This window comes from Streptomyces sp. NBC_01381, assembly GCF_026340305.1.
Lineage (GTDB): Bacteria > Actinomycetota > Actinomycetes > Streptomycetales > Streptomycetaceae > Streptomyces.
Map to the genome: position 1 here is coordinate 1642282 of NZ_JAPEPI010000001.1, position 115343 is coordinate 1757624.

A 115343-nucleotide genomic window follows, 5' to 3' on the forward strand; every position below is an offset into this window, starting at 1 on the left:
GCCAAGCGCACCCCGGACCTGATCCCGCTCTGTCACCCGCTCGCCGTCTCCGGAGTGAAACTCGACCTCTCCGTGGCGGACGACGCCGTCGAGATCGCCGCCACGGTGAAGACCACGGACCGTACGGGCGTCGAGATGGAGGCCCTCACCGCGGTGTCCGTCGCGGCCCTCACGGTGATCGACATGGTCAAGGCCGTCGACAAGGGCGCGGTCATCACGGACGTACGCGTGGAGCAGAAGACCGGCGGCAAGTCCGGGGACTGGAGCCGCGAAGGAGCCGGGGCATGACGGCCTACCGCGCCCTCGTCGTCACGGCGTCCAACCGCGCCGCAGCCGGCGTCTACGCCGACCGCGGCGGGCCCCTCATCGCCGAGGGCCTGACGGCGCTCGGCTTCGCGGTCGAGGGCCCCCAGGTCGTCCCGGACGGCGACCCCGTCGAGCAAGCCCTGCGCGCCGGAGCGGACGCCGGGTTCGATGTGATCCTCACCACCGGCGGCACCGGCGTCTCGCCCACCGACCGCACCCCCGAGGCCACCCGCCGCGTCATCGACTACGAAGTGCCCGGCATCCCCGAGGCGATCCGCGCGTACGGCAGGGAGAAGGTCCCCACGGCCGTGCTCTCCCGGGGCCTCGCCGGAGTCGCGGGCCGGACGCTCATCGTGAACCTGCCGGGCTCCACCGGCGGCGTACGCGACGGCCTCGCCGTCCTGGAGCCCCTGCTGACGCACGCCGTCGAGCAGCTCCGGGGTGGCGACCACCCCAGACCCTCCGGGGGTGCCAGCTGAACAGCCCCTCCTGGCCCGTCGAGCTCACGGACGGCGATGTCGCCCTCCGCCCCATAAAGATGCGCGACCAGCGGGCCTGGCGTGAGGTCAACCGGCGCAACCGGGACTGGCTGCGCCCCTGGGAGGCCACCATCCCGCCGCCCACGGCGAGCGGCCCGATCGTGCACCGCCCGACGTACCGTCAGATGGTCCGCCATCTGCGCGCGGAGGCCGCCGCGGGACGCATGCTGCCCTTCGTGATCGAGTACCAGGGGCGGCTCGTAGGGCAGCTGACGGTCGCCGGGATCACCTGGGGATCGATGTGCTCGGGCCATGTCGGCTACTGGGTCGACCAGTCGGTGGCGGGCCGCGGTGTGATGCCCACCGCCGTCGCGCTCGCGGTGGACCATTGCTTCCGGTCGGTCGGGCTGCACCGTATCGAGGTCTGTATTCGCCCCGAGAACGGGCCAAGTCGCCGGGTCGTGGAGAAACTCGGATTCCGCGAGGAGGGGCTCCGCCCACGTTTTCTCCACATCGACGGTGCCTGGCGTGACCATCTTGTCTTCGCGCTCACCGCTGAAGAGGTACCGGAAGGGTTGCTCCGGCGCTGGCACCAGGCACGACCTCGGAACACCGCGTAAATAGAATACGTGTTTGAAATTGGTCGGTGATCGACCGCCTGAGGCCCGACTTGGTCCCTCTGAGGCATTAATTTCACGGTCTTGGTGGCCTGTTGATCGCATCAGTCACAAAAAAAGTTCGAGATATCAGCCAGATCGTGCGACACACCGGCCCAATTGGCAGATGGCCTCACGCAAACCCCTCTACCGTGTGAGGCGTGAGCAGCAGCGGCCTCATCTACGCAGTCATCGTCGGGGCCTGGGCCGCCTACTTGGTGCCGATGTGGCTCCGTAGGCAGGACGAGCTCAATGAAGCCCGTCCGACGGAACGCTTCAGCACCGCCATCCGGCTTCTGTCCGGACGGGCGGGGATGGAGCGCCGATACGCCAAGGACCTGCAAGCGCGCTCGCCTGAGGAGGAGGAGTCGCGCGACCCGGACGACGCCACCGGTTCGGTGGACGTCCGGGCCTTTGTCGCGCCTCCGAACTCCGCCACACGGCACCCCCAGGCGAAGCCCCCGGCGCAGCAGCCTCCTGCACAACAGCCCCCGGATCCGGCCCCAGCTCCGGCCCCGGCGCAGTCGCCCGCCCGGCGGGCCGCGTCGGCGGAAGCCGCCGCGCGCGCTCGGCGCACGAAGGTGCTCGCGCGCCGTCGGCGTACGACGGTCATGCTGTTCGTCGCCTTCACGCTCGGTGCGATCGTCGCGGCGGTCGGCGGGCTCGCCTTCCTGTGGGCGCCCGCCGCCCCGGCCGCGCTCCTGAGCGCGTACATCGTGTACCTGCGCGGCCAGGAGCGGCGCCGCTTCACCTACACCATGGACCGGCGCCGGGCCGAGGTCGCGGCGCAGCGGCTGCGGGAACGCCAGCCGCGCAGGCGGCCGTCCGGCACGGACGCGGTGGTCGACGTGCCGGAGGAAGGACCAGCTCCCGACACGGAGACCGGTCTTTCCGCGCTCGCCGCCGACCGCCGCGCCCTGGTCGAGCAGACCGACCACGCCGAGTGGGTCGACCAGCAGCGCGAGCGGCAGCGCCGCCCCGGGCACGGCGACAGCTGGGACCCGGTGCCGGTGCCGCTGCCGACGTATGTGACCGCGCCCGTCGCCCCGCGCGCCACCGGCGACGTCGACCTGGGCGCACCCGACGCCTGGAGCTCGGCGCGGTCGAGCGCGATGGAGCCGGCGGGGGCCGGTGCCGCCGATGAGGCCCGGCGTGAGGGTGCCGACGACGCGTACGCGGATGAGGCGGGCGGCGCCGATGAGGCGGATGGTGGCGGTGGCCGCAGCGACGCACGGCGGGCCGCGTCCGCCCGCAGGGCCCGCGAGCGCGGGCGCACCCCGCTCTTCGATCAGTACGAGGAAGGGGAGCGGCCGCGTGCCGCCAACGAGTGATGCCTGACCAGCCAGGAACGGATTTCCGGGCACCCGGATCGGGATGCTAGAGTTTCACTCGTTGCAAGGGCCTGTGGCGCAGTCTGGTAGCGCACCTCGTTCGCATCGAGGGGGTCTGGGGTTCAAATCCCCACAGGTCCACTGCACATGAGATCCCGTCCGGTTCATCGAACCGGGCGGGATCTTTGCGTGTGCCGAAGAGCTGCGGCGTCTTGAAGGACTGCGGCGTCTGAAGGGCTACAGCGCCTTCACGAAGCAGCGGCTCAGGTTCTCGAAGCGGTAGTGGCCGAACTTGGTGGGCGCCGGGGTGTAGCCGGTCGAGGTGTAGAGGGCTATCGCCTCCGGCTGCTTCGTGCCGGTCTCCAGGACCATGCGGGTGCGGCCCGCCGCCCGCGCGTCGTCCTCGAGGACGGCCAGGATGCGGCGGGCGAGGCCGAGGCCGCGGGCCTCCGGGGTGACGTACATCCGCTTGATCTCGGCGTCGCCGTCCGCGTACCCCTCGTCGTTCGTCTCGTGGGCGCGCCAGCCGCCGGTGGCCAGGGCGGTGCCGTTCGTGTCGTACGCGACGAGATAGAGGCCGCCCGGCGGGCGGAACATCGCCGGGTCGAGCGGGGTGACATCGCCCTCGTCGCCGTACCGCTCGGCGTATTCGAGCTGGACACGGTCGTTCAGCTTGATCGCGTCGGGGTGGTCGAAGGGGGTGGGGCGGAGCTCAACCGCGGCCGACTGCTGAGGCGGGTGGATAGTCATGCGGAGTATCGTACTTCTATGCGAGTGCGTGCGCTTCCTCATTAAGTGTGCCGGTATCGTTCCCGGATGCTCACAGTGACCAGCGTGAATGTGAACGGGCTGCGCGCCGCCGCGAAGAAGGGCTTCGTCGAGTGGCTCGCCGGTACCTCCGCCGACGTGCTCTGCCTGCAGGAAGTGCGCGCCGAGCCGCAGCAGCTGCCGGACGAGGTGCGGGACCCCGAGGGCTGGCATGTCGTGCACGCGCCGGCCGCGGCCAAGGGGCGCGCGGGTGTCTCCCTCTATACGCGCCGTGAGCCGGAGCGGGTACAGATCGGATTCGGGTCGCAGGAGTTCGACGGCAGTGGGCGGTACGTCGAGGCCGATCTGCCCGGGGTCACGGTCGCGAGCCTGTATCTGCCCTCCGGTGAGGTCGGCACGGAGCGGCAGGACGAGAAGATCCGCTTCATGGGGGAGTTCCTCACATATCTGAAGGGGCTGAAGGTGCGGGCCGCCGCCGAAGGGCGCCAGGTCGTCGTCTGCGGCGACTGGAACATCGCGCACCAGGAGGCCGACCTCAAGAACTGGAAGGGCAACAAGAAGAACTCGGGCTTCCTGCCCGAGGAGCGTGCCTGGCTCGGTGAGGTCTTCGACGCGGAGTCCGGCGGCTATGTCGACGTCGTTCGCGCCCTGCACCCGGATGTCGAGGGGCCGTACTCGTGGTGGTCGTACCGGGGGCGGGCCTTCGACAATGACGCAGGTTGGAGGATCGATCTCGTCGCCGCGACCCCCGGGCTCGCCGACCGTGCGGTCAAGGGGTTCGTGGAGCGGGCGGCCAGCCACGAGGAACGGTGGTCGGATCACGCTCCCGTGACGGTCGTCTTCGAGCTGTGAGAGAGCATGCGGGGCGCTCCGGTCGATCCGGCACCGCCCCGCTCGGGCTCAGCCTTCCCGCGGTGGGCGTTCCTCGAGAGTGAAGGTCAGGCGGGACGAGGCCGGCCCGGCCAGCCTGGTGCTGTCGCCGCCGCGGCGGCCTTTCGCGACGGTGACGCGTACGCCGTGGCTCAGGAGCTGCTCGCGTGTCACGTTGCCGCTCGTCGCTGTCGTCCGACTGAAACAGTTGGTCGCATAGGGATCGAGCCAGTCCGAACGCATTCCCGCGGGTGCGGGACAGGTTTCGGCTCGGGAGGCCGCGCGGCATACGTAGTCGCCGTACGGGCAGTCCTTTCGCGCGGCGAAGTACATGCGCCCGCCGCATCCGGCGCAGTGCGCGACGCCCGTGAGGAGAGCGGTTGACCGGGTCCTGGTGTGACGGCCCCGGGAACGTGTGCGGAGCAGGCTCTGCAGTGCGTCGAAATCGCCCTCACCGAGCAAGGGCGGGCCGATGAGAACGGGAGCGCCTTCGGCGTACCGTGCCGCCGCCCGCCCGTCGGGCGGCCCTGCAGTTGCGCGTGCCGGTCCCGCGGCACCAGAACACCCGCCTCGTTGAGTTTGCGTGCGATCGCGACCAGGGACAGACCCGCGTGCGCATCTTCCACGATCATGCGAACGAGACCGGCGGTCTCGGGGTCGGGGGCCAGTTGCCACCCGCTGCCCGATGGGTGCAGTGCCTTGCGGTAGCCGAAGGGGACCAGGCCACCTCCGTAGCGACCGGCAGCGCGCAGTGCTTCGTGGCTTCCGGTGAGGCGAGTGGAGATGGTGCGGGTCTCCTGCTCCGCGATGTACGCCAGGTCCAGGCATCGACGGATGGTGGAGCCGTCCGCCTGTGGCGTCACGACGAGGGGGTGGTCCGCTTCGGCGTTCGCGAATACGAGGGTCCGAGCGTGCTGCTGACTCCAACTGAGCAACTCGGTCATGTGCGTCACGGACCGCACGGCGCGGTCGACGTGTGACCAGACGACGGCGTCGTACTCGGCGGGGCGGTCGAGCCAGGCCGACAGGGAAGGACGTTCGAACGGCGACGTTCTGCGGGCCGAGACGCCGAAGTCCACGGCCTCGGCCTCGGCGGCGACTGTGAGGCCCAACCGTTCGGCGCAGAGCCGAATCGCCGCGCGCTGCCGCTCGGGGGATGTGGTGACACTCGTGAGGCAGCTGAGACGCAATGCGGCGATGGCTCTCGGCTGTTCGGTGGCGGACGCGGAAGGCAGTGCCTGTGGCACTGGTGGAAGGCTACGCTCGGGCATGTCGACGCTCCAGAGGTGTCGGCCGTGCCCCGGGGCTGGTGAGACAGCCGCCGGGGTCTTCTCGGTCTCACCTTCGGATTGCGAAAGTGCTTGCGTCCGCCGATCTCTGGAACATGCCTCGATGGGGTGAATGCCCGTACAGGTACGGGGTGTTGAGCCCCCGGGTGTGCGAGGGCGCTGAACCGCTACCGCCCCCGAGCCTCCTCGTCCGCCGAGCCCCCCGCCCCCACGAGCCCCGTGGAAACGCTCCCCAGGCGCGGCTCGAAGCGCCGCATCTCCCGCTGGCCGACGGAGCCGATCACCGCCGGGAGGTATCCGCGGATGCCCTGCATGCCGCGCAGCCACCACTGCGCGTACACGTGGCTGGAGCGGCGCTCGATGCCGGCGACGATGCGGTCCACGGCCGGACCCAGGGGGTACGTCTTGTTGGACGGCCAGGGCAGGCGCTGGCGCAGCTCCCGCATCACGTCGTCCTGGTCGGCGCCCCGCACCATGTCCGTGTCCGTCCAGGACAGGTAGCCGACGCCCACCTTCACGCCCTTGTACCCGACCTCCGCCCGCAGCGAGTGCGCGTACGCCTCGACTCCCGACTTCGACGCGCAGTACGCCGTCATCATCGGGGCCGGTGTGATCGCCGCCAGTGAGGCGATCTGGAGCAGATAGCCGCGGCTCTCCATCAGGACCGGCAGGAACGCCCGGCCCGTCACCGCGCTCCCGATGAGGTTGACCTCGATCACCCGGCGCCACGCGTCGGGGTCGGACTCGACGAACGGACCGCCGCTCGCGACGCCCGCGTTGGCGACGACGATGTCGACCTTCCCGAACCGTTCCTTGACCTCCTGCGCGACCCGCGCCATCGCGACGTGGTCCGTCACATCCACGTGCCACGCCTCGGCCTCGGTGTGCAGCCGCCCCGCGACCTGCTTCAGCTCGTCCGGCTCGAGGCCGACCAGCGCGATCTTCGCGCCGCGCGCCGACAGCTTGCGGGCGAGCAGTTCGCCCACGCCCCGCGCCGCGCCCGTGACGACCGCGACCTGTCCCTCCAGGCTGACCTTGCTCATGCGCTGCTCCCCTCGACCTTGACCTTGACCTCGACCTTGACCTCGGCCTCGACCTGCGGCTCGTCCGCCCGTACGTACGTATCGACCAGTTCCCTGATCCGTTCCGTCACCACCTCCGGCGCCTCGATCGGCGTCATGTGGCCGATGCCCGCCAGTTCGGTGAGCCCCACGGAGTCCGGCAGCATCGCCTCGATCCGCCGTGCGTGCGTGATCGGTGTCAGCCGGTCGGATGTTCCCGCGATGACGGCGGTGGGCGCCGTCAACTCAAGGACCCCCGCGTCCAGTTGCAGCTCGGCGAGCACATGCGACCAGCGGTAGCGCACGACCCGCGGGCAGGCGTGCACGATCCGCGCGCACGCGTCCACCCGGTCCGGCGACGAACCGGCGCCCATCGTGGCGTACTTGAGGATCCGCCGGGCCATCCCGGTGACAGGACCGAGCGGCGCCTTCGCCCCGAGCACCGACCGCGTCACCCGCGTCCGCACCCGCCCGGCCCGGATCGGCACCACGGTCGACTCGGCGACGAGCCGCGAACTGCCCGTGCTGCACAGCAGAACGGCTCCCGCGTGCTCCCGGAACCCGGGCCGCGTACTGGCGGCCATCATCGTCATGCCGCCCATGGAGTGCCCGGCAAGGAGCGCCCGCTCCCCGGGTTCCAGCGTCGCCGCGAGCACCGCCTCGAGGTCGTCGGCGAGCGCGGTCGTGCTGTACCCCTCGAGGCCGGCCGGCGCGGCACTGCGCCCGTGTCCCCGCTGGTCGTACGCGATCACCCGGTGGTCGACCGCCAGGTCACGTATCTGCGCGGCCCAGAAGGCGGTCGAGCAGGTCCACCCGTGCGCGAGCACCACGGCGGGCGCGGCTGCTTTGTCGTCGGGGCCGTGCACCTCGACGTGCAGCCGGGCGCCGTCCGCCGACACAGCGGTCAGTTCCCGCGCCGCGGGAGGCGGCGCGAACGGCCCGCTCGTCACATGCGTCAGCCTGCTCATGCCCCGGCCACCTCGACCTTCTTGCCCGTACGCGCCTTGCCCTTGCCCTTGCCTGTCGCCGCCCCCGTACGCGGCTTCGGCACCGCGTCCTCCTTCGCCAGCCGCAGCACCTCGTACTCGGCGAGATCCACCTGCCGCGTGGCATTGCGGAACTCGGTCGTCGTGCCCGGCCAGATCGTCGTGTTCACGCCGTTCGCGTCGAGGTACCAGCTGTTGCAGCCGCCGGTGTTCCACACGGTGCGCTCCATCCGCCGCTGCACCTTGTCGTTCCAGGCCTGCACGGCACCGGTCCGCGCGGCGAGCGCGGCGCGTCCTCCCAAGACGTCCAACTGCCGCATGTAGTCGGCGAGATAGTTCAGCTGGGACTCGATCATCAGGATCATCGAGGAGTTCCCGAGACCGGTATTCGGGCCGATGATCGTCATGAAGTTGGGGAAGCCCGCCGCGGTCGCGCCGCGCAGCGACTTCATCCCGTCCTTCCAGGACTCCATCATCGTCCCGCCGTCGGCACCGACCACGCGGTCGGCGATCGGCATGTCCGTCACATGGAATCCCGTACCGAAGATGATCGCGTCGACCTCGGCCTCGGTGCCGTCGGCGGCGACGACGGTGTTGCCGCGCACCTCGCTCAGGCCGCTGGCGACGACGTCGACGTTGGGCCGCGCGAGCGCCGGGTAGTACGTGTTGGACAGCAGGATCCGCTTGCAGCCGATGCGGTACGTCGGTGTCAGCTTGGCCCGCAGCGCCGGGTCCTTGACCGCGCGGTGGATGTTCCGCTTGGCGAGCTGCTCGACCGCGCCGAGCTCGTTCGGCCGCTTGGTGAACGCCTGGACCTGCAGCTCCCTGATCCCCCACAGGATGCCGCGCCTGGCGTGCGTGGTGAACGGCAGCTGCCGGTGCAGCCAGCGCTCGGCGCCGGTGATGGCGCGGTCCATGCGCGGCATCACCCACGGCGGGGTGCGCTGGAAGAGCGTCAGCTTGCCGACCTCGCGCTGGATGGCGGGCACGATCTGGATGGCGGAGGCGCCGGTGCCGACCATCGCGACGCGCTTGCCGCGCAGGTCGTAGTCGTGGTCCCAGCGCGCGGAGTGGAAGACCTTGCCCTCGAAGGTGTCGAGGCCGGGGATGTCCGGCAGCTTGGGGTCGGAGAGCGGCCCGGTGGCGGAGACGACGACGTCGGCGGTGAGCGTCCCGTTGCTGGTCTCGATCACCCACCAGAGCTGCTCGGCGTCCCAACGCAGCTGCGTGACCTCGGTGTTGAGGCGGATGTGCGAGCGCAGCCGGAAGGTGTCGGCGACCCGTTCCAGGTACTCCCAGATGTGCTCCTGGCCGGAGAAGGTGCGCGGCCAGTCGGGATTGGGCGCGAAGGAGAACGAGTAGAGGTGTGAGGGTACGTCGCAGGCGCAGCCCGGATAGCTGTTGTCCCGCCAGGTGCCGCCGACCGCGCCGGCCCGCTCCAGGACGACGAAGTCGGTGATGCCCTCGCGGCGCAGCCGGACGGCCGCGCCAAGGCCGCCGAAGCCGGACCCGATGACCGCCACCCTCACATGCTCGTGTTCGCCCGCATGCTCGTGTTCGCGCTCCCGCGCGCGCTCGTGCTCGGCCATGCCGCCGCCTCCCGAACTGCCGCTGACTCTGCCAGTGACCACTGGCGCAATGGGGAGACTAGAACAGCAACGTACTCATGGGTAGGGGTTGGGCAGGAGGAGTTACCGCCGGTAGAACACCCGCCCGATCCACACGGCATAGGCTGCTGCCGTGGCAGAGACACGCGAGTACCGCATGGAGGAGCTGGCCAGGGCGGCCGGCATCACAGTGCGCACCGTGCGCTTCTACCGTGAGCGCGGGCTCATCCCACCGCCCCGCCGCGAGGGCCGCATCGCCTGGTACGACGACCACCACCTGGCCAGGCTCCGCACGATCGCCGCGCTCCTGGACCGCGGCCACACCCTGAGCGGCATCGCGGAACTGGCCGAGGCCTTCGAGAACGGCCGCGACGTCGGCGAACTCCTCGGCATGGGCGGCCCCACCGAGGAGACCCCGGTCCGCCTCACCCCCGAGGACCTGGCCGACCACTTCGCCGGCGAGGTCACCCCCGAGAACCTGGCCGCGGCCCTGGACCTCGGCTATCTGGCCACCGACGGCGACGAACTCGTGCACGTCAGCCGCCGCCTCCTGGACGTGTCATCGGCCCTGGTCCGCGAGGGCATCCCGCTGGCCACGGTCCTGGAGGCGGGCCAGCGGGTACGCGAACACGCGGACGCGCTCGCGGAGTTGTTCGTGACGATCATCCGCGACAACACACCGCCCGAGGCGGGCGACAAGAACATCGACCGTCTGCGCCCGCTGGCGAAGAGCGTGGTGGAGGCGGAACTGTCGATGGCCATGGACCGCCGCCTGGCGTCAGAGAAGTCGGACTGACATCAGCCCACTTGCCTACCGCGGCAGGAACCAACGCGCCTTGTAAATACCGCCGTTGACCAAGGTGTACGAACTCGCGGGCTGATGCACGCTCACCTTCGTCGTCCACCACGTCTCCCCGAGCCCGCTCTCGGGGACGGTGCTGACGACCTGCCCGGTCCGCGGATCATCACCGACCCCCTTCACCGACTTCCGGGCGATCTCCGCGGCCCCCGGAAAGTCCTGCACAAAGGCCCGCCCGGCGATGTCGTACTGAAAGACGGACGCGTTGGTGGTCACCCACAACCACCCGGCCCGCCCCGCCACCGGGAAGAGGTCGTGACCTCCCGGCGTCTTCCCCGGCGTACCCACGGGAAGCCCCACCGAGAACTGCCGGGTCAGCGTGGGCCGAGCCCTCGTCCCGCCCACGGCATACGTCACCAGCTCGTCGTCACCGATGGCCCACAGCACCTCACGCGCGCCGTCCCAGTGCAGCCCGTGCGCCCCCTTGAGCTCCGCCTCGGCGTACCGCGAGGCCCGCGGCCCCTGCGACGCCGCGTACAACCGCACCAGCGCACCCGTGCTGCACGCCACCGCGACATTGCCGTCCGGCAGGATCTCCGCGCTGTGCGGATTGAAGAGATCGTCGCCGGGCCCGATCGCCGTGCCCCAGTAGCGGCGCCCCGAGGGGAAGTCGACGACGGCGACGAATCCGAAGGACGCGGTCGTCAGGACGTAGGTGCGGCCGCCCACGCGCCGCACCTTCGACTCGCTCGGATACACCCAACTGACGTCGGGCCGCAGGTCCTTGTAGTGCGCCTCGCCCAGCGGCGAGAACGCCCACAGCACGGAGGACGGATCGGCGGCCGGGTCCCAGACCCGCCGCCCGGGGTCGAGCACGAGGATCCGCTTGCTCGCCTGCTCGGTCAGCAGGACGGGCGGCGTGCCTCTGAGCGCGTCGCCCCCCTCGGCCGCGACGGCGGCCCCCGTGTCCACCCCGAGGCCGACACCGATCCCGGCGCCCACGGCACCGAGCAGCACACCCCGACGAGACGGCATCCCGGACATGAAGTCCCCCCCACATGACGGAAAGTTGGGCCGTTGCCGCGCCATTGTCAGGTGCGCGCCCCGCATTCCGCCATCCCGCGTCACGTGTCGCGTGTCGCGGCACATGGCGTACGCGGCAGGGCCCACCCGGTGCCTCCGGGTGGGCCCTGCCGTTCAAGCGTGCGCAGCGTCAGGCGTCGTAGTCCTGATTGAACTTGTCCTGCTGCTCCTGCGCCGCCCGCTGCGTCTCGTCAAGGTCCTGCTGGCCGCGCTCCCGCGACTTCTCCTGCGCCTGCGAGGCACGCTCGCTCGCCTCGTCCTGCTCGCCGCCCATGGCGCCCTTCGCCTTGTCGGCGAGGTCGTTGGCCTTGTCCTGGAACTGGTCCTTGATGCCCATGCGGTTCACTCCTAGAGGGTGAGGTTGGAAGGGCCTCGACCAGACTGACACGGGGGAACATTGCACGCATTTCGATCAGCAACGGACAGTGACCACACCGGAGAAGAGCCCCGCTACTCCCGCGGCGGCAGCTTCGGACGGCGTCGGTCCGGCACGTCCGCGTAGCCCGGCGGAGTCGCCGCCGGCTGCCGGTCGAGGAGGTCGAGCGCGAGGCCGACCGCGTCGTCGAGCTGGGCGTGCCGTCCCTCCGCCCAGTCCAGGGGAGTGCGCAGGACGTCCAGGTCCGGCTCGACGCCGTGGTTCTCCACGGACCAGCCGTACGCGTCGAACCAGCCCGCGTTCATCGGCACCGTGATGACCGTCCCGTCACCGAGCCGGTGCCGCCCGGTCATGCCCACCACACCGCCCCACGTGCGCTGCCCCACCACGGGACCGAGGCCGAGCAGCTTGAACGCCGCCGTGATCATGTCGCCGTCGGAGGATGTCGCTTCGTCGGCCAGGGCCACCACAGGGCCGCGCGGCGCGTTCGACGCGTACGACACCGGCTGGGCGTTCCGCGTCAGGTCCCAGCCCAGGATCTTGCGTGTCAGTTTCTCGATGACCAGTTCGCTGATGTGGCCGCCCGCGTTGCCGCGTACGTCCACGATCAGGGCGGGCCTGGACACCTCGAGGCGCAGGTCCCTGTTGAACTGTGCCCAGCCCGAGCCGCCCATGTCGGGGATGTGCAGATAGCCGCACTTGCCGCCGCTCAACTCCCGTACGACGTCGCGCCGTTTGGCCACCCAGTCCTGGTAGCGCAGGGGCCGTTCGTTGACCAGCGGGACGATCGCGACGCGCCGCGCGCGCCCCTCGCCCTCCGCCGGCTGGAACGTCAGCTCCACGGTCGTGCCGCCCGCGGCCGCGAGCAGCGGCCAGGGCCCGGCGACCGGGTCGACCGGGCGGCCGTCGATGTGCGTGAGGACGGCGCCCGCGCGGATCCCCGCACCGGCCAGCGGCGAGCGTGCCTTGGAGTCGGACGAGTCGCCGGGCAGGATTCGCTTGACCGTCCAACTGCCGTCCCGGCAGACCAGGTTGGCGCCCAGCAGGCCCATCGCGCGCTGATAGTGCGGCGGCCCTTCGTTGCGGCGAGCCGCGGCGACGTACGCGTGAGAAGTGCCCAGCTCGCCAAGGACCTCGCGGAGCAGATCGGCGAACTCGTCGGGCGACGCGACGCGTTGGACGAGCGGGCGGTACTGCGCGAGCACCCCGTCCCAGTCGATCCCGCACATGTCCGGCTCCCAGAAGTAGGAGCGGATGATGCGGCCCGCCTCGTCGTAGGCCTGGCGCCACTCGGCCGGCGGGTCGACCTCGTGCAGGATGCGGCGCAGGTCGATCCAGACGGTGGTGTCGCTGTCCCCGGATTCGGTGGAGGGCACGGCGGTGAGGTCGCCCTCGTCGACCACAACGAGGCGTGTTCCGTCGCCGCTGACCGCGAACCAGTCGAGATGCTCGACGAGTTGGGACTTCTTGGCCTTGGTGATGTTGAAGTATTCGAGGGTGGGGCGCCCCGAGGTGTCGGCCGGGTTGGCGAAGGTCTCGCCGAGCGCGCCCGAGATCGGCCAGCGCAGCCAGACGAGGCCGCCGCCGCTGACGGGCTGGAGCGCGGAGTACTTGGATGCCGTGACGGGGAACGGCGTGACCCTGCTCTCCAGGCCCTCGACCTCCACGGTGGTCGTGCCTTCCCCGTTGCCGTCCCTGTCGCCCTCCTCGGCCGGGTCGAGTCCGCCCGCGGCAGGGCGGCCGTCGGGGGAGAGCGCGAAGGGGGACGGGGTCGCCGACGACAGCGGGACGAGGTAGGGGCGGCAGCCGAGCGGGAAGGAGAGGTCGCCGGTGTGCACGTCGTAGACGGGGTCGAAGCCGCGCCAGGAGAGGAAGGCGAGATAGCGGCCGTCGCGGGTGAAGACGGGGTTCTCGTCCTCGAAGCGGCCGTTGGTGACGTCGACGATCGCGCGGGCGCCCGGACCTTCGATACGGGCCATCTTGATCTGCCGCAGGGAGCGGCCGATACCGGGGTGGGACCAGGTCAGCCAGGCGCCGTCGGGGGAGAAGGCGAGATCGCGCACGGGCCCGTTGACGGAGCGGATCAGCTCGGTGACCTCGCCGTTGGATTCCTCAGTGGCGTCGATCAGCAGGAGCCGCCCGTCGTTGGAGGCGATGGCGAGGCGCTCCCCGTCCGGGTCGGACACCATCTCCTGGACGCGGCCGAGCTCCCCGCTCGCCAGCCTGCGCGGCTCGCGGTCGCCGCTGGCGCGCGGCAGGTAGGCGATCTCGACGGCGTCCTCGCCGTCGGCGTCGGTGACGTACGCGACCTGCCCGCCGGTGCCGAGCATCTCCGGGAGCCGGACGCGTACGCCAGGGGTGTCGATGATGGTGCGGGCGGGCCCGTCCCGGTGGGTGAGCCAGTACAGGCTGCCGCGTACGACGACGGCGCTGGCCCGGCCTGTCGTGTCCACGGAGAGCGCGTCCACGTTCTGCGCGGCCGGTACCTGGTAGACCCGCCGCCCGGTGCGCGGCCCGCCGAGCCGTACGTCCAGGCGGCGCGGCTCGGAGTTCGCCGAGAGGTCGTCGACCATCCAGATGTCGCCCGCGCACTGGTAGACGACGCGGGTGCCGTCGCTGGACGCGTGCCGGGCGTAGAACGCGTCGTGATCGGTGTGCCGGCGCAGGTCGGAGCCGTCGGGCAGGCAGGAGTAGAGGTTGCCCACGCCCTCGTGGTCGGAGAGGAAGGCGATCCGGCCCCCGGCGAACATCGGGGCGTCGAGCTGCCCGTCGATGTCGGCGAGGATGTGCTCGCCGTGCATCCACATGCGGCCCATCGCGCCGCCCCGGTAGCGCTTCCAGGCGGCCGGTTCGTGCGGCGGCCGACCGGTCAGGAGCAGCGTCTTGCGCTCGCCGTCGATGTCGGTGACCGCGATGTCGTGGACGGGACCCCAGGGCAGCCGGCCGCCGGGCGAGCCGTCGGTCGGCACGCTGTAGGCCCAGCAGAAGTAGGAGAAGGGCTGGTTGTGCGAGGAGACGGCGAGGATGTCGCCGTCGGGGGACCAGCCGCAGACGCGGGTGTCGGTGCTCCCCCAATAGGTGAGTCTGCGCGAAGGACCGCCGTCCACCGGGGCGAGATGGATCTCCGGGTCGAGGCTGCGCCATGTCGTGTACGCGATGTGGCGGCCGTCCGGCGAGAAGCGCGGGTGGCTCACCTTGGTCCGGTCGACGGTGACCCGCCAGGCGCGGCCGGCCGGGGCGCCGTCCGCGGCCAGTGGGGCCACCCAGAGGTCGTCCTCGGTCGCGAAACAGAGGCGGTCGCCGCTGAGGTGCGGAAACCGCAGGTAGGCGGGGTCGGCATGGGTGTCGTCGCGCGCGTCGGTCACCTCACCATGCTTTTCCGGTGCGCAGGGCGCGGCAACTCGTACACGCGGCCCGGCGGAGGGAGCGCGTGACCCAGCACACGTACGAAACGGTTTCGTTTCGCTAAGGCTGGGGGGTACAGTCATGGCGTACGAAACAGTTTCGATAAGGAGCGGAGGGATCATGGCTGAGGCGGCAACGGCGCGGCGCAGCCGGATCACGCCCGAGCGCGAGGCCGAGCTGTACGCGGCCGTGCTCGATCTGCTCCGCGAAGTCGGGTACGAGGCGCTCACCATGGACGCCATCGCCGCCCGCACCCGGTCCAGCAAGGCCACCCTCTACCGCCAGTGGGGGAGCAAGCCGGAGCTGATCGCCAGGGCGCTGCGGCACAACAAGCCGGTGTCCATCGAGGACATCGACACGGGGTCCCTGCGCGGCGACTTCCGCGCGATGACGGCCCGCTCGGACGACTGTCAGATGGAGCGGGACGCCGCGCTGATGCGGGGCCTGTTCCACGCCGTCCACGACAACCCCGAACTCCACCAGGCGATGCGCCAGTTGCTCATCGAGCCGGAGATCACCGGCCTGAACGCGATGCTGCGCAGAGCGGTGGACCGCGGCGAAGTGGCCGCGGACAACCCGGCGTTGGACTACGTCATCCACATGCTGGTCGGCGGTTTCGTCGCCCGTGACCTGATCGAGGACCGCACGGTCGACCGTGCCTTCCTCACCTCCTATGTCGACGCCGTGATCCTCCCCGCCCTCGGCGTCTGACCAACTCCCCGCACAAACACAAGCCCCCTACCTGACGCGCCCGCTCACGTCGTCGGGCTGATCCCCCCTGCCCTGCTGACCCCACGACTGACCGGGAGTACGCCCTCGTGGCCACGTTCCTCTATAAACTCGGCCGACTCGCCTTCAGGCGACGGCACTTCGTCGCCCTGATCTGGGTGGCGCTCCTGACCCTCGCCGGAGTCGGCGCGGCATCCGCGCCGACCGCCGCCTCCAGTTCCTTCTCCATCCCCGGCACGGAGGCCCAGAAGGCCTTCGACCTGCTCGACGAGCGGGTGCCCGGGGCCAGCGCCGACGGCGCCGGCGCCCGGGTCGTCTTCAAGGCGCCGGACGGCGAGAAGGTCACCGACCCGGCCAACAAGGCCGAGGTCCACAAGACCGTCGCCGCCCTCAAGTCCGGCTCGGAAGAGGTCGCTTCGGCCGCCGATCCGTTCCAGGCCAAGACCGTCAGCAAGGACGGCTCCACGGCGTACTCGTCCGTCTCGTACAAGGTCACCTCGATGGAGCTGACCGACGAGAGCCGCGACGCGCTGGAGAAGACCACCGACGACGCCCGCGAGTCCGGGCTCACGGTCGAGGTCGGCGGCGACGCGCTGCAGGCGATGCCCGAGACCGGGGCCACCGAGATCATCGGCATCGCGGTCGCGGCCGTCGTCCTCGTGATCACCTTCGGTTCGCTGGTCGCGGCGGGGCTTCCGCTGCTGACCGCGCTGATCGGCGTGGGCATCGGCGTCTCCTCGATCACCGCGCTCGCCAACGCGCTCGACCTGGGTACGACGACTTCGACGCTGGCCATGATGATTGGCCTCGCGGTCGGCATCGACTACGCGCTCTTCATCGTCTCCCGCTACCGGGGCGAACTCGCCGACGGGCGGGACCGCGAGGAGGCGGCGGGCCGCGCCGTGGGGACGGCTGGTTCGGCCGTGGTCTTCGCCGGGCTCACCGTGGTCATCGCCCTGGTCGGCCTCGCCGTGGTCAACATCCCGATGCTGACCAAGATGGGCTTCGCGGCGGCCGGCACGGTGGTCATCGCCGTCCTCATCGCGCTGACCCTGATACCGGCGCTGCTCGGGTACGCGGGCAAGAAGGTCAAGCCGACCGGCGAGAAGGGCAAGCTGCTGGGCGGCGGCAAGAACAAGGCCGCCGACCCGGAGAAGGCGGCCGCTGCTGCCCCGGCGAAGGAGCCGAAGGCCAACCTCGGCACCCGCTGGGCCCGCTTCGTCACGCGCCGCCCGCTCGCCGTGCTGCTCGTCGGCATCATCGGCCTGGGCGCCGCCGCGCTCCCGGTCTCCTCGCTCGAACTGGGCCTCCCGGACGACGGCGCGCAGCCGACGTCCACGACCCAGCGCAAGGCGTACGACCTGGTCTCCGACGGATTCGGCCCCGGCTTCAACGGCCCCCTGATGACGGTCGCCGACCTCAAGGGCGCGGACGACCCGAAGGCGGCGGCCCAGCAGATAACCAAGAAGATCTCGGGCCTCGACGACGTCCTGACCGTCGCTCCACCCATGATCAACAAGGCGGGCGACACGGCGATCATCAGCGTCGTCCCGTCCTCCAAGCCGAGCGGCACCGAGACCGAGGGCCTCGTGCACTCGATCCGTGACGCGGGCGGCGAGATCAAGTCCGACACCGGCGCCGAGGTCATGGTCACCGGCACGACGGCCATGAACATCGACGTCTCGGAGAAGCTGAACGACGCCCTGCTGCCCTACCTGGCACTGGTCGTGGGCCTCGCCTTCCTCCTCCTGATCGTCGTCTTCCGCTCGATCCTGGTCCCGCTCAAGGCGGCCCTCGGCTTCCTGCTCTCGGTCCTCGCGGCCCTGGGCGCGGTCGTCGCGGTCTTCCAGTGGGGCTGGCTCGGCTCGCTCTTCGGCGTGGAGCAGACGGGCCCGATCATGTCGATGATGCCGATCTTCATGGTGGGCGTCGTCTTCGGCCTCGCGATGGACTACGAGGTCTTCCTCGTGACCCGCATGCGAGAGGCGTACGTCCACGGGGAGCGCCCCGGCGAGGCGATCGTGACGGGCTTCCGGCACGGGGCGAGGGTGGTCTCGGCGGCAGCGGTCATCATGATCGCCGTCTTCGCCGGCTTCATCGGCTCGAGCGAGCAGATGGTGAAGATGATCGGCTTCGGCCTGGCGATCGCGGTCTTCTTCGACGCGTTCATCGTGCGGATGGCGCTGGTCCCGGCGGTGCTCGCGCTGCTCGGCAGGAAGGCGTGGTGGCTGCCGAGGTGGCTGGACCGGGCGCTGCCGAATGTGGATGTCGAGGGCGAGGGGCTGCGCGACGTGGCGGACAAGGCCGCGGAGGGTGACCGGGAGCTCGCCCGCGTCTGACTCCGCCCAGTTTCCGCTCAGTGCGGGACGGGGGGCGCGGCGTAGGTGCGGCGCAGGAAGCGGAGCAGCACCACCGAGTCGAACTGCACGACCTCCACCCCCTCCCGCGAGTGGAACTCCACGACCACTTGTACCCGGCCGCAGGGCCAGACGCGTACGTCGCCGTCGGTGACCGGGGCCAGCAGGCCCTCTTCGACGAGCCGGCGCTCGAAGGTCCACGCGTGGCCGCCAGGGAGGTCGATCCGCATCGCCTGCGGGTCGGCCTCCGGGTCGTAGTGGAGGATGGCGGGCACGGCGCGGTGGCCGTCGGCCGAGTCCGTGACGATGTGGGCCCGTGCGTACTGCTCGACTGCGGACATCGTCAGACTCCTTGCCCTCACTCTTGCTTCCTTTATGTCCTCTAATGTCCCATATTTTCTGGCTATTGCTCCAGGATGCTCCGGGATAGTTGGGTATTCAGCGCTCTTGCAAAGCGTTCGCAACAGGGCACTATCATTGAACGGTTCACGAGCGATCCGCTCTGCCTCCCGTCCTCCTTCCCCGTGTCCTGCCCAGGAGCGCCCGCATGCATGTCCCCGACGGATTCATCGACGCCCCCGTCTCCGCGGTCACCGGGGTCATCGCCGCCGGCGCGGTCGCCGTCAGCCTCAAGGGCGCCCGGCGTGAGCTGGACGAGCGGACCGCCCCGCTCGCGGGCCTTGTCGCGGCCTTCATCTTCGCCGTGCAGATGCTGAACTTTCCCGTGGCGGCCGGCACCAGCGGACACCTCCTCGGCGGCGCGCTCGCCGCGATACTCGTCGGTCCCTACACGGGTGTCCTGTGTGTGTCCGTCGTACTCCTCATGCAGGGCGTTCTTTTCGCGGACGGTGGCCTGACCGCGCTCGGCGTGAACATCACGGACATGGCGATCGTCACGACCGTCGTCGCCTATCTCGTCTTCCGGGGCCTGGTGAAGGTGCTCCCGCGCACCCGCCGCTCCGTCACCGTCTCGTCGTTCATCGCCGCGCTGCTCTCCGTGCCGGCGGCCGCGCTCGCCTTCACGTTCCTCTACGCCATCGGCGGCACCACCGACGTCTCCATCGGCAAGGTCGCCACCGCCATGATCGGCGTGCACGTCCTCATCGGCATCGGCGAGGCCGCGATCACCGCGCTCACCGTCGGCGCCGTCATCGCCGTACGCCCCGACCTGGTGTACGGCGCCCGAGGCCTGACCCAGAAGCTCAAGTTGCGGGTGGGCGGCGAACTGGTCGACGCCGAGCCCGCCGCCGTCCCGGTGGCCGCGCGCTCCCACCGCAAGGTGTGGATCGCCGGCCTTGTCACCTCCCTCGTCCTCGCCGGCTTCGTCAGCTTCTACGCCTCCGCGGACCCCGACGGCCTGGAGAAGGTCGCCGCCGACAAGGGCATCGACAAGAAGACGGAAGAGCACGCCACCGCCGAATCGCCGCTCGCCGACTACGGCGTCAAGGACATCACCGACGCCCGCCTCTCCGGCGGCCTCGCGGGCGTGATCGGCGTCGGCGCCACGGTCGTCGCGGGCTCGGCGGTCTTCTGGACGCTGCGGCGTCGTCGTACGTCGGACACCGACCCCGCGTCGACCGCGTCCGTCACCTCGGTCTCCGAGAAGGCCTGACATGGGCGCGGGCCACGCCCACCGGCTCTACCGGCACGGCCACTCACCGGTGCACGCGCTGCCGCCGCACACCAAGCTGGCGGCGGTCTTCGCCTTCGTGGTCGTGGTCGTCTCCACGCCGCGCGAGGCGATGTGGGCGTTCGCGCTGTACGCGGTGCTGCTCGGTTGCGTGGCGTACGCGGCCCGCATCCCTGCGGGGTTCCTCCTGAAGCGGCTGCTCATCGAGGTGCCGTTCGTGGCGTTCGCGGTGCTCATGCCGTTCGTGGCGGAGGGTGAGCGGGTCGACGTACTGGGTCTCTCGTTGAGCGTGAACGGGCTGTGGGGTGCCTGGAATGTCCTGGCCAAGGGCACCCTCGGCGTCGCGGCTTCCGTCATCCTCGCCTCCACCACCGAACTGCGGGAACTCCTGCTCGGCCTCCAGCGCCTGAAGCTGCCGCCGCTGCTCGTCCAGATCGCCTCGTTCATGATCCGGTACGGGGACGTGATCACGGACGAGATGCGCCGCATGAAGATCGCCCGCGAGTCGCGCGGCTTCGAGGCGCGGGGGGTACGCCAGTGGGGCGTCCTGGCCAAATCCGCGGGCGCGCTCTTCATCCGCTCCTACGAGCGGGGCGAGCGGGTGCATCTGGCGATGGTCAGCCGGGGGTACGCCGGCTCGATGCCGGTCATCGACGAGGTGACCGCCTCGCGCACGCAGTGGACGTACGCGCTTGCCCTTCCGTTCTCCGCACTTGTCGTATGTCTGTTGGGATGGACGCTGTGAGCACTGCCCCTTCTCCTGAGGTCCCTTCTCCTCAGGCCCCTTCTCTTGAGGTCTCCGGCCTCGCCTTCGCCTACCCCGACGGGCACCAGGCCCTCTTCGGCGTCGACATGACCATCGGCCGCGGCGAGCGGGTCGCCCTGCTCGGCCCGAACGGCGCGGGCAAGACGACCCTCGTCCTGCACCTGAACGGCATCCTGACCGGCGGCGCGGGCACGGTCGCCGTGGCCGGACTGCCCGTCGGCAAGAAGCACATGGCGGAGATCAGGCGCCGGGTCGGCATCGTCTTCCAGGACCCGGACGACCAGCTGTTCATGCCGACGGTGCGGGAGGACGTGGCGTTCGGCCCCGCGGCGGCAGGGATGCGCGGCCCCGAGCTGGAAGCCCGCGTACAGAAGGCGCTCGCCCAAGTCGGCATGGCGGAGTTCGCCGACCGCCCTCCGCACCACCTCTCCTTCGGCCAGCGCAGGCGGGTCGCGGTGGCGACGGTCCTCGCGATGGAGCCGGAGATCCTGGTCCTCGACGAGCCATCGTCGAACCTGGACCCGGCGTCGCGCCGCGAACTGGCCGACATCCTGCGGTCGTTGGACGTGACGGTCCTGATGGTGACGCACGATCTTCCGTACGCCCTCGAACTCTGCCCCCGCGCCCTCATCCTCAGCGACGGCGTGATCGCGGCGGACGGCCCGACGGGCGAGCTGCTCGGCGACGAGGCCCTGATGGGCGCGCACCGCCTGGAGCTGCCGTTCGGGTTCGACCCGAAGTCCGTGACAATGGGGGCGTGACGAACCAGGCCCCCGAGGGATCGCTGCTCATCGACGACCAGCTGTGCTTCGCGCTGTACGCGGCACAGCGCGCGGTGACGTCCGCGTACCGTCCGGTCCTCGACGAGCTGGGGCTCACCTACCCCCAGTACCTGGTCATGCTGGTGCTCTGGGAGCGCGGGGAGATCCCCGTCAAGGAGCTCGCCGCCGCGCTGCACCTCGACTACGGGACGGTCTCGCCGCTCCTGAAGCGGCTTGAGGCCGCGGGGCTGCTGCGGCGCGAGCGGGCGGCGCACGACGAGCGCTCGGTCCTGGTGCAGGTGACCCCGCAGGGCGCCGACCTGCGATCACGGGCTTCGGCCGTGCCGCAGGCGCTGCTTTCGGGGGTCGGGCTCAAGGGGGACGAAGTGGCGCGGCTGCGGGGCGAGTTGTGGCGGCTTGTGGAGCGGGCCGAGGGGGTCGCGGCGCGTCAGCCGTGAACGGGGTGGGGTTACCTGCGGTTGCTACCCCCGGGTAATAAGGGCGTTCGTGGAGTCGATAGATTGTGCACGATGTACTTGTCCACGCTCCTTTTTCCTTCCTCCTTCTCTCTCCCCGGGTGAGGTCGAACCATGACCGACGGCACGATGACCGAAGGCACCATCGCCGACAGCCGTCCGACGAAGATCATGTACGTTGCCGAGGCCACCGCGCACGGCGGCCGTGACGGCTACGTCACCAGCCAGGACGGCCAGCTCGACCTGCAGGTCGCGATGCCACCGGCGCTCGGCGGCGACGGCCGCGGCACCAACCCCGAGCAGCTCTTCGCGGCCGGCTACAGCGCCTGCTTCCACAACGCGCTCGTCCTGGTGGGCCGCCGCGCGGGCTACGACCTGACCGGCTCCACCGTCGCCGCGAAGGTCGGCATCGGCCCCAACCAGCAGCAGGGCTACGGCCTCGCGGTCGCGCTCAACGTCTCGCTGCCGCTGGTCGACCAGGAGCTCGCGGGGCGCCTGGTGGGGGCGGCGCACCAGGTCTGCCCGTACTCGAACGCGACGCGCGGGAACATCGACGTCTCGATCGTGCTGAGCTAGCCGGAATCCGGCGGGCCGTGTCTCTGTTGCATCCACGGACGCACTATGTGGATGAGGAGAGCGACGTGGTGATCGAGGGCACGGTGGCCGAGGGCTTCGAGCCGGTGCGGGACGCCTTCGTACGCAACTTCGCCGAGCTCGGTGAGCAGGGGGCGGCGGTCACGGTCTACCGCGACGGGCGGCCGGTCGTGGACCTCTGGGGCGGCACGAAGGACGTCGACGGGGGAGCGGCGGGTGCTCCCTGGGAGCGGGGCACCGCGCAGATCGTCCGCTCGGCGACGAAGGGCGTCGCGGCCGCCGTCCTGCTCCTGCTCCACCAGCGCGGCGAGCTTGACCTGGACGCGCCGGTCGGCTCCTACTGGCCCGAGTTCAAGGCGCACGGCAAGGAGCGGACGCTGGTCAGGCACCTGCTGTCGCACCGGGCGGGGGTGCCGGTTCTCGACCGCCCGCTGACTCCCCCGGAGGCGGCGGATCCCGACGTCGCGGCGGACGCGGTCGCGGCGCAGGCGCCCGCGTGGGAGCCGGGGACCGACCACGGCTATCACGCGCAGACGTACAGCTGGCTGACGGGTGAGCTGGTGCGGCGGGTGACGGGGCGGTCGATCGGGGAGTGGGTGGCCGAGGAGATATCCCGGCCGCTGGGCCTCGACCTCTGGATAGGCCTCCCCGAAGGGGAAGCGGAACGGGTCGGCCGGGTCGGTCGCATCGCGCCGCCCGAGGCTCCCGGTGGTCTTCGCGTCCGCCCGCGGCGGAACGTCGCCGAGGCCTACGCGGATCCGGATTCCCTCACCCAGCGGGCGTTCGGCGCGATTGACCCGGCGCCGGACGAGAACGACGCGGCGTACCGGGCGGCGGTCCTTCCCGCGTCCAATGGCATCGCCACGGCGTCGTCCCTGGCGCGCTTCTACGCCTCCCTGATCGGTCAAGTCGAGGGTGGGGAGCGGCTGTTCACTCCCTCGACGGTGGCGCTGGCGCGCGCGGAGGAGTCCGCGGGGGCGGACCGAGTCCTCGTCGTCAACACCCGCTTCGGCCTCGGCTACATGCTGCATGGCGGGGCGTCGCCGCTGCTGGGTCCCGGTTCGTTCGGTCACCCCGGGCGGGGTGGCGCGCTGGGCTTCGCGGACCCGGAGTCGGGGGTTGCGTTCGGGTACGTGACGAACGGGATGAACAAGGGGGTTACGGCGGATCCTCGGGCGCAGGGGCTTGTGCGGGCGGTGAAGGGGTTGCTGTAGGGGCGTTTCCTTTCCCCAAACCCGCCCCTTCCCGATGTTCGTAAGTAGGTGATCTGTCCCGCCCGGCATCTGACCGGGCGGGACGTGCTCTTACCTGCGTCTCTGGTTACTGGGTGGGGATCTCGTCGTCGGGGGTTGGTCCGGCTCCGAGCTCAGGGGCGCACTCGGGGCAGGCGTACAGAGTGGTTCCGGGTCCGCTCGTGCTTGCGAAGCGCCGGTCTCCCTCGTAGAGGACGCGCTGACGTTCCATGCGTACTGCCACGGCGTCGGCCACGTCATCGACTTTGACCCGCCTCCGCTGGACAGCACGCAACACGTCCTCGGTGTACCCATGAGTCTGAAGTAGGCCAGGCACCAACCATGAGGAGCTCGATGGCTTCATCACCGAGGCCGGACTCATCCCGGCCCCTCCATGACGTCGCCCAGAATCGAGAACCTCAGCAGCGGCTCACTCCTCGATAGTCTGCTGCGTCCTCGTAGACCAGCCTGGGAGTGTCCGAGGAGAACCCCTTGACCGGTTTCCCTTCGGGCAGGGCGGGCGCCAAAATGCGGAAGACCGCCCGTACCCGTTCCTCACCGTAGTCCCACACGTTTTGAGTCGCCCGTAGCGAGGCCCCTCCGCCAGGCAGCGGCTCCACCTCATGGAAGGCACCGCTGGCTCGGAGGGCTTCGACACCGCCGAGTGCCGACACAACACCCGGGGAACAGACCGTCCACCACGCGTATCCCCGCAGGACGGTGCCCAAGCCAGGGAAAGTGTCCTCAAGCAGCAGTCCGAGGTCGACCTCGAGTGCGGTCCTTCCTGTCACACCTTCGGCGTCGTCCGCGATGCTTCCGTACAGGATGTCCTCGTGCCGGTGCACCTGAGTACGGAAGAAATCGATCCAGCGGGCCTGCGCCTCGCTCCGGACGCCCGGGTCGGCGAATTCCTCCGTCGTGCGAGAAGCGACGAGTGAGACAACTTCCGGGGTGTCGCGGTCCCTGACCACGGACACGTCGAGCCACGGCCAGTCGGGATGGCCGTCGGAGCCGATGGCCCTGAGGACCACCGTCGCTTGACCGGGCATGCTTTCCAGATCCCGCAGAAAGGCGCTCCAGTTCTTCGGGGACCAGGGGACCTCGTATGGTTTCTGCCGCCGCTTGGCCGGTTCCAGCACCACCAGGGTCGCCCACAGTTCCCCAGGCGCTGCTTCTCCGCGGCTGAGCGCGACAGCACGGCCGGAGAAGTCCGCGTCAGGCGTGAACTCCGCCTGCAGCGGCCCCGCGAGTGCGGTGAGCGCAGCCGTGAACCAGGGTTCGGCCAGTTCGCGGTAGGCGCTGCCGTCGCCCGGACACGGCAGGTCGAGCTCTGTTCGCAGCGTCCAGTTGAGTTCAATTCCACTGCGGGCTCCATTTTGCCGGGCCATAGCCTGCTCCCTCATTTCCTTGGGCCGGGGGCAGCCTATTCCCCCACCCGCACCGGTCCTTGAGCCCACTGCTTCACGGTCATGTTGCCCCACCGAGGTACACCCACCAGCGCGATCACCATCACCCCGAAGTGAAAACCTCAGTAGTTGAGAACGCTATTGCGCTGCAATGGTGGCTGCCCTGTTCTTCACGGTGCCCCGTTCGACGGACGCCGTGGCACGGGGGCGCCTCCAAGCACTCGTCAGCCAGGGCATCCGGCAACATTGCTGAAGACGGCAATGTTTATCGCGCACACCGGCAATGATTTTTCGCTGGGTGTGCCGTTCGATGGGCTCATGGCAAAGCCCAAGGACAAGCCCGCCCCTGCCCTCGAACTTCGCTGCGGCGTAGTGCACTTGATGATCCAGCGCGTTCCCGGATGGCTGGTGGAGGTCCTCGCCGCGACCACGGGAAGCGGGCTCACCGCATGGCTCACGTCCCGGTGATCAGGCCGTCGGGCAGCCGAGGACAGATCGCGTCGGCGGAGTCTGCGGAGCATGGAGGATCACCGCCTTGGCGGCGGGTCTGTCAGCCCCGCCGCAGGTATTTCAGCCCGTCCGGCGATTGAGGACGAAATCGGCGGAGCCGGTGATCGAGCGAGCCATGAGCCCGACGAAGTCGGAATTTCGGGAAGGGGCGGGATTGGGGAAAGTGCCGCCGGAGGCACAGCCCCAGCCCGCACCTCCCTCACCCCGCATGCAGCATCAACCCGATCCCCGCCACCATCAGGCCCGCCGCCACAAGGCGAGGCGCCCCAAACCGCTCCTTGAAGAACACCGCCCCGATTGCCGCGCCCACGATGATCGACGACTCCCGGAGGGCGGAGATCGGCGCCAGGTCCGCCTTTGTCTGGGCCCAGAGGACCAGGCCGTACGCGGAGACGGACAGCGCAGCCCCCAGCAGGCCGACCCCGGCGAACGGGCGCAGGCGGCCCGGCAGTTCACCGCGCCAGCGGTAAGCCGCGTACACCGGAATCGCGACGCCCTCAAGGATCATCAGCCACGCGATGTAACCCATCGAGGAGCCGGACGCCCGGACGCCGAGTCCGTCCACCACCGTGTACGCCGCGATGGAGACCCCCGTGGCCAGCGCCGCGCCTATCGCCGCCCAGTTGGGACGGCGGCCCGAGCCTCGGATGCCCCACAGGGCGAGGCCCGTCAGGCCCGCGCACGACACCGCGACCCCCGCCGCCTGCCAGCCGTCCGGGATCTCGCCCGCGAAGACCGCCGCGAGGACGGTCACCACCAGCGGCGCCGTCCCGCGCGCGATCGGATACGCCTGGCCGAAGTCGCCCAGCTTGAACGACCGCATCAGGAGGGCTTGGTAGCCGACGTGGATCGCCGCCGAGAGGACGAGGTAGGGCCAGGCCGCTGCCGCCGGTATCGCGACGAACGGGGCCAGGAGCAGGCCGATCAGCATCCCGCCGCCGGATATCAGCGTGAAGCCGAGCAGCTTGTCCGTGATGTGGTGGGCGATCGCGTTCCAACTGGCGTGTGTGACGGCGGCCAGCAGGACCGCCGCCGCGACCAGCGGGGTCATTCGCCGAGCTCGCGCACGTCCGCCAGGGTGCCGTTCGCGTGGGCGATCAGATCCTTGGGCGCCATGGGGAAGACCGCGTACGGGGTGCCCGCCGCCGCCCACACCACGTCGTGGCTCAGCAACGAACGGTCGGCGAGTACGCGCGTCTTCGTCACGTGGCCGAAGGGCGGTACGCCGCCGATCGCGTAACCCGTCGTCTCCCGGACGATGTCCGCCTTCGCGCGCGTCACCTTCTCCGCGCCCAACTCCCGGCGTACGAGCTCCAGATCGACGCGCGACGCCCCGTCCATCAGGACCAGGACCGGGACGCCGTCCGCCGCGAAGATCAGCGACTTGCAGATCTGGCTCAGCTCGCAGCCGATCGCCGCGGCGGCTTCCTGGGCGGTACGGGTCTGGTCCGGGAAGCGGCGGATGTCGCCGACGAGGTCGGCGAGGCCCAGCTCGCTCAGGGCCGCGGCGAAACGGGGGTGTGCGGGGGATTCGGTAGCGCTCATGCCCGGCACGCTAGCGGTCTGTGTACGGGGCACGCGACCAGGTATCCGCATACCGGACGGCAGGCCCCGGACAACAGCCAGGACAGAGCGGCTACTGCCCCGCCAAGAACATCGCCCGCACCAGCGGTCCCGCCGATTCGCCGCCGTGGCCGCCCTCCTGGACCACCGCGCCCGCGGCCAGGTCCCCGCGGTACGCCGTGAACCAGCCGTTCGGCTTCTTCTGGCCGTCGACCTCCGCGGAGCCGGTCTTCGCGCCCATGTCGGAGCCGAGCCCGGACATGGGCTCGACCGCCGTACCGGCCGTCGCCGTGTAGTGCATCAAGTCACGCAGCGCCCCCGCCGTCGCGCCCGACATCTTCCGCGGTGCCGTCGCCAGCGTGCGGTTGTCGACGTCAGGCGAGACCAGGTACGGCTGCTTGAACGTGCCCGACTTCACCGTGGCCGCCACCGACGCCATGTTGAGCGGGTTCATGCGGACCCCGCCCTGACCGATCAGCGACGCCCCCATCTGCGCGTCGCTCTGCACCGGGATGCCGCCGTCGAAGGACGGGACGCCGATCGACCAGTTGTCGCGGCCGAGGCCGAAGACCTCCTGGGCCTGCTTGGTCAGGGAGTCGTTCTGCAGCTTCTTGGCCTGGCTGATGAAAGCCGTGTTGCAGGAACGGGCGAAGCTCGCGCGGAACGTGCCGTCCTTGATCTCGAACTTGTCGTCGTTCTGGAACTTCCAGCCGCCGTACGTCACGTACTTCGGGCACGGGTGCTTCTTGTCCACTCCCGCGAGCTTCTTCTCCAGGAGGAGCGAGGACGTCACCACCTTCATCGTCGAGCCGGGGGCCAGCGACCCCTGGAAGGCGATGTTGAAGCCGGCCGGCTTCGAGTTCGCCGCCGCCAGGATCTCGCCCGTGCTGGGCTTCACCAGGACCACCGACGCCTGCTTCCGCTTCGCGGTCTCCTTCTCGGCAGCCGACTGGAGCGACGCGTCGATCGTCGTCTTCAGGGTGCCCGGCGTGCCCGGCGAGAGCGTGAGCAGCGTCTTGTCGGGGGTCGCCTTCGCGTCGTCCTTCGTCGTCGCCGACTTCTCCGCCGCCTTCGCGCTGCCCTTGCGTACGACGCGCAGCTCGACGCCCGCCGTGCCGCCCGCCTTCTCGCCGTACTTCTCGCGCAGGGAGTCGAGCACCGTGCCGAGGGAGGGGTACTTCTTCGCCGTCAGCTCCGCGCCGTCCCGGTCGACCGCCTTGATCGGCGGGTCGCCGGCCTCGCCGGTGACCAGGCGGTCGCCCTCCTTCAGCTCGGGGTGGACGACGGAGGGCTGCCAGCCGATCAGTGTCTTGCCGTCGTGCTTTCTTCGTACGACGGTGAGCTCGGAGCCGTAGGAGAAGGGCTTGGTCTTTCCCTCGTACGAGACCGTGGACGTGACCGAGAACGGCAGCTTCGCGCCCGCCCGCTTGCCCGGCGTCAGCTTCACCTTCGTGAGGTGGGAGTCCTTGGCGTACGCGGTGAGGGCGGTCTTCGCCGCCGCCCGGTCGTCGGTGAGCGCGGCGGCACCCGCCACGTCGCCCTTCTCCCATGCGGCGAGGAAGCCCTGGGTGGTGGCGCGCACCTCGGCCGCCGTCGGCGGGCCCACGGCCACCGGCTTCTCGTCGACCGTCGGGCCGCCGTCGTCACCGGACGAGCCGCCGCCGATCAGGCTGTACGCGGCGAAGCCAAGACCGCACACGACCACAGCGGCGGCGCCGCCGAGCACGCCCGGGTGCGCCTTGGCGTTCTTCGCGCCGGTGGTACCCGTGATGCTGTTGATGCCCTTGCGCTCGCTGGCGCGCCCTCGCTTGCCCACAAACCCCTCCGCAGATCCCCAGAGCGTCCGAGCTCCGCACCGGACGGCCCCACACTAGGGGGCTTTGATGAAGCCCCCGACCACGCGTCTCTCAGCTGCCCGCGGCAAGCACCGCCGCCACGATCGGCCCTGCCGTGTCGCCGCCGTGGCCGCCCTCCTCGGCCACCGCGGCGGCCGCCACATCGCCCCGGTAGCCGGTGAACCAGCTGTTGGGCTTCGCCTGCCCGTCGACCTCCGCCGATCCCGTCTTCGCGCCGATGTTCCCGCTGAGCTTCGACATGGCGCCGGCGCCGCTGCCGCTGACCGCCGTGCGGTTCATCATCTGGCGCAGCTGCTGGACGGTGGAGGCGGGCAGGCTGCCGGGTGTCCTGGCCAGTTCGCGGTCGTCCATGCCCTGGGCGACGACGACCGGCTGCCGGAAGGTGCCCGTGATCGCCGTCGCCGTGACCGAAGCGAGGTTGAGCGGGTTCATCTGCACCTGGCCCTGGCCGATCATGTTCGACGCGCGGTCGGGTCCCGGGGAGGCCGGGACCGTGCCGTCGACCGTCCGGACGCCGGCCTTCCAGTCGAGGCCGAGGCCGAAGCGGTTCTGCGCCTCCTCGGTGAGGGACTCGTCCGTGATGCCCTCCTCGTCGACCAGCTTCACGAACGCGGTGTTGCAGGAGCGCGCGAAGCTGTCCGCCAGGGTCGCGTTCTCGTTCGGGGCCAGGCCCGGCAGGTTCTCGATGCGGTGGCTCTGCCAGACCGCGGTCTTCGGGCAGGGCGCGGGGCCGCTCGCCCTCGTCACGCCCTTGTCGATGAGCATCGCCGCCGAGACGATCTTCATCGTGGAGCCGGGGGCCATCTCGCCCTCGAACGCCGCGTTGAACTGGTCCGCCCGGTGGTTGGCGACCGCCAGGATCTCGCCGGAGCTCGGCTGCACGGCGACCACCGACGACTCCGGGTACGCGGCGACCGCCTTCTCGGCCGCCTTCTGCGTGGGCGCGCTCAACGTCGTCTCCAGCTGTCCCGCCTTGCCCTTGGCGAGGGTGAGCAGCGTCTCGGTGCCTTCGTCCTCGGTCTCGTGCTGGACGTAGAGCTCGACGCCGGGTGTGCCGCCCGCCGTGTCGCCGTACTTCGCCCGCAGCTGGTCGAGGACCGGGCCGAGCGACGGATGGTCCTTTTTGTCCAGGACCTCGCCGTGCCGGTCGAGCGCCTCGATGGGCGGCGCGGCGGCCTCACCGGTCTGCAGGGTGTCGCCGTCCTCCAGGTCCGGGTGGACGACGGATGCGTTCCAGTCGACGAGCGCACGGCCGGTGGTGACGCCCCGGACGACGGTGAGTTCGGATTCGTACGCGAAGGGCTTGGTCTTCCCCTCGTACGAGACGGTCGCCTCGACGGAGAACGGCACCCGCGCCCCGGTCGCCTTGCCGGGCGTGAGCTTCACCTTCGTCAGGTGCGCGTCCTCGCGGTAGCCGGTCAGGAGGAGCGAGGCCACTTCCGCGTTGTTCGTGTACGTGGAGGCCTCATCGGAGTCGCCCTTCGCCCACGCGGCGAGGAACTTTCCGGCGGTCTCCGCGGTCTCCTTGTCCGTGGGCGGCCCCGTCCTCACGGCCTCGGGGCCCGACGAGGACGCACTACCGCCCCCGGTCACGCCGTTCACCAAGTTGTACGCGCCGTATCCGGCACCCCCGACCATGACGGCGAACACCCCGCCGACCAAGGCGACCTTCACCCCTTTGCGCATGATGCGCTCCCCTCCCCAGGAGCCCCTCCGTATCCGAATGAACACGGAAAGGTCGTGCGTCCCGAACTTTAGGGGGAGGAGGTGACGGATGAGCGGGCTGTTATCCGAAGGTGTCCAAGGTGCGCCCTACACCCATGTCACCGCGCCCATGCGCTACACCCATGTGTCGAGCAGCATTCTGGCCCGCCAGGAATCGATGGGAATCGCCTGGCCGGTGTAAATGGGCCAGAACCAGATGAAGTTCCACAGGATCAGCAGCACGAGGACGCCCGCGCTCGCGGCGCCCACCACCCGCCGCCGTTCACTGGAGCCGGCGGGACCGATGATCGCGCCGATCATCATCGCCACGGCCAGACAGAGGAACGGCACGAAGACGACGGCGTAGAAGAAGAAGATCGTCCGCTCCTGGTACATGAACCAGGGCAGATAGCCCGCCGCGATCCCGCACACGATCGCCCCGGCCCGCCAGTCCCTGCGGAACGCCCACCGCCACAGGACGTAGAGCAGCGCGAAGCCCGCCGCCCACCACAGCATCGGGGTGCCGAGCGCGAGGACCTCGCGGGCGCACTTCTCGGCGGTGTCGGACGGGCAGCCCTCCTTGCCGGGCAGCGGGGACTCGTAGAAGTAGGAGACGGGGCGGCCGTCGACGATCCAGCTCCACGGGTTGGACTGGTAGGTGTGCGGCGACGAGAGCCCCACGTGGAACTCGTACACCGCGTGTTCGTAGTGCCACAGGCTGCGCAGCCAGTCCGGCAGCCACGTCCAGTCGCCGCCCTTGCCGGCCGTCGCCGCCCAGTTGCGGTAGTAGCCGCCGCTGCCGTCGGTCGGGGAGAGGATCCAGCCGAGCCAGGACAGCACGTACGTGCCGAGCGCGACCGGCACCGTCGAGACGAACGCCGGGAACACGTCCCGCTTCAGGACCGCCCGGTAGGGGCGCATGGCCCCGGCGACCCGGCGGCCGCCGACGTCCCACAGGACGGTCATCAAGCAGAAGAAGACCATGATGTACAGGCCGTTCCACTTGGTGCCGAAGGCGAGACCCAGGCAGAGCCCGGCCGCCCAGCGCCACGGCCGCCACCCCAGGCGCACCGTTTCCGCGACGTACGCGTCGGGACGTACGACACCGTCCTCGTCGGTCGGCAGCGCGGCCGCGAGCCGCTCCCGCGCCTTGTCCCGGTCGATCAGGAAGCAGCCGAACGCGGCGAGCACGAAGAACATCAGGACCTGGTCGAGCAGCGCCGTGCGGCTCATCACGAAGTGCAGGCCGTCCACCGCGAGCAGCGCGCCCGCCAGACAGCCCAGGAACGTGGAGCGGAAGAGCCGCCGCCCGATCCGGCAGAGCATCAGGACGGACAGGGTGCCGAGCACCGCCGTCATGAAGCGCCAGCCGAACGGATCGAAGCCGAACATCCACTCGCCGATGCCGATGACGTACTTGCCGACCGGCGGATGCACGACGTACGCGGCGTCCGTGGGGATCTTGACGCCGCTGCCCTGTGCCAGGACGGTGTCGTTGACCTTCTCGGGCCAGTTGACCTCGAAGCCCCGGTGGATCAGCGCCCAGGCGTCCTTGGCGTAGTACGTCTCGTCGAATATCACGGCCTTCGGGCTGCCGAGATTCCAGAACCGCGTGACGCCCGCGACCAGCGTGATCAGCAGCGGGCCGATCCAGCCCATCCGCTTGACCAGCAGCTCCGCCGTCGCCTTCGGCACCCCGAGCGTCACCCACAGCCGTGGACTCGGCTCGGTGTACGCGGGGACGAGGCGGGCCCGGACGTCGTCGCTGCCTCTGGGCCGCGCCACATAGCCGAAGCGGCGCAGCCTGCGCTGCCACGACGGCTGCTGCTCCTCGGCTGCCTGGCCCTGGCGGGTGTCCGGGGAAGACGCGGTACTGGTCACCGCGCCATCGTAGGGAACCCGACTGTGTGAGTCCCGCTCCTGGGCCCTCCCGGCCCCTGCGAGGATGGATCCGTGACAGGAAGCGCTGATTCCCCCGGAACCCTTGTGCTGGCAGGCACGCCCATCGGCGATGTGGCGGACGCGCCGCCGCGGCTCGCCGCCGAGCTGGAGTCGGCCGACGTCGTCGCCGCCGAGGACACCAGGCGCCTGCGCAGGCTCACCCAGGCGCTCGGCGTGCAGGTGGGCGGCCGGGTCGTCTCGTACTTCGAGGGCAATGAGACCGCCCGTACGCCCGAGCTGGTCGAGGCCCTGGTGGGCGGTGCGCGGGTGCTGCTCGTGACCGACGCCGGGATGCCCTCGGTCTCCGACCCCGGCTACCGCCTGGTCGCGGCCGCCGTGGAGCGGGACATCAAGGTGACCGCCGTGCCGGGCCCGTCCGCCGTGCTCACGGCGCTCGCGCTCTCCGGGCTTCCCGTGGACCGCTTCTGCTTCGAGGGGTTCCTGCCGCGCAAGGCGGGCGAGCGCCTCTCGCGCCTGAAGGAGGTCGCCGACGACCGGCGCACCCTCGTCTACTTCGAGGCACCGCACCGCATCGACGACACCCTGGCCGCGATGGCCGAGGCGTTCGGCGACGAGCGCAGGGCCGCGGTCTGCCGCGAGCTGACCAAGACGTACGAAGAGGTCAAGCGCGGTTCGCTGAAGGAGCTCGCGGAGTGGGCCGCCGACGGGGTGCGCGGTGAGATCACCGTCGTCGTCGAGGGAGCCCCGGAGAAAAGCCCCGGAGAACTCGGCCCCGACGAGCTGGTGCGCAGGGTGCGGGTGCGCGAGGAGGCGGGGGAGCGGCGCAAGGAGGCGATCGCCGCCGTCGCCGCCGAGGCGGGGGTACCCAAGCGCGATGTCTTCGATGCCGTCGTCGCGGCAAAGAATGCGGCTCAGAGCGCCCCATCAGAGGGCAAAGGACTATCGTGAAAGGCAAAGTGCGGGCCGCGCACCGGGCCTGAAGGCCAATGAAAGGCCAAATCGCCTTCAATGCTCGACAGGTCTGATGCGCTCGCTCCGGGAAAAGCGTCCACTGGTCAAAGGGACGCACCCGTCCCGACGCTGCCGGCCGGGAGGAAAGCCCCGGTCGGACGGCGCTTGTCCAGCGGACAAGAGGAGCTGGCATGAGTGAGATCGCCGACACCGGTCACGAAACCACGGCGTCCACCGCGACAACCGCGACACACACTGCTCATGAGTCGTACGCCTTCGCCTGCATGCGCTGCGGGCACGGCTGGGAGCAGTCGTACGAGATCGAGCATCACGTCGACGCCAAGGGCAAGGAGTTCGTGCTCTACGTGGCGGACGGCCGGCACGTGCCGTCGCCGCTGTCCCGGCCGACCTGCCTGAACTGTGGCGGTCATGTGGTGCGGATCATGCGGGCCGGGCAGGTTTCGTCGGTGCTCGATCTGATGCAGAGGTCTCACGCGCCGCGGGCGGAGCGCAAGGAGCCGGAGGGTGGCTCGCAGCCGGACGCGGCGGAGGCGGCCGGTGAGCCCAAGCATCACCACTGGCACCTGTCGGCGCTGCTGCACCCCTTCCACCACCGCAAGGCGGGATGACACCCCGCTTCACAGGATCGGGCCCTTCGTAGGATCGGGGCATGCCTTCCAACGACGCCGACTCCAAGAACGCCGCGCCGCCGCTGCCCGAACCGCTGCGGGTACCGGTCGCCGACTCCCACACCCACCTCGACATGCAGTCGGGCACGGTGGACGAGGGGCTCGCCAAGGCCGCGGCGGTCGGCGTGACGACGGTCGTGCAGGTCGGCTGCGACGTGGCGGGGTCGCGCTGGGCCGCCGAGACGGCCGCCGCATACGCCGCCGTGCACGCCACGGTCGCCCTGCACCCCAACGAGGCGCCCCGCATCGTGCACGGCGACCCCGACGGCTGGTCCCGGCAGGGCGCGCGCCAGGCCGGCGGCGAGGCGGCGCTCGACGCAGCGCTCGCCGAGATCGACCGCCTCGCCGCACTGGAGCACGTCAAGGGCGTGGGCGAGACCGGCCTCGACTACTTCCGCACCGGACCGGAGGGCAAGGAGGCCCAGGAGCGGTCCTTCCGCGCCCACATCGAGATCGCGAAGCGGCACGGCAAGGCCCTGGTCATCCACGATCGCGAGGCGCACGACGATGTGCTGCGCGTCCTGAAGGAGGAGGGCGCCCCCGAGCGCACCGTCTTCCACTGCTACTCCGGCGACGCGGAGATGGCCCAAGTGTGCGCGGAACACGGCTACTTCATGTCCTTCGCAGGCAACATGACCTTCAAGAACGCGCAAGGTCTGCGGGACGCACTGGCCGTCGCCCCGCTGGAACTCGTCCTGGTGGAGACCGACGCCCCCTTCCTGACACCCGCGCCCTACCGCGGACGGCCTAACGCTCCGTATCTCATTCCGGTCACATTGCGGGCCATGGCCGAGGTACGGGGCATCGGCGAGGACGCCATGGCCGAGGCGATCTCCGTGAACACCGCGCGCGCCTTTGATTACTGACCGATAACGCCTAAAGCCCCATAGTTCAGGGCAGTGCGACGACACTGCGTAGCCGTGGCGCTTTGGAGAGTGACGATCGCTCCGCTAGGTTCTGTCCGCCTCGCCCGATCCGGACCAGAACCGTGGAGCGTCGTCGTGAGTCAAGCGCAGTACGGGACGTCTCACTTCCCCCGGCAGTCCACCGGGCCCGAGCCCGTCGACGCCCCGCGCCCCGATGACGCCCCGCGCCCCGTCGGCGGCCGGGCCCAGGCGCGGCGGGCCGCACGGCGCAGGAAGAGCGCCCCGGAGCGGCCCGACGGCCTGCGGCGGCTGCTGCCGCAGGCCCTCGTGGTGGCCTTCCTCGCCGGCGGCACCTCCGCGTTCGTCGCCAACGACAAGGCCGTGCAGCTCACCGTCGACGGCGAGGCCCGCACCCTGCACACCTTCGCCGACGACGTGGGCGAGCTCCTGGAGGACGAGGGCGTGGACTTCGACGCCCACGACATCGTGGCGCCGACCGCGAACACCGCCCTGGCCAGCGGCGACGAGATCGCCATCCGCTACGGCAGGCCCGTCGAGCTCACCCTCGACGGCGAGCGGCGCGCGGTCTGGACGACGGCGCGCACGGTGGACGGCGCGCTGCGCCAGCTCGGAGTGCGCGCGGAAGGCGCCCATCTCTCGGCCTCGCGCAGCAAGCGCATCGACCGGGGCGGCCTCGACCTCGACGTACGGACCGAGCGCACCGTGACGGTCATGGCGGACGGACGCGAGCGCACCATCCGTACCAACGCGGCGACCGTGCGCGAGGCGGTCGAGGAGTCCGGCGTCAGTCTGCACGGCCAGGACACGACCTCCGTCGCGCCCGGCAGCTTTCCGCGCGACGGCCAGACGATCACCGTGATGCGGATCTCCGGGCGCATGGAGGTGCGCGAGGAGCCGATCCCCTTCGACGTGCAGCGCACCCAGGACCCGACGCTCTTCAGCGGTACGGAGGTCGTCGAGCGTCCGGGGCATCAGGGCACCCGGCGGGCCACCTACGCCCTGCGGACCGTCAACGGCGTCAAGCAGAAGCCGCGCCGGGTGAAGTCCGAGGTGGTGCGCGAGCCCCAGACGCGGATCGTGAAGGTCGGCACCAAGCCGCCGCCGGACTCGGTGGCGGGCGCGGACGGCCTGAACTGGCGCGGGCTCGCCCAGTGCGAGTCGGGCGGCCGCCCGAACGCGGTGGACGGATCCGGCAACTACGGCGGCCTCTACCAGTTCGACACCCGGACCTGGCAGAGCCTCGGCGGCAAGGGCCGCCCTCAGGATGCTCCGGCGGGGGAGCAGACGTACCGAGCGAAGAAGCTGTACGTGCAGCGGGGGGCGAGCCCTTGGCCGCACTGCGGCTCGCGGTTGTAGTTGGTATGGCTGTGGGCAGGCGTTCCGCAGGGCAATCGGGTGGGTGGGCGGGAAAGGCCTGTTCGTCAGCCCGATGCTGCGGGCCCCGTAATCTGGTCACGTGAGCACAGACCCCAGCAGCCTCCTCGGCGCCGCCGACATCCGCGAGCTGGCCGCAGCCTTGGGCGTACGCCCGACAAAGCAGCGCGGCCAGAACTTCGTCATCGACGCCAACACCGTCCGCCGCATCGTCCGCACCGCGGATGTCGGCCCCGAGGACAACGTCGTAGAGGTCGGCCCCGGACTCGGCTCCCTGACCCTCGCTCTCCTGGACACCGCCGCGCACGTCACCGCGGTGGAGATCGACGACGTACTGGCCGGCGCCCTGCCCGCCACCATCGAGGCCCGCCTCCCCGCGAAGGTGAACTCCTTCGCGCTGGTGCACAGCGACGCCATGCTCGTGCGCGAGCTGCCGGGCCCCGCCCCGACCGCACTGGTCGCGAACCTCCCGTACAACGTGGCCGTCCCCGTACTGCTGCACATGCTCGACACCTTCCCGACCATCGAGCGCACGCTCGTCATGGTGCAGGCCGAGGTCGCCGACCGCCTCGCCGCCGCGCCCGGCTCGAAGGTATACGGGGTGCCGTCGGTGAAGGCCAACTGGTACGCCGACGTGAAGCGCGCCGGGTCCATCGGCCGCAATGTCTTCTGGCCCGCGCCGAACGTCGACTCCGGGCTCGTCTCACTGGTGCGGCGGACCGAGCCGGTCAAGACCACGGCCTCCAAGCGCGAGGTGTTCGCCGTCGTCGACGCCGCCTTCGCACAGCGCAGGAAGACCCTGCGGGCCGCGCTGTCCGGCTGGGCCGGTTCCGCGGCCGCCGCGGAGGCCGCGCTCGTCGCCGCCGGGGTCTCGCCGCAGGCGCGCGGCGAGGCGCTCACGGTGGAGGAGTTCGCGCGCATCGCCGAGCACAAGGAGGCCGGCGCGTGAGCGTGACGGTACGGGTGCCCGCGAAGGTCAATGTGCAGTTGGCGGTGGGCGCCGCGCGTGCCGACGGCTTCCACGACCTCGCCAATGTCTTCCTCGCCGTCGGCCTCTACGACGAGGTCACGGTCACGCCCGCGGACGAGCTGCGGGTGACGTGCGAGGGCCCCGGCTCCGATCAAGTGCCTTTGGACCGTACGAACTTGGCCGCGCGGGCCGCGGAACTGCTCGCCGCCCGGTACGGGATCGCGCCCGACGTGCACATCCACATCGCCAAGGACATCCCCGTCGCGGGCGGCATGGCGGGCGGCAGCGCGGACGGCGCGGGCGCGCTCGTGGCGTGCGACGCGCTGTGGGGGACGCAGGCGTCCTGCGGTGAACTCCTCGACATCTGCGCCGAGTTGGGCAGCGACGTGCCGTTCAGCCTGGTGGGCGGGGCGGCGCTCGGGACGGGCCGTGGGGAGAAGCTGGAGCCGCTCGAGGTCGGGGGCGCCTTCCACTGGGTGTTCGCCGTCGCCGACGGAGGGCTCTCGACTCCGGCCGTGTACCGGGAGTTCGACCGGCTGACCCCGGTCGCGCCGGACCCCGAGGCATCCCCGGCGCTGCTCGACGCACTGCGTACGGGCGATGTCGCGGGGCTTGCCGCGAGCATGGTCAACGACCTTCAGCCCGCGGCCCTTTCGCTCTTCCCGTCCCTCAAGGACACCCTCGCGGCAGGCACCGCCGCGGGCGCGCTCGCGGCGCTGGTCTCCGGCTCGGGGCCGACGACGGCGTTCCTCGCGCGGGACGCCGATTCGGCGCGGGAGGTGGCCGACGCGCTGCTCGCGTCAGGCACGTGCCGTGCGGCGCGGGTGGCGGATTCGCCCGCGCAGGGTGCCGTGCTGGTCTGACGTACTCAGACGCGGATCTGAGTACGGGCACCCTGATGCGGGGCGGTCGCCGCGCGCGACCGTACCCGTATGGGATCAAGCGTTCGCGAACTGGCCGAGAAGACGCCCGCCGGGCGTGACCGGTACATCGATCTGCTGCGGGTCGCCTCGCTCGGCACGGTCGTCATCGGGCACTGGCTGATGGCCGCCGTGACGGTCGGCGACGACGGCGGGACCGAGGTCGGCAACCTCCTCGCCGTGGTGCCGGACCTGCAGATCCTCACCTGGGTGCTGCAGATCATGCCGGTGTTCTTCTTCGTCGGCGGCTTCTCGCACGCCCTCTCCTACCGCTCGCTGAGCCGCAAGGCCCCGGAGCGGGTTTCCGTCTACTCGGCGTTCCTGCGGGCACGGCTGCAGCGGCTGCTCCGGCCGACGATGGTGTTCATAGGTGTGTGGGGCGCGGCCGCGTTGCTTCTCCAACTCATCGGCGAGGGCGGTGCGTTGCTCGACGTGACGCTGCGGCTCGTCGCCCAGCCGCTGTGGTTCATCGGCATCTACCTGGCGATGGTCGCGTTCACCCCGCCGCTGCTGAGGCTCCATGAGCGGTACGGGTGGGGCGCGTTCGGCGGGCTCGTGCTCGCCGCGGGCGCGGTGGACGCGGCGCGCTTCGCCTTCGGCGTGCCGTACGTCGAGTTCCTGAACTTCGCCTTCGTCTGGCTCGCGGTGCACCAGCTCGGTTTCCTGCGGGCGGACGGAAGGCTGCGGATGCCGTCCGCGCTGGCCGGGGCGGGCCTCGTGGGCGCCTCGCTGCTTGTGGCCTTCGGCCCGTATCCGCTCTCCATGGTCGGCATGCCCGGCGAGCGCGTCTCGAACATGGCGCCGCCGACCTTCGCCCTGCTCTGCCACGGGATGTGGCTGGTCGGCGCGGTGGAGCTGCTGCGGGGGCCCGCGACGCGGTGGCTGGCGCGGCCTCGGGTGTGGCGGGGCGTGGTGACGGCCAACGGCATCTCGATGACGGCCTTCCTGTGGCATCTCACGGCGATGCTGGGTGTGTACGGGATGCTGCTCGCCCTCGACGTGCCGCTGCCGGAGCCGGCGACGGGGGCGTGGTGGGCGCAGGTTCCTTTGCGGATGGCGGCCGCGGGGGTGCTGACCGGGGTCCTGGTCGCCGCGTTCCGCCGCTTTGAACGGGCGGGGGCGCCCCGGGAGTTGGCGCCGGCCCCGGGTTCGGGCCCGGCGGCCGCCGTGGGCGTCACGCTCTGCCTCTTCGGAGTTCTGGGCCTTTCGATGGTCGGCTTCGGGGGGCTTCTGGAGGGGCGTACGGCGATGCTGGTCGCGGTGCGGGTGACGGCGCCGGTGGCGGTGGGGATGGCGCTGGCGGGGTGGCTGTTGGTGGAGCGGGCGGGGGGTTCAGTTCGTCGCCTGCGGGTGTGATGTGGCTGGTCGCGCAGTTCCCCGCGCCCCTTCGAGGCGCGGGGCAGCGCTGATCGCCTAACCTGATCGCTCGACGAGCGTACGGAACCCCCGTTCCGTACAGCCGAGTTGAGATCGGGGGCGGGGAGAATGAACTGCACGCGGTGCAAGACAACACCGCTGGGCTCCGACGGGCGCTGCCCGCAGTGTGACGGAGGCCCGGCGCGCAAACCCTGGGAAGCGCCGGACGCCCCGCCCGCCGCCACCCCGCCTCCGCCGGCCGCACCCCCTGGCCCGCCCGGGGGCCACCCGGGACACCCCGGATATCCGCCCCCGCCCGGCACCCCGTACCCCCGCTACTACGTCCCGATCCCGCCCCGTCCCACCCCGGCCGGAGGCCTCGGTACCGCCGCCTCGATCCTTCTCGGCGGTGTCGCAGGGCTCGCCCTGCTGCGGCTCGTCGCCGACTTCGATCTCTACGGTGACCTCGGCCGTTCCTGGTTGCTCTACTACGACGACGACTTCGGGGAGTTCTGGGGCGTCACCGTCATCCTGCTCGGCATCGGCTTCCTCGCCGCCATCCCCGTCTTCCTGACCTGGTTCCACCGGGTGCGGATGAACGCGGAGGTGCTCGCGCCGGGACGGCACCGGCAGTCGCCCGGCATGGCGATCGGCGCGTGGTTCATCCCGGTGGCCAACTGGTGGATCCCCAAGCAGATCACCGACGACATCATCGCGGCGAGCGAGCCGCCGGGCGCCCCGCAGCCGCCGGTGGGCCCGTACGGCTCGGGACCGTACGGCTACGGCCCGCAGCCCTATCGCCCCGGAAGCGGCACCGTCACCGCCTGGTGGATCACCTGGGTCGCGTCCAGCGTCACCAGCGCGCTCGGCTGGATGCTGCTTTCCGCCGCGGACGACGGCGACGTCGGGCAGGCAAGGACCGCCGTACTGATGTTCATCCTCTCCGACCTGACCTTGATCGCCGCGGGGATCTGCGGCCTCATGGCGGTCCGCCTGATCAGCACCGCGCAGGACGTACGGCTGGGATTCGCCCGCCCCGGCATGCCGGGTACGCCGATGCCTCCGCACCGGCCGCCGGGCTGGTAGCCGCCGCCTCCGACTACGCTGGGAGATCGATCGATCCCCCTTACCTGGAGCGTTAATGGCCGTCAATCTGGTCAATGTCGAGGCAGTCAGCAAGGTGTACGGCACCCGTGCCCTGCTCGACGGTGTCTCCCTCGGCGTGTCCGAGGGGGACCGGATCGGCGTCGTGGGGCGCAACGGAGACGGGAAGACGACCCTCATCCGGATGCTCGCCAAGCTGGAGGAGGCCGACACCGGGCGGGTCACGCACAACGGCGGGCTTCAGCTCGGCGTGCTGACCCAGCACGACTCGCTCGACCCCGAGGCCACCGTGCGGCACGAGGTCATCGGTGACCTCGCCGATCACGAGTGGGCGGGCAACGCCAAGATCCGTGACGTGCTGACCGGCCTTTTCGGCGGCCTTGAGATGCCCGGCTTCCCGCAGGGGCTCGACACCGTCATCGGGCCGCTCTCCGGTGGCGAGCGGCGGCGCATCGCGCTCGCGAAGCTGCTCATCGGCGAGCCCGATCTGATCGTGCTCGACGAGCCGACCAACCACCTGGACGTCGAGGGCATCGCCTGGCTCGCCGAGCATCTGCGGACGCGGCGCTCGGCGCTCGTCTGCGTCACGCACGACCGCTGGTTCCTCGACCAGGTGTGCACCCGCATGTGGGACGTACAGAGCGGGTCCGTCTACGAGTACGAGGGCGGATACTCCGACTACGTCTTCGCGCGTGCCGAGCGCGAGCGCATCGCCGCCACCGAGGAGACCAAGCGGAAGAACCTGATGCGCAAGGAGCTGGCCTGGCTGCGGCGCGGGGCGCCCGCCCGCACCAGCAAGCCGCGGTACCGCATCGAGGCCGCGAACGAGCTCATCGCCGACGTGCCGCCGCCCCGGGACAGCAGCGAACTGATGAAGTTCGCGACGTCACGGCTCGGCAAGACCGTCTTCGACCTGGAGGACGTGACCGTCCAGGCCGGGCCGAAGGTGCTGCTCAAGCATCTGACCTGGCAGCTCGGCCCGGGCGACCGCATCGGCCTGGTCGGCGTGAACGGCGCGGGCAAGACCTCGCTCCTTCGGGCCATGGCCGAGGCCTCCCGCTCCGACGGTGACGTACAGCCCGAAGCGGGGCGCGTCGCCGTCGGCAAGACCGTGAAGCTGGCCTACCTCTCGCAGGAGGTGGCCGAGCTCAGCCCGACGCTGCGGGTCCTTCAGGCCGTGCAGCAGGTGCGCGAGCGCGTCGACCTCGGCAAGGGCCGGGAGATGACCGCGGGGCAGCTCTGCGAGACGTTCGGCTTCAACAAGGAGAAGCAGTGGACGCCGGTCGGTGATCTGTCCGGTGGCGAGCGGCGCAGGCTTCAGCTGCTTCGGCTCCTGATGGACGAGCCGAACGTCCTCTTCCTCGACGAGCCGACCAACGACCTCGACATCGAGACGCTGACGCAGCTTGAGGATGTTCTTGACGGATGGCCGGGCTCGATGGTCGTGATCTCGCACGACCGGTTCTTCCTGGAGCGCACCACCGACAAGGTGTTCGCACTTCTGGGTGACGCGACGATGCGGATGCTGCCGCGCGGCATCGACGAGTATCTGGAGCGCCGCAAGCGGATGGCGGACGCCGCCGTCCCCGCGGCCCCCGCCGCCGCGTCCGCCGCACCGGCCGCCGCGCAGAAGACCGTCTCCTCCGCAGACGCCCGCGCCGCCAAGAAGGAACTCCAGAAGATCGAGCGGCAGCTGGACAAGATGTCCACGAAGGAGACTTGGCTGCACGCGCAGATCGCCGATAACGCCACGAACTTCGAAAAGGTGGCTGAACTGGACGCCCAGCTTCGTGAACTCATCGGCGAGCGCGACGAGTTGGAGATGCGCTGGCTCGAGCTGGCGGAGGACGCGTAGAGGTCTCGTAACAGACGCATCACGGGCCGGTCCTCCCTTGGGAACAGGGGGCGGACCGGTCAGGTGTGCTAGGGGTGCAGGGTGATAGAAAGGTCGGCCTGAGCACCACTTGGCGTGCCGAAAAATCAGTGAAGGGGGAAGCGCTGATGACTCAGCCGCCCAACCAGCCGCCGTCCGGCGGTTTCGGAGCTCCGCAGGATCCGCAGCAGGGAGCCGCTCCGCAGCCACCGGGCCAGCCACCGCAGGCGCCCGGCCAGCCGCCGCAGGCCCCGCCGACTCCGCCCGCGGGGCAGCCCGGTTACGGCTATCCGCAGACGCCGCCCGCGACCCAGCCCGGCTACGGCTATCCGCAACAGCCCGGCCAGCCCGGACCGTACAACCAGCCGGGCCCGTACGGCCAGCCCACGCAGCCGGGCCCCTACAGCCAGCCGCAGCAGTCGGGCCCCTACGGATACCCGCAGACGCAGCCGCAGTTCCCCGGCGCCCCGGGTGCTCCCGGCACCCCGCCCGACGGCGGCAGCAAGAACCCCTTCAAGGGCAAGCCCGGTCTGATCGTGGTGGCCGTTGCCGCCGCGGCGCTCGTCATCGGCGGTGTCGCCTGGGCGGTCGTCGGCGGTGACGACGACGGCAAGAAGAAGAAGCCGACGGCCGGCAAGAGCGACGACCCGAAGCCCACCGGCTCCGCGCCGGTCAACCCCGGCACCGGCGACGGCGACGGCGGCGAGGAGCAGGAAGACCTCAACGCGGGCCGCCAGCCCGGCGAGTCGAAGGTGCTCTGGTACAAGGAAGCGCCCAAGGTGCCCGGTTCGGGCGCCGACGCCAACGGCATGTGGGTCAAGGACGACATCGCCGTCAAGGCCGCGTTCAAGGAGATCAACGCCTACAACGTCGAGACGGGCAAGGCCGCGTGGCCCACGATCAAGTTCCCGCAGAAGATCTGTGGCAGCACCCCGACGCCCACCGCCGACGGCAAGGTCGTCGTCGCGTACAAGGACGGGCTCAAGGACGACGCCAAGTGCAGCCAGATGCAGGTCGTCGACCTGAAGACGGGTGACAAGGGCTGGACGAAGCCGGTCAAGGAGGAAGGTCTCTTCGACTTCGCCAGCAACGCCGATCTCTCCATCACCGGTGACACGCTGATGGTCGGCCGCTCCCAGTCCGGCACGGCCCTGCGGATGAGCGACGGAAAGAAGCTCTTCGTCTCCGACAAGAAGGACGAGGGCACCTGCTTCCCGAGCGGCTTCGCCGGCGGCAAGAAGATGCTCCGCGCCCTGTCCTGCGGTGCCGGCTCCGACACGGAGCACGACGAGTTGCAGCAGATCGACCCGAAGACCGGCAAGGCCGTCTGGACGAAGAAGTTCCCCAAGGGCTGGAAGGTCGGCCGGATCTACTCCGAGAGCCCCACGGTCGTCTACCTCAACAATGAGGACAAGAAGCAGTGGAACATCACCACGCTGAAGCCCAACAGCAGCGAAACCCGCTCTGAGGTCAGCGTCGACGAGAAGTTCGCACCGGAGTGCGGCGGTTCGACGTTCCTCGGCGGCAGCCTGCAGGGCTGCCTGGGCGCGACGGTCGACGACAAGAACCTCTACCTGCCGACCGAGGCGACCTCCGGTGCCAACGAGGTCGTCGCGATCAGCCTCTCCACCGGCAAGGAGGCCTGGCGCACGAAGTCTCCGCTGGAGGAATCGATGCTGCCGATGAAGGCCGAGGGCGGTTCGCTCATCGCCTACGTCAACCCGTCGTACGACGCCGGTGGCCAGATCGTCTCGATCTCGACGTCGGGCTCGCACACGCCCAAGACGCTCCTGAAGAACCCGGAAGGGACCTCGGAGATCGAGAACGGCTTCTTCTCGAAGGACGTCGACTACGTGGACGGACGCTTCTACATCTCCACCACGCGGCTCTCGGGCAGCACTCAGGGCCAGGAGAAGCTGATGCTGGCCTACGGAAAGTAGTCCTCTCCGCCGCTCGGTCATCCTCCCGCCCACGCCGCAAGCTTCTCGCCTCAAGGAAAAGACGTCATGACGCAGCCCCCACCGCCCAACGAGCCCCCGCAGGGCGGGTTCGGCGCCCCCCAGGATCCGCCGCCGGCCGGTTTCGGCAAGGCCCCCGAGCCGAACCCGAACCCGGGCTACGGCTACCCGCAGGCGCCCGGCACCCCGCCGCCCGCCCAGCCGCCGACGCCGCCCCCGCCGCCGCAGGGCCAGCCCAACTACGGCTACCCGCAGGCCCCGCAGGCCCCGCAGGCCCCGCAGGCCCCGCAGGCCCCCGGCACCCCGCCCCCCGGCCAGCCCCAGGGCTACGGCTACCCGGGGCAGCCGGGCCAGCCGGGTCAGCCGTACGGACAGCAGCCTCCGTACGGCGCCTACCAGCCGCAGCCCCCGACCATGCCGATGACCCCGCAGGCCGGCGGCTCCGGTGGCTCCGGCGGCGGGCTCAGCAGCCAGATGAAGATCATCATCGGCGCGGTGGTCGCGATCGCCCTGATCGTCGGCGGCGGCGTCTTCTACGCCACGACGTCCGACAAGGACGACACAGAGGCCAGCTCCGAGGGCTCGTCCGGCGGCAAGGGCGGCGACGGGGAGAAGAAGGGCGGCGGCGGCTCGGCCCAGGGTGGCCCGGGCAAGGAGAAGGTCCCGGCCAACACCGCGGGCAAGATCGTCATGCAGCTCCCGCAGCCCGAGGTGCCCAAGGACGACGTCTGGAGCATCAAGGGCTCCTGGCTCACCGAAGGCGTCTACGCCAAGGCGGGCGTCAACGAGATCGTCGGCTATGACTCGGCCACCGGCAAGGAGCTGTGGACGCGGCCGCTCAAGGGCCAGACGTGCGCCGCCTCTCCCGAGATCACCAAGGACGGCGTCGCCGCGGTCGCGTACGAAGAGGCCAAGCGGAACAAGTCGGGTGACCACGAGACCTGCTCGCAGATCTCCGCGATCGACCTGAAGAACGGCGAGCTGCTCTGGACGGAGGAGGTCAAGGAGGGCAGCTCGGCGGCGCGCGTCGAGGAGCTCACCATCAGCGGCAGCACCGTCGCGGTCGGCACCAGCGCCGGCGGCGCCGCCTTCAAGGCGGCGGAGGGCGATCTCCTGTGGGAGCCCGAGGCGGGCAGCAAGTGCCAGGACGAGGGCTACGCGGGCGGCGAGCAGCTCGTCGCGGTGCGCCAGTGCGGTGACTACGACGACGAGAAGCTGAGCATCGAGCTGCTCAACCCGACGACCGGCAAGGCCCAGTGGACCTACCCGGTGACGCCGGGCGTCGACAACGCCAAGATCATCTCGACCAGCCCGGTGGTCTACGGCCAGGACACCCAGGAGATCACCTCCAGCGGTGCCACGGACGTCTTCTCGCTCGACGACGGGGGCAAGCTGCGCGCCAAGATCTCGCTGCCCGACGGCAAGTACGACCACAACTGCGAGGTCAACGTCGTACACGACTGCAGCTCGATCGCCGTCGGCAACGACAAGCTGTACGTGCCGACCCGCCAGCACGACGGCGGCGGTGACAGCTACAGCCAGACCAACGAGATCATCTCGTTCTCGCTGAAGACGGGTAAGACCACCGGCGACCGCGCCGACGCGGGCGAGGACGGCGAGATGTTCCCGATCCGGATGGACGGCGGCAACATCCTGGCGTACAAGGACGGCGGCTACAACAAGGGCTCCCAGGTCGTCTCCATCGACGGCAAGACGATGAAGGAGACCAAGCTCCTGGAGACCCCGGCGGCCGAGGCCGTCGGCAGCGCGATCAGCGGCATGGTCCCGAAGTCGAACGAACTCCTTTACGGCGACGGCAAGTTGTTCCTCGGCAAGGAGCTGATCAGCAAGCCGTACTCGAAGGACGAGAAGGAGTACACGGCGCTCGGCTTTGTCGCCGAGTAGCCGCGCGCGTGACACCGGACGGCCCCGTTCCCCTTGTGGAGCGGGGCCGTTCCGCATTCCCGTGCGCGGCTTCCGTACGCACGTACCCCGAATCACCCACTCATGGCCGGGATTTCCGCATTCCGGGCCGCTTATCGCCGGTAGGGGGCGCGCAACGTCGAACAAGCGTGTAGCTTCCGGGGGATGAGTGGGTGCGGGGCCGGGGGGCCCTCGATCCGTGGGGGATCAGTGGGGATAAGTGGGGGGTTGCTCTATGGGTGTGCGGCTCATGGTGGTCGACGATCACCGACTGCTCGCCGAGGCGCTCGCCTCGGCGCTGAAACTGCGCGGGCACCGGGTGCTCGCCGCGGCGGCGCCCGCCGCCGGCGCGGCGGAACTGGTCATCAGCCGTGCCCCAGAGGTCTGCCTCCTCGGCACGGCGACGCCCGCGGAGGCCGGCATGTTCGACCCGGTGGTGAAGATCAAGCGGGAGCGTCCGCAGGTCGCGGTGGTGGTGCTCGGCCCGGTGCCGAGCCCGCGCGGCATCGCGGCGGCGTTCGCCGCGGGCGCCTCCGGTTACGTACGCCATGACGAGCGCATCGAGGGCGTCGAACGGGCCATCATGAAGGCGAGAGCGGGCGAGGCGGCCGTCGCGCCGCAGCTGCTCCAGGGCGCCTTCAGTGAGCTGCTCAATCCGGCGGCGCAGCCCGACGACGAGGGGCAGCGCCTGCTTCAGATGCTGACGCCGCGCGAGGTCGAGGTCCTGGTGCGGGTCGCGGACGGCGAGGACACCCGGCTGATCGCCGCCGGGATGGGCATCGCGCCGAGCACCGCGCGGACGCATGTGCAGCGGGTCCTGATGAAACTGGGCGTCGGGTCCCGTCTTGAGGCCGCGGCGCTCGCCGCGCGGACCGGCCTCCTAGACCGCGCGGAACGGCCGGTGTCGTCCTACGCCGACGATGTGGAGAAGCCGGCGGAGCCCGAGTCACCGCCACAGTGAACCCGGGCCCCGGTCAGGGGTGTTACTCGTCCTCCGGCTCCTGGGCGGGATGCACCGCGGGGCGCAGCCAGAGCCAGCCGAGGAAGAAGAGCCCGAGCGCCAGCATGGCCAGGCCCGTCCACAGGTTGATGCTGATGCCCTCGGCCTTGTCCAGGTCGGCGTCGGACGGTGATATCCCGGCGATCGTCACGATGACGCCGTACACGACGAACAGGCCGCCGATGATGCGCCGGATGTCGAAGAGACGGGCCGCCGTGGCGGACTTGCGCTCCAGCTCGGAGACTTCGTTCTGCAGTTCAGACATGATCTTCCGGACCTCCGATCGGGATTAGAGCGAGTACGGCAGGTAGCAGGCCGCCGCGAGCACGATGGCGCCCCAGCCGAGCAGCGCGGGCTTGCGGTACCAGGCGTCGTCGCCCTCGGCGGGCGGCTCTTCGATGCCCGGCGCGGTCGTCCCGTACACCAGACCGGCCAGTTCGGCCTCCGGCTTGGGCGCGGTGAAGAGCGTGACGACGACCATCACCACGGCACCGGCGACGAAGCCGACGATCGCCGAGACGAAGTTGGCGCCCTGGTCGGTCGGGATGTCGATGACGCCCTGCTTGTAGATCCAGAAGTAGTTGACCATCGCGGCGGTGGTGCCCGCGACCAGGCCCCACACACCGGACTTCACCGAGGCGCGCTTCCAGAACATGCCGATGATGAAGACCACGAACATCGGGACGTTGAAGAAGGAGAACAGCGTCTGCAGGTACCCCATGATGTTCGAGAACGACGAGGCGATGAAGGCCGTGCCGATGGAGGCGATGACACCGATCGCCGTGATGAGCCGGCCGAACTTCAGGTAGTAGCCGTCCTCGCGGCCCTTGACCACGTACTTGGACCAGATGTCGTACGTGAACACGGTGTTGAAGGACGACACGTTCGCCGCCATGCCCGCCATGAACGCGGCGAGCAGTCCGGTCACCGCGATGCCGAGCACGCCGTTGGGCAGCAACTCCTGCATCAGGTAGGGGATCGCGTCGTTGTACGTCAGGTCCGAGCCCGCCGTGCCGATCTTCGGGACGAGTACGGCGGCGACCAGGCCCGGGATCATCACCAGGAAGACGATGAAGATCTTCGGGAAGGCGGCGATCAGCGGGGTGCGCTGGGCGGCGGAGAGGTTCTTCGCGGACAGGGCGCGCTGCACCTCGGCGAAGTTGGTCGTCCAGTAGCCGAAGGAGAGCACGAAGCCGAGGCCGAGGATGATCGTGAGCCAGTTCGCGCCGAGCGGGTTGGCGTCACCGATGCCGGTGCCGCCCCACGCGGTCATGAAGTTCTCGCCGTGCGACTTCTCGATCGAGCCGGACAGGCCGTCCCAGCCGCCGACCTTCTTCAGGCCTATGACGCAGATGGGGATCAGCGCGGCGAGGATCACGAAGAACTGCAGGACTTCGTTGTAGATCGCCGAGGAGAGACCGCCGATGGTGATGTACGCGAGGACGAAGAACCCGGCGACGACGATCGCCACCCACTGCGGCCAGCCGAGCAGTGCCTCGACGACGATCGACAGGGCGTAGAGGTTCACGCCCGCGATGAGTATCGCGGCGAACGCGAAGAGCACCGAGCTGAGCAGATGCGCCGACTTGTCGAAGCGCTGGAGCAGATACTCCGGCACCGAGCGGACCTTCGACCGGTAGTAGAACGGCATCATCACGAGGCCGAGGAAGACCATCGCGGGGATGGCGCCGATCCAGTACCAGTGCACGACGGCGACGCCGTACTGGGCGCCGGTGGCCGCCATGCCCAGGATCTCGGTGGCGCCGAGGTTCGCTGCGACGAAGGCGAGGCCGGTGACCCAGGCGGGCAGCGAGCGGCCCGAGAGGAAGAAGTCGAGGCTGGTCTTCACGGAGCGCCGGGCGGCGAAGCCGATCCCGAGGACCACGGCGAAGTAGATCGCGAGGATCGCGTAGTCGAGGCCGTTGGTGGGCAGCCGAAGCCCCTCGGCCAGGGTTTGTGTGGGGGACTGCATAGGTGAACTCGCTTCGTTGCGCGAACGGATCAGACCGGAACCTACGCCTCTCGCTTCAATAACTGAACAGTTCTGTTGGTGTTCTTTGTTGGATTGTGATCGGACGCATAGGTTCAGCCGAGATCCAGCCCACCCCCTCCCGTTCCAGCCCGTGCTGGACCGGTCACGCCGCGGCATTGACGTTGCTGTTGCCTTGTGGTTTGTTGTGTGCGGTTATGTTTGATGGGTGTTGGTGAGGAGCCCCGGACGTGAAGAAGACCTCGACCCGTCTCGCAGACGGTCGTGAGCTCATCTACTACGACTCGCGCGACGACGCGGTGCGCGATGCCATCGACCGCAGGCCCCTGGACCCCATCTCCACCACCTCGGAGATCCGGCGCGACCCGCTGCTCGGCGACGCCGTCGCCATCGCCTCGCACCGCCAGGGCCGCACCTACCACCCGCCGGCCGACGAATGCCCGCTCTGCCCCTCCCAGGGCGAGCGGCTGAGCGAGATCCCCGACTCCTCGTACGACGTCGTGGTCTTCGAGAACCGCTTCCCCTCGCTCGCCGGCGACGCGGGCCGCTGCGAGGTCGTCTGCTTCACCTCCGACCACGACGCGTCCTTCGCCGACCTCACCGAGGCGCAGGCCGGACTCGTCCTCGAGGCCTGGACCGACCGGACCGCCGAGCTCTCCCACCTGCCCTCCGTCGAGCAGGTGTTCTGCTTCGAGAACCGCGGCGCGGAGATCGGCGTGACCCTCGGCCACCCGCACGGCCAGATCTACGCCTATCCCTTCACCACTCCGCGTACGTCACTGATGCTGACGTCGCTCGCCGCGCACAAGGAGGCGACGGGCCGCAATCTCTTCGACGACGTCGTCGCCGACGAGCAGGCCGGCGAGCGGGTGGTCCTGGACGCCGAACACTGGGTCGCGTTCGTCCCTCACAGCGCGCACTGGCCGTACGAGGTGCACCTCTACCCCAAGCGCCGGGTGCCCGACCTGCTCGGGCTCGACGAGGCCGCGCGCACAGAATTCCCCCAGGTCTATCTGGAACTGTTGAGGCGCTTCGACCGGATCTTCGGCGAAGGTGAACAGCCGACCCCGTACATCGCGGCCTGGCACCAGGCGCCCTTCGGCTCGCCGGCGGGACATGTCGGGGTCAACCGGGACGACTTCGCCCTCCACCTCGAGCTTTTCACCATTCGCCGCACTTCGGGCAAGCTGAAGTTCCTCGCGGGTTCCGAATCCGGCATGAGCGTGTTCATCAACGACGTGCCGCCGGAAGCCGCGGCCCAGCGACTGCGAGAGGTAGCGAGTTCATGAGCGGTAAGTACCTGGTCACCGGCGGTGCGGGCTATGTGGGCAGTGTGGTGGCCCAGCATCTGATCGAGGCCGGGCACGAGGTGACCGTCCTCGACAACCTCTCCACCGGCTTCCGCGAGGGCGTCCCGGCGGGCGCGAAGTTCATCGAGGGCGACATCCGCGATGCCGCCAAGTGGCTGGACTCCTCCTACGACGCGGTCCTGCACTTCGCCGCGTTCTCGCAGGTCGGCGAGTCCGTCGTGAAGCCCGAGAAGTACTGGGACAACAACGTCGGCGGCACGATGGCGCTGCTCGCCGCGATGCGTTCCTCCGATGTCCGCAAGCTGGTGTTCTCCTCCACCGCCGCGACGTACGGCGAGCCGGTCAGCACCCCCATCACGGAGACCGACCCGACGGCGCCCACTTCTCCGTACGGTGCGTCCAAGCTCGCCGTCGACCACATGATCACCGGGGAGGCCGTGGCGCACGGCCTGGGCGCGGTCTCGCTGCGCTACTTCAACGTGGCGGGCGCGTACGGCGCCTACGGCGAGCGGCACGACCCCGAGTCGCACCTCATCCCGCTGGTCCTCCAGGTCGCCCAGGGCAAGCGCGAGGCGATCTCCGTCTTCGGCGACGACTACCCGACCCCGGACGGGACGTGCGTGCGCGACTACATCCACGTCGCGGACCTCGCCCAGGCGCACCTCCTCGCGGTCGACGCCGCCACCCCCGGCGAGCACCTGATCTGCAACCTCGGCAACGGCAACGGCTTCTCCGTACGCGAAGTCATCGAAACCGTCCGCCAGGTCACCGGCCACCCGATCCCCGAGGTCATGGCCCCGCGCCGCGGCGGCGACCCGGCGGTCCTCGTCGCCTCCGCGGCCACCGCGCGGCAGCGGCTCGGCTGGAATCCGACCCGCGCGGACCTCGCGGGCATCGTCGCGGACGCGTGGGCGTTCGCTCAGCGGTAACTGGGGACAAGGGGTAACTCATGGACGTAGCGGGGCAGTTCACGGAGCTTTACGGGTACGCACCCGACGGGGTCTGGTCGGCGCCGGGGCGGGTCAACCTCATCGGCGAGTACACCGACTTCAACGAGGGCTTCGTGATGCCGCTCGCGCTGCCGCACACCGCGGTGGCGGCGGTGGCGCGCCGCACCGACGGCGTCCTGCGGCTCCACTCGGCGGACATCGACGCCCCGGTGGCCGAACTGCGCGTCGACGAGCTGACCCCCCTGACGCTGACCGCCCGGGGAGCCGGCCAGGGCGGCTGGGCCGCCTACCCGGCGGGCGTGGTGTGGGCGCTGCGGGACGCGGGTCACGCGGTGTCCGGCGGCGCGGACATCCACCTGGCATCGACCGTGCCGACGGGGGCGGGCCTCTCCTCGTCCGCCGCCCTGGAGGTCGTCACGGCCCTCGCCCTGAACGACCTGTACGAACTCGGCCTGCCCCGCCCCGAGTTGGCGGTCATCGCCCAGCGCGCCGAGAACGCCTTCGTCGGCGTCCCCTGCGGCGTCATGGACCAGATGGCATCGGCATGCGCCACGACCGGTCACGCCCTGCACCTGGACTGCCGGGACCTGTCGATACGTCAGATCCCCTTCGACCTCGCCGCACAGGGCCTGCAGCTCCTGGTGGTCGACACACGGGTCAAGCACGAGCTGGGGGACGGGGCGTACGCCGAGCGGCGGGCGGGCTGCGAGGAGGGTGCGGCCACCCTTGGGGTGTCCCACCTCCGCGATGTCGCGTACGCCGAACTCCCTTCCGCGCTGGCCCGGCTGACGGACGAAAAGATCCGCCGCTACGTCCGCCACATCGTCTCGGACGACCACCGGGTGGAGCAGGTCATCGCCCTGCTCGACGTCGGCGACGTACGCGCGATCGGCCCCGTCCTGACCGAGGGCCACGCCTCGCTCCGCGACGATCTGCGCATCTCCTGCGAGGAGTTGGACCTGGTGGTCTCCACCGCGAACGCCTCCGGGGCGATCGGCGCCCGGATGACGGGCGGCGGCTTCGGCGGCTCGGCGATCGTCCTGGTGGAGGAGCCGGACGCGGAGTCGGTGACGAAGTCCGTCCTGGAGGCATTCGCGACGGCGGGCTTCACCGCACCGCGGGTGTTCCCGGCGGTGCCTTCGGCGGGGGCGCGGCGCGTGGCGTGATCGGTCCGTGCGGATCCGGCCGTGGGTTCCCTGCGGGGCGCCCACGGCCGGTCACCCGTTGTGATGACGATCAGCGGAACCGGCCGTTACCGTTGTGGGGCAGCCCGAGAATCCCGTCCATGGGAGGAACCATGACCGCCGAGCCGATCGCAGCGCACGAGCCCGAGCAGGGCTGCCGCTGGCCGGTGCCGCCGCAGGACGGGTACACCGTGAACGACCTGTTCACTCTGCCCGACCTCCCGCCGCACACCGAGCTGATCGACGGGAGCCTTGTCTTCGTGAGTCCGCAACGGGATTTCCACAGCACCATGATCGATCTTCTGGTGACCGGCCTGCGTGGCACGGTCCCCGAGACCCTCAAGGTCCGACGGGAGATGACCGTCGAACTGGACCCGCGCAACGGTCCCGAGCCCGACATCAGTCTCGTCCGCGCCGAAGCCGTCACCCGTATGGAGCAGACGAGGTTCGCGGCCGCCGACGTCCTGCTCGCGGTCGAGGTCGTCTCGCCCGACTCGGAGTCCCGCGATCGCGACACCAAGCCCCGCAAATATGCCGCCGCCGGGATCCCGAACTTCTGGCTGGTCGAGATGACGGACGCGAACCAGCACCCCGTGGTGCGGGTCTACGAACTCGATCCGCTGTCCAAGACGTACGTCCTCACGGGCATCCACCACGACCAGCTCAAGATCCCCGTCCCGTACGACATCGACGTCGACATCAGCGTGAAGGCGCTCAAAGAGCTGTGACGGACAGCTTCTTCGTCAGCGTGAACTCCTTGGCGCCCTCCGGATAGTCGGGGATCACCGAGACCACCTCGTACCCCTGCCCCCGGTAGAACCCCGGAGCCTGGAAGTCCCATGTCTCGACACGGGAGTTGAGACAGTCCCGCTCCTCACGCGCGATCTGCTCCGCCTCGCCGAGCAGCCGCGCGCCCAGGCCCGCACCCCGGTGACCCTCGGCGACCCAGAGGTGGTTCACATGGAGCCAGCGCCCCCAGGTGTGCCCGGCGAGACCGCCGGCCAGTGCGTCCGTGCGGTCAAGGAGCCAGACGGCGAGCGGCACTTCACGGTCCAGGGGGGTGCCGTGCAGCGCGCGGAGCGCCGGGGACGCCGCCGCGTTCGCGGCCTCGAGACCGTTCAGCAGCAGAGCGAACCGCGCCTTGTCGACTCCTGTCTCAATACGAAACATACGGCTCACCATAAACGCGCTGGCCAATCAGTTCTGTAAATCACCTTCCGCTCCTGGCCTCCGGCCCTACTCTGAGGGCAGTGCCGGTGGGGGCCGGCACCGTTCAGGGGGCGAGACAGTCGGGTACGACGCCCGGCGTGGGGGTAGCAGTCACACACGGCGGCGGCCGTGCCTGCTGCGGCGACCCCCGTTCCGTGCGTCGTACCCGCACCGTGCGTCTTCAGACGATGGGGTATCCCCTGCTCTCCGACGAGGGCCTGGGGAAGGGGGTTTCAGTGGTTCGTATCCGAGTCCTGGTCGTCGACGACCACCGCATCTTCGCCGAGTCGCTCGCAGCGGCTCTGGCGGCGGAGCCGGACGTCGACGTGTCCGCGGCGGGCAGTGGCCCGGCCGCGCTGCGCTGCCTTGAGCGGGCGATCTCCGAGGGGCGCAGATACGACGTGCTGCTCGTCGACGCCGACCTCGGCGCGTCCGCGAGCGCCATGCAGGGTGTCCGCCCCGCGCCTTCGGTCCAGGAGGGCAACGCGGACGGTCTGGTGGACGGCATCTCCCTTGTGGCCGGGGTCCGTTCCGGCCAGCCGATGGTCCGTACGGTCGTGCTCGCGGAGAAGGACGACCCGCGCAGGGCCGCCCTCGCGCTGCAGGCGGGGGCGTCGGGCTGGGTCGCCAAGGACTGCTCCCTGTCCCGTCTCCTCACGGTCATCCGGGGGGTGCTGCGGGAGGAGACGCATCTGCCGCCCGCGCTGCTCACCGGCGTCCTGCGGGAGTTGACCGCCGCGCGCAAGCACCGCACGGAGTCCGAGCGCCTGGTGGAGTCCCTGACCCCGCGCGAGCGCGAGGTGTTGCGGTGCATGGTGGCCGGTCTTGGGCGCAAGGCAGTGGCCGAGCGGCTGTTCCTCTCCCCGCACACGGTGCGTACGCATATGCAGAACGTGCTGGGGAAGCTGGGCGTGCACTCCACGCTCGCGGCCGTCGCGCTGGCCCGCAGGGCGGGCGTCGGACCGGTCGACCTAGCCGGGGATGTTGTCGAACGGGGCGGTCAACTGGCGTAGCAGCGCGGCCAGTTCGCCCCGCTGTGCGCGCGAGAGTTCGGCGAGGATGGCCCGCTCCTGCTCAAGCAGCCCGGCGAGCGCCTGGTCGGCCCTGTCCTGCCCTTCCTCGGTGAGCCGCACGAGCACACCGCGCCGGTCGCTGGGGTCGGGCAACCGCTCGACGAGACCCTTCTTGGCGAGGCGGTCGATGCGGTTGGTCATCGTGCCGGAGGTCACCAGAGTCTGCGTGAGCAGCTGCCCCGGGGAGAGCTGATAGGGCGCGCCCGCGCGCCGCAGCGACGTCAGTACGTCGAACTCCCACGGCTCCAGGCTGTGCTCGGAGAAGGCGAGCCGCCGGGCCCGGTCCAGATGCCGCGCGAGCCTGCTGACGCGGCTGAGCACCTCGAGCGGTTCCACGTCGAGGTCAGGGCGCTCCCGGCGCCACGCTGCGACCAGCCGATCGACCTCGTCCTCCATGACGATCAGTGTAGGGGGTCTGTCGACATGAAGTCTCTTGACGTCAAGATACTTCGGGTCGAGGATGGCGGTACGACGCCGAGGTACGTGAATCCAGGAGGCCCCGCCGATGTCCGCAGCCGCCAACACCCCTGCTGCCGCAGCCGCTCCCACCTGGGATCCGGGGCAGTATCTGCGCCACGCGGGGCATCGTGCCCGCCCCTTCGTCGATCTGCTGGCCCGCGTCCCGGAACTCCCGTCCGCTCCTGGCCGCCCGCCCCGCATCGCGGACCTCGGCTGCGGACCCGGCAATGTCACCCGGCTCCTCGCCGAGCGGTGGCCCGCCGCGCACATCACCGGGTTCGACAACTCCCCGCAGATGCTGGAGCGGGCCGAGGCGCTCGCGGGACCCACGGCGGGCGGCGGCCGCCTCGACTTCGCCCCCGCGGACGCGACGAACTGGACGCCGCCCGAAGGCACGTACGACCTGATCCTCTCCAACGCCACCCTCCAGTGGGTGCCGGGCCACCCGGACTCCTTCCCCGCCTGGGTGGCCGCGCTCGCCCCCGGCGGCACGTTCGCCTTCCAGGTCCCCGGCAACTTCGACGCACCCAGCCACGTCCTGATGCGGGAGCTGAGCGAATCGGAGCGCTGGCGGAACCGCCTCGGCGACACCCTCCGCCACGCGGATGCGGTGCTCTCTCCCACCGCGTACCTGGAGCGGCTCGTCCCGCTGGGCTGCGTGGTGGACGCCTGGGAGACGACGTACGTCCATCTCCTGGAGGGCGACGACCCGGTCCTGGACTGGGTGAAGGGGACGGGCCTGCGGCCGGTCCTGACGGCGCTGGAGGACGACACGGAGGCGAGGAAGGCGTTCTTGTACGAGTACGCCGAACTGCTCCGCAAGGCGTACCCGGCGGGGGCGGGCGGCACGGTCTTCCCCTTCCGCAGGGTCTTCGCGGTGGCCCGGAAGCGCGCCTGATGCTGGTGGCCGTCGATCATGTCCAGCTCGCCGCGCCACCCGGCAGCGAGGCGGCGCTGCGGGCGTACTACGCCGACGTACTCGGCATGACGGAAATCCCCAAGCCGCCGGTGCTCGCGGCGCGGGGCGGCTGCTGGTTCCGCGCGGGGGCGGTCGAGCTGCACGTGGGGGTGGAGGCCGACTTCCGCCCCGCGCGCAAGGCGCACCCCGGGCTGCGGGTGCGGGACATCGCGGCGTACGCCGAGCGTCTCGCCTCGCGGGGCGCGGCCGTCCTCTGGGACGACGCTCTTCCGGGCCACCGCCGCTTCTACTCCGAGGACCCGGTGGGCAACCGCCTGGAGTTCCTGGAGCCGACCGGGGCGAACCGGGACTGCTGAGAGCGCGGCGGCTTCCGGGCCAGGGCCCGCGGTGCGGCTCAGCGCGGTGACCTCCGGGGGTGGGCCTGCCCCCAGTGGCGTCGAGTGGTGATGCCCTGGCTCGCGCCTGTACCGCCGCTCCGCGGCGGATCTTTCCCGCCCACCCACCCGATTACCCGGGGTGAACGGGTGGGTGGGCGGGAGACATCCGCCGCGAAGCGGCGGTTCAGTGCGGCGGCGCGGCGGGAGGTGCGGAGGCGGGGCAGGCGGCGCGGCGGGAGGTGCGGGGGTGCGGCAGGCGGCGCCGAGGCACGGCAGGCAGCGGGCAGGAGGGGCGGGGGTGTGCACCCCCGCCCGCTGCCGCTAGGCCTTGCGGTGCCCTATCAGGCGGGGCTTGGGCTCCAGGCCGTCGAGGCCGTGCCACGCCAGGTTGACCAGGTGCGCCGCCACCTCCGCCTTCTTCGGCTTGCGGACGTCCAGCCACCACTGGCCCGTCAGCGCCACCATGCCGACCAGCGCCTGGGCGTAGAGAGGGGCCAGTTTCTGGTCGAAGCCCCGGGTCTTGAACTCCTGCCCGAGGATGTCCTCCACCTGCGTCGCGATGTCGGAGATGAGAGACGCGAACGTGCCTGTCGACTGCGCCACCGGGGAATCGCGGACCAGGATGCGGAAGCCGTCCGTGTACGTCTCGATGTAGTCGAGGAGGGCGAACGCCGCCTGCTCCAGCAACTCCCTCGGATGCCCCGCCGTCAGCGCCCCCGTCACACCGTCGAGCAGCGCCCGCATCTCGCGGTCCACCACCACCGCGTACAGACCTTCCTTGCCCCCGAAGTGCTCGTACACGACCGGCTTGGAGACGCCCGCCTTCGCGGCGATCTCCTCCACCGACGTGCCCTCGAAGCCCTTGGCGGCGAAGAGCGTACGGCCGATGTCCAGCAACTGCTCCCGGCGCTCGGCACCCGTCATCCGGGTCCGGCGGGCGCGCCGGGGCTGCTTCTCTTTGCTGGCAGGGCTGGAATTGCTGGAGTCGGTCGCCACGTCGTCAATCATGCCGCGTCGACGGGCTGCGGCTTGCGGCGGGACTCGATGCGGGACTGCGACGGCCAGCGCACATCCGTGGCCCAGCCCAGCTGCTCGCACCAGCGGATGATCCGCGCCGACGAGTCCAGCTGGCCCTTCATCACGCCGTGCCGCGCCGACGTCGGGTCCGCGTGGTGCAGGTTGTGCCAGGACTCACCGCAGGACAGGACCGCCAGCCACCACACGTTGCCCGAACGGTCGCGCGACTTGAACGGCCGCTTGCCCACCGCGTGGCAGATCGAGTTGATCGACCACGTGACGTGGTGCAGCAACGCCACTCGCACCAGTGAGCCCCAGAAGAACGCCGTGAACGCTCCCCACCAGGACATCGTCACCAGGCCCCCGACCAGCGGCGGGATGGCCAGCGAGATGATCGTCCACAACAAGAACTGGCGTGAGATGCGGCGCAGTGCCGGGTCCTTGATCAGGTCCGGCGCGTACTTGTCCTGCGGCGTCTGCTCCTCGTCGAACATCCAGCCGATGTGCGCCCACCACAGGCCCTTCATCAGCGCCGGGACCGTCTCGCCGAAGCGCCAGGGGGAGTGCGGGTCGCCCTCCGCGTCCGAGAACTTGTGGTGCTTGCGGTGGTCGGCCACCCAGCGCACCAGCGGGCCCTCCACCGCCATCGACCCCGCGACGGCCAGCGCGATCCGCAGCGGGCGCTTCGCCTTGAAGGAGCCGTGCGTGAAATAGCGGTGGAATCCGATCGTGATCCCGTGGCACCCCAGGTAGTACATGAAGACGAGAAGGCCGAGGTCCAGCCAGCTCACACCCCAGCCCCAGGCCAACGGAACCGCCGCGACCAGGGCGAGGAACGGGACGGTGATGAACAGGAGCAGCGCGAGCTGCTCCAGCGAACGCTTCTTCTCGCCGCCGAGCGTCGCCGATGGCAGAGGGGCGTCCGAGGCCGCCCGAGGAGCGTCTTCGATCACATCGGTGTCGGAGTACGCATCGGAAGATGGGGTCATGGGCACGTCCCCTGTGGGGTCGAGGGTTGAGGGTTACAACGGTCACAGCGGGCGCCGGGTGCACACAGCCGTGCGCTCCCGTGGTTCCTACGGTCCCGTAACCTACGGCGTCGTAAGTATGGCAGTGCGGAACCTGGCGGCAAGAGGCCGCGAGCCCGTGCCGCGAAGTGACACTTATCCTTGGAATCGGTCGGACAGCGCGGTCCGCTCTCTATTTCCCCCGGAACACGGATTCCTATCCGGCCGGGTACCCCTCCCAGAACTGACGTGCTTCAACACTGCAAGGAGCCGCACCTGTGAGCAGTGCCGACGACCAGACGAACACGGCGAGTACCGAGCTGCGTGCCGACATCCGGCGCCTCGGTGATCTCCTTGGCGAGACCCTCGTACGTCAGGAGGGCCCCGAGCTCCTTGACCTGGTCGAGAAGGTCCGCCGCCTGACCCGCGAGGACGGCGAGGCAGCCGCCCGCCTTCTGGGTGGTACGGAACTGGAGACCGCGGCCAAGCTGGTCCGCGCCTTCTCCACCTACTTCCATCTGGCGAACGTGACCGAGCAGGTCCACCGCGGCCGCGAGCTGCGCGCCCGCCGGGCCGCCGAGGGCGGGCTCCTGTCCCGTACGGCCGACCGGCTCAAGGACGCCGACCCCGACCACCTGCGCCAGACCGTGCAGCACCTGAACGTGCGGCCCGTCTTCACCGCGCACCCCACCGAGGCCGCCCGCCGCTCCGTCCTCAACAAGCTGCGCCGAGTCGCCGCGCTCCTTGAGACCCCGGTCATCGAGGCCGACCGGCGCCGCCACGACACGCGGCTCGCCGAGAACATCGACCTGGTGTGGCAGACCGACGAGCTGCGGGTCGTCCGCCCCGAGCCCGCCGACGAGGCGCGCAACGCCATCTACTACCTGGACGAGCTGCACGCCGGCGCCGTCGGGGACGTACTGGAAGACCTGACGGCCGAGCTCGAGCGCGTCGGCGTCGAGCTGCCCGAGGGCACCCGGCCGCTGACCTTCGGCACCTGGATCGGCGGCGACCGCGACGGCAACCCGAACGTGACTCCCCAGGTCACCTGGGACGTCCTGATCCTCCAGCACGAGCACGGCATCAACGACGCCCTCGAACTCGTCGACGAGCTGCGCGGCTTCCTCTCCAACTCCATCCGCTACACCGGAGCCACCGAGGAGCTGAAGTCCTCCCTCCAGCTCGACCTGGAGCTGCTGCCCGAGATCAGCCCCCGCTACAAGCGGCTCAACGCCGAGGAGCCCTACCGGCTCAAGGCCACCTGCATCCGGCAGAAGCTGGAGAACACCAAGCAGCGCCTGGCCCGCGGCACCGCCCACGAGCCGGGGCGCGACTACCTGGGCACCGGCGAGCTCCTTCACGACCTCACCCTCGTCCAGACCTCGCTGCGCGAGCACAAGGGCGGCCTCTTCGCCGACGGCCGGATGAACCGCACCATCCGTACGCTGGCCGCGTTCGGCCTGCAGCTCGCCACCATGGACGTACGCGAGCACGCCGACGCCCACCACCACGCGCTCGGGCAGCTCTTCGACCGGCTCGGCGAGGAGTCCTGGCGGTACACGGACATGCCGCGCGAGTACCGGCAGAAGCTGCTCGCCAAGGAACTCAGGTCGCGGCGTCCGCTCGCGCCGTCCCCGGCGCCGCTCGACGCGGCCGGTGAGAAGACCCTCGGCGTCTTCCTCACGGTCAAGAAGGCCCTCGAAGTCTTCGGGCCCGAGGTCATCGAGTCGTACATCATCTCGATGTGCCAGGGCGCCGACGACGTCTTCGCCGCCGCTGTCCTTGCACGTGAGGCCGGCCTCGTCGACCTGCACGCCGGCTGGGCGAAGATCGGCATCGTGCCGCTCCTGGAGACCACGGACGAGCTGCGCGCCGCCGACGTCATCCTGGACGAGATGCTGGCCGACCCGTCGTACCGCCGCCTGGTCGCCCTCCGCGGTGACGTCCAGGAGGTCATGCTCGGCTACTCGGACTCCTCCAAGTTCGGCGGCATCACCACCTCGCAGTGGGAGATCCACCGGGCCCAGCGCAGGCTGCGTGACGTCGCGCACCGCTACGGCGTACGTCTTCGGCTCTTCCACGGCCGCGGCGGCACCGTCGGCCGTGGCGGCGGCCCGTCGCACGACGCGATCCTCGCGCAGCCGTGGGGCACGCTCGAGGGCGAGATCAAGGTGACCGAGCAGGGAGAGGTCATCTCCGACAAGTACCTGGTGCCTTCGCTGGCGCGGGAGAACCTCGAGCTGACCGTGGCCGCGACGCTGCAGGCCTCCGCGCTGCACACCGCCCCCCGCCAGTCCGACGAGGCGCTCGCCCGCTGGGACGCCGCGATGGACGTCGTATCCGACGCCGCGCACTCCGCCTACCGGCGGTTCGTCGAGGACCCGGACCTGCCGACGTACTTCCTCGCGTCGACGCCGGTCGACCAGCTCGCCGACCTGCACCTCGGCTCCCGGCCCTCCCGCCGCCCCGGCTCGGGCGTCTCGCTCGACGGCCTGCGCGCCATCCCGTGGGTCTTCGGCTGGACGCAGTCGCGGCAGATCGTGCCGGGCTGGTTCGGGGTCGGCTCGGGCCTGAAGGCGCTGCGAGAGGCCGGTCTGGAGACCGTGCTCTCCGAGATGCAGGAGCACTGGCACTTCTTCCAGAACTTCATCTCGAACGTGGAGATGACGCTGGCCAAGACGGATCTGCGGATCGCCCGCCATTACGTGGACACGCTCGTCCCCGACGAGCTGAAGCACGTCTTCGCGACGATCGAGGCGGAGCATGCGCTGACGGTGGCGGAGGTTCTGCGGATCACCGGTGGCGGGGAGCTGCTGGGTTCGCACCCGGCGCTTCAGCAGACGTTCGCCATCCGTGACGCCTACCTGGATCCGATCTCGTACCTTCAGGTGGCGCTGTTGAAGCGGCAGCGGGATGCGGCTGCCGCGGGCGAGGAGGCGGATCCTCTGCTGGGCCGCGCGTTGCTCCTCACGGTCAACGGTGTCGCCGCCGGCCTGCGCAACACGGGCTGACGTTTGGCTTCGGGGCCCGGCACCAGGGGTTGGTGCTGGGCTCTTTTGCGTTGTCCGCGGGGCAATCGGGTGGGTGGGCGGGAAAGATCCGCCGCGAAGCGGCGGCCTAGAAAGCCAACGTCACATACGACGCCGTCAGCAACGCGCCGCCCGCCAAGGCCAGTGCCCACGCCACGCGCCGCAGGCGCAGGCCGCCCGCCACCACCACCGCCGAAAGAAGCAGCGCACCGCCCAGCGGCAGCCAGGCGTGGAGGAAGCCGGGGCCGCCCGCGCGGACCACCTCCGCGGTGCCCGGCTTCACGGCCACCGGGATCCGCGCCCCCTTCTTCTCCGCGATCGAGCGGTCGATCACGACCCGCTCGCGCTTCTTGGAGCCGGACGAGCCGGGCTCGTACCGACCCACGCACTCATCCTCACCGCAGCGCGAGACCGTCATCGTCCCGCGCTCCCGCTCACCCGTGAGCATCACGTGCTGCGCGGTGCCCCAGGACGCCCAGATCCCGGCGACGAGAAGCAGCACCGCGAGCCCGCCCATAGCCGTACGGCGTCCGAGAAGCAGCGCGTTCATGGCGGCGATCCTTGGCCATATGACTGCGCTCAGTCAACACTCGCCGGAAGGTGCCTCAGGAGTTGTACGCGCTCTGCGCCCGCTCAAGACCCTCGATGACCAGCGCCTCCACCGCATCGGCCGCCCGGTCCACGAAGTAGTCCAACTCCTTGCGCTCCGCCGCCGAGAAATCCTTCAGGACGAAATCGGCGACCTGCATCCGCCCCGGCGGACGCCCGATCCCGAACCGCACCCGGTGGTAGTCCGAACTCATCGCCTTCGTCATCGACTTCAGACCGTTGTGGCCGTTGTCGCCACCGCCCAGCTTCAGCCGCAGCGTGCCGTAGTCGATGTCCAGCTCGTCGTGGACCGCGACGATGTTCGCCACCGGCACCTTGTAGAAGTCACGCAGCGCCGTCACCGGAGCGCCCGAGACGTTCATGTACGACATCGGCTTCGCGAGCACCACACGGCGGTTCGCCGGACCCACCGGACCGATCCGCCCCTCAAGGACCTGCGCCTGCGCCCGGCCCGCACGCTTGAACGTGCCGCCGATCCGCTCCGCGAGCAGGTCGGCCACCATGAAACCCACGTTGTGCCGGTTCATCGCGTAACCCGGGCCTGGATTGCCCAGGCCCACGATCAGCCAAGGGGCGCCGGGGTCCGTCGTCATCTGCATGTCTCCTTCATAGCTCTCTTCATAAGCCCTCCGCATAACCCAACCGCCGCCCCGCGCACGGAGCGCGGGGCGGCGGTTGTCAGTCGAGCTCGGTCGAGCGCCGGGGGGCGACTCAGGCCTCGGCGGCCACTTCGCCCTCGCCCTCGGCACCCTCGGCCGGGGCCTCCTCGGCCTGCGCGGCCAGGACCTGCAGGACGACGGTCTCACCGTCGACGTTCAGGGAGGTGCCGGCGGGCAGCGGGATGTCCTTGGCGAGGATGGTCGCACCGGCCTCGAGACCGGCGATGGAGACGGTGACCGACTCCGGGATGTGCGTGGCCTCGGCCTCGACGGGCAGCGCGTTCAGCACGTGCTCGAGCAGGTTGCCGCCCGGGGCGAGCTCGCCCTCGGTGTGCACGTAGATGTCGACGTTGACCTTCTCGCCCTGACGGACGAGCAGCAGGTCGACGTGCTCGAGGAAGCCCTTGATGGCGTCGCGCTGGACGGCCTTCGGGATCGCGAGCTGGGTCTTGCCGTCGATGTCCAGGGAGAGCAGGACGTTCGCCTGACGCAGCGCGAGGTGCAGCTCGTGGCCCGGAAGGGTGATGTGGACCGGGTCGGCGCCGTGACCGTAGACGACGGCCGGAACCTTGGACTCGCGGCGGATGCGGCGGGCGGCGCCCTTGCCGAACTCGGTGCGGGTCTCGGCGGCGAGCTTGATCTCAGCCATGGTGCACTCCTCGTATCTCAGGTGTGTCGAAATGGGGGTCGGTTACCCGGCCATACGACTACTGGCCTGCTACGAAGAGCGCGTCGATAACGGACAGCCACACACTGTGCTTCATCAGAAGCGTGTGCGGCCTCCCTCGCCGAGCAACTCAGTGAGTCTACCCGGCGGGAAGGCCGCACCCAAAGTGGATCTTTAGGCCTGCTCGTCGAAGAGGCTCGTCACCGAACCGTCCTCGAAGACCTCACGCACCGCGTTCGCGATCGTCGGAGCGATCGAAAGCACCGTGATCTTGTCGAGCTCCAGGTCACCCGGGTCGGGCAGGGTGTCCGTGAAGACGAACTCGCTCACCTTGGAGTTCTTCAGACGGTCCGCGGCCGGACCGGACAGCACACCGTGCGTCGCCGTCACGATGACGTCCTCCGCACCGTGCGCGAACAGCGCGTCGGCGGCGGCGCAGATCGTGCCACCCGTGTCGATCATGTCGTCGACCAGGACACAGACGCGGCCCTTCACGTCACCGACCACCTCGTGCACGGTGACCTGGTTCGCGACGTCCTTGTCACGGCGCTTGTGGACGATCGCCAGCGGCGCGCCCAGACGGTCGCACCAGCGGTCGGCGACGCGCACACGGCCGGCGTCCGGCGAGACCACCGTCAGCTTCGAGCGGTCGACCTTCGCACCCACGTAGTCCGCGAGGACCGGCAGCGCGAAGAGGTGGTCGACCGGTCCGTCGAAGAAGCCCTGGATCTGGTCCGTGTGCAGGTCGACCGTGAGAATGCGGTCCGCACCCGCGGTCTTCATCAGGTCCGCCACCAGACGGGCCGAGATCGGCTCACGACCGCGGTGCTTCTTGTCCTGACGGGCGTAGCCGTAGAACGGCACGATCACCGTGATGGAGCGGGCCGACGCACGCTTCAGCGCGTCGATCATGATCAGCTGCTCCATGATCCACTTGTTGATCGGAGCCGTGTGGCTCTGGATCAAGAAGCAGTCCGCGCCACGAGCCGACTCCTGATACCGCACGTAGATCTCGCCATTGGCGAAATCAAAAGCCTTCGTCGGCACGATGCCGACACCCAGCTTGTGTGCGACCTCCTCGGCCAACTCGGGGTGGGCGCGGCCGGAGAAGAGCATCAACTTCTTCTCGCCGGTCGTCTTGATCCCGGTCACAGCACTGTCTCCTCAGAGAGTTCTTCCCGCTGCCGTACTCACGCGTCCCGGTGCGTCGAGTCGGCCGAATGTGTGCACCTATCACGGTACGCCGTGTCAGACGCACCTGTTTCCGGTCAGCTTTCGCCTTCCGGCTTCCGGGACGCCGCCTCGGCCGCCTTCGCAGCCGCGCTCCCCGGACGCTTACGAGCCACCCAGCCCTCGATATTCCGCTGCTGGCCCCGCGCGACGGCCAACGAACCCGCCGGCACATCCTTCGTGATCACCGAGCCGGCCGCCGTGTAGGCACCGTCCCCGACCGTGACAGGAGCCACAAACATGTTGTCCGAACCAGTGCGGCAGTGCGACCCCACCGTCGTGTGGTGCTTCGCCTCACCGTCGTAATTCACAAAGACGCTCGCCGCACCGATGTTGGAGCACTCACCGATCGTCGCGTCACCCACGTACGACAGATGCGGCACCTTCGAACCGTCGCCGATCGTCGCGTTCTTCATCTCCACATACGTACCCGCCTTGGCCTTCACGCCAAGCCGCGTCCCCGGCCGCAGATACGCGAACGGACCGACACTCGCCTGCGCCCCGACCTCGGCACTGTCCGCCACGGTGTTGTCGACGCGCGCCCCCGCACCCACCCGGGTGTCCTTCAACCGGGTGTTGGGCCCCACCTCGGCACCCTCCCCCAGATGCGTGGCGCCCTGCAGCTGCGTACCCGGATGCACGATCGCGTCCTGCTCGTACGTCACCGTCGCGTCGAACCACGTCGACGCCGGGTCCACGACCGTGACACCCGCCAGCATGGCCTCGGTCAGCAGCCGCCCGTTCAACGTACGCCGGGCCTCCGCCAGTTGTACGCGGTTGTTGATCCCCGCGATCTCCTGGTGATCGGCGGCGACGGAAGCGCCCACCCGATGCCCGGCCTCGCGCAGAATCCCCAGCACATCCGTCAGGTACTCCTCACCCTGACTGTTGTCCGTACGCACCTTGCCCAGCGCATCCGCGAGGAGCGCACCGTCGAACGCGAACACCCCGGAGTTGATCTCCCGGATCGCACGCTGCGCATCGGTCGCATCCTTGTGCTCGACGATGGCGGTGACGGCACCGCTCTCACCGTCCCGCACGATCCGCCCGTAACCCGTCGCGTCCGGCACCTCGGCGGTCAGCACGGTGACGGCGTTCCCGTCGGCCGAGTGCGTCTCGGCAAGCTTCTGCAGCGTCGCACCGGTCAGCAGCGGAGTATCCCCACAGACCACGATCACGGTCCCGTCCACGGAACCACCGAGCTCCTCGAGCCCGATACGGACCGCGTGACCCGTGCCCTTCTGCTCGCTCTGGTAGGCGGTGCGGACGTCGGGCGCGATCACCCCGAGGTGACCGGTGACCTGCTCCCTGGCGAACCCGACGACGGTGACGAGCCGCTGCGGGCTCAACGCGTACGCGGCTTCGAGCACATGCCCGATGAGGGAACGCCCACAGATCTCATGCAGGACCTTGGGGGTGGCCGACTTCATACGGGTGCCCTCACCCGCTGCGAGGACGACGACGGCTGCCGGGCTGTTGGCGCTCACGGGGGTGCCCTTCGGCTTCGAAAGTGCGGGGAGTGGACATCCGCAGGATACCGGGGCGTTGTGGGGCGGAAATGAGGGCGGGTCCTGACCTGGGCGGTCAGGACCCGACAAAAAGTGCAGCTCCCCCATCAGGATTTGAACCTGAACATACGGTACCAAAAACCGCAGTGCTGCCTGATTACACCATGGGGGACTAAACCCGACTAACCGGACATTTGGTCAGGTCGCCGGGTTGGCACCCAACACTATGCCGTACCAAGCCCCTTCCATGCGACGGTAGAGATCGGCGCCCTTGGTGACGTAGACCGTGAGGCAGCCCCGGTAGGCGTCGCTGATGTTCTTCCGGTTGGTCTTGGGGTTGTGCTTCTTGAGGGTGACCCGCTGGAAGCTCGCGGCCTCGACTCCGACCAGCTCGGCCCAGAACTCCTCAGCCTTGGCCACGTCCGCGGACTCGTGAATGCTGACTCGGAACCGCATCCGCTTGCGTTCCACGCCGAGCAACTCGAGCCAGCGCAGGTAGAGGCTGATGACGTTCGGGTCGCTGTTGATGAACTGCAGTCGCTCGGTGTGCTGATCGTTGTAAGCCTTGTCCTTGCCTCCCTCTGCCCAGTAGAGAACGACCCCCGCAAGGAATAACTCGCGGTCCGACAGCGTGCCGACCTCCTGCCTCGCGGCCTCCTTGATCCGCTGCCGCTCGTCATCCCGCACCGCGAGCTCGTGCTCCCACCGCTTCCGCGCCGCCAGCCTCGCCTGCTCCGACGGATCCCGCCGCTCCGGCTTCGGCAGGTCCCGTACCCACAGCGAGATCGAACTCTTCGAGCAGCCCAGCTCCACCTGGATCTGGTCATAGGTCATGCCCTGGAGCCGCAGCTCTCGCGCCCGCTCCCTCAGGTCGTCCTTCGCGTTCGGTCGCTTCGTCCACTCCGGCGGTGGCTCGCCCTCCAGGAGGCGGTTCAGGATGTCGTTGTTGTCGACGAAGAGGCGGTCGCGGATCTGGCGGCGGCTCAGTCCCTGCCGCCGCAGCGCCACCGTCTGCTCCCGCAGCCCCTCGAAGTCGGCGTACTTGCCCGTGATTTCCGTCATGCGGCAAGCCTTGTCCGGAATGCGGACGTCCGGTTCGAAATGGTGAGCGATTCAGCAGTTCGAGGGATATCGGCAGGTTTCGCTTCCTCTCGAACGAGGGGTGTGCTGGATCACCGCGCGTAAAACTCGCCGGAAAAGGAGGGCTTCGCGCCCGTAGGCTGGAAGGCATGACCACGACGGGGGAGAGCCACAAGGCGGCCGGGGGCGGGCCGTGGTGGTGGGAGCGGCGGCGCAGTGCCGTGCTTGATGTGGGGCTCGCGCTGGTTTCGGCGGCGGAGTGCGGGGCCGAGGGGATCACGTTTTCGGGGGATACGGGGATTCCGGCGCCGGTCGGCGTGGCCTTCGGGGCCGTGGCCGGGGCGTCGTTGGTGCTGCGGCGGCGGTGGCCGATCGCGGTGGTGCTGGTCTCGATCGCGATCACGCCTGCTCAGATGGGGATTGTGCTGACCATCGTGGGGCTGTATTCGCTGGCGGCCTCCGAGTTGCCGCGGCGGATCATCGGGTCGCTCGCGGGGATGTCGCTCCTTGGGACGCTCATCGTCACGTTGGTGCGGACGCGGCAGGACATGGCGAGCGGGGATCTGGCGTTCGCTGAGGGGTTCATACCGTTTATTGCGATTACGACGTCTATTGGTGTCACCGCGCCGCCGATTCTGCTCGGTATGTATGTGGGGGCTCGGCGGCGGCTCATGGAGAGTCTGCGGGAGCGTGCCGACAGCCTGGAGCGGGAGTTGCAGCTGCTTGCCGAGCGGGCCGAGGAGCGGGCCGAGTGGGCGCGTAATGAGGAGCGGACGCGGATCGCGCGGGAGATGCATGACGTTGTCGCGCACCGGGTGAGTTTGATGGTTGTGCATGCGGCTGCCTTGCAGGCTGTTGCCCGTAAGGATCCTGAGAAGGCTGTGAAGAATGCGGCCCTGGTCGGTGACATGGGGCGGCAGGCGTTGACGGAGTTGCGGGAGATGCTCGGGGTGCTGCGGACCGCCGGGGAGTCGGGGGCGGCCTCCGGGGCGGGTGTGCGGCGTGGGGCGGTGTCCGAGGCCGTGCCGCTCGCCGCGGTGGGGTTCGCGGCGGCGGCTGCCGCCTCGCGTGCGGTCGATGAGGACGGGCCGTGTCTGGCGGAGCTCGACGAGTTGGTGGGGCAGTCCCGTGCGGCGGGGATGGCGGTGGATCTGTCCGTGGAGGGGGAGTCGCGTGCGTATGCCGCCGAGGTGGAGCAGACCGCGTATCGGGTGGTCCAGGAGGCGTTGACGAACGTGCACAAGCACGCGGCGGGCGCGAAGACGTATGTGCGGCTCGCGCATCGCGGTGCGGAGATCGCGATGCAGGTCGAGAACGAGCCGCCGCCGGAGGCGGGTCCCGCGGACGCGCGGCTGCCGAGTGGTGGCAATGGGCTTGTGGGGATGAAGGAGCGGGTCACCGCGCTGGGCGGGGTGTTCGTGTCGGGGCCGACGGATGCGGGCGGCTTCCGGGTGTCAGCGGTCTTGCCGGCTGGGGCCTAGCGCCCCGTAGGGGCGGGGGGCTGTGACATTTGCGGCTCCGCCGCGTGGGCGCGACCAGCCACGACGGCGCCGCAGACGAGTACTCGCGGAGTGCTTCACCCCGCCGTGAGGCGCTCCGGCTGGGTGCCCGACAGGAGGGTGGCCAGCGCCTGGTCGATATGCGCGCCGAGGTACCAATCGCCGCTGTGATCGAGGGAGTACACGCGGCCCACGGCGTCGACGGCGAGCAGGGCCTGGGTCTCGGTCTCCTCGCCGATGGGGCAGACCTCGGAGTCCAGGGCGCGGCCGAGGTCGCCCAGGGTGCGGGCCATGTGGAGGCCGTACAGCGGGTCGAGGTGCATGGCGGCGGGGGCTATCTGGCGGCCGGGGCCCTGTGGGGTGATGTGCAGTCCGCCGAATTCGGCCCAGGCCTCGACGGCCGCGGGGAAGACGGTGTGCCGGTGGCCCGCGGGTGAGGTGTGGCTGCGCAGTGCGTCGGCCCAGATTTCTGCCTGCTTTATGTCCCAGCGTCCGGGGAGCCAGCCGGCCGCGCGCAGGGCGGCGTCGACGGGGACGGGGAAGCGGGGGTTGGCGGCAGTGGTGGGGTGCTGCTGTTCGGTGTGCATGGGCCCTCGTTGCGGTAGCGCGGCTCGGTGGGGGGTCAGGCTTCGGGGGTGGTCGGGTCCACGACTCGTACGCCGAAGTGTGCTGTGAGCGCGGTGCAGGAGCGGCAGGGGCGGGCGAAGCCGCCGTGCAGGGGGTCGCCGTCCTCGCGGATGCGGCGGGTGGTGAGTTTGGCGTGTTTGAGGGCTTTGCGGGCCTCGCCGTTGGTCATGGGTTTTCGTGCCGCGCGTTTGGAGCGGCTGCCGTCGGCGGCGCTGAGGTGCCGGGAGATGAGGATGGCTTCGGCGCAGCGTCCGGTGAAGCGTTCTCGCTGGCCGCTTTTGAGGGTGTCGAGAAAGTCCTGTACGAGCGGGTGCAGTGCGGGGGGTTCCTCGCCGCGGCCCGCGGTGCAGGTGAGGGTCGCGCCGCGGACGGAGAGCGCGGCGGCGACGGTGGGCAGGATGCCGTCGCGGCGCTGGCGCAGTACGGGCGTGTGGGCGGAGGCGCTGCTCCAGCCGACGCGGGGGTCGCCCGAGCCGGTGGTGCCGCTCTCTTCGGTGCCGGGAGCCGCTGTCGTGGACAGTGTGTGGCTTGACCGACCGGTTTGTGCCGTGTGCATGGTGGTGCTTCCCTCCCCGCAACTCGCGGCAGTGACCGCGTGTGCCACGCCCCCGCGTTGCGGGGACAGCCTGCCAAATGGGGCGGGTGGTGCGGAAGCTGGGGCGGCGCGACACGCCTGGCTTTCGTCGCACGGTGACGGTGCGGTGGCTGCTGGTCATGGAACCGGAGGCCCGGTGACCGGTGTCGTCCTTACGCATAGGCTGTCGACATTCGTAGTACGCAGAACAGTGCGCGAAAGAGTGCATAGAGCAGTACGCGTCGCAGTACGCACAACAGTGATCCGCAGAACCATTAACAGTGCCGCAGGGGGCAACCGCCATGACGACAGGTCGGCTGGGGCAGCAGGCCGCGCCGCCGAACGCGGCCTACGCCGGGCAGATCGTGCACTTCCCGGATCCGGTCCGGGCCTCGCGTCACCCCAGAGGGGTGCGTGTGGACGAGCACGGCTATCCGGACTTCGCTGCCTACGCGCGTGCCGCGGCCGAGATCGCCGAGCCCCCGGAGGGCTTCGGTGTCGACGAGCTGCGTCTCACGGACTATGTCTCCGCGAACGCGGCCCTCGCGGCGTCGGGTCATGACCTGTGGGACACGATCCCGCCGGTGGCGACCCCGCACGGCTGGACCTGGCATCACGTGCCGGGCGGCCGCCGCATGGAGCTGGTGCCGGTCGAGGTGAAGGCGCTGCTTCGCCATCACGGCGGTATCGCGACGACGGCCGTGGACCACGACAAGAGGGGTACGCGCCCGCTCCAGGAGACCCGTCCCGCGCATCTCGCGCTGCCGAAGTCGGCGGTCGCGGTGTCGGAGCAGGAGATCCTCGGGGTCGAGGAGGACCTCGGTTACCGGCTGCCCGGCGCCTACCGCTCGTTCCTGAAGGCGGCGGGCGGCTGTGCGCCGGTCGGCGCCGCGCTGGACGCGGAGCTCGGTCTCCTGGTCGACCAGCCGTTCTTCACGGTGCGGGACGAGGCCGCGGTCAACGACCTGGTGTACGTGAACAAATGTCTGCGCGATCACCTCACCAAGGACTACCTGTGTGTGGGCTTCGTGCAGGGCGGACTGCTCGCCGTGAAGGTCAAGGGCGACCGGATCGGTTCGGTGTGGTTCTGCGCGTACGACGACGCCCGGGACGTCTCGGAAGCTGCCGGGTGGCAGCCGGCCGAGCGGGTGGAGCGGCTGCTGCTGCCGTGCGGCGACGATTTCGACGCGTTCTTGTCCCGGCTCGCGGGGAACCCGCCGGAGCTGGAGACCGTGGCGAACCTGATGGTGGACGGCGGCTTCGCGCGCGCCGTTCCGGTGGGGGAGTGACTTGGCGATGGTGACCTTCGCGCAGGCGCAGGAGCGCGCCGAGGAGTGGATCAACGGCGATGTGCCGGGCTATCAGCATCGTGAGGTGCGGGTCCGGGAGTTCGACCTCGGCTTTGTCGTGTGGGCGGAGGACCGCGAGAACGGTCCGGTGTCCGACGGCGGCAGGCAGCGGCTCGTCATCGCGCGGGACAGCGGTGAGGCCACGCTCTGGCCGGGTCTTCCGGTCGGTGAGGTGATTCGCCGGTACGAAGAGGAGTACGGCGTCCAGGATGCGGCTCCGCAGGATCCGGCACCGGCACCGCCGGAGCGGGTCGACCTGAATCAGACGTCGTTCCTGTTGAGCCCTCCGGAGTGGCTCCAGGAGGCGGCGGACAAGCTGGGCATCCCGGATCGGCGGGGGGATGCGTCCAATGGGGCGGGTGCGGCCGGGGGTTCGGCCGCGGCTCCGGCAACTCCGGCTCCCGCTGCTCCTGTTGCCCCCTCCGCCCCCGAGCCCGCCGCTCCGGCGCCCGCACCTGCGCCCGCACCTGCGGCCGCTGCTTCGGCCGCGCCCGAGGCGCCCGGTGGCGGTACGCCGTGGCCGGCGGCCGGTGCGTCGGGCGGGGCGCCCGCCGGTGCCGCTCCGTGGGACGGCACCGACACCAACGGGCAGTCGGGCGACGAGGGTTCGGTGCCCGCGCCCGCGACGGTCTTCGCGCCGCCGCTGGTCGGCGGTGACGACGACGACACCCCGCCGCCCGGTGTTTCACCGGAGGCCAAGACCGCGCTGATGCACGGCGGCAGCCGGCTTCCGTCGACGACGGTGGCGCCCGCCCTTGACGTTCCGGGCGCGGGTGCGCCGCAGGCCCCGGCGGCTCCGGGCCCGAACCTGCCTCCGCCGCCGGCCGGTGGCGCGGTGAACATGCCGCCGCCTCCGGGCGCGGGTGTGCCGGACGCTTCCGCGTACGGCTATCCGCAGGGGCCCGCGGCTCCCGTGCCGCCCGGTGCCGGGGACATCGCCGACGCCGCGACCAGCAAGGCGGAGGCGCCGCCGCGTTCCGCCCGTGGGAGCGGTGCGGGGACGCCGCCGCCTCCGAGCGCGCCGGGGACTCCCGGTGTGGCTCCGGGGAGTACGCCGCCGCCGTCCGGGCCCGGTGCTCCGGGTACGCCGGCGGGGGGTTACGTCCCGACGCAGCTCGTCTCGGCGCTGGGGCCGGACGGGCCTCAGCCGCCTGCGGCTCCGGGGGCTCCTGCGGCTCCTGGTGCTCCCGCGGCTCCGGGTGCGCCTGGTGCTCCTGGTGCGCCGCAGCCTCCTGGGCCTCCCGGTACGCCGGGTACGCCTGCGGGTGGGGTGCACCATGCGGCGACGATGTTCGCGGACCCGAGCATGGGCGGTCCCGGTGGGATCAAGCCGCCGGGCGCTCCTGGTGCTCCTGGTGCTCCGCAGCCTCCCGGTCCTCCTGGAGCTCCGGGTGCGCCGGGTGCTCCGCAGCCTCCCGGGCCTCCCGGTACGCCGGGTACGCCTGCGGGTGGGGTGCACCATGCGGCGACGATGTTTGCGGACCCGAGCATGGGTGGCCCCGGCGGGATCAAGCCGCCGGGCGCTCCCCAGCCCCCTGGCGCTCCCGGCGCTCCCGGCGCCCCGGGTGCTCCCGGCACCCCGCCCCCCGGCGGCGGTGTCCACCACGCCGCGACGATGCTGGCCGGACCCGCGGTCGGCGGTCCCGGTGCGCCGCTGCCGCCGCAGGGCCCCGGTGCTCCCGGCATGCCGCCGCCCGCGCCGGGCCAGCCGTACGGCTATCCGCAGCCGCCCGCAGGCCAGCCGACCGTCGGCCCCGGCTACCAGGCCGTACTGCGCTACCGCGCGGCCGACGGCTCCGAGCAGCAGCTCATCCGCCGCTCGGCGCCCGGCACCCCGCACCCGGAGTGGCAGATCCTGCACGAGCTGCGCGGCATGAACGTGCCGCCGCAGCAGGTGCTCGAACTCCACACCGAGCTGGAGTCCTGCGAGCTGCCCGGTGCGTACTGCGCCCGCATGATCCGCGAGACGTGGCCGCAGGCGCGGATCACGTCCATCGCCCCGTACGGCAAGGACCACGCGTCCCGGCAGGGCGGCATGCAGCAACTGATCGCGCACCAGGGCGAGTTGCACCAGGTCGCGGACGGCCCCGCACGCCCCGCGCCGGTGCGCGCGCCGCTGCCGCAGGTGCAGCCCACGCCGCCGATTCCGCCGGAGGGTGTGGCGCAGGAGCTGGCGGGCGCGTTCGGGCCCGGCGTCTTCCGCTTCGACCAGCGGGCGGTGTCCCGGCAGGGCGTGCCGGACATCGTGGCGCACACGCTCGTCGTGGCGGGTCTGCCCGTCGACTTCGGGCCGTTCTTCTGGGCGCAGGCCCAGCCGGGGCGTCCGGTGCCGACGCTTGCCGAGACGGCGCAGGAGCGGGGCGTGCAGCCGGCGTCGGACGCCGGTTCGTACCTCGTCATGGGCAGTGACTTCGGCCGGGCGATCTGTGTCCAGTACGGCACGGCGAACATCGTGGCCGTGCCGGTGGAGGCGGGTCCCGGCGGGGCTTCGGTGCCGCCGCAGTTCGTGAACACGGGGCTGCCCGAGTTCACCCGCTGCCTGGCGCTGCTCGGCCGGATGTGGCGGCTGCGGTTCGGGCTCAACCAGGAGCAGGCGGGGCGGTGGACCGTCGACTTCCAGAGCCAGCTTGCCGCGCTCGACCCGGCGGCGTTGGCGTCTCCGGAGAGCTGGTGGTCGGTGCTGCTTGAGCAAATGTGGGACGGCTTGTTGTAGTCCCCGGCGGTTGTGACACGAGGCGCTCGGCCCTGTTTGTGGGGCGGGCGCCTCGTTCGTTTTTCTGGCCGCCGCTTCGCGGCGAATCTTTCCCGCCCACCCGCCCGATCACCCCGCATCCCCCGGTCCCGAACAAGCCTTTCCCGCCCACCCGCCCGATTGCCCCGGGTAATGGGTGGGTGGGCGGGAGAGATCCGCCGCGAAGCGGCGGCTCAGGTGGCGAGGCGTACGGCGCTGCGGTGTTCCGCGCGTCGGGGCAGCGGCTCGCCAGGAGTGATTACGGCCTTTGGCGGGAAATGGCGCATCCTTGACCGGGTGAGATGAGTGGAGTGTCGCGTTATGAGCGAATCCGCTTGATCCATCAAGATGTGCGCCAATCGCGTAGTACGCGCGTGGTGCCTCGGAGAGGGGATTCAACGATGAGCAGCGGTGCAACGGCCTCGCCGTACGGCTTCGTCGCCGTGCGCGGGCGCGGCTACCGGCCCGGGCAGGTGGACGCGTACGCCTCCGGTCTTTCCCAGGACCGTGACGGCGCGTGGGAGCGCGCGGCGCGGCTCACCGTCCTCGCCAAGGACATGGAGGCGGAGATGGCGCGGCTGCGGGACGTGGTCGCGCGGCTCGCCCCGCAGACGTACGAGGAGCTCGGCGAGCGCGCTCAGCAGATCCTGGCGGTCAGCGAGGAGGAGGCCGCCGCGCTGCGGGCCGCCGCGGAGGCCGACGCGCTGCGGGTGGGCGAGGCCGCCGACGCGGCGGCGCGGGAGGTCCGCGAGGCCGCAGGTGCGTACGCCGACGGGCTGCTCGCCGAGGCCGATGAGCGGGCCGGGAAGCGGCTGCTCGCCGCCCGCGCCGCGGCGGACGAGGCGCGGATCGTGGCCCGCCGTGATGTGAAGGAGTGGCGCGGCGAGGCGCTCGCCGCGCTGCGGGAGATGCGGCAGCGCAGTGCCGCGCTCCTGGAGGAGCAGGAGAAGGAGCACGCCGAGCGCTGGGAGGCGGCCGAGCGGGAGATCGCCCTGCGGGAGGCGGCGGCCGAGGCGCAGGAGGCCTCGCTCGTGGCCGCGGCGGAGGCCCGCCTGTCCGAGGCCGAGCGGGCCTTCGCCGAGGCTGAGGAGTCCGCCCGCCACGGGCAGGAGGACGCGGAGGCGCGTGCCGCGGAGCTGGTCGCTGCCGCGGGGGTGCGGGAGGAAGGGGTTGCCCGGGAGACCGAGCGGTTGCTGCGGGAGCACGGTGAGGAGTCGGACGAGGTTCGGGCGCACATGGAGCATGTGCGGAGCAGTCTCGCTGCGCTGACCGGGCGGGCGGTCTAGACGCCGCTTCGCGGCGATCTTTTCCCCGCCCGCCCACCCGATTGCCCGGCAGCGTCAGCCCCGCTTGATGCCCGCCAGGATCCAGCCCTCCACCGCCTCGTACTGCCTGCGCTGCTCCTCCGACTCCCTGCGGCCCGACGACACCGTGCCCAGCCAGCCGAGGAGGAAGCCGAGGGGGATGGAGACGATGCCGGTCGTGGTGAACGGGAACCAGTTGAAGTCCAGGTCGGGGAAGGCCGAAGCCGGGGAGCCCGAGACCAGGTTGGTGCCCGTCATCAGGATGACGGAGCCCAGCGTGCCGCCGATCAGCGTCCACAGCAGGCCCCTGCGGGTGAAGCGGCGCCAGAAGAGGCTGTAGACCAGCGCGGGCGCGAGGGCGGACGCGCCCAGGCAGAACGAGAGCGTCACCAGCGGCTGCAGATTGCGGTGCTGCACCAGGACCGCGAGGAAGATCGCCAGGCCGCCGACGGCGAAGGCCGATACGCGGGCGAGCGTCATCTCCCGGCGCGGTGTGATGCCGCGGCGGAGGTGCGCGAAGACGTCGTGGGCCAGCGAGTTGGCGCAGGCCAGGATCATTCCCGCGACCGAGGCGAGCAGCGTGAGGAAGATCGCCGTGGTGACCGTCGTGAAGATGAGGGTCTCCGCCGTCGACGCGTTCACGCCGAACACCGCCTTGGAGCCCATCAGATACGCCGTGTTGCCCTGCGGGTCCGCCTGCGCGATCGCCGCCCGCCCGATCATCGCCGTCGCGCCGAAGCCGACGATGGAGATGATGAGCACGAAGAGGGCGACCGCCGACACCGCCCAGGACATCGAGCGCCGTATCTCGGGTGCGCTGCGCGCCGTGTACATGCGCATGGTGACGTGCGGCAGGCAGGCCCCGCCGAGCACCACCGTCAGCTCCGAACTGATCATGTCCAGGCGGGGGTTGGGGCCGCCCGCGAACTGCAGCCCCGACTGGAGGAAGGCGGGCCCGATGCCGCTGCCCCGCCCGGCGGCGGCGAGCAGCGCCCCGAGGTCCCAGTCGAAGCGGCGCAGGATCAGTGCGGCGATGACGAGGCCGGAGCCGAGCAGGATCACGATCTTCAGGATCTGGATGAGGGCGGTGCCCTTCATGCCGCCGATCGCCGCGTAGCTGATCATGAGGGCGCCGAGTGCGACGACGCAGCCCGTCTTCAGGCCCTCGCTGGAGAACCCGAGGATGAAGGCGAGCAGATCGCCCGCGCCCGCAAGCTGGACCAGCATCAGCGGGATCAGCGCGGCCAGTGTCGCCGCGCATGCGGTGATGCGTACGGCGCGGCCGGGCATCCGGCGGGCCAGCACGTCGCCCATGGTGAACTGCCCCGCGTTGCGCAGGGGTTCGGCCAGCAGGAACATCAGGAGCATCAGGGACAGTGCCGTGCTCAGGGCAAGGACGACACCGTCGTACCCGACGAGGGCGATCACGCCGCCGGTGCCGAGGACGGTCGCCGCGGAGATGTAGTCGCCGGCGATGGCGAGGCCGTTGCGCATCGGCGAGAGTGCGCCGTAGCCGGTGTAGAACTCGCCGAGGTCGTCGCGGTCGGGGCCGGTCAGGACGCAGAGCAGCAGGGTGAGGGTGACGACGGCGGTGAAGGCCACCAGGGACATGGCCTGTGCGGAATCGGTGGCGAGGACGGCGGAAATGTTCATCATCGGTTCGCCTCCAACTCGGCCAGCTTGCGCAGCCGTTGGGCCAGTGGGTCGAGGAGGCGGCGGGCCGTGAACTCGTACAGCGCTATGGCGAGCAGCGTGACGGGGAGCTGGCACAGGCCGAGCAGCAGACCGACGGAGAGCCCGCCGGTGACGGTGTCCGCCATCAGGGACGGCGCGTAGGCGGAGAGGACCAGGAAGAGCGTGAAGTAGCCGAGCGCGGTGAGCGTGGCGACGCGACGCTGCCATCGGTAGGCGCTGCGCAGGAAGCGCAAGTCACTGTGGCGGCCGAGCGCCGGGTGGCGGCGGGGGCGTGGCGGCGGCGGTGGGGGCGGCGGCGGTGCGACCGGCTGCCAGGGATAGGTGGGGTAGGACGGGGACGAGTCGTGCGGCGGGAGGTGCGGGTGGCGGGGGAGACGCATGGGCGGTGACTGGTACGGCCGTTGGGGCTGGCTCTGCGGCTGCGGCTCTGGCTGCTGGGCCTGCTGCGGCGGTTGGGCGTGGCGTGGCTGCTGCGGCTGGTACGGCCGTTGGGGCTCTGGCCGCTCCGGCTGTTCCCGCTGCTCCGGCTCATAGGGCTGCTGCGGTTGCTGAGCGCGGCTCGGTTGCTGGGCCTGCTGCGGCGGTTGGGCGTGGCGTGGCTGCTGCGGCTGGTACGGCCGTTGGGGCTCTGGCCGCTCCGGCTCTTCCCGCTGCTCCGGCTCATAGGGCTGCTGCGGTTGCTGAGCGCGGTGCGGCTGCTGTGCCTGCTGCGGCGGTCGAGGGTCGCGCGGCTGCTGTGGCGGTTGAGCGTGCCGTGGCTGCCCTGCCGGATATGGCTGCTGTGCCTGACCTTTCGGCTGCTGCGGTTGCTGCAACTGGCTTGATTCATACGGCTGTTGAGAGGGATGGGGCTGCTGAGGGTGTTGAGGGTGGTGACGGTGCGGCATCCCGGTTCTCCTTGCGCGGCGTCGGTCCGGTGCGGGACCGCAGGGAGGGAGAGGTGAGGACCGAGCACGTTACTTGTAAGTAGCGGGGCTGCGAAGGGGTTTGGACATACTGCTGGGTCGGTTTATTCGGCCGGTTTATTCACGGGGCGTTCACGCGGCGTGGGGCCGGTATTTTCCCCGTTCTCCGGGGCCTTCGCGCCGATTACCGGAAACCGTCGGGGCGCGAGGAATACCAGTACGAGCAGGGCGATTACCGCCGCACACCCGGCCCCCACGTACACCGTGTCGACGGCGGAGTCGACCGCGCGGCGCAGCCGTTCGGGGTCGGCGACGGACGCCGGGTCCTCCAGGGCGTGGGCGACCGAGTCCAGGGAGCCCGCGCCGCCGAGCCGCGAGGTGAGGACTGAATTGGCGATCGCCCCGAAGAGCGCGGCGCCCAGGGTCTGGCCGATCTGCCGGCAGAAGAGGATCGACGCGGTCGCCGTGCCGCGTTCGGACCAGCCGACGGTGGACTGCACCCCGACGATCAGCGGGAGTTGGAAGAGGCCGAGCGCCGCGCCGAGCAGCAGCATGATCAGGGCGGGCTGCCAGGCCTGCCCCGGATAGGGAAGCAGCGGGAAGGCGAAGAGGAGGAGCGCGGCCGCGCCGATGCCGAGGATCGCGGTGTTGCGGAAGCCGATCCTGCGGTACACGTGCTGGCTCAGGGCCGCCGAGACCGGCCAGCTCAGCGTCATCACGGAGAGCACGAACCCGGCGGCGATCGGCGCGAGGCCGAGCACGGACTGTGCGTACGTCGGCAGGAAGACCGTCGGGGCAACCATCAGGAGGCCGAGCGCGCCCAGGGCGAGATTGACGGCGGCGATGGTGCGGCGCCGCCAGACCCAGCCCGGCAGGATCGGTTCGGCCGCCCGCCGCTCGATGACCACGACGGCGGCCGCGAGCGCGAGGCCCGCCGCGAAGAGCGCGAGCGAGGGCGCGGACAGCCAGCCCCAGGCGACGCCGCCCTGTACGAGCGCGGTGAGCAGGACGCCGCCGCAGGCGAAGACGGCGAGCGCGCCCGCCCAGTCGGTGCGCCCCCGGGCGGTGGCCGCCGCGCGCTCCGGCTCGTGCAGATGGCGCACGATCAGCCACAGGGCCACCGCCCCGATGGGCAGATTGATCAGGAAGATCCAGCGCCAGTCGGCGTACGCGGCGATCAGGCCGCCCAGGGCCGGTCCCGCGATCGACGATGCGGCCCACACGGTGGACAACTTGGCCTGGATCTTGGGACGTTCCTCCAGCGGATAGAGGTCGGCGGCGAGTGTCTGCACCGTCCCCTGCAGCGCGCCGCCGCCCAGGCCCTGTACGACGCGGAAGGCGATCAGCGCCCCCATGTTCCAGGCGCTCGCGCAGAGGGCGGAGCCGATCAGGAAGAGGATGCTGCCCGCGATGAGGACGGGCTTGCGGCCGAAGATGTCGGAGAGCTTGCCGTAGATGGGCAGGGTGACCGTGACGGCGAGCAGATAGCCGGAGAAGAGCCAGGAGAAGACGGAGAAGCCGCCGAGGTCGCCGACGATCTGCGGGATGGCGGTCGAGACGATCGTGGAGTCCAGGGCCGCGAGGGCCATGGCGAGCATGAGCGCGGCGACGACGGGGCCGCGGCGTCGTATGTCGTCAGTGCCCACCGAGATTCCTTCCCCCTGCACGTAATTTCTCCGGGCCACCTTCTCACCCGATGCGTGGTGGGGGCAGGGGGTGGAGACCTTCTCGGCAGGTGGGGCGGTATCCGGTCGGTACGGGGGTGGAGTGATCCCCGAGTCCGGCTCCACCGGCGGGTGGAGATCCCCTAGGGGAACCTCCGTACTACGGACCGGGGATCGTTCGTACCGCTGGAGGACGAGAAGGCCAGGACCCGTCCTTAGATTGGCTTTATGCCGACGGGGGCGGACCAATCGGCCTCGGGGGCGGAAGAACCACAGTTCCAGGGGTGGGGTTTTCCCCAGTAAAAGACTGCGCCGGGCACCAGCGCGCGAGACCCCCTCGGCCGACCAGACTCTTTATGCGTAGCGAACACGCCTGACCCACCGCGTAACCGACTTAGGAGACTTACCGTGACATCGGCTGTAACCATTCCCAGGCACGGGGGCACTGGAGGGCGTACGGCCGTGGCGGCACGGGCGCGCCAGGTCGTGAAGGCGTACGGATCCGGGGAGACCCGGGTCGTGGCGCTCGACGAGATCGACGTGGACATCGCCCGCGGGCAGTTCACCGCGATCATGGGTCCCTCCGGCTCCGGAAAGTCGACCCTGATGCACTGCCTCGCGGGCCTCGACACCGTGTCCTCCGGGCAGATCTACCTCGACGAGACCGAGATCACCGGCCTGAAGGACAAGAAGCTCACGCAGCTGCGCCGGGACCGGATCGGCTTCATATTCCAGGCGTTCAACCTCCTCCCGACGCTCAACGCCATCGAGAACATCACGCTCCCGATGGACATAGCGGGGCGCAAGCCCGACCGCGGCTGGCTCGACCAGGTCGTCGAGACGGTGGGCCTTGCGGGGCGCCTCAAGCACCGCCCGACCGAGCTCTCCGGCGGTCAGCAGCAGCGCGTCGCCGTGGCCCGCGCGCTCGCTTCCCGTCCTGAGATCATCTTCGGCGACGAGCCGACAGGAAACCTCGACTCCCGTGCCGGGGCAGAGGTGTTGGGCTTCCTGCGCCGCTCGGTGACCGAGCTCGGCCAGACCATCGTGATGGTCACGCACGACCCGGTGGCCGCCTCGTACGCGGACCGGGTGCTCTATCTCGCCGACGGACGGATCGTCGACGAGATGTACGCGCCGACCGCCGAGACGGTCCTCGACCGCATGAAGGACTTCGACGCGCGGGGGCGTACGTCATGACCGTCCTCAAGACCTCGATGCGCAACTTCTTCGCGCACAAGGGCCGCATGGCGCTCTCCGCGGTGGCCGTGGTCCTTTCGGTGGCGTTCGTCTGCGGCACGCTCGTCTTCTCCGACACGATGAACACGACGTTCGACAAGCTCTTCGCCGCGACGTCCGCCGACGTCACCGTCACCTCCAAGTCCGCGACGGACCCCGGTGACCGGCCCGACACGGGCAAGCCCGAGTCGATGCCCGCATCGGTCGTCGGCCAGGCGAAGAAGGCGGACGGCGTGAAGTCCGCCGAGGGCGCGGTCAGCAGCGAGAGCGTGACCGTCGTCAACTCCGAGAAGGAGAACGTCGGTCCCACCAACGGCGGCCCGACCATCGCGGGCAACTGGACGCGCAACGACCTGCGTTCGATGGACATCACCTTCGGGCACGCCCCGCGCGGCCCCACCGACGTGATGATCGACGCCGACACCGCCGACAAGCACGACCTGAAGATCGGCGACGAACTGCGCACGATCGCCGTCTCCGGCGACCACACCGCCAAGATCTCCGGCATAGCCACCTTCAAGGTGACCAACCCCGGTGCCGCGATCGTCTACTTCGACACCGCCACCGCGCAGCGCGAACTGCTCGGCATCACCGGCCGGTTCACGCACGTCAACGTCTCCGCCGAGGCCGGCGTCAGCGACGCGGCGCTCAAGCGGAACGTCACCGACACGATGGGCGCGGACGCCTCCGCGTACAAGGTCAAGACGCAGAAGGAGAGCGCGGACGACAACCGCGAGAGCGTCAGCGGCTTCCTGAACGTGATGAAGTACGCGATGCTCGGCTTCGCCGGGATCGCCTTCCTCGTCGGCATCTTCCTCATCATCAACACCTTCTCGATGCTGGTCGCCCAGCGCACCCGCGAGATCGGCCTGATGCGCGCCATCGGCTCCAGCCGCAAGCAGGTCAACCGCTCCGTGCTCGTCGAGGCGCTGCTGCTCGGCGTCTTCGGCTCGGTCCTCGGTGTCGGCGCGGGCGTGGGGCTCGCCGTCGGCCTGATGCAGCTGATGTCCGGCATGGGCATGGAGCTGTCCACCCAGGACCTCACGGTCAAGTGGACGACCCCCGTGGTGGGCATGGTCCTCGGCGTCGTCGTCACCGTCCTCGCCGCCTACCTCCCCGCACGACGGGCCGGCAAGGTCTCCCCGATGGCCGCGCTGCGCGACGCGGGAACCCCGGCCGACGGCAGGGCGAGCGCGCTGCGCGCGGTGATCGGCCTGGTCCTCACCGGCGCCGGCGGCTACGGCCTGTACGCCGCGTCCCAGGCGGACAAGGCGAGCGACGGCTCGCTCTTCCTCGGCGGCGGTGTCGTCCTCACCCTCATCGGCTTCGTCGTCATCGGCCCGGTTCTCGCCAACGGCGTGGTCCGCGTCATCAGCGCCGTACTCCTTCGGATGTTCGGCCCCATCGGGCGGATGGCCGAGCGCAACGCGCTGCGCAACCCGCGCCGCACCGGCGCCACCGGCGCGGCCCTGATGATCGGCCTCGCGCTTGTCGCCTGCCTCTCCGTGGTCGGCTCCTCGATGGTCGCCTCGGCCACGGACGAGCTCGACAAGTCGGTCGGCGCGGACTTCATCATCCAGTCCGACAACACCCAGGCGATCACCCCGAAGGCCGCGAAGTCCCTGGAGAAGGCCGACCACGTCGCCCACATCACCCGGTACAAGGAGATCAAGGCCGACCTGACGGCCGCGAACGGCAAGGTCGCGAAGGAGGTCGGCCTGAGCGCCGCCGACGCGACGTACGCGCAGGATGTGCGCAGCGAGACGGTCGCGGGCAAGCTCGCCGACGCCTACAAGCCGGACTCCATGTCGGTCGGCGAGGACTTCGCCAAGGACCACGGCATCACCGTCGGCGACAAGGTGAAGCTCGCCTTCGACCGCGGCAGGACGGGCGAGATCACGGTCCGGGCCATCACCTCGAGCGACGCCACGATCGACTCGGGCGCGATGTACGTGAACATCTCGACCGCCGCGCAGTACGTGCCCGCCGACCGGATGCCGCCGAACGAGATCATGTTCGCCAAGGCGGAGAAGGGGCAGCAGGACGCGGCGTACAAGTCGCTGAAGGCGTCCATGGCGGACTACCCGCAGTACAAGGTCATGGACCAGACCGACTTCAAGGAGACGCTGAAGGACCAGGTCGGCCAGATGCTGAACATGGTCTACGGCCTGCTGGCCCTCGCGATCATCGTCGCCATCCTGGGTGTCGTGAACACCCTGGCCCTCTCGGTCGTCGAGCGGACCCGCGAGATCGGCCTGATGCGGGCCATCGGCCTCTCGCGCCGCCAGCTGCGCCGCATGATCCGCATGGAGTCGGTGGTCATCGCCCTCTTCGGCGCGCTGCTCGGCCTGGGCCTGGGCATGGGCTGGGGCGCCACGGCGCAGCAGCTGCTCGCCCTGGAGGGCCTGAAGGTCCTGGAGATCCCCTGGCCGACGATCATCACGGTCTTCATCGGCTCGGCGTTCGTGGGCCTGTTCGCGGCGCTGGTCCCGGCCTTCAGGGCGGGCCGGATGAACGTCCTGAACGCCATCGCCACCGAATAGCTCCCGCTACGGGGGTGCGGGGAATCGGCCCCCGGCGGGCTTCGCGCCTGCCGGGGGCCGCCTGCTGCCGCGGCTCATGCGCCCGACGGCCAGCGGCTGTCACTGCGGAGTCGTACGCTGGAGGCCCCCCGGCCCGTATGACGTTGCCGGGCGGTTCGCGTTGCCCTCCCGCGCGCCCCCGAACCTGGACGGAAAGCGAAAGCCCACATGAGCCTGCACGGTCTGCTCGACGCTGTCGTCAAGGACGCGGCCCTCGCCGAAGCGGTCAAGGCCGGGAGGGACGGCAACCGCATGGCCATCGATATGGTCGGGCCGCCTGCTGCCCGTCCGTTCGCTGTGGCCGCCCTTGCCCGCGAGACACGGCGCACCGTGCTCGCCGTGACGGCGACCGGCCGCGAGGCCGAGGACCTGGCGGCCGCCCTGCGCACGATCATCCCGCCGGACGGAGTCGTCGAGTACCCCTCCTGGGAGACGCTCCCGCACGAGCGCCTCTCGCCCCGCTCCGACACCGTCGGCCGCCGCCTCGCGGTCCTGCGCCGCCTCGCGCACCCCCGCGCGGACGACCCCGAGACCGGGCCCGTTTCCGTCATCGTCGCCCCCGTGCGCTCCGTCCTCCAGCCGCAGGTCAAGGGTCTGGGAGACCTGGAGCCCGTCGCCCTGCGCCAGGGTCAGACCACCGACCTGAACGAGACCGTCGAGGCGCTCGCGGCAGCCGCGTACTCCCGTGTCGAGCTGGTCGAGAAGCGCGGCGAGTTCGCCGTGCGCGGCGGCATCCTCGACGTCTTCCCGCCGACCGAGGAGCACCCGCTCCGCGTCGAGTTCTGGGGCGACGACGTCGAGGAGATCCGCTACTTCAAGGTCGCCGACCAGCGCTCCCTCGAAGTCGCCGAGCACGGCCTGTGGGCGCCGCCCTGCCGTGAGCTGCTGCTCACCGACGACGTACGGGAGCGGGCCGCCGCTCTCGCGGAGGCCCACCCCGAGCTCGGCGAACTGCTCGGCAAGATCGCCGAGGGCATCGCCGTCGAGGGCATGGAGTCCCTCGCGCCGGTCCTGGTCGACGACATGGAGCTGCTGCTCGACGTCCTGCCCAAGGACTCCATGGCCGTGGTCTGCGATCCGGAGCGGGTCCGGACCCGGGCCGCCGACCTGGTGGCGACCTCCCAGGAGTTCCTCCAGGCCAGCTGGGCCGCGACCGCCGGCGGCGGCGAGGCCCCCATCGACGTGGGCGCGGCCTCGCTGTGGGGCATCGCGGACGTCCGCGACCACGCGAGCGACCTCGGCATGATGTGGTGGTCGGTCTCCCCCTTCGCGGCGGATGAGGACCTCGACGAGGACACCCTCAAGCTCGGCATGCACGCCACCGAGACCTACCGGGGCGACACCGCGAAGGCCCTCGCCGACACCAAGGGCTGGCTTGCCGACGGCTGGCGCACCATCTATGTGACCGAGGGCCACGGCCCCGCCGCCCGCACCGTCGAGGTCCTCGGCGGCGAGGGCATCGCGGCCCGCCTGGACGCGGACCTCAGCGAGCTCACGCCGTCCGTCGTGCACGTGTCCTGCGGCTCCATCGACTTCGGCTTCATCGACCCCGCGCTCAAGCTCGCCGTCCTCACCGAGACCGACCTCTCGGGGCAGAAGGCGGCCGGCAAGGACGGCCAGCGGATGCCCGCCCGCCGCCGCAAGACGATCGACCCGCTGACCCTGGAGTCCGGCGACTACATCGTCCACGAGCAGCACGGCGTCGGCCGCTACATCGAGATGGTCCAGCGCACCGTGCAGGGCGCCACCCGCGAGTACCTGGTCGTCGAGTACGCCCCCGCCAAGCGCGGCCAGCCCGGCGACCGGCTCTACATCCCGACCGACCAGCTGGAGCAGATCACCAAGTACGTCGGCGGCGAGGCCCCCACGCTGCACCGTCTGGGCGGCGCCGACTGGACGAAGACGAAGGCCCGCGCGAAGAAGGCGGTCAAGGAGATCGCCGCGGATCTGATCAAGCTGTACAGCGCCCGCATGGCGGCCCCCGGCCACTCCTTCGCCCCCGACACCCCCTGGCAGCGCGAGCTGGAGGACGCCTTCCCGTACGTGGAGACGCCCGACCAGCTCACCACCATCGCCGAGGTCAAGGAGGACATGGAGAAGACGGTCCCGATGGACCGCCTGATCTGCGGCGACGTCGGCTACGGCAAGACGGAGATCGCGGTCCGCGCGGCCTTCAAGGCGGTGCAGGACGGCAAGCAGGTCGCGGTTCTGGTCCCCACGACCCTCCTCGTCCAGCAGCACTTCGGTACGTTCTCCGAGCGCTACTCCCAATTCCCGGTGAAGACACGGGCGTTGAGCCGCTTCCAGACGGACACGGAGTCGAAGGCGACCCTGGAGGGCCTGCGGGAAGGCTCGGTCGACATCGTCATCGGCACGCACCGCCTCTTCTCCTCCGAGACCAAGTTCAAGGACCTGGGCCTGGTCATCGTCGACGAGGAGCAGCGCTTCGGCGTCGAGCACAAGGAGCAGCTGAAGAAGCTGCGGGCCAACGTGGACGTCCTGACGATGTCGGCGACCCCGATTCCCCGTACGTTGGAAATGGCCGTGACCGGCATCCGCGAGATGTCGACCATCACCACCCCGCCGGAGGAGCGCCACCCGGTGCTCACCTTCGTCGGCCCGTACGAGGAGAGGCAGATCGGCGCGGCGATCCGCCGTGAACTGCTGCGTGAGGGCCAGGTCTTCTACATCCACAACCGGGTCGAGTCGATCGACCGCGCGGCGGCCCGGCTCAGGGACATCGTGCCGGAGGCCCGCATCGCCACCGCCCACGGCCAGATGTCCGAACAGGCCCTGGAACAGGTCGTGGTGGACTTCTGGGAGAAGAAGTTCGACGTGCTCGTCTCGACGACGATCGTCGAGTCCGGCATCGACATCTCCAACGCCAACACCCTGATCGTCGAGCGCGGCGACAACTTCGGCCTCTCCCAGCTCCACCAGCTGCGCGGCCGCGTGGGCCGCGGCCGCGAGCGCGGCTACGCCTACTTCCTGTACCCGCCGGAGAAGCCCCTGACGGAGACGGCCCACGAGCGTCTCGCCACCATCGCCCAGCACACGGAGATGGGTGCGGGCATGTACGTGGCGATGAAGGACCTGGAGATCCGAGGAGCCGGAAACCTCCTGGGCGGCGAACAGTCGGGACACATCGCGGGCGTCGGCTTCGACCTCTACGTACGCATGGTCGGCGAGGCCGTGGCCGACTACCGCGCCTCGCTGGAGGGCGGCGTGGAGGAGGAGCCGCCGCTGGAGGTCAAGGTCGAGCTGCCGGTCGACGCGCATGTACCGCACGACTACGCACCCGGCGAGCGGCTGCGCCTTGCGGCCTACCGTTCGATCGCCTCCGCGAGCAGTGAGCAGGACGTCAAGGCGGTGCGCGAGGAACTCACCGACCGCTACGGCAAGTTGCCCGAGCCGGTGGAGAACCTCCTCCTGGTGGCGGGCCTGCGCATGCTGGCCCGCGCGTGCGGGGTCGGCGAGATCGTGCTGCAGGGCAACAACATCCGGTTCGCACCGGTGGAGCTGCGGGAGTCCCAGGAGCTCAGGCTCAAGCGCCTCTACCCCGGCACGGTCATCAAGGAGAGCGCCCACCAGGTCCTCGTCCCGCGTCCGAAGACGGCGAAGGTCGGCGGAAAGCCGTTGATCGGGCGCGAACTCCTCGGCTGGGTGGGGGAGTTCCTCACGTCGATCCTCGGATCGTAGGCACGCGATCGGCTCAGGCCACCGGACGGATCCGTCCGCCGGTGGCCTGGTCCAGCTTCTCCACGAGGCGGTCGCGGACCTCCGTCTGGGCGGCGATGCGCCGGTCGATGACGGCGAGGCGGTCGAGGATGACCCGCAGGCCCTGGTCGGACGGCTCTGTGGTGGCGATGTCCCCGTCCAGGCAGGGCAGGAACACGCGTACGTCGTCGAGGGTGAGCCCGGCGTCGAGGAGGAAGCGGATGTTGCGGACGCGCGTGACGGCGCGCTCGGCGTCGTACAGCCGATAGCCGTTGTGGGCGCGCTCGGACTCGATGAGCCCGGCCTCCTCGTAATGCCGCAGCGCACGAGGCGTCGCCCCGGTGACCTCCGCAAGCTCCCCGATGCGCATCCGCAAGGCCCCCTTCTCCGGTTCTCCTTCGGCCGGAGCTTTTCGTATCACGCGGCGTGCCGCACGACGAGGCACTACGAGACCACGGCACCACCGTCCACCGGCAGCACGACGCCGGTGATGAACGAGGCGCCGGGCGATGCGAGCCGGGTGATGGCCCAGGCGACCTCCTCCGGCCGCCCGACCCGCCCCATCGGGGTGTGCTCCATCTGCCACTTCCGGATGGCCGCCTTCTCCTCGGTCGTGAATCCGGAGTGGTCGGCGATCGGCGTGGCCACCGCGCCGGGTGCGACGGCGGCGACCCGGATGCCACGGGGCGCGAGGTCGACGGCCCAGCCGCGGGTGAGGAGTTCGAGGGCGGACTTGGTGGCGGGGTAGAGCGAGTTGCCGGGCCAGCCGCGCTGCCCGACGGCGGTCGTGACGTTCACGATGACGCCCCGGCTCTCGCCCAGGGCGTCCAGCGCGGCCTGGGTGAGCAGGACGGGGGCGACGAGGTTGGTGGCGAGCTGGAGGCCGATGACCTCGCGGGTGTAGGTGCCGAGGCTCGCGGTGCGGACGACTCCGGCGTTGTTGACCAGGACGTCCAGGCGTCCGTGGGTCTCAAGGACGGTACGGACGATGTGCTCGGGTCCGCCGTCGGCGGTGATGTCGGCGATGAGCGGCGTGATGAGACCGCCCCCCTCGGCCGCCGTCTCGTGGAGTGGCTCGGCCCGCCGCCCCACGACGACGACCCGCGCCCCCTCGGCGGCGAAGGCGAGCGCGGTGGCGCGTCCGATGCCGGTACCGCCCCCGGTGACGAGCACGGTCCGGGTGATGTGGTCCTGCGGTTCTTGGTGGCTCATGACGGTGATGGTCGGACCCTGCCGCTAGGGGCAGGGTCAAGTGCGGCGGGCGGTCAGGGGGTGCAGGCCGCGGCGATCGACAGGCTGTTCTCGTAGAGGTGGTGGCGGGTGATGCGCCCGTCCTCGACGGTGAGGCGCAGGGCGAACGGCCCATCGAAGGACTTGCCGGTGCTGCGTACGGTGCCCCAGAGCCTGCCGAAGATGACGGCGTCGGTGCCTTCGACGATCAGCGCGTCCATGGTGGCGCCGCCCTTCTCCGGGATCACGTGCTCGGCCATCTCGTCGGCCTGCGCGGCGCACTGGGCGCCGGTGGTCCGCGGCCGGATCCACGGCACGGCCGGGTTCTCGGCGAGCAGCCAGTCGACCTCGTCGGCGAAGAGGGCGGTGAGACCCTCGGTGTCGCCCGCGAGCCGGTGGCCGAGGAAGGCCTGGACGGCGGCGCGGGTGGCGTCGGCTGTGTTCTCGGCGGGCTCGGCGTTCTCGGCGGTCATGTCGAACTCCTCGCGGTCGGCGGTTCGTTGCGGTGTGCTGACGATGGTGCCGGGAGGGCCGGACGGGCGCGATTACGTCCGAGGTAATGCGGCGCCCGGGGCGGCGCGGACGCCGGGAACCGGCGGCGTGTAAGTGGCCACGGGTGCCCCCGCCCCTTGCCCGCGCGCGTTACGGTTGCCGTGATGGAGCGTGATGGAGACCGAGATTCGGCTCAGGGGAGGGGAAGCGGCATGGCGCACGGCGCCGTTGTGGGGCTCGTCTGTTTTCCGGTGAAATCGATGCTGGGGGAGGCGCACGAGCGACTCGTCTTCGACGAGCGCGGTGTGGTCGGGGACCGGCTGTGGGCCCTGCGGTACGAGGACGGGAAGCTGGGGAGCGGCAAGAACAGCCGGCGGTTCCGGCGCACGCCGGGTCTCCTTGAGCATGTCGCCGCGTACGACGACGAGGGTCCCGTCGTCACCACGCCGGACGGAGAAACGTTGCGGCCCGGGGATCCACGGACCGCGGAACTCTTCGGCGCCGGCGTGGAGTTGGCGCGCGAGAGCGACGTCAGTCATCAGGACGCGGGCGGCGTCTCGATCGTCGGCACCGCATCGCTGCGCGCGCTCGGCGAGCTGCTCGGCGACGCCGACCCCGTCGACGTACGCAGACTGCGCAAGAACATCGTGGTCGAGACCGACGAGCCGTGGGTGGAGGAGGAGTGGGTCGGCCGGGAGATCGACTTCGGCGGTGAGCTGCGGCTGCGGGTCACCGAGCGCATCGAGCGCTGCGTGATGACCACCCAGGCCCAGCGCGGCCTGCCCGCAGACAACCGCGTCCTGAAGACCCTCACCGCCACGCGCGGCATGTGCATCGGCGTGTACGCGGACGTCGTGACCCCCGGCACCCTCGCACTCGGCGCCACGGTGGCCGCCCGGTGAGCCGACGCACCACCCGTACCACCCGGATCCGGGCCGCCGCGCTGCTCGCGCTGCTCGTCGTCACCGGCTGCACCCCCGATGAGAAGGGCGAAGGCGGATCGTCGGGCCCCGACGCCGAGGCCGGCTCCGCGCTGGCCGCCGTCGACTCGCTCACCGTCAAGGGCCGTGCGCCCAGGACGGGTTACGAGCGGGAGCGGTTCGGCAGCGCCTGGGCCGACACGGACTCCAACGGCTGCGGCACCCGGGACGACATACTCAAGCGCGACCTGGAGGACGTGAAGTTCCGGGACGGCGGCGACTGCGACGTGGCCTCGGGGACGCTCGCGCCCGACCCGTACACCGGCAAGGACGTCAGCTTCGTACGCGGCCGGAGCAAGGTCGACATCGACCATCTCGTCGCCCTCTCGGACGCCTGGCAGAAGGGCGCGGGCGGCTGGGAGCTGAGCAAGCGCATCGCCTTCGCCAACGATCCGCTCAACCTCCTTGCCGTCGACGCGGGCCCCAACCGGGGCAAGGGCGACGGCGACACGGCCACCTGGCTGCCGCCCGACAAGGGCTACCGGTGCGCGTATGTGGCCCGGCAGGTCGCGGTGAAGAAGAAGTACGGGGTGTGGGTGACGGGCGCCGAGCGCGACGCGATGAAGCGGGTCCTCTCGGACTGCCCCCAGGAGAAGCTGCCGTCCGGCGGCAATCCGACGACGGCACCGGGGCGCTTCCACGCGCGCTGAGGAGGCGCCCCGCGCGCAGCCGGAAGAAAACCACTTAACAGACCGGTCCGAGCCCGCTAGGTTCCCCCGCATGGACCTGAAGATCACGACCCTGGCCGAGCGCCCCGAACTCGCGGCGCCCCTCTGGCAGATGGAGGACACCTGGCCGGAGTTCATCGGGAACGACCCGATCGCCTGGTCGATGATCGGGCGGATCGTCAAGGATCTTCCCGAGTACGTCCTGGTCGCCACGGACGAGGGCGGCGCTGTCGTGGCCAAGGCGTTCAGCGTGCCGTTCGCGCTGCGCGCCGACGGCCGCGGTGAGCTGCCGGACGGCGGCTGGGACCAGGTCATGCTGTGGGCGTTCTCCGACCTGCGGCACGGCAGGAAGCCCGACACGGTGAGCGCGATCGAGATCACCGTGGCCAAGGAGTACCTCGGTCACGGTGTCTCCGGGCGGATGCTCGCCGCGATGCGCGAGAACGCACGCGCCCGCGGCTTCTCCCAGGTCGTCGCCCCGGTCCGCCCGAACGCCAAGCACCTGGAACCGGCCGCGCAGATCGACACGTACGCGCAGCGCAAGCGGGACGACGGGCTGCCCGCCGACCCGTGGCTGCGGGTGCACGTCCGCGCCGGCGGCACCATCGAGAAGGTGGCGCACGCGTCGATGACGGTGTCCGGGTCGACCGCCCAGTGGCGGGCGTGGACGGGGCTGCCGTTCGACACCGCCGGGACGGTCGAGGTGCCGGGCGCGCTTGTGCCGGTGCACTGCGAGCCCGAGCGTGGGTATGCGGTGTACGTCGAGCCCAATGTGTGGGTGCGGCACGTGCTGTGAGGGCTGGCCCGCCAGCTGTCAGCCCGCCAGCTCGTCCAGGTCGAGCACGTCGCCGGTGGGCGGCGTCGTCTTCACGGGCTTGTCGTAGTCGCTGAACGTCAGGGACTCGGGCTTACCGCCGGTCGTCTGGTCGACCTTCAGCAGATACGGCTTGCCCTCCGTGGCGACGTAGAGCGTGTACTTCTCCTTGCCGTCGTTCTCGGTGAGCTTGATCGCCGGGGTGCCGTCGACCGTGGTCGTGCCGCCCCTGTGGGCCGCGGAGTTGACGTCCTTGAAGTCGGCGAGCAGGACGTCGAGGTCACAGAACCCGGCGATGTCCTTCGCGTCGGAGCTCGTCGCCTTCGTCTTCACCCAACGGTCCGCGAGCATGTCCACCGCGGCCTGGGTGTCGGCGGCGGGCTCACCCTTGCTCTGCGCGCGCAGGAACTTCTCGTCGTACTTCATGTAGACGGTGCCGCCCGGGACGATCAGCTCCATCGAGCCCTCGTCGGTCGTGCTGATCGCGCCCGCGCACTTGCCGCTGGTGTCGAGGGCCATGTCCATCGAGTCCAGACCGGTCTCCTCGTCCGTGACCTTGCCCGCGACGCGGAGCGACTTGGCGTCTGAGGTCGTCTTGACGGCCTTGTCGGCGATCTCGGCGCCGGACATCCCGGCGAACGGGCCCTTGGGCTCGGCCTTCTCGGCCTTTTCCCCGGCCTTGTCCCCGGCGTTGCCGGATTCGGTGCCGCAGGCCGTCAGGCCGACGGTCGCCGCTGCGGCCAGGCAGACGGCGACAAAAGTGGTGCGATGCATGGAAGTTCCCCCCACAGGAGCTCGTCAAAGTGCTGACGTCATCTCAGCAGAGCCTGTGAACCGAGTCAACATGCGATTGGGTGGATGGTGAGTTAACGCCGTGAAGTGGGCGGTGCCGCATGCGCGGGTATGCTCGGCGCCACAGCGCCGCGACGCGACCACGCGCGGTGGGGCAGTGGACTGAGGGGAGCCGGTTCGGTGCGGGACAACGCGACAGAGGTGACCGCCGCCGGGATCGCCCGGCTCGCCGGGGTCGGCCGCGCCGCCGTCAGCAACTGGCGCCGCAGGCACGCCGACTTCCCCAAGCCCGTCGGCGGCACCGAGACCAGCCCCTCCTTCGCGCTCACCGCGGTCGAGGAGTGGCTGCGCATCCAGGGCAAACTCGGCGAGGTCCCGCTCCGGGAGAAGGTCTGGCAGCAGCTCGCAGGGCATCCGGCGGGCCCCGTGCCCGCCCTGCTGCACGCGGGCTGCGCCCTGCTTCTCGTACGCGATCGTCATCCCGGCTGGCTCAAGGTCAGCGCGGTGTCGGACGAGCGGATGGCCCAGCTGCTTCCGGGGGAGCTGGAAGGGGTCGTCGCCCCGCGCTTCGGGGGCGGTCCGGGAGTCGTGCGCATTCCGCGGGCCGCCGAACTGCTGCCCTCTGTCCCGCTGTTGAGAGGTGTCGCGGAACTCGCCACCGAGCTGGGCGCACGGCAGGCGTACGAGTTCCTGCTCGGCCGGCATATCGACGCCAACCCCCGCCAGTACACGCTCACTCCGGCAGGCCCCGCCGAGCTGATGGCCGCACTCGCCGAGATCGCAGCCCCCGCGCGGACCGTCCTCGACCCGGCCTGCGGCACCGGAGCCCTGCTGCGCGCCGTCCCGCCCCGCCCCGAACAGCGCCTGTACGGGCAGGACGCCGCCCCCGAACTCGCCGCCCTCACCGCGCTCAGGCTCGCCCTGCACTCCGACGCCACCGTGCGCGGCGCCGCCGCCGACACCCTGCGCGCGGACGCCTTCGCCGACGCGCGGGTTGACGCCGTGCTGTGCCACCCGCCGTTCAACGAACGCAACTGGGGGCACGACGAACTCGCCTACGACCCCCGCTGGGAGTACGGCTTCCCGGCCCGCACGGAGTCCGAACTCGCCTGGGTCCAGCACGCGTTGGCCCGCATCAAGGACGGCGGCACCGCCGTCATCCTGATGCCGCCCGCCGCCGCGTCCCGCCGCTCGGGACGCCGGGTGCGCGCCGATCTCCTGCGCCGCGGTGCCCTGCGCGCCGTGCTCGCGCTGCCCGCGGGCGCCGCGCCCCCGTACAACATCCCGCTGCACATCTGGGTCCTGAGCCGCCCCGTGCCGAACACACCGGCCTCGCCCGAGCTGCTCCTGGTCGAGACGGCGGGGCTCGCCGCCCCCGACGGCAGGGACCGGCAGGCCTGGCGGCCGGTGCAGGACGCCGTCCTCGACGTCTGGCGCCACTTCGAGAGGCACGGCACCCTCGACGAGCGGCCCGGCCTCGCCCGCGCCGTGCCGGTGCTCGAACTCCTCGACGACGAGGTCGACCTGGCCCCCGCCCGGCGCCTGCCGCCACCGGCGGCGGGCGGCGGCACCGAGCAGCTGACGGCGGTGCGCGAACGGCTCGGCGACGCGGTGCGGCGGACCGCCGATCTGCTGCCGCCGCAGGCCGAGCCCGCCGGTGCCGTTCGGTGGCCGCTCACCACGGTGGGGGAACTCGCCCGCTCCGGGGCGCTGTCGCTGCGTACCGGAACGGGCTCGGGAGCTCCCGGCAGCCGGGTGCTCACCGAGCACGACGTGCTCGCCGGAATGACACCCTCCGGATCTGTCGACCCGCTGACAGCAGACTCCGTGGTGACCGAGACCGGCGATGTCGTCATCCCGGTGTCCGGCGGCGGCACCGCCGCCCGCGTCGTCGACGAGGCCACTGCGGGCGCCGTGCTCGGCCGCGGCCTCACCCTCCTGCGGCCCGACCCGGCCGCCATCGACCCGTGGTTCCTCGCCGGATTCCTGCGCGGCACCGCCAACAACCGCCAGGCCAGCAGCTACGCGTCCACCGCGGCCCGGCTCGACATCCGCCGCCTCCAGGTGCCCCGCCTGCCGCTCGACGGACAGCACGGCTATGGCGAGCGGTTCCGCGCGCTCGCCGCCTTCGAGGACACCCTGCGGCTCGCGGGCCGCCTGGGCGAGCAGTTGGTGCGGGGGTTGCACGACGGACTGACGGACGGGACGCTTCCGCCGGAGTGAGGCGACCGGGTTCCGGACCGGCCGCGATCAGGACGTGACCAGTACGGCAACGGTTCGGTACAACCCGGGACCGGTTCTCCTTGTCGGCCTATACGCTCGAATCTGCATCCGTTCGTATTTCGACTTCCGGCCGTGCGTTCGCCCGTGGGCACGTACGGCTGCATCAGGCACCAGGAGCAGCCATGCACGGCCACGGCTACGCGCCGCAGCAACCGCCGCCGCCCTCCGGCGGCACCCATGTGACGCTGCGCGTGCTGTTCGTGGTCCTCGCCGTCGTGACCTGCGGCCTGGCGGCGTGGGGCGCGTTGCTGCGGCTCGCGATCGTGACCCGCAAGTCCTACGACTGGGTCCTGTTCGGGATCGTGGCCGCACTCGACGTGACGGCCGTCGTGCTGATCGGCGTCGACCCGGGCGCCGACGAGTTCCAGGGCCCCGGCAACGCGGGCATGGTGATCCTCCTGAGCACGCTGGTGGCGGCCGTCGCCTACTACCTGTTCGCGGACATACGCCACTTCAGCCCGTACCGCCGAGCGCAATTCACGGGCTACGTACCGCAGCAGCCGCAGACCGCTTACGGCTATCCGCAGCAGCAGGGTCCCGCCCCCGTCCACCTCCAGCCCACACAGCTGCACCAGCCGCCGGTCCAGCAGACACCGCCGCCGCCCACGCGTCCCGCACCGGCCCGCATCCACCAAGTACAGGCCGAGCTCGACGAGCTCAGTGACTACCTGCGCAAGCAGGAAGGCGGCAGCTGACCGTGACACTGGGGATCGGGGGCCGTGTCGTAGCCGGACGCTACGAACTCTCCACGCTCATCGGCCAGGGCGGCATGGGCCAGGTCTGGACGGCGTACGACCAACGCCTCGACCGCCGCGTCGCGGTCAAGCTCCTGCGCCCCGACCGGGTCGCGGGCGCCGAGGCGGAGGAGCTGCGCCGCCGCTTCGTGCGCGAGTGCCGCGTCACCGCACAGGTCGACCACCCGGGCCTGGTCACCGTCCATGACGCGGGCACCGAGGGCGAGGACCTCTTCCTCGTCATGCAGTACGTCGACGGGGCCGACCTCGGCGACCATCTCGCCGAACACGACCCCTACCCCTGGCAGTGGGCCGTCGCGATCGCCGCGCAGCTGTGCGCCGTGCTCTCCGCGGTGCACGCCGTGCCGATCGTGCACCGCGACCTGAAGCCGCGGAACGTGATGGTCAAGCAGGACGGCACGGTCTCCATCCTCGACCTGGGCATCGCCTCGGTGATGGACACCGACACCACCCGCCTCACCCACACCGGCTCACCCATCGGCAGCCCCGCGTACATGGCCCCCGAGCAGGCGATGGGCGGCGCGGTGGGCCCGTACACCGACCTGTACGCCCTGGGCGTCCTGCTCCACGAACTCCTCAGCGGCGACGTCCCGTTCTCCGGCTCGACCGCGCTCGGCGTGCTCCACCGCCACCTCTACGAACCGCCGCTCCCGGTCCGCCGGCTGCGCGCCGAGGTCCCCGAGGCCTTGGAGAACCTGGTCCTGCGGCTCCTCGCCAAGGACCCCCAGCACCGCCACGGCAGCGCCCAGGAGGTCTACGAGGAACTGGCCCCGCTGCTCCCTGCGCGCGGCATCCCCACCGGCGGCCCGCTCGACCCCACCCGCCCTTTCCTGCGCCCGCAGGCCCCGTGGCCCGACCGCGCGGCGACACCGGCGTCGGCCCCGGCCCTCCCGCCGAACCAGCCCGACCAGCGCCAGGGCCCCGGCAGCCCCGGCAGCCAGACGGACGTCGTGCACGCGGTCGACGAGGTCAAGCGGCTGCTCGGCGAGGGCCGCATCACGCAGGCGGTCGACATCCTCGGCTCGATCCTGCCCGCGGCCGCCGCCAAGCACGGCGAGCACTCCCCGGTGGTCCGCTCCCTGCGCAAGCAGTACGCGGCGACGCTGATGGACGACGGCCAGTACCGCCGCGCCCTGCCCGAACTGCGCCGCCTCGCCGACGAACGCGCCGCCGAGTCGGGCCAGGCCGACCCGCACTCCCTCCAGTTCCGCTACGAGGCGGCGCAGTGCCTGGAGCAGCTCGGCGAACCGGCGGCGGCCCTCGCCGAGTACCGCGCGCTCCTCCCGTACTACGAGAACCGCTACGCCTCGGACGACCGCGAACGCCCCCTGGAGATCCGCCGCCGCATCGGCCACCTGCTCCTCGCCCTCGGCGACCGCCCCGCCGCCCACGACACCCTGGCGCGGCTGCTCCTGGACGCCGAGCGGATGCACGGGGTCGGTCATCCGTTCCCGGCGGAGATCCGGCGTACGTTGCAGTGGCTCGGACAAGTGCGCGGGTAGTGACGGGCTGACGGGCGTGGGTGCCCGAACTCTTGCGGAATCGTTGGTCGAATAGGTGGCCGATAGACCGACCACTGCCTAACATCGATCACCGCAAGACTTTGTGCGCCCGCCCGTCGCCCGACCACCACCCCCGGTGGAGGCGCTGCGCGCCGCAGTGTCTTCACAATCTCCTCGGGAGGCTCACTTGCACCGCCGCCGTCGCACCGCGCTCGCCCTCTCCGTAGCCGCCATCGCCGCGGCCCCGCTCCTGACCGCTTGCGGCAGCGAAGCCCACCCCGGTGCCGCGGCCGTCGTGGGCGACGACCGCATCACGGTCGCGCAGCTGGAGGGCCGGGTGAACGAGGTGCGCGACGCGCAGCGCGCCGCCGTCCCGGACGACCAGCAGTACGAGCAGGCCATCGCCAAGTCCGGCGGCCTCACCCGCAGCACGCTGCACACGATGGTCCTGGACAAGGTCCTGCACCAGGCGGCGACCGACGCGGGCGTGGACGTGTCCCGCCGCGAGATCCAGACGATGAGAGCGGGCCTCGAACAGCAGGCGGGCGGCAAGAAGGCCCTCGAACAGGGCTGGCTGCAGCAGTACAGCGTCGCCCCGTCCCGCCTGGAGGACAGCCTCCGTACGGAGATCGAGGCGCAGAAGCTGGCCAAGACCCTGGGCGCGGACATGAACTCCCCCGAGGGCCAGGCGGCCTTCTGGAAGGCACTGTCCGCGGCCTCCAAGAAGCTGGACGTCGACCTGAACCCGCGGTACGGCACGTGGGACGTGGAGAAGTCCAAGCGCGCCGACACGAAGACGCCGTGGGTTCGCGATGTGTCCGAGGACGCGGCGGCGGGGCCCAGGCAGGCGTAGGCAGTAGTGCTGTCAGTGCCGTGGGTTACGTTCGACGGGTGAACGAAACCACGCCCCCGGCCGACGCCCCCGGCCGCGTCATCCTCCTCACCACCAGCCACCGGGTGGCCCCCGGCCTGCTCTCCTGGCCCGCCTGGCAGGCCCTGCACGGGGCGGACGCGGTCCTGTGCGCCGACGCGACGCATCCGCAGCTGCCGTATCTGCGCGAGGCGGGCGTGCGCGTGGAGCAGGCGTCGCCCACGGCCCAGGAACTGGTGGACGCCTGCGCCGGCGGCCGCACGGTCCTGGTCATCGCCACCGCCGAGGGCGACCGCCCCCTGACGGACGGCCTGGCCCGCCTCGCGGGATCGGGCCGGATCGCGATGCCGGACCTGGAGCTGCTCCCGGCGTCGTACGACCTGCCGGGCGCGCGGCTCCTGGACCTGGTGCAGGTCATGGACCAGATCCGGGGCGAATGCCCCTGGTCGTCCCAGCAGACGCACAAGGGCCTGGCGAAGTACGGGATCGAGGAGGCGTACGAGCTGGTCGAGGCGATCGAGGTGGGGGACAGGGACGAGCTGCGGGAGGAGCTCGGGGACGTCCTGCTCCAGGTGGTCTTCCACGCCCGCATCGCCGAGGAGGACCCGGAGTCCCCCTTCTCCGTGGACGACGTGGCGGGCGGCATCGTCGACAAGCTCATCCACCGCCACCCGCATGTCTTCGGCGACGACTCGGCGGACACCCCCGAGGACGTCAAGGCGCACTGGCTGCGCACGAAGGCGGAGGAGAAGCAGCGCTCATCGGTGACGGAGGGTATCCCGCTGGGCCAGCCGGGCCTCGCGCTGGCGGCGAAGCTGGCCTCGCGGGCGCGGACTGCGGGGCTTGAGGTGACGGTGCCTTCAGGGGAGGGCGTCGGCTATGAGCTGCTTGCCCTGGCCCTGCGGGCCGAGGCGGACGGGGTTGATCCGGAGGCGGCGCTGCGGGTTGCCGCGCGGGCTTACCGGGATGCGGTTCGGGCCGCTGAGAGGGCGGGGGCTTAGTACCTTTGAGGTAGGGCAGTTCGAGATGCGTGGGGGCTTGCGTGGAACCGGAGTTGGAGGAGCTTGCGGCGTCCGCGGCCCAGGCGCTGATGGCGGCTTCCCGGACCGACAAGTGGCAGGAAGTCTCCGCTCGGGTGGCGCATCACCTCAAAGACGCGGGACTGAGCGAGGGCTGGCTCGGCGCCCGGGGGCCTGACCCCGCAGCGGTGCGAGCGCGCAAGTGGCAAGGGCGGCTTGCGCGCCTGCTGGTGTCCAACCCCAGCTCGGTCGCCGAACTCCGCAGCATCGTGGCCGAGTTCGCGCCGCTCGCGGACGCCGGCCCGCAGGTGCGCAACACCGTGTCGGGCGGTGTCACGGACGGCGTGGTTCTCCAGTCGGGCCGCATCGACTCGCTCACCGTCAACGCCGCCCCCGGCACCGCCCAGGACCACATCGACTTCCGCGATGGCACCTTCAACGGCCCCGCCATCGGCGTCCAGCACAACCACTACGGAGCCCCGTCGCCGACGGCCCGCGCGATGGCTGCCGACTGGCCCCGCATCACCCGGCTCCGCCGCCTGGCCATGGGCGTTCACCCCACACGGCGGTTCGCCGCCGAGCCGACCGTGCCGCCGTACGTCACCAGGGACTGCGACGCCGAACTCAGCGGTCTGGTGCGGAGCGCCCTGCTCAACGGCGGCCTCGTCGTCGTCACGGGCCAGCCGCTCTCCGGCAAGACCAGGACGGCCTGGGCGGCACTCCGCAGGGCCGTGCGCGACGACGCCAGGGTCCACGTCGCCCCGCGGGGCACCGACCTGCGGGACCTGCCGGCCCAGCTCCGGGGCCGTGACAGCGAGGGCACGCACGTCGTCTGGCTCGACGACCTGGCGGACCACCTCGGTGAACACGGCCTCACCGCGGGCCTGCTGGCGCAGCTCGTCCACGAGCGGATCCTCGTCATCGCCACGATGAACGACGGCGACTACGACACCCACCGGTTCGGCGGCGGCCCGACGTCCCGTGTCCTCGGCGGCGCGGGCGGCACCGTCCAGCTGAGCCACGACTGGAGCGAGACGGAACTGACGCGACTCGCGCTGTTCGACGACCCCCGCCTGGTGGACGCCCGTGAGTGGCGCGGCGAAAGCGGCATCACCCAGTTCCTCGTGCTGGGCCCGGAGCTGTGGGACAAGTGGCGCAGGGCCCGCCAGGGCAACCCCTTCGGGCACCTCGTGGTGCGCGCGGCCGTGGACCTCGCCCGGTGCGGGATCACGGCGGACATCCCGCAGGTCCTGCTGCGGGAAACGTGTGCCAGGTACGGCGAACTGGACCTCACGGACGAGGACTTCGATGCGGCCCTGGCCTGGGCGGCCGAACCTCGGAACGGGGTCACAGGACTTCTCGTGCGCGGTGAGCAGCCGGACACCTGGCGGGCGTACGGCTCACTCGTCGCGGACGCCGTCCGGTGGCCCGAGACGGAGCCGGTGCCGGACACGGTGTGGGGTGAGGCGGTGGCCGGAGCACGCACCCACGGGCTCGACACCGACACTGTCGTCGCGTCGTTCCGCGCCGTCATGCTTCCGCGCGCCGACGGCGGGGACCTGACCGCCATGTACGGGCTCGGCGCCCTCGCGCACTGGGAGGGCGACGTGGTCGAGGCGGAGAGCTGGCACCGTAAGGCGGCCGACCTCGGCGACCTCCGTTCCTGCAACGCCCTGGGCCAGATCCTCGCCAACCGCGGCGCCAAGGCGGAGGCGATCCCCTACCTGGAGCTCGCCGCGGAGGCGGGCGTGGAGGCTGCATACGTCACGCTGGGCAAACTGCACCGCGACCGCGCCCGCCACTGGCTGGCCAAGGCCGCGGAATCGGGCGACGCGGAGGCGGCCTTCCAGCTGGCCCATCTCGTACTGAAGCCGGGCCGCGAGCGCCAGGCCGCCGAGTGGTACCGCCAAGCCGCCGATGCGGGCCACCGGGATGCGGCGCTTTACCTGAACACGTTGCGGGCGGGAATGTCCGCACCGGCCGAGGAGTCTGAGTAGCGCCGAAGGTGCGCGGGCTCAGTACCGTTGCTTCAGGGCGAGTTGAAGCGGCTGGAGGCTTGGCTTGATGGATGCGGAACTTCTGTCTGCGGTGAGCGCGGCGCTCACCGGGGCGATGGGGACGGATGCCTGGGCGGCCATGCGGGACAGCGTCGCGCGGCTGTACGGGAGGTCCGAGGAAGCCGAAGCGGCCCAACTCGACGAGACCAGGGCGGAGCTGCTCTCCGGCGACCAGGACCAGACGCTCGGCGCGGAGGCCGAGTGGCGGGCGCAGCTGAACCGTCTGCTGAGTCAGCACCCGAGAGCTGCCGCTGAACTGCGGGACATCGTCGAGGAGTTCGGGCCACTCGCGGACGGCAGTCCGCAGGTCTGCAACGAGGTATCGGGCGGCTCGGTGGAACAGGTCGCCATGGCGCGTTCCGTCGGTTCGGTCACCATCAATGGCTCGCCCACCCCCAAGGACCACGTCGACTTCAGCAGCGGCACCTTCAACGGCCCGGGCCCCGTCATCGGCGTCCAGAACAACTACGGGCCCCGGACCGCGTCCGCCGACGGCTGGCCCCGCGCCGACCAGCTGCGGCGGACCGCGCTGGGCGTGCGGCCCGTGCGCCGGTTCGGCGACGAGTCCGCCCTGCCGCCGTACGTCGCCCGGGACTGCGACGACGAGCTGAACACCCTGATCGCGGGCGCGCTGGAGGGGGGCGGCCTGGTCGTGGTCACGGGTGAGCCGCTGTCGGGCAAGACGATGACGGCGGCCTGGGCGCTGCTCCACCGGAATGTCGGCGACGGCGCCCGGGTCCACACCCCGCACCCCGGGACGGACCTGCGCGACATCCCGGCCCAGCTGCGGGGCCGCGACCGCACCCAGACGTATGTGGTGTGGCTCGACGACCTGGAGGGCCACCTCGGTGAACACGGCCTGACCGCGGGCCTCCTCGCTCAACTCGCCCACGAGGGCGTGCTCGTCCTCGCCACGATGAGCGACGAGGCGTACGACACCCACCGCTTCGGCGGCGGCCCGGCGTCCCGCGTCCTGAGCGGCGCGGGCACGGTCCAGCTGAACTCCCGCTGGAGCGAACCGGAGCTCGCGCGGCTCGCAGAGGCAGCTGACCCTCGCCTCGTGGACGCCGCGCGGTGGCGCGGAGAGCGGGACGTCACCGAGTACTTGGCGGTCGGCCCGGAGCTGTGGGACGAGTGGCGCAGGGCGGCCCGCAGGAATCCGCTGGGGCACCTCCTGGTGCGCGCCGCGATCGATCTCGCGCGGTGCGGGCTCACCCGGGGCGTCACACCGAAGCTGCTGAGCCAGGTCCAGGAGGAGTACGGCCCGGAGGCGGCCGACGCCGACAGCGAGAGCTTCGAGGAGGCGCTCGCCTGGGCCACCGAGCCCCGGCACGGAGTGACCGGACTGCTCGTACCGGGCGAGTGGCCAGGCACCTGGCGGGCGTACGGCTCCCTGATCGCGGACGCGGCCCGCTCGCCCCTGACGGGGCCGGTGCCGGACAAGGTGTGGGTCCGTGCGTACCGCGAGCTGCAGCCCCACGACGTGGCCGAACTGGACGGCTTTGTGGCCGCCTTCCGGCTGATCCTCACCCCCCAGGCCGCGAACGGGGACGCCCCTGCCATGACGTGGCTCGGCCTCCTTGCCGAAAACGAAGGGGACACGGCGGCCGCCGAGGACTGGTACCGCAAGGCCGCGGATCTCGGAAGCACCCGTGCCGCCGGTGCGCTGGGCCGCCTCCTGGCCGTCCGCGTCGCCTACGCGGAAGCGGTTCCTCATCTCACGGCCGCCGCCGACGCGGGCGAGGCCGGGGCGGCCGCCCTCCTCGGGCAGGTCCACCAGCACCTCGCGGTCCACTACTTCCGTATCGCCAAGGCCGACGGCGACCCCATGGCCGGGCAACGCCTCAAAGGCCTCCTCCGCCCGACCGGCCAGGAGTCGGACCCTGCCTAGGGATACCGTCGACCCCATGCACGACCAGCCGCCCGCCGCCTGCCCTGCAGGAGCCGCCACCCCGCAGCCGGAACTCTTCACCTGGGAGTTCGCCACCGACCCCTACCCCGCCTACGCCTGGCTGCGTGAGAACTCGCCCGTGCACCGGACCGCGCTGCCCAGTGGCGTGGAGGCCTGGCTGGTCACCCGGTACGTCGATGCCAAGCAGGCGCTGGCCGATCAGCGGCTCAGCAAGAATCCGGCGCATCATGACGAACCCGCCCATGCCAAGAGCAAGACCGGCATCCCGGGCGAGCGCAGCGCCAATCTGATGACGCATCTGCTCAACATCGACCCGCCGGACCACACCCGCCTCCGCCGCCTCGTGTCGAAGGCCTTCACCCCCCGCCGCGTCGCCGAGTTCGCGCCCCGCGTGCAGGAGCTGACCGACCACCTCATCGACCAGTTTGCGGAGAAGGGGGAGGCCGACCTCATTCACGACTTCGCCTTCCCGCTCCCCATCTACGCCATTTGCGATCTGCTCGGCGTCCCGCGCGAGGACCAGGACGACTTCCGTGACTGGGCGGGCATGATGATCCGGCACGGCGGCGGCCCGCGCGGCGGCGTCGCGCGCTCCGTGAAGAAGATGCGGGGCTATCTCGCCGAACTCATCCACCGCAAGCGCCTCGAACCGGGCGACGACCTCATCTCCGGACTTATCCGCGCCTCCGACCACGGCGAGCACCTCACCGAGAACGAGGCCGCCGCGATGGCCTTCATTCTCCTCTTCGCCGGTTTTGAGACCACCGTCAATCTCATCGGGAACGGGACCTACGCGCTCCTCACCCACCCCGAGCAGCGCGAGCGCCTCCAGGAGTCCCTCAAGGGAGGGGACATGGGGCTGCTTGAGACCGGTATCGAGGAACTGCTCCGCTTCGATGGGCCCGTTGAGCTGGCCACCTGGCGGTTCGCCACCGAGCCGTTGACCATCGGCGGGCAGGACATCGCGCAGGGCGACCCCGTTCTCGTCGTGCTCGCCGCCGCCGACCGCGACCCCGAGCGGTTCGAGGACCCCGACACGCTCGACCTCTCCCGGCGCGACAACCAGCACCTCGGATACGGGCATGGCATTCACTATTGCCTGGGTGCGCCGCTCGCCCGGCTCGAAGGGCAGGCCGCCCTCGCGACCTTGCTACGCCGCCTCCCTGACCTGCGCCTCGCGGCGGAACCAGGTGATTTGCGCTGGCGAGGCGGGCTCATCATGCGCGGACTGCGCACGCTGCCGGTGGAGTTCACACCCGCACAGAAGCACACCTGAGGCACCCTTGAGCTGACGGTGCGTCAAGACTGTGACTTTCACGTGATCTCCGCTGCATCGACTTGTGACAACTGTTCGACTGCGGCTACGTTCACCGACGACTCGGCATCCGCTGTCGCAGCAGCCGCAGTCGCCTCTGCAGTCTTCTGAAAGGCACTTGCATGCTCTCCGGTAATGGTCGTCACCGACGCCCCCGCCAAGCCCCGGCCCTCATCGTCGCGGCAGGTGTCACCGGATCAGCCATCGCGATCCCGCTGCTCGGCGCCACCAGCGCGAGCGCCGCGGACACCGCCACCTGGGACAAGCTCGCGGAGTGCGAGAGCGGCGGCTCCTGGAGCCTGGACCCGGGCAACGGCTACTACGGCGGCCTCCAGATGTCCCAGGAGACGTGGGAGCAGTACGGCGGTCTCGACTACGCCCCCTACGCCGACCAGGCCAGCCGTTCGCAGCAGATAGCCGTCGCCGAGCAGGTCCTGGCCGACCAGGGCCCCGGCGCCTGGCCCAGCTGCGGAGTGATCGCTGGGCTGAGCAAGGACGACGCCCCGGCCGATGTCGACCCGGGTGCCCCGATCACCTCACTGCCCTCGGACGAGCCGACCGACACGAGCGGGTCCGGCGACGCGGGCGAGTCGGGTGACTCGGGCGACTCGGCCGACCCCTCGGAGAAGCCGTCTGAGGAGCCGTCGGAGAAGCCCTCCGAGAAGCCGTCCGAGAAGCCGTCCGCAAAGCCCTCGGAGAAGCCGTCCGAGAAGCCCTCCGAAAAGGCCGACTCCGGCGACGACTCCCGAGACAAGAATCACGACGAGTCGGGCGACTCCGGCAGTGATTCGGACAAGTCCGGGCAGAACGACTCCACTTCGCCCGCCACCCCGAACTCCACCCCCTCCACCGGCGCGGGCGAAGGCTCCGGCCGGCACCGCGGCGACAGCGCGGACGACGGCCAGGCCAAGAACGGCGACCGCGACGGCTCGGGGCGGCACGCGTCGCGCGGCGACGACCGCGCGAAGGACGGCGCCGACGGGACGTACACCGTCCGCTCCGGAGACAACCTCTGGACCATCGCCGACGACCTCGGCGTACAGGGCGGATGGAGCGCGCTCTACGCCGAGAACAAGAAGTCCGTCGGAACCGATCCCGACCTCATCCTCCCCGGTCAGAGCCTCGATTTGGGCGAAAAGTAAGGGAAGTTGACGAAGAGTCGGCCAGTCGCTTCGCGCTGAATGTCCGGTTTGGCGTAAGTGAGAGATGGGTCTCAGAAGCCCTGATCGTCTTTGAAATTCGGCGGATCGCATGACTACGGTCGTGACCGCTCGCCACAGCGGGCCCCGCCGGTCGGTACGCCTAGTCCTGCCAACGGCCGTTCGGGAACAGTCGTCGCGTCAAGCGCCGTAGGCAGGAGCGGGGGACCCAATGGTTTCCGCCGGGCCCGGCCGCACAGCAGCAGAACGAAGAAGCTGCCGAGCGGAGTTGGGACCGGCTAGGGGTTAAGTCGCGCTCAAGAAGCGCGGCCGGGCAACTTCATCGGCCCGAACCCGACAGCTCACCTCGTAGGCGTCGGTGAGGGGATCACTCATGCTGTTTTCCAGCAAGGGCAAGCACCGTCGTCCGTCCAAGGCCACCCGTGTCGCCACGCTCGCCGGCGTCACCGGTGTCGCGGTCGCCGCCCCGCTGATGGCCGCCGGATCGGCCTCCGCCGCCACCGGTTCCGAGTGGGACTCCGTCGCCCAGTGCGAGGCCGGCGGCAACTGGTCCATCAACACCGGCAACGGCTACTACGGCGGCCTGCAGTTCTCGGCCTCCACCTGGGCCGCGTACGGCGGCACGAAGTACGCCGCCACCGCCGACCAGGCCTCCAAGGCCCAGCAGATAGAGATCGGCGAGAAGGTTCTCGCGGGTCAGGGCAAGGGTGCCTGGCCGAGCTGTGGCGTGGGCCTCTCGGGTGCCGCGTACAGCGGTGGCGGTGCCGAGGAGAGCGCGCCGCAGCAGCAGCCGGCCGAGCAGCCGCAGAGCCAGCCGAGCGCCCAGACCGAGGCGCCGAAGCAGGAGGCCGCCCCGAAGCAGGCCGCCCCGAAGGCCGAGTCCAAGAAGACCGTCGAGACCCCGACCGGCAAGAAGGTCAAGAAGGGCGACGGCGAGTACAAGGTCAAGAAGGGCGACACCCTCTCCAAGATCGCCGAGGAGAAGGACGTCAAGGGCGGCTGGCACAAGGTGTACAAGCTCAACGGCGACATCATCGACAACGCCGACATGATCTACCCCGGTCAGCAGCTGCACCTCAGCTAAGAGCTGACAGAGCGGCGGCCGCGCCTCGGCGGAAGCGCGGCCCGCCCCACCCCCGTCCCCACGGGCTCCCCGTCCCGGTGCGCGTATCCCCCGTACGCACCGGGGCGGGGTCTTTTTGATCCACCGCTTTGTTCCGTTCGGAAACTTTTTGCTCTCGGTTTGTCCACAGGGCGGTCGCTCGGCTGGCTCTTGTCCGGGAGCCGGTTAGGCTCGTGTCCGCGAGGCCAACGCCCCGCGTACCCGCGTCACATCCCAGAAGGAGATGCTCGTGCCGTCCATCGACGTCGTCGTAGCCCGGGAAATCCTGGACTCCCGAGGCAACCCCACGGTCGAGGTCGAGGTCGGCCTCGACGACGGCAGCACGGGTCGTGCCGCCGTTCCGTCCGGTGCGTCCACCGGTGCTTTCGAGGCCATCGAACTCCGTGACGGTGACCCCAACCGTTACCAGGGCAAGGGCGTGGAGAAGGCCGTCCTCGCCGTCATCGAGCAGATCGGCCCGGAGCTCGTCGGGTACGACGCCACCGAGCAGCGCCTGATCGACCAGGCCATGTTCGACCTGGACGCCACCGACAACAAGGGCTCGCTCGGCGCCAACGCCATCCTCGGCGTCTCCCTCGCCGTCGCGCACGCCGCCTCCGAGGCCAGCGACCTGCCGCTGTTCCGCTACCTCGGCGGCCCGAACGCGCACCTGCTGCCCGTCCCGATGATGAACATCCTGAACGGCGGGTCGCACGCCGACTCCAACGTCGACATCCAGGAGTTCATGATCGCGCCGATCGGCGCCGAGTCGTTCTCCGAGGCCCTGCGCTGGGGCACCGAGGTCTACCACACCCTCAAGAAGGTCCTGAAGGACAAGGGTCTGTCGACCGGCCTCGGCGACGAGGGCGGCTTCGCCCCGAACCTGGACTCCAACCGCGCCGCGCTCGACCTCATCGTCGAGGCCATCAAGCAGGCCGGTTACGTCCCCGGCGAGCAGGTCGCGCTCGCCCTCGACGTCGCCGCGTCCGAGTTCTACAAGGACGGCAAGTACGAGTTCGAGGGCAAGTCCCGCTCGGCCGCCGAGATGACCGAGTACTACGAGGAGCTCGTCGCCGCGTACCCGCTGGTCTCCATCGAGGACCCGCTGTTCGAGGACGACTGGGCCGGCTGGAACGTCATCACCGAGAAGCTCGGCGAGAAGGTCCAGCTCGTGGGCGACGACCTGTTCGTCACCAACCCGGAGCGCCTGGCCCGCGGCATCGAGGAGAAGTCCGCGAACGCCCTGCTGGTCAAGGTCAACCAGATCGGCTCGCTGACCGAGACGCTCGACGCGGTCGAGATGGCCCAGCGCAGCGGCTTCAAGTGCATGATGTCCCACCGCTCCGGCGAGACCGAGGACGTCACCATCGCCGACCTGGCCGTCGCCACCAACTGCGGCCAGATCAAGACCGGCGCCCCGGCCCGCTCCGAGCGCGTCGCCAAGTACAACCAGCTCCTGCGCATCGAGGAGATCCTGGACGACGCGGCGGTCTACGCCGGTCGCTCGGCGTTCCCCCGCTTCAAGGGCTGAGCCGTAGTCACGCTGTAGTTACGTACGTCCCCGTACTCGGTCCCGTACCGTGTGCGGGGACGTACGCGCGTGTGAACGGGAGGCGGGGACATGGCCGTGAAGGACCGGGACCGGTTCTCCACCGCGACCAGGCTGCGGCTGTTCGGCGAGCAGACCGCGGAGCGCGTCTACCGCTCCCAGACCAAGCGCCAGGCCCGCCGCTCCCGGCTCACCGGCCGGGCGGCGCTCCTCGCGCTTGTGCTCTGCTCCCTCGTCGTCGCGCTCGCGTACCCGATAAGGCAGTACGTCTCCCAGCGCGCCGAGATCGCCGATCAGCGCCGGGAGCAGGCCGAGCGCCGCGAGAACGTCGAGAGGCTGAAGGACGAGAAGGCGCGCTGGCGTGACGACGCGTACGCGGAGCAGCGCATCCGGGACCGGCTGCACTATGTGATGCCGGGCGAGACCGGGTTCACGGTGATCGATCCCGCGGCGACGAAGAGCCGCCGCGCCGACCAGGGGGCGGCCACGCGCCCCTGGTACTCGAACGTATGGGACGGCGTCGACAAGGCCGACCGCCCCGACGACTGACCCAAGGACATGAAAGACAGGCATGGAAACGCCCCCGCCGACCACCCCGCGCACCGAGCCCACCGACGCCGACGTCGAGGCCTTCAAGCAGCAGCTCGGCCGCCCGCCGCGCGGCCTGCGGGCCATCGCACACCGCTGCCCGTGCGGGCAGCCGGACGTCGTCGAGACGGCGCCGCGCCTGCCGGACGGGACGCCGTTCCCGACGACGTACTACCTGACGTGCCCGCGGGCCGCGTCCGCGATCGGCACGCTGGAAGCCAACGGCGTCATGAAGGAAATGTCCGAGCGGCTCAAGACGGACCCCGAGCTGGCCGCCGCGTACCGCGCGGCGCACGAGGACTACATCGCGCGCCGTGACGCCATCGAGGTCCTGGAGGGCTTCCCGAGCGCGGGCGGCATGCCGGACCGCGTGAAGTGCCTGCACGTCCTGGTCGGCCACTCCTTGGCCGCGGGCCCCGGAGTAAACCCCCTGGGCGACGAGGCCATCGCGATGCTCCCGGAGTGGTGGCGCAAGGGCGCGTGCGTTTCGACGACCGAGGAACAGGGCTGACCCCGCCGCCGCTTCGCGGCGGGCTTGCTCCCCACCCACCCGCCCTTCTTCGGGGGCTGAGCCCCCATCCCGTGACAGGAGAGCGCGCATGACCCGCGTCGCCGCGATTGATTGCGGTACCAACTCCATCCGTCTGCTCGTCGCAGACGCCGACCCCGCGACCGGCGAACTGGTCGACCTGGACCGCAGGATGACCATCGTCCGCCTGGGCCAGGGCGTGGACAAGACGGGCCGCCTGGCGCCAGAGGCACTCGCCCGCACCTTCGCGGCCTGCCACGAGTACGCCGAGGTGATCAAGCGCCACGGAGCGGAGCGCCTCCGCTTCGTCGCGACCTCCGCATCCCGCGACGCCGAGAACCGGGACGACTTCGTACGCGGAGTCCTGGACATCCTCGGCGTCGAGCCGGAGGTCATCAGCGGCGACCAGGAGGCCGAGTTCTCCTTCACGGGGGCGACGAAGGAGCTGACCGGCACCGACCACCTCGCCAAGCCCTACCTCGTCGTCGACATCGGCGGCGGCTCCACGGAGTTCGTGGTCGGCGAGGAGCACGCCCGCGCCGCCCGCTCCGTCGACATCGGCTGCGTACGCCTCACGGAACGGCACGTCCGCAGCGACCCGCCCGCGCCCGCCGAACTCGACGCCGTCCGCGCCGACATCGAGGCCGCGCTCGACCTCGCGGAGCAGACGGTCCCGATCCGCGAGGCCCGCACCCTGGTCGGCCTCGCGGGCTCCGTCACCACCGTGGCGGCCATCGCGCTCGGCCTCGACGCGTACGACTCCGCGGCGATCCACCACTCCCGTATCTCGTACGAGCAGGTCGCCGAGATCGTCGGGCGGCTCGCCGGGTCCACCCACGACGAGCGCGCCGCGATCCCGGTGATGCACCCGGGCCGCGTCGACGTGATCGTTTCGGGCGCTCTCGTGCTGTTGGCGATCATGGACCGGACGGGGGCCGGGGAGGTCGTCGTCAGCGAGCACGACATCCTCGACGGGATCGGATGGTCCCTCGCGTGAGCGGTTCCAGTGGCGTCTGAGCGCCTGGTGAGGGGCCTGGAGGGCCCTTCGGCGACGTCCTGTCGGGAAACTTCGTGAAGTTCTTCACAAGGAATTGGCCTCGGTTGGGCCAGGTTCTTGGGTTCTGAGCCCTGGAATGTGCCCGTCCGGCGCCTCTTGACCCGTGACAGTGAAGGTTCGGGCGCATGTCCGGAGTGTGAAGCGGCCGCGTGGTCCACTGTGCGAAATGGGCCAGAGCGGCAGCTCACAAGGGGTGCACAACGTCTCGGGTGAAGTCGTGGTTCCCCTGGGGGGCTATGGCCTGCGTCACGTGGGCGGCGAAGTGTAGCAGAGGGTGTACCCATGCTTGTGAAGGGGCGCACGAGCGACCCCCGTCGGGCAGGTGGATACTCGATGGCATGAGCACCACGGAGCGTCCCAGGATCCTCGTAGTAGGCGGTGGGTACGTAGGCCTGTACGCAGCTCGGCGCATCCTCAAGAAGATGCGCTACGGAGAGGCGACCGTCACGGTCGTCGACCCCCGGTCGTACATGACCTACCAGCCCTTCCTCCCCGAAGCCGCAGCCGGCAGCATTTCGCCTCGGCACGTCGTCGTCCCGCTGCGACGCGTGCTGCCCAAGGCGGAAGTTCTGACCGGCCGGGTCACCACCATCGACCAGGACCGCAAGGTCGCCACGATCGCCCCCCTCGTGGGCGAGGCGTACGAGCTGCCTTTCGACTACCTGGTCATCGCGATGGGCGCGGTCTCCCGCACCTTCCCGATCCCCGGCCTCGCCGAGCAGGGCATCGGCATGAAGGGCATCGAGGAGGCCATCGGCCTGCGCAACCACGTCCTCGAGCAGCTCGACAAGGCTGACTCCACGACGGACGAGGAGGTCCGCCGCAAGGCGCTGACCTTCGTCTTCGTCGGCGGTGGCTTCGCGGGCGCGGAGACCATCGGTGAGGTCGAGGACATGGCCCGCGACGCGGCCAAGTACTACACCAGCGTGAAGCGCGAGGACATGCGCTTCATCCTGGTCGACGCCGCCGACAAGATCCTTCCCGAGGTCGGCCCGAAGCTGGGCCAGTACGGCAAGGAGCACCTGGAGGGCCGTGGGGTCGAGGTCTACCTCTCCACCTCCATGGACTCCTGCGTCGACGGCCACGTGGTGCTCAAGAACGGCCTCGAGGTCGACTCCAACACCATCGTGTGGACCGCCGGCGTGAAGCCGAACCCGGCGCTCGCCCGCTTCGGCCTGCCGCTCGGCCCGCGCGGCCACGTGGACGCCGAGCCGACCCTCCAGGTCAAGGGCACGGACTACATCTGGACCGCGGGCGACAACGCCCAGGTGCCGGACCTCGTGGGCCGCAAGGCCGGCAACGAGAACGCCTGGTGCCCGCCGAACGCCCAGCACGCGCTGCGTCAGGCGAAGGTCCTCGGCGACAACGTGATCTCCGGTATGCGGGGCTTCCCGCAGAAGGAGTACAGCCACGCCAACAAGGGTGCGGTCGCCGGTCTCGGCCTGCACAAGGGCGTCGCGATGATCGTCATGGGCAAGGTGAAGATCAAGCTCAAGGGCCGTCTCGCCTGGTACATGCACCGCGGCTACCACGGCATGGCCATGCCGACCTTCAACCGCAAGATCCGCGTCCTCGCCGACTGGACCCTCGCGGTCTTCCTCAAGCGCGAGGTCGTCTCGCTCGGCGCCATGGAGACGCCGCGCGAGGAGTTCTACGAGGCCGCCAAGCCCGCGCCGAAGCCCGCCGCGGCCGCGGAGGCTCCGGTCGCCAAGGCCGAGGAGAAGGCCAAGGCCTCCTGACCTGCGGTCATTGATCAACCCCGAAGGGGTCGCCCGCCATCCGTGGTGCGGGCGGCCCCTTCGGCTTTTCCACCGCCTCGTACATGGCCGTTACATGTATTTTGCCGATCTGTAACGCCACAGGGGGACTGCGCGAGCGCCCCGTTGGTGTTTACGTGGTGTTGAACCTATCCGGGATATCCCGAATCACGGAGGTGTGCACCATGCCAAGCGCCGCACCGCGGCTGAAGAAGCTTGCCGAACAGTTGCTGGGAGCCCCGCTCCCTGTACGTATTCGTGCCTGGGATGGTTCGGAAGCGGGCCCGCCGGGTGCGCCCGCCCTCGTCGTGCGCAGCCGCAGGGCCCTGCGCCACCTGATCTGGAAGCCGGGCGAACTGGGTCTGGCCCGCGCCTGGGTGGCCGGGGACCTGGACGTCGAAGGAGACCTGTACGCCGCGCTCGACGCGCTCGCCGAGTTCATCTGGGAACGCGGCGACGACGCCAAGAGCCTCAGGGAATCCCTGCGCGACCCCGAGTTCCGCGCCGCCGCCCGCTCGCTGATCGCCCTGGCCGCGCCGTTCCTGCCGCCGTCCCCGCCGCAGGAGGAGATGCGCAGGCGCGGCCGGCTCCATCTGCACACCAAGGGCAGCGACCGCCAGGCCATCAGCCACCACTACGACGTGGGCAACGACTTCTACGAGCTGGTGCTCGGCCCCTCGATGGTCTACTCGTGCGCATACTGGGGGGCCGATGGAGAGGAAGCCTCCACCCTGGAGGACGCCCAGCGCGACAAGCTGGAGCTCATCGCCCGCAAGCTCGCCCTCAAGCCCGGGATGCGGCTGCTCGACGTCGGCTGCGGCTGGGGTTCCATGGCGATCCACGCGGCCCGCGAGCACGGCGTCGCCGTCGTCGGCGTCACGCTCTCCCAGGAGCAGGCCGCGTACGCAAGGAAGCGCATCGCGGAGGAGGGCCTGACCGACAAGGTCGAGATCCGCGTCCAGGACTACCGCGATGTCCGCGACGGCCCGTACGACGCCATCTCCTCCATCGGTATGGCCGAACATGTCGGCTCCGAGCGCTACTTGGAGTACGCACACGACCTGCACGCCCTCCTCAAGCCCGGCGGGCGGCTGCTCAACCACCAGATCGCGCGCCGCCCGCAGGAGGACGAGTCCGCGTACTCGGTGGACGAGTTCATCGACGCCTATGTCTTCCCGGACGGGGAGCTGGCGCCTGTGGGGACCACGGTGGGGCTCCTGGAGCGGGCCGGGTTCGAGGTGCGTGACGTGGAGGCCATCCGTGAGCACTATGCCCTCACCCTGCGGAGGTGGGTCGCCAATCTTGAGGCCGATTGGGAGGTGGGCCAGCGGTTGACCTCGCCGGGGCGGGCGAGGATCTGGCGGCTCTACATGGCCGCCTCTGCGCTGTCCTTTGAGCGCAATCGGATCGGCGTCAATCAGGTTCTCGCCGTGAAGACTCCGGAGGTTGGCACCTCCGGGGTGCCGTTGCGGGCGCGCGATTGGCGTTAGCGGCTTTTCGTCTGCGGGTCCGACGTGGCTGGTCGCGCAGTTCCCCGCGCCCCTGACTGGGCCCCGGACGGCAAGCCGTCCGGGGCCCAGGTCAGCGCGCACCGCGCGGTGCTACTCGCTCTTAATCGCCTGCAGCGGGTTCAGTCGTGCCGCGCTGCGGGCCGGCCAGACCGCCGCGAGGACGCCGACCACCGCGGCGATCAGCAGGAAGATCGCGATGCGGCCGTACGGGATCTCCATGGAGTACGTCTTCACCGTCTCGGCGATGCTGCCGCCCGCCGCCCAGCCCATGAAGAGGCCGAGGCCGATGCCGAGCACCGCGCCGAACAGGGAGATCACGACCGACTCCAGGCGCACCATCTGCTTGACCTTCGCGCGGTCGAGGCCGATGGCCCGCAGCATGCCGATCTCGTGCTTCCGCTCGAAGACCGACATGGCCAGGGTGTTGATGACACCGAGGACCGCGATCAGGATCGCCATGGCGAGCAGGCCGTACAGCATGTTCAGGACCATGTTGATGGCGCCGCCGATGGCGTTGCTGATCGCCTGCTTGTCCTGGATGGTGATGGCCGGGTTGTCGCCCAGGGCCTTGACGATGGAGTCCTCGGCGCTGTCGGACGCGCCGCCCTTCATCTTCAGGAGCACCTGCTTGTCGACGATCTTGTCGAGGTGCGGGTCGACGACGGACGTCGGCGCGAACATGCCGTTGAGCATCTCGTTTGCCTCGTAGACGCCGGCCACCTTCAGCCGGACCGTCTTGCTGTCCTCGTCGAACTTCACCGGGATGGTGTCGCCCGCCTTGATGCCCTTGTCCTTGGCGGTGTCCGAGTCCACCAGCGTGGACTCACCCTTGAAGGCGTCCATCGAACCGCTGGTGAAGTCCAGGCCGACCAGCTCGCCGATGGTCTTCGGGTCGACGCCGGAGATGGAGGTGTAGCTGCCGTCGGTCTCGCCGTACGCGGCGCGCAGCGGGCTGCTCGCCTCGACGTCGGGGAGCTTGTCGAGCTTCTCGCGGACCTCGGGGGCCAGCGGCTGGAAGTTCGCCATGGAGACGCTGTAGTCGGCCTTCAGGGAGTCGACCGCCATCTTGTTGATGGCGCTGCTCATGGAGGTCGCGACGACCGTCATCGCGGTGATGAGGGTCAGGCCGATCATCAGGGCCGACGCCGTGGAGGCCGTACGGCGCGGATTGCGCACCGAGTTGAGGCGCGACAGCTTGCCGGCGACGCCGAACGGCTTCAGGAGCGGGGCCGACGCGGCGATGACCGGGCGCGAGAGCAGCGGGGTGAGGACGATGACGCCGACGAGGATGACACCGGCGCCGCCGGCCATCACGTAGTTGTCGTCCATGAAGAGCATGACCGTGCCGAGCGCGACGATCAGCGAGCCGATCGTGTTGCGTACGACAAGACCGCGGGTGGTCGGCGTCGCGTGCACGCTGTTCATCGCGGCGACCGGCGGGATCCGCGCGGCGCGGCGGCCCGGCAGCCAGGCGGCCAGCATGGTCACGACCACGCCGATCACGAGCGCCACGACGACCGTGGTCGGGGCGATGACGAGGGGGCCCTGGGGCAGCGAGGCGCCGCCCGAGTTCATCAGGGCCTCCAGGCCCGTGGAGACGCCGATGCCGAGCCCGAAGCCGGCCACGGCGGCGACCAGGCCGACCAGGAACGCCTCGATGAGCACGGAACGGGTGACCTGGCGGCGCGACGCACCGACCGCCCGCATCAGGGCCAGCTCCTTGGTGCGCTGGG

99 protein-coding genes, 2 tRNA genes, 3 pseudogenes and 1 riboswitch (2 of these 105 only partly in view) are annotated in these 115343 nt (G+C 70.5%); of the genes and pseudogenes, 63 read left to right on the top strand and 41 right to left on the bottom strand.

Features of this window, described 5'->3' with window-relative positions; all coding sequences use genetic code 11:
- The 5 genes from moaC to OG453_RS08045 form a co-directional block, all read left to right on the top strand.
- Window positions 1–288 carry the 3' portion of a cyclic pyranopterin monophosphate synthase MoaC gene (gene moaC / locus OG453_RS08025; RefSeq protein ID WP_266865911.1) on the top strand. Its footprint begins 201 nt before the window's first position, so 288 of the gene's 489 nt are visible here — the last part of the coding sequence; its start codon lies beyond the left edge, outside the window; its stop codon occupies window positions 286–288.
- Window positions 285–785, top strand: a complete 501-nt coding sequence (locus tag OG453_RS08030; protein WP_266865913.1) for a molybdenum cofactor biosynthesis protein B — start codon at window positions 285–287, stop codon at window positions 783–785. The genes moaC and OG453_RS08030 overlap by 4 nt, the downstream gene beginning before the upstream one ends.
- Entirely contained in the window at window positions 782–1405 is a 624-nt protein-coding gene (locus OG453_RS08035) for a GNAT family N-acetyltransferase (RefSeq protein WP_266869747.1), read from the top strand. The genes OG453_RS08030 and OG453_RS08035 overlap by 4 nt, the downstream gene beginning before the upstream one ends.
- 197 nt (window positions 1406–1602) lie before the next feature.
- Entirely contained in the window at window positions 1603–2772 is a 1170-nt protein-coding gene (glpR, locus tag OG453_RS08040; protein WP_266865914.1) for a gephyrin-like molybdotransferase receptor GlpR, read from the top strand.
- Between the two features lie 67 nt (window positions 2773–2839).
- Window positions 2840–2913, top strand: a tRNA-Ala gene (locus tag OG453_RS08045).
- Window positions 2914–3009: 96 nt separating this feature from the next.
- Here OG453_RS08045 and OG453_RS08050 read toward each other — a convergent pair.
- Window positions 3010–3522 carry a GNAT family N-acetyltransferase gene (locus OG453_RS08050; protein WP_266865916.1) on the bottom strand — a complete coding sequence of 171 codons (513 nt, stop codon included), beginning with the start codon at window positions 3520–3522 and terminating at the stop codon, window positions 3010–3012.
- Window positions 3523–3588: 66 nt separating this feature from the next.
- Between OG453_RS08050 and OG453_RS08055 the strand changes: the two genes are divergently transcribed.
- A complete protein-coding gene (locus OG453_RS08055) occupies window positions 3589–4392 on the top strand; it encodes an exodeoxyribonuclease III (RefSeq protein ID WP_266865918.1) in 804 nt (267 codons plus the stop codon).
- A 48-nt stretch (window positions 4393–4440) separates the two neighbouring features.
- Here OG453_RS08055 and OG453_RS08060 read toward each other — a convergent pair whose 3' ends face one another.
- From OG453_RS08060 to OG453_RS08075, 6 genes and pseudogenes are all read right to left on the bottom strand, one after another.
- Window positions 4441–4584 carry a hypothetical protein gene (locus OG453_RS08060; RefSeq protein WP_266865920.1) on the bottom strand — a complete coding sequence of 48 codons (144 nt, stop codon included), beginning with the start codon at window positions 4582–4584 and terminating at the stop codon, window positions 4441–4443.
- A gap of 105 nt (window positions 4585–4689) precedes the next feature.
- Window positions 4690–5238, bottom strand: a pseudogene (locus OG453_RS45325) (hypothetical protein); the annotation flags it as partial.
- A pseudogene (locus OG453_RS45330) lies at window positions 5202–5681 on the bottom strand (recombinase family protein); the annotation flags it as partial. The pseudogenes OG453_RS45325 and OG453_RS45330, both read right to left, overlap by 37 nt.
- A gap of 185 nt (window positions 5682–5866) precedes the next feature.
- Window positions 5867–6742, bottom strand: a complete 876-nt coding sequence (locus tag OG453_RS08065; protein ID WP_266865922.1) for an SDR family oxidoreductase — start codon at window positions 6740–6742, stop codon at window positions 5867–5869.
- Entirely contained in the window at window positions 6739–7728 is a 990-nt protein-coding gene (locus tag OG453_RS08070; RefSeq protein WP_266865924.1) for an alpha/beta fold hydrolase, read from the bottom strand. The genes OG453_RS08065 and OG453_RS08070 overlap by 4 nt, the downstream gene beginning before the upstream one ends.
- On the bottom strand, window positions 7725–9335 hold the full coding sequence (locus OG453_RS08075) for an NAD(P)/FAD-dependent oxidoreductase (protein ID WP_266865925.1): 1611 nt from the start codon (window positions 9333–9335) through the stop codon (window positions 7725–7727). Before OG453_RS08075 ends, OG453_RS08070 begins: the two co-directional genes overlap by 4 nt.
- Window positions 9336–9510: 175 nt before the next feature.
- Between OG453_RS08075 and OG453_RS08080 the strand changes: the two genes are divergently transcribed.
- Window positions 9511–10149 carry a MerR family transcriptional regulator gene (locus OG453_RS08080; RefSeq protein ID WP_266869748.1) on the top strand — a complete coding sequence of 213 codons (639 nt, stop codon included), beginning with the start codon at window positions 9511–9513 and terminating at the stop codon, window positions 10147–10149.
- Between the two features lie 15 nt (window positions 10150–10164).
- Here OG453_RS08080 and OG453_RS08085 read toward each other — a convergent pair whose 3' ends face one another.
- The 3 genes from OG453_RS08085 to OG453_RS08095 form a co-directional block, all read right to left on the bottom strand.
- Window positions 10165–11187, bottom strand: coding sequence for a DUF6528 family protein (locus tag OG453_RS08085; protein ID WP_266865927.1), 1023 nt, complete (start codon window positions 11185–11187; stop codon window positions 10165–10167).
- A 178-nt stretch (window positions 11188–11365) separates the two neighbouring features.
- The gene (locus OG453_RS08090) at window positions 11366–11572 is read right to left on the bottom strand and encodes a hypothetical protein (protein ID WP_266865929.1); all 207 of its coding nucleotides are present in this window, start codon (window positions 11570–11572) and stop codon (window positions 11366–11368) included.
- Between the two features lie 113 nt (window positions 11573–11685).
- Complete coding sequence (locus OG453_RS08095) at window positions 11686–15099, bottom strand: S41 family peptidase (RefSeq protein ID WP_266865931.1); 3414 nt, start codon at window positions 15097–15099, stop codon at window positions 11686–11688.
- Between the two features lie 37 nt (window positions 15100–15136).
- Between OG453_RS08095 and OG453_RS08100 the strand changes: the two genes are divergently transcribed.
- Together OG453_RS08100 and OG453_RS08105 are read left to right on the top strand one after the other, a co-directional pair.
- Complete coding sequence (locus OG453_RS08100; protein ID WP_266865933.1) at window positions 15137–15727, top strand: TetR/AcrR family transcriptional regulator; 591 nt, start codon at window positions 15137–15139, stop codon at window positions 15725–15727.
- A gap of 107 nt (window positions 15728–15834) precedes the next feature.
- Window positions 15835–18084 carry an MMPL family transporter gene (locus tag OG453_RS08105; RefSeq protein ID WP_266865935.1) on the top strand — a complete coding sequence of 750 codons (2250 nt, stop codon included), beginning with the start codon at window positions 15835–15837 and terminating at the stop codon, window positions 18082–18084.
- Window positions 18085–18101: 17 nt separating this feature from the next.
- Here OG453_RS08105 and OG453_RS08110 read toward each other — a convergent pair whose 3' ends face one another.
- Window positions 18102–18443 (bottom strand): SsgA family sporulation/cell division regulator, encoded by a 342-nt coding sequence (locus OG453_RS08110; protein ID WP_266865937.1) that lies wholly within the window; start codon window positions 18441–18443, stop codon window positions 18102–18104.
- Window positions 18444–18649: 206 nt separating this feature from the next.
- On the opposite strand from OG453_RS08110, the gene OG453_RS08115 reads away from it, so the two are divergent.
- The 6 genes from OG453_RS08115 to OG453_RS08140 all read left to right on the top strand — a co-directional run bounded on the left by OG453_RS08115 (window position 18650) and on the right by OG453_RS08140 (window position 23543).
- Window positions 18650–19714 (top strand): energy-coupling factor ABC transporter permease, encoded by a 1065-nt coding sequence (locus OG453_RS08115; protein ID WP_266865939.1) that lies wholly within the window; start codon window positions 18650–18652, stop codon window positions 19712–19714.
- 1 nt (window position 19715) lies between these two features.
- On the top strand, window positions 19716–20477 hold the full coding sequence (gene cbiQ / locus OG453_RS08120; protein ID WP_266865941.1) for a cobalt ECF transporter T component CbiQ: 762 nt from the start codon (window positions 19716–19718) through the stop codon (window positions 20475–20477).
- Window positions 20465–21259, top strand: coding sequence for an energy-coupling factor ABC transporter ATP-binding protein (locus tag OG453_RS08125; RefSeq protein WP_266865943.1), 795 nt, complete (start codon window positions 20465–20467; stop codon window positions 21257–21259). The genes cbiQ and OG453_RS08125 overlap by 13 nt, the downstream gene beginning before the upstream one ends.
- Entirely contained in the window at window positions 21256–21717 is a 462-nt protein-coding gene (locus tag OG453_RS08130) for a MarR family winged helix-turn-helix transcriptional regulator (protein WP_266865945.1), read from the top strand. Before OG453_RS08125 ends, OG453_RS08130 begins: the two co-directional genes overlap by 4 nt.
- A gap of 147 nt (window positions 21718–21864) precedes the next feature.
- A complete protein-coding gene (locus OG453_RS08135; RefSeq protein WP_266869749.1) occupies window positions 21865–22311 on the top strand; it encodes an organic hydroperoxide resistance protein in 447 nt (148 codons plus the stop codon).
- A gap of 65 nt (window positions 22312–22376) precedes the next feature.
- Window positions 22377–23543: a serine hydrolase domain-containing protein gene (locus tag OG453_RS08140; protein ID WP_266869750.1), complete on the top strand. Its 1167-nt coding sequence runs from the start codon at window positions 22377–22379 to the stop codon at window positions 23541–23543.
- Window positions 23544–23748: 205 nt separating this feature from the next.
- Here the strand turns inward: OG453_RS08140 and OG453_RS08145 are convergent.
- Window positions 23749–23916: pseudogene (locus OG453_RS08145) on the bottom strand (Scr1 family TA system antitoxin-like transcriptional regulator); the annotation flags it as partial.
- Between the two features lie 64 nt (window positions 23917–23980).
- Complete coding sequence (locus OG453_RS08150) at window positions 23981–24949, bottom strand: hypothetical protein (RefSeq protein WP_266865947.1); 969 nt, start codon at window positions 24947–24949, stop codon at window positions 23981–23983.
- A 336-nt stretch (window positions 24950–25285) separates the two neighbouring features.
- Between OG453_RS08150 and OG453_RS08155 the strand changes: the two genes are divergently transcribed.
- A complete protein-coding gene (locus OG453_RS08155; protein WP_266865949.1) occupies window positions 25286–25435 on the top strand; it encodes a hypothetical protein in 150 nt (49 codons plus the stop codon).
- A gap of 241 nt (window positions 25436–25676) precedes the next feature.
- Here OG453_RS08155 and OG453_RS08160 read toward each other — a convergent pair whose 3' ends face one another.
- The 5 genes from OG453_RS08160 to OG453_RS08180 all read right to left on the bottom strand — a co-directional run bounded on the left by OG453_RS08160 (window position 25677) and on the right by OG453_RS08180 (window position 32481).
- A complete protein-coding gene (locus tag OG453_RS08160; protein WP_266865951.1) occupies window positions 25677–26528 on the bottom strand; it encodes a DMT family transporter in 852 nt (283 codons plus the stop codon).
- Window positions 26525–27022: a YbaK/EbsC family protein gene (locus OG453_RS08165; protein WP_266865953.1), complete on the bottom strand. Its 498-nt coding sequence runs from the start codon at window positions 27020–27022 to the stop codon at window positions 26525–26527. The genes OG453_RS08160 and OG453_RS08165 overlap by 4 nt, the downstream gene beginning before the upstream one ends.
- Before the next feature lie 91 nt (window positions 27023–27113).
- On the bottom strand, window positions 27114–28766 hold the full coding sequence (locus OG453_RS08170) for a penicillin-binding transpeptidase domain-containing protein (RefSeq protein WP_266869751.1): 1653 nt from the start codon (window positions 28764–28766) through the stop codon (window positions 27114–27116).
- A 181-nt stretch (window positions 28767–28947) separates the two neighbouring features.
- Window positions 28948–30582: a penicillin-binding transpeptidase domain-containing protein gene (locus OG453_RS08175; protein ID WP_266865954.1), complete on the bottom strand. Its 1635-nt coding sequence runs from the start codon at window positions 30580–30582 to the stop codon at window positions 28948–28950.
- A gap of 153 nt (window positions 30583–30735) precedes the next feature.
- The gene (locus OG453_RS08180; protein ID WP_266865956.1) at window positions 30736–32481 is read right to left on the bottom strand and encodes a dolichyl-phosphate-mannose--protein mannosyltransferase; all 1746 of its coding nucleotides are present in this window, start codon (window positions 32479–32481) and stop codon (window positions 30736–30738) included.
- Window positions 32482–32553: 72 nt separating this feature from the next.
- Here OG453_RS08180 and rsmI point away from each other — a divergent pair, with 72 nt between their 5' ends.
- From rsmI to OG453_RS08240, 12 genes are all read left to right on the top strand, one after another.
- Window positions 32554–33450, top strand: a complete 897-nt coding sequence (gene rsmI, locus OG453_RS08185; protein WP_266865958.1) for a 16S rRNA (cytidine(1402)-2'-O)-methyltransferase — start codon at window positions 32554–32556, stop codon at window positions 33448–33450.
- Between the two features lie 194 nt (window positions 33451–33644).
- Window positions 33645–34082 (top strand): hypothetical protein, encoded by a 438-nt coding sequence (locus OG453_RS08190; protein WP_266865960.1) that lies wholly within the window; start codon window positions 33645–33647, stop codon window positions 34080–34082.
- Between the two features lie 41 nt (window positions 34083–34123).
- Entirely contained in the window at window positions 34124–35008 is an 885-nt protein-coding gene (locus OG453_RS08195) for a TatD family hydrolase (protein WP_266865962.1), read from the top strand.
- 135 nt (window positions 35009–35143) lie between these two features.
- Window positions 35144–36385: a resuscitation-promoting factor gene (locus tag OG453_RS08200; RefSeq protein ID WP_266865964.1), complete on the top strand. Its 1242-nt coding sequence runs from the start codon at window positions 35144–35146 to the stop codon at window positions 36383–36385.
- A 100-nt stretch (window positions 36386–36485) separates the two neighbouring features.
- The gene (rsmA, locus tag OG453_RS08205; RefSeq protein ID WP_266865966.1) at window positions 36486–37352 is read left to right on the top strand and encodes a 16S rRNA (adenine(1518)-N(6)/adenine(1519)-N(6))-dimethyltransferase RsmA; all 867 of its coding nucleotides are present in this window, start codon (window positions 36486–36488) and stop codon (window positions 37350–37352) included.
- On the top strand, window positions 37349–38236 hold the full coding sequence (locus OG453_RS08210; RefSeq protein ID WP_266865968.1) for a 4-(cytidine 5'-diphospho)-2-C-methyl-D-erythritol kinase: 888 nt from the start codon (window positions 37349–37351) through the stop codon (window positions 38234–38236). Before rsmA ends, OG453_RS08210 begins: the two co-directional genes overlap by 4 nt.
- 69 nt (window positions 38237–38305) lie before the next feature.
- Window positions 38306–39649 (top strand): acyltransferase, encoded by a 1344-nt coding sequence (locus OG453_RS08215; RefSeq protein ID WP_266865970.1) that lies wholly within the window; start codon window positions 38306–38308, stop codon window positions 39647–39649.
- A gap of 129 nt (window positions 39650–39778) precedes the next feature.
- A complete protein-coding gene (locus tag OG453_RS08220; RefSeq protein WP_266865972.1) occupies window positions 39779–40735 on the top strand; it encodes a DUF4328 domain-containing protein in 957 nt (318 codons plus the stop codon).
- Between the two features lie 55 nt (window positions 40736–40790).
- Window positions 40791–42608, top strand: coding sequence for an ABC-F family ATP-binding cassette domain-containing protein (locus OG453_RS08225; RefSeq protein WP_266865974.1), 1818 nt, complete (start codon window positions 40791–40793; stop codon window positions 42606–42608).
- A gap of 146 nt (window positions 42609–42754) precedes the next feature.
- A complete protein-coding gene (locus OG453_RS08230; protein WP_266865976.1) occupies window positions 42755–44566 on the top strand; it encodes a PQQ-binding-like beta-propeller repeat protein in 1812 nt (603 codons plus the stop codon).
- Window positions 44567–44632: 66 nt separating this feature from the next.
- Window positions 44633–46489, top strand: coding sequence for a PQQ-binding-like beta-propeller repeat protein (locus OG453_RS08235; protein WP_266865978.1), 1857 nt, complete (start codon window positions 44633–44635; stop codon window positions 46487–46489).
- 253 nt (window positions 46490–46742) lie between these two features.
- On the top strand, window positions 46743–47468 hold the full coding sequence (locus tag OG453_RS08240) for a LuxR C-terminal-related transcriptional regulator (protein ID WP_266865980.1): 726 nt from the start codon (window positions 46743–46745) through the stop codon (window positions 47466–47468).
- A gap of 22 nt (window positions 47469–47490) precedes the next feature.
- On the opposite strand, the gene OG453_RS08245 is transcribed toward OG453_RS08240, so the two are convergent.
- Entirely contained in the window at window positions 47491–47772 is a 282-nt protein-coding gene (locus OG453_RS08245; protein WP_266865982.1) for a hypothetical protein, read from the bottom strand.
- Window positions 47773–47796: 24 nt separating this feature from the next.
- On the bottom strand, window positions 47797–49479 hold the full coding sequence (locus OG453_RS08250; RefSeq protein WP_266865984.1) for a sodium:solute symporter family protein: 1683 nt from the start codon (window positions 49477–49479) through the stop codon (window positions 47797–47799).
- A 248-nt stretch (window positions 49480–49727) separates the two neighbouring features.
- Here OG453_RS08250 and galT point away from each other — a divergent pair, with 248 nt between their 5' ends.
- The 4 genes from galT (at window position 49728) to OG453_RS08270 (ending at window position 53669) form a co-directional block, all read left to right on the top strand.
- Window positions 49728–50786 carry a galactose-1-phosphate uridylyltransferase gene (galT, locus tag OG453_RS08255; protein ID WP_266865986.1) on the top strand — a complete coding sequence of 353 codons (1059 nt, stop codon included), beginning with the start codon at window positions 49728–49730 and terminating at the stop codon, window positions 50784–50786.
- Entirely contained in the window at window positions 50783–51736 is a 954-nt protein-coding gene (galE, locus tag OG453_RS08260; RefSeq protein WP_266865988.1) for a UDP-glucose 4-epimerase GalE, read from the top strand. The genes galT and galE overlap by 4 nt, the downstream gene beginning before the upstream one ends.
- A 20-nt stretch (window positions 51737–51756) precedes the next feature.
- A complete protein-coding gene (gene galK, locus OG453_RS08265) occupies window positions 51757–52923 on the top strand; it encodes a galactokinase (protein WP_266865990.1) in 1167 nt (388 codons plus the stop codon).
- 131 nt (window positions 52924–53054) lie between these two features.
- A complete protein-coding gene (locus tag OG453_RS08270) occupies window positions 53055–53669 on the top strand; it encodes a Uma2 family endonuclease (protein ID WP_266865992.1) in 615 nt (204 codons plus the stop codon).
- On the opposite strand, the gene OG453_RS08275 is transcribed toward OG453_RS08270, so the two are convergent.
- Window positions 53656–54123 (bottom strand): N-acetyltransferase, encoded by a 468-nt coding sequence (locus OG453_RS08275; protein WP_266869752.1) that lies wholly within the window; start codon window positions 54121–54123, stop codon window positions 53656–53658. The genes OG453_RS08270 and OG453_RS08275 overlap by 14 nt on opposite strands.
- Before the next feature lie 263 nt (window positions 54124–54386).
- Between OG453_RS08275 and OG453_RS08280 the strand changes: the two genes are divergently transcribed.
- Entirely contained in the window at window positions 54387–55163 is a 777-nt protein-coding gene (locus tag OG453_RS08280) for a response regulator transcription factor (protein ID WP_266865994.1), read from the top strand.
- Here OG453_RS08280 and tamR read toward each other — a convergent pair.
- Window positions 55122–55619: a MarR family transcriptional regulator TamR gene (gene tamR, locus OG453_RS08285; protein WP_135333034.1), complete on the bottom strand. Its 498-nt coding sequence runs from the start codon at window positions 55617–55619 to the stop codon at window positions 55122–55124. The two genes, OG453_RS08280 and tamR, sit on opposite strands and share 42 nt — an antisense overlap.
- Before the next feature lie 109 nt (window positions 55620–55728).
- Here tamR and OG453_RS08290 point away from each other — a divergent pair, with 109 nt between their 5' ends.
- Together OG453_RS08290 and OG453_RS08295 are read left to right on the top strand one after the other, a co-directional pair.
- Window positions 55729–56580 (top strand): trans-aconitate 2-methyltransferase, encoded by an 852-nt coding sequence (locus tag OG453_RS08290; protein WP_266866001.1) that lies wholly within the window; start codon window positions 55729–55731, stop codon window positions 56578–56580.
- Window positions 56580–56957: a VOC family protein gene (locus tag OG453_RS08295; protein WP_266866002.1), complete on the top strand. Its 378-nt coding sequence runs from the start codon at window positions 56580–56582 to the stop codon at window positions 56955–56957. The genes OG453_RS08290 and OG453_RS08295 overlap by 1 nt, the downstream gene beginning before the upstream one ends.
- Window positions 56958–57299: 342 nt before the next feature.
- Here OG453_RS08295 and OG453_RS08300 read toward each other — a convergent pair whose 3' ends face one another.
- Together OG453_RS08300 and OG453_RS08305 are read right to left on the bottom strand one after the other, a co-directional pair.
- On the bottom strand, window positions 57300–57986 hold the full coding sequence (locus OG453_RS08300) for a TetR/AcrR family transcriptional regulator (RefSeq protein ID WP_266866004.1): 687 nt from the start codon (window positions 57984–57986) through the stop codon (window positions 57300–57302).
- Window positions 57983–58984, bottom strand: coding sequence for a fatty acid desaturase (locus OG453_RS08305; protein ID WP_266866006.1), 1002 nt, complete (start codon window positions 58982–58984; stop codon window positions 57983–57985). Before OG453_RS08305 ends, OG453_RS08300 begins: the two co-directional genes overlap by 4 nt.
- 296 nt (window positions 58985–59280) lie before the next feature.
- Between OG453_RS08305 and ppc the strand changes: the two genes are divergently transcribed.
- Window positions 59281–62013: a phosphoenolpyruvate carboxylase gene (gene ppc, locus OG453_RS08310; RefSeq protein WP_266866008.1), complete on the top strand. Its 2733-nt coding sequence runs from the start codon at window positions 59281–59283 to the stop codon at window positions 62011–62013.
- Window positions 62014–62119: 106 nt separating this feature from the next.
- On the opposite strand, the gene OG453_RS08315 is transcribed toward ppc, so the two are convergent.
- The 7 genes from OG453_RS08315 to OG453_RS08345 all read right to left on the bottom strand — a co-directional run bounded on the left by OG453_RS08315 (window position 62120) and on the right by OG453_RS08345 (window position 67766).
- On the bottom strand, window positions 62120–62581 hold the full coding sequence (locus OG453_RS08315) for a hypothetical protein (protein ID WP_266866010.1): 462 nt from the start codon (window positions 62579–62581) through the stop codon (window positions 62120–62122).
- A 55-nt stretch (window positions 62582–62636) separates the two neighbouring features.
- Window positions 62637–63233: an aminoacyl-tRNA hydrolase gene (gene pth, locus OG453_RS08320; protein ID WP_266866012.1), complete on the bottom strand. Its 597-nt coding sequence runs from the start codon at window positions 63231–63233 to the stop codon at window positions 62637–62639.
- Between the two features lie 118 nt (window positions 63234–63351).
- Window positions 63352–63948, bottom strand: a complete 597-nt coding sequence (locus tag OG453_RS08325) for a 50S ribosomal protein L25/general stress protein Ctc (RefSeq protein ID WP_266866014.1) — start codon at window positions 63946–63948, stop codon at window positions 63352–63354.
- Between the two features lie 192 nt (window positions 63949–64140).
- A complete protein-coding gene (locus OG453_RS08330; RefSeq protein ID WP_266866016.1) occupies window positions 64141–65118 on the bottom strand; it encodes a ribose-phosphate diphosphokinase in 978 nt (325 codons plus the stop codon).
- A 116-nt stretch (window positions 65119–65234) separates the two neighbouring features.
- On the bottom strand, window positions 65235–66683 hold the full coding sequence (gene glmU / locus OG453_RS08335; protein WP_266866018.1) for a bifunctional UDP-N-acetylglucosamine diphosphorylase/glucosamine-1-phosphate N-acetyltransferase GlmU: 1449 nt from the start codon (window positions 66681–66683) through the stop codon (window positions 65235–65237).
- Between the two features lie 120 nt (window positions 66684–66803).
- Window positions 66804–66876 (bottom strand) — tRNA-Gln (locus tag OG453_RS08340).
- A 26-nt stretch (window positions 66877–66902) separates the two neighbouring features.
- A complete protein-coding gene (locus OG453_RS08345) occupies window positions 66903–67766 on the bottom strand; it encodes a hypothetical protein (RefSeq protein WP_266866020.1) in 864 nt (287 codons plus the stop codon).
- A 167-nt stretch (window positions 67767–67933) separates the two neighbouring features.
- On the opposite strand from OG453_RS08345, the gene OG453_RS08350 reads away from it, so the two are divergent.
- Window positions 67934–69265, top strand: a complete 1332-nt coding sequence (locus OG453_RS08350) for a sensor histidine kinase (RefSeq protein ID WP_266866021.1) — start codon at window positions 67934–67936, stop codon at window positions 69263–69265.
- Window positions 69266–69360: 95 nt separating this feature from the next.
- Here OG453_RS08350 and OG453_RS08355 read toward each other — a convergent pair whose 3' ends face one another.
- On the bottom strand, window positions 69361–69870 hold the full coding sequence (locus OG453_RS08355) for an SUKH-3 domain-containing protein (RefSeq protein ID WP_266866023.1): 510 nt from the start codon (window positions 69868–69870) through the stop codon (window positions 69361–69363).
- Window positions 69871–69905: 35 nt separating this feature from the next.
- Window positions 69906–70466 (bottom strand): YwqJ-related putative deaminase, encoded by a 561-nt coding sequence (locus tag OG453_RS08360; RefSeq protein WP_266866025.1) that lies wholly within the window; start codon window positions 70464–70466, stop codon window positions 69906–69908.
- 320 nt (window positions 70467–70786) lie between these two features.
- Here OG453_RS08360 and OG453_RS08365 point away from each other — a divergent pair, with 320 nt between their 5' ends.
- From OG453_RS08365 to OG453_RS08375, 3 genes are all read left to right on the top strand, one after another.
- Entirely contained in the window at window positions 70787–71773 is a 987-nt protein-coding gene (locus tag OG453_RS08365; protein WP_266866027.1) for an SMI1/KNR4 family protein, read from the top strand.
- 7 nt (window positions 71774–71780) lie between these two features.
- Window positions 71781–74546: an SUKH-4 family immunity protein gene (locus OG453_RS08370; RefSeq protein WP_266866029.1), complete on the top strand. Its 2766-nt coding sequence runs from the start codon at window positions 71781–71783 to the stop codon at window positions 74544–74546.
- Window positions 74547–74965: 419 nt separating this feature from the next.
- Window positions 74966–75850: a cellulose-binding protein gene (locus OG453_RS08375; RefSeq protein WP_266866031.1), complete on the top strand. Its 885-nt coding sequence runs from the start codon at window positions 74966–74968 to the stop codon at window positions 75848–75850.
- A gap of 54 nt (window positions 75851–75904) precedes the next feature.
- Here the strand turns inward: OG453_RS08375 and OG453_RS08380 are convergent, their stop codons facing one another.
- Complete coding sequence (locus OG453_RS08380) at window positions 75905–77521, bottom strand: cation acetate symporter (RefSeq protein WP_266869753.1); 1617 nt, start codon at window positions 77519–77521, stop codon at window positions 75905–75907.
- Window positions 77521–77943: a DUF485 domain-containing protein gene (locus OG453_RS08385; RefSeq protein ID WP_266866033.1), complete on the bottom strand. Its 423-nt coding sequence runs from the start codon at window positions 77941–77943 to the stop codon at window positions 77521–77523. Before OG453_RS08385 ends, OG453_RS08380 begins: the two co-directional genes overlap by 1 nt.
- 21 nt (window positions 77944–77964) lie before the next feature.
- Between OG453_RS08385 and OG453_RS08390 the strand changes: the two genes are divergently transcribed.
- Window positions 77965–78387, top strand: a complete 423-nt coding sequence (locus tag OG453_RS08390) for a hypothetical protein (RefSeq protein WP_266866035.1) — start codon at window positions 77965–77967, stop codon at window positions 78385–78387.
- Between the two features lie 185 nt (window positions 78388–78572).
- Here the strand turns inward: OG453_RS08390 and OG453_RS08395 are convergent, their stop codons facing one another.
- Window positions 78573–80066 carry an MFS transporter gene (locus OG453_RS08395; RefSeq protein WP_266869754.1) on the bottom strand — a complete coding sequence of 498 codons (1494 nt, stop codon included), beginning with the start codon at window positions 80064–80066 and terminating at the stop codon, window positions 78573–78575.
- 474 nt (window positions 80067–80540) lie between these two features.
- Here OG453_RS08395 and OG453_RS08400 point away from each other — a divergent pair, with 474 nt between their 5' ends.
- The 3 genes from OG453_RS08400 (at window position 80541) to mfd (ending at window position 87649) form a co-directional block, all read left to right on the top strand.
- Window positions 80541–81329: an ABC transporter ATP-binding protein gene (locus tag OG453_RS08400; RefSeq protein WP_266866037.1), complete on the top strand. Its 789-nt coding sequence runs from the start codon at window positions 80541–80543 to the stop codon at window positions 81327–81329.
- Entirely contained in the window at window positions 81326–83911 is a 2586-nt protein-coding gene (locus tag OG453_RS08405) for an ABC transporter permease (protein WP_266866039.1), read from the top strand. The genes OG453_RS08400 and OG453_RS08405 overlap by 4 nt, the downstream gene beginning before the upstream one ends.
- Before the next feature lie 207 nt (window positions 83912–84118).
- The gene (gene mfd / locus OG453_RS08410) at window positions 84119–87649 is read left to right on the top strand and encodes a transcription-repair coupling factor (protein WP_266866041.1); all 3531 of its coding nucleotides are present in this window, start codon (window positions 84119–84121) and stop codon (window positions 87647–87649) included.
- A gap of 13 nt (window positions 87650–87662) precedes the next feature.
- Here the strand turns inward: mfd and OG453_RS08415 are convergent, their stop codons facing one another.
- From OG453_RS08415 to OG453_RS08425, 3 genes are all read right to left on the bottom strand, one after another.
- A complete protein-coding gene (locus OG453_RS08415) occupies window positions 87663–88037 on the bottom strand; it encodes a MerR family transcriptional regulator (protein ID WP_266866043.1) in 375 nt (124 codons plus the stop codon).
- Window positions 88038–88111: 74 nt separating this feature from the next.
- On the bottom strand, window positions 88112–88879 hold the full coding sequence (locus OG453_RS08420) for an SDR family NAD(P)-dependent oxidoreductase (protein WP_266866045.1): 768 nt from the start codon (window positions 88877–88879) through the stop codon (window positions 88112–88114).
- 53 nt (window positions 88880–88932) lie between these two features.
- Entirely contained in the window at window positions 88933–89370 is a 438-nt protein-coding gene (locus OG453_RS08425) for a nuclear transport factor 2 family protein (RefSeq protein ID WP_266866047.1), read from the bottom strand.
- A 231-nt stretch (window positions 89371–89601) separates the two neighbouring features.
- Between OG453_RS08425 and OG453_RS08430 the strand changes: the two genes are divergently transcribed.
- The 3 genes from OG453_RS08430 (at window position 89602) to OG453_RS08440 (ending at window position 91833) form a co-directional block, all read left to right on the top strand.
- The gene (locus OG453_RS08430) at window positions 89602–90291 is read left to right on the top strand and encodes an MOSC domain-containing protein (protein WP_266866049.1); all 690 of its coding nucleotides are present in this window, start codon (window positions 89602–89604) and stop codon (window positions 90289–90291) included.
- Window positions 90288–91019 carry an HNH endonuclease family protein gene (locus OG453_RS08435; RefSeq protein ID WP_266866051.1) on the top strand — a complete coding sequence of 244 codons (732 nt, stop codon included), beginning with the start codon at window positions 90288–90290 and terminating at the stop codon, window positions 91017–91019. Before OG453_RS08430 ends, OG453_RS08435 begins: the two co-directional genes overlap by 4 nt.
- A gap of 70 nt (window positions 91020–91089) precedes the next feature.
- Window positions 91090–91833, top strand: a complete 744-nt coding sequence (locus OG453_RS08440; RefSeq protein ID WP_266866053.1) for an N-acetyltransferase — start codon at window positions 91090–91092, stop codon at window positions 91831–91833.
- Between the two features lie 18 nt (window positions 91834–91851).
- Here the strand turns inward: OG453_RS08440 and OG453_RS08445 are convergent, their stop codons facing one another.
- Window positions 91852–92625 (bottom strand): hypothetical protein, encoded by a 774-nt coding sequence (locus OG453_RS08445; RefSeq protein WP_266866055.1) that lies wholly within the window; start codon window positions 92623–92625, stop codon window positions 91852–91854.
- A 198-nt stretch (window positions 92626–92823) separates the two neighbouring features.
- Here OG453_RS08445 and OG453_RS08450 point away from each other — a divergent pair, with 198 nt between their 5' ends.
- The 16 genes from OG453_RS08450 (at window position 92824) to OG453_RS08525 (ending at window position 113589) form a co-directional block, all read left to right on the top strand.
- Window positions 92824–94866, top strand: a complete 2043-nt coding sequence (locus OG453_RS08450) for an N-6 DNA methylase (protein WP_266866057.1) — start codon at window positions 92824–92826, stop codon at window positions 94864–94866.
- A gap of 182 nt (window positions 94867–95048) precedes the next feature.
- Window positions 95049–95621 (top strand): hypothetical protein, encoded by a 573-nt coding sequence (locus OG453_RS08455; RefSeq protein WP_266866059.1) that lies wholly within the window; start codon window positions 95049–95051, stop codon window positions 95619–95621.
- A 2-nt stretch (window positions 95622–95623) separates the two neighbouring features.
- A complete protein-coding gene (locus OG453_RS08460; RefSeq protein WP_323178617.1) occupies window positions 95624–97183 on the top strand; it encodes a serine/threonine-protein kinase in 1560 nt (519 codons plus the stop codon).
- A gap of 187 nt (window positions 97184–97370) precedes the next feature.
- Window positions 97371–98036, top strand: coding sequence for a SurA N-terminal domain-containing protein (locus OG453_RS08465; RefSeq protein WP_266866061.1), 666 nt, complete (start codon window positions 97371–97373; stop codon window positions 98034–98036).
- Between the two features lie 38 nt (window positions 98037–98074).
- Window positions 98075–99055 carry a nucleoside triphosphate pyrophosphohydrolase gene (locus tag OG453_RS08470; RefSeq protein WP_266866063.1) on the top strand — a complete coding sequence of 327 codons (981 nt, stop codon included), beginning with the start codon at window positions 98075–98077 and terminating at the stop codon, window positions 99053–99055.
- 41 nt (window positions 99056–99096) lie between these two features.
- Window positions 99097–101070 carry a tetratricopeptide repeat protein gene (locus OG453_RS08475; RefSeq protein WP_266866065.1) on the top strand — a complete coding sequence of 658 codons (1974 nt, stop codon included), beginning with the start codon at window positions 99097–99099 and terminating at the stop codon, window positions 101068–101070.
- A 67-nt stretch (window positions 101071–101137) separates the two neighbouring features.
- Window positions 101138–103021 (top strand): sel1 repeat family protein, encoded by a 1884-nt coding sequence (locus tag OG453_RS08480; protein ID WP_266866067.1) that lies wholly within the window; start codon window positions 101138–101140, stop codon window positions 103019–103021.
- Between the two features lie 16 nt (window positions 103022–103037).
- Complete coding sequence (locus tag OG453_RS08485) at window positions 103038–104318, top strand: cytochrome P450 (protein ID WP_266866069.1); 1281 nt, start codon at window positions 103038–103040, stop codon at window positions 104316–104318.
- A gap of 161 nt (window positions 104319–104479) precedes the next feature.
- Window positions 104480–105499 (top strand): transglycosylase family protein, encoded by a 1020-nt coding sequence (locus OG453_RS08490; RefSeq protein WP_266866071.1) that lies wholly within the window; start codon window positions 104480–104482, stop codon window positions 105497–105499.
- Between the two features lie 193 nt (window positions 105500–105692).
- Window positions 105693–105887: riboswitch (cyclic di-AMP (ydaO/yuaA leader) on the top strand.
- 3 nt (window positions 105888–105890) lie between these two features.
- Window positions 105891–106601: a transglycosylase family protein gene (locus OG453_RS08495; RefSeq protein WP_266866073.1), complete on the top strand. Its 711-nt coding sequence runs from the start codon at window positions 105891–105893 to the stop codon at window positions 106599–106601.
- 262 nt (window positions 106602–106863) lie between these two features.
- Window positions 106864–108150 (top strand): phosphopyruvate hydratase, encoded by a 1287-nt coding sequence (gene eno, locus OG453_RS08500; RefSeq protein ID WP_266866075.1) that lies wholly within the window; start codon window positions 106864–106866, stop codon window positions 108148–108150.
- A gap of 90 nt (window positions 108151–108240) precedes the next feature.
- Window positions 108241–108717 (top strand): septum formation initiator family protein, encoded by a 477-nt coding sequence (locus OG453_RS08505; protein WP_266866077.1) that lies wholly within the window; start codon window positions 108241–108243, stop codon window positions 108715–108717.
- Window positions 108718–108739: 22 nt separating this feature from the next.
- Window positions 108740–109267, top strand: coding sequence for a DUF501 domain-containing protein (locus OG453_RS08510; protein ID WP_266866079.1), 528 nt, complete (start codon window positions 108740–108742; stop codon window positions 109265–109267).
- A gap of 88 nt (window positions 109268–109355) precedes the next feature.
- Window positions 109356–110282: a Ppx/GppA phosphatase family protein gene (locus OG453_RS08515; protein WP_266866081.1), complete on the top strand. Its 927-nt coding sequence runs from the start codon at window positions 109356–109358 to the stop codon at window positions 110280–110282.
- A gap of 398 nt (window positions 110283–110680) precedes the next feature.
- The gene (locus OG453_RS08520) at window positions 110681–112081 is read left to right on the top strand and encodes an NAD(P)/FAD-dependent oxidoreductase (RefSeq protein WP_266866083.1); all 1401 of its coding nucleotides are present in this window, start codon (window positions 110681–110683) and stop codon (window positions 112079–112081) included.
- Between the two features lie 203 nt (window positions 112082–112284).
- Complete coding sequence (locus OG453_RS08525; protein WP_266866085.1) at window positions 112285–113589, top strand: cyclopropane-fatty-acyl-phospholipid synthase family protein; 1305 nt, start codon at window positions 112285–112287, stop codon at window positions 113587–113589.
- A 111-nt stretch (window positions 113590–113700) separates the two neighbouring features.
- On the opposite strand, the gene OG453_RS08530 is transcribed toward OG453_RS08525, so the two are convergent.
- Window positions 113701–115343 carry the 3' portion of an ABC transporter permease gene (locus OG453_RS08530; protein WP_266866087.1) on the bottom strand. The gene runs 868 nt beyond the window's last position, so the window shows 1643 of its 2511 coding nt (coding positions 869–2511); the start codon falls outside the window, past its right edge; it ends in the stop codon at window positions 113701–113703.

Coding starts and splice junctions, on each gene's coding strand:
- OG453_RS08030 (WP_266865913.1), top strand. CDS start 285: ATGACGGCCTACCGCGCCCTCGTCGTCACGGCGTCCAACCGCGCCGCA.
- OG453_RS08050 (WP_266865916.1), bottom strand. CDS start 3,522: ATGACTATCCACCCGCCTCAGCAGTCGGCCGCGGTTGAGCTCCGCCCC.
- OG453_RS08055 (WP_266865918.1), top strand. CDS start 3,589: ATGCTCACAGTGACCAGCGTGAATGTGAACGGGCTGCGCGCCGCCGCG.
- OG453_RS08065 (WP_266865922.1), bottom strand. CDS start 6,742: ATGAGCAAGGTCAGCCTGGAGGGACAGGTCGCGGTCGTCACGGGCGCG.
- OG453_RS08070 (WP_266865924.1), bottom strand. CDS start 7,728: ATGAGCAGGCTGACGCATGTGACGAGCGGGCCGTTCGCGCCGCCTCCC.
- OG453_RS08075 (WP_266865925.1), bottom strand. CDS start 9,335: ATGGCCGAGCACGAGCGCGCGCGGGAGCGCGAACACGAGCATGCGGGC.
- OG453_RS08080 (WP_266869748.1), top strand. CDS start 9,511: ATGGAGGAGCTGGCCAGGGCGGCCGGCATCACAGTGCGCACCGTGCGC.
- OG453_RS08085 (WP_266865927.1), bottom strand. CDS start 11,187: ATGCCGTCTCGTCGGGGTGTGCTGCTCGGTGCCGTGGGCGCCGGGATC.
- OG453_RS08090 (WP_266865929.1), bottom strand. CDS start 11,572: ATGGGCATCAAGGACCAGTTCCAGGACAAGGCCAACGACCTCGCCGAC.
- OG453_RS08095 (WP_266865931.1), bottom strand. CDS start 15,099: ATGACTGTACCCCCCAGCCTTAGCGAAACGAAACCGTTTCGTACGTGT.
- OG453_RS08100 (WP_266865933.1), top strand. CDS start 15,137: ATGGCTGAGGCGGCAACGGCGCGGCGCAGCCGGATCACGCCCGAGCGC.
- OG453_RS08110 (WP_266865937.1), bottom strand. CDS start 18,443: ATGTCCGCAGTCGAGCAGTACGCACGGGCCCACATCGTCACGGACTCG.
- OG453_RS08115 (WP_266865939.1), top strand. CDS start 18,650: ATGCATGTCCCCGACGGATTCATCGACGCCCCCGTCTCCGCGGTCACC.
- cbiQ (WP_266865941.1), top strand. CDS start 19,716: ATGGGCGCGGGCCACGCCCACCGGCTCTACCGGCACGGCCACTCACCG.
- OG453_RS08125 (WP_266865943.1), top strand. CDS start 20,465: ATGGACGCTGTGAGCACTGCCCCTTCTCCTGAGGTCCCTTCTCCTCAG.
- OG453_RS08135 (WP_266869749.1), top strand. CDS start 21,865: ATGACCGAAGGCACCATCGCCGACAGCCGTCCGACGAAGATCATGTAC.
- OG453_RS08150 (WP_266865947.1), bottom strand. CDS start 24,949: ATGGCCCGGCAAAATGGAGCCCGCAGTGGAATTGAACTCAACTGGACG.
- OG453_RS08155 (WP_266865949.1), top strand. CDS start 25,286: ATGGCAAAGCCCAAGGACAAGCCCGCCCCTGCCCTCGAACTTCGCTGC.
- OG453_RS08160 (WP_266865951.1), bottom strand. CDS start 26,528: ATGACCCCGCTGGTCGCGGCGGCGGTCCTGCTGGCCGCCGTCACACAC.
- OG453_RS08165 (WP_266865953.1), bottom strand. CDS start 27,022: ATGAGCGCTACCGAATCCCCCGCACACCCCCGTTTCGCCGCGGCCCTG.
- OG453_RS08175 (WP_266865954.1), bottom strand. CDS start 30,582: ATGCGCAAAGGGGTGAAGGTCGCCTTGGTCGGCGGGGTGTTCGCCGTC.
- OG453_RS08190 (WP_266865960.1), top strand. CDS start 33,645: ATGAGTGAGATCGCCGACACCGGTCACGAAACCACGGCGTCCACCGCG.
- OG453_RS08195 (WP_266865962.1), top strand. CDS start 34,124: ATGCCTTCCAACGACGCCGACTCCAAGAACGCCGCGCCGCCGCTGCCC.
- OG453_RS08215 (WP_266865970.1), top strand. CDS start 38,306: ATGGGATCAAGCGTTCGCGAACTGGCCGAGAAGACGCCCGCCGGGCGT.
- OG453_RS08220 (WP_266865972.1), top strand. CDS start 39,779: ATGAACTGCACGCGGTGCAAGACAACACCGCTGGGCTCCGACGGGCGC.
- OG453_RS08225 (WP_266865974.1), top strand. CDS start 40,791: ATGGCCGTCAATCTGGTCAATGTCGAGGCAGTCAGCAAGGTGTACGGC.
- OG453_RS08230 (WP_266865976.1), top strand. CDS start 42,755: ATGACTCAGCCGCCCAACCAGCCGCCGTCCGGCGGTTTCGGAGCTCCG.
- OG453_RS08235 (WP_266865978.1), top strand. CDS start 44,633: ATGACGCAGCCCCCACCGCCCAACGAGCCCCCGCAGGGCGGGTTCGGC.
- OG453_RS08240 (WP_266865980.1), top strand. CDS start 46,743: ATGGGTGTGCGGCTCATGGTGGTCGACGATCACCGACTGCTCGCCGAG.
- OG453_RS08245 (WP_266865982.1), bottom strand. CDS start 47,772: ATGTCTGAACTGCAGAACGAAGTCTCCGAGCTGGAGCGCAAGTCCGCC.
- OG453_RS08250 (WP_266865984.1), bottom strand. CDS start 49,479: ATGCAGTCCCCCACACAAACCCTGGCCGAGGGGCTTCGGCTGCCCACC.
- galE (WP_266865988.1), top strand. CDS start 50,783: ATGAGCGGTAAGTACCTGGTCACCGGCGGTGCGGGCTATGTGGGCAGT.
- galK (WP_266865990.1), top strand. CDS start 51,757: ATGGACGTAGCGGGGCAGTTCACGGAGCTTTACGGGTACGCACCCGAC.
- OG453_RS08270 (WP_266865992.1), top strand. CDS start 53,055: ATGACCGCCGAGCCGATCGCAGCGCACGAGCCCGAGCAGGGCTGCCGC.
- OG453_RS08275 (WP_266869752.1), bottom strand. CDS start 54,123: ATGGTGAGCCGTATGTTTCGTATTGAGACAGGAGTCGACAAGGCGCGG.
- tamR (WP_135333034.1), bottom strand. CDS start 55,619: ATGGAGGACGAGGTCGATCGGCTGGTCGCAGCGTGGCGCCGGGAGCGC.
- OG453_RS08290 (WP_266866001.1), top strand. CDS start 55,729: ATGTCCGCAGCCGCCAACACCCCTGCTGCCGCAGCCGCTCCCACCTGG.
- OG453_RS08295 (WP_266866002.1), top strand. CDS start 56,580: ATGCTGGTGGCCGTCGATCATGTCCAGCTCGCCGCGCCACCCGGCAGC.
- OG453_RS08300 (WP_266866004.1), bottom strand. CDS start 57,986: ATGATTGACGACGTGGCGACCGACTCCAGCAATTCCAGCCCTGCCAGC.
- OG453_RS08305 (WP_266866006.1), bottom strand. CDS start 58,984: ATGACCCCATCTTCCGATGCGTACTCCGACACCGATGTGATCGAAGAC.
- OG453_RS08315 (WP_266866010.1), bottom strand. CDS start 62,581: ATGAACGCGCTGCTTCTCGGACGCCGTACGGCTATGGGCGGGCTCGCG.
- pth (WP_266866012.1), bottom strand. CDS start 63,233: ATGACGACGGACCCCGGCGCCCCTTGGCTGATCGTGGGCCTGGGCAAT.
- OG453_RS08325 (WP_266866014.1), bottom strand. CDS start 63,948: ATGGCTGAGATCAAGCTCGCCGCCGAGACCCGCACCGAGTTCGGCAAG.
- OG453_RS08345 (WP_266866020.1), bottom strand. CDS start 67,766: ATGACGGAAATCACGGGCAAGTACGCCGACTTCGAGGGGCTGCGGGAG.
- OG453_RS08350 (WP_266866021.1), top strand. CDS start 67,934: ATGACCACGACGGGGGAGAGCCACAAGGCGGCCGGGGGCGGGCCGTGG.
- OG453_RS08355 (WP_266866023.1), bottom strand. CDS start 69,870: ATGCACACCGAACAGCAGCACCCCACCACTGCCGCCAACCCCCGCTTC.
- OG453_RS08360 (WP_266866025.1), bottom strand. CDS start 70,466: ATGCACACGGCACAAACCGGTCGGTCAAGCCACACACTGTCCACGACA.
- OG453_RS08365 (WP_266866027.1), top strand. CDS start 70,787: ATGACGACAGGTCGGCTGGGGCAGCAGGCCGCGCCGCCGAACGCGGCC.
- OG453_RS08370 (WP_266866029.1), top strand. CDS start 71,781: ATGGTGACCTTCGCGCAGGCGCAGGAGCGCGCCGAGGAGTGGATCAAC.
- OG453_RS08375 (WP_266866031.1), top strand. CDS start 74,966: ATGAGCAGCGGTGCAACGGCCTCGCCGTACGGCTTCGTCGCCGTGCGC.
- OG453_RS08380 (WP_266869753.1), bottom strand. CDS start 77,521: ATGAACATTTCCGCCGTCCTCGCCACCGATTCCGCACAGGCCATGTCC.
- OG453_RS08385 (WP_266866033.1), bottom strand. CDS start 77,943: ATGCGTCTCCCCCGCCACCCGCACCTCCCGCCGCACGACTCGTCCCCG.
- OG453_RS08395 (WP_266869754.1), bottom strand. CDS start 80,066: ATGCTCGCCATGGCCCTCGCGGCCCTGGACTCCACGATCGTCTCGACC.
- OG453_RS08405 (WP_266866039.1), top strand. CDS start 81,326: ATGACCGTCCTCAAGACCTCGATGCGCAACTTCTTCGCGCACAAGGGC.
- mfd (WP_266866041.1), top strand. CDS start 84,119: ATGAGCCTGCACGGTCTGCTCGACGCTGTCGTCAAGGACGCGGCCCTC.
- OG453_RS08415 (WP_266866043.1), bottom strand. CDS start 88,037: ATGCGCATCGGGGAGCTTGCGGAGGTCACCGGGGCGACGCCTCGTGCG.
- OG453_RS08420 (WP_266866045.1), bottom strand. CDS start 88,879: ATGAGCCACCAAGAACCGCAGGACCACATCACCCGGACCGTGCTCGTC.
- OG453_RS08425 (WP_266866047.1), bottom strand. CDS start 89,370: ATGACCGCCGAGAACGCCGAGCCCGCCGAGAACACAGCCGACGCCACC.
- OG453_RS08430 (WP_266866049.1), top strand. CDS start 89,602: ATGGCGCACGGCGCCGTTGTGGGGCTCGTCTGTTTTCCGGTGAAATCG.
- OG453_RS08440 (WP_266866053.1), top strand. CDS start 91,090: ATGGACCTGAAGATCACGACCCTGGCCGAGCGCCCCGAACTCGCGGCG.
- OG453_RS08445 (WP_266866055.1), bottom strand. CDS start 92,625: ATGCATCGCACCACTTTTGTCGCCGTCTGCCTGGCCGCAGCGGCGACC.
- OG453_RS08455 (WP_266866059.1), top strand. CDS start 95,049: ATGCACGGCCACGGCTACGCGCCGCAGCAACCGCCGCCGCCCTCCGGC.
- OG453_RS08480 (WP_266866067.1), top strand. CDS start 101,138: ATGGATGCGGAACTTCTGTCTGCGGTGAGCGCGGCGCTCACCGGGGCG.
- OG453_RS08485 (WP_266866069.1), top strand. CDS start 103,038: ATGCACGACCAGCCGCCCGCCGCCTGCCCTGCAGGAGCCGCCACCCCG.
- OG453_RS08490 (WP_266866071.1), top strand. CDS start 104,480: ATGCTCTCCGGTAATGGTCGTCACCGACGCCCCCGCCAAGCCCCGGCC.
- OG453_RS08495 (WP_266866073.1), top strand. CDS start 105,891: ATGCTGTTTTCCAGCAAGGGCAAGCACCGTCGTCCGTCCAAGGCCACC.
- eno (WP_266866075.1), top strand. CDS start 106,864: ATGCTCGTGCCGTCCATCGACGTCGTCGTAGCCCGGGAAATCCTGGAC.
- OG453_RS08505 (WP_266866077.1), top strand. CDS start 108,241: ATGGCCGTGAAGGACCGGGACCGGTTCTCCACCGCGACCAGGCTGCGG.
- OG453_RS08510 (WP_266866079.1), top strand. CDS start 108,740: ATGGAAACGCCCCCGCCGACCACCCCGCGCACCGAGCCCACCGACGCC.
- OG453_RS08515 (WP_266866081.1), top strand. CDS start 109,356: ATGACCCGCGTCGCCGCGATTGATTGCGGTACCAACTCCATCCGTCTG.
- OG453_RS08520 (WP_266866083.1), top strand. CDS start 110,681: ATGAGCACCACGGAGCGTCCCAGGATCCTCGTAGTAGGCGGTGGGTAC.
- OG453_RS08525 (WP_266866085.1), top strand. CDS start 112,285: ATGCCAAGCGCCGCACCGCGGCTGAAGAAGCTTGCCGAACAGTTGCTG.